At 62.0% G+C, this 85,536-nt stretch carries 89 protein-coding genes and 2 tRNA genes; 53 read left to right on the top strand and 38 right to left on the bottom strand.

The window, feature by feature from the left end; genetic code table 11:
• The 4 genes from Q8R81_RS12795 to Q8R81_RS12780 all read left to right on the top strand — a co-directional run.
• The coding region (locus Q8R81_RS12795) for an ATP-binding protein (RefSeq protein WP_371135366.1) at positions 1–627 on the top strand (627 nt) is incomplete at its 5' end.
• Entirely contained in the window at positions 624–2,312 is a 1,689-nt protein-coding gene (locus tag Q8R81_RS12790; RefSeq protein ID WP_305618399.1) for a magnesium chelatase subunit D, read from the top strand. The genes Q8R81_RS12795 and Q8R81_RS12790, both read left to right, overlap by 4 nt.
• Complete coding sequence (bchO, locus tag Q8R81_RS12785) at positions 2,309–3,205, top strand: alpha/beta fold hydrolase BchO (protein WP_305618397.1); 897 nt, start codon at positions 2,309–2,311, stop codon at positions 3,203–3,205. The genes Q8R81_RS12790 and bchO overlap by 4 nt, the downstream gene beginning before the upstream one ends.
• Positions 3,202–3,354: a hypothetical protein gene (locus Q8R81_RS12780; protein WP_305618395.1), complete on the top strand. Its 153-nt coding sequence runs from the start codon at positions 3,202–3,204 to the stop codon at positions 3,352–3,354. The genes bchO and Q8R81_RS12780 overlap by 4 nt, the downstream gene beginning before the upstream one ends.
• 1 nt (position 3,355) lies before the next feature.
• On the opposite strand, the gene Q8R81_RS12775 is transcribed toward Q8R81_RS12780, so the two are convergent.
• The 4 genes from Q8R81_RS12775 to crtD form a co-directional block, all read right to left on the bottom strand.
• The gene (locus tag Q8R81_RS12775) at positions 3,356–3,652 is read right to left on the bottom strand and encodes a type II toxin-antitoxin system RelE/ParE family toxin (protein WP_305618393.1); all 297 of its coding nucleotides are present in this window, start codon (positions 3,650–3,652) and stop codon (positions 3,356–3,358) included.
• Positions 3,649–3,906 carry a type II toxin-antitoxin system ParD family antitoxin gene (locus tag Q8R81_RS12770; protein ID WP_305618391.1) on the bottom strand — a complete coding sequence of 86 codons (258 nt, stop codon included), beginning with the start codon at positions 3,904–3,906 and terminating at the stop codon, positions 3,649–3,651. The genes Q8R81_RS12775 and Q8R81_RS12770 overlap by 4 nt, the downstream gene beginning before the upstream one ends.
• A gap of 53 nt (positions 3,907–3,959) precedes the next feature.
• Positions 3,960–4,679 (bottom strand): hydroxyneurosporene dehydrogenase, encoded by a 720-nt coding sequence (locus tag Q8R81_RS12765; RefSeq protein ID WP_305618389.1) that lies wholly within the window; start codon positions 4,677–4,679, stop codon positions 3,960–3,962.
• A gap of 119 nt (positions 4,680–4,798) precedes the next feature.
• Positions 4,799–6,358, bottom strand: coding sequence for a 1-hydroxycarotenoid 3,4-desaturase CrtD (gene crtD, locus Q8R81_RS12760; protein ID WP_305618387.1), 1,560 nt, complete (start codon positions 6,356–6,358; stop codon positions 4,799–4,801).
• Positions 6,359–6,508: 150 nt separating this feature from the next.
• Here crtD and Q8R81_RS12755 point away from each other — a divergent pair, with 150 nt between their 5' ends.
• The 10 genes from Q8R81_RS12755 (at position 6,509) to pufC (ending at position 16,212) form a co-directional block, all read left to right on the top strand.
• The gene (locus Q8R81_RS12755) at positions 6,509–7,561 is read left to right on the top strand and encodes a methyltransferase (RefSeq protein ID WP_305618385.1); all 1,053 of its coding nucleotides are present in this window, start codon (positions 6,509–6,511) and stop codon (positions 7,559–7,561) included.
• A gap of 118 nt (positions 7,562–7,679) precedes the next feature.
• Positions 7,680–8,645, top strand: coding sequence for a chlorophyll synthesis pathway protein BchC (gene bchC, locus Q8R81_RS12750; RefSeq protein WP_305618383.1), 966 nt, complete (start codon positions 7,680–7,682; stop codon positions 8,643–8,645).
• Positions 8,642–9,643, top strand: coding sequence for a chlorophyllide a reductase iron protein subunit X (locus Q8R81_RS12745; protein WP_305618381.1), 1,002 nt, complete (start codon positions 8,642–8,644; stop codon positions 9,641–9,643). The genes bchC and Q8R81_RS12745 overlap by 4 nt, the downstream gene beginning before the upstream one ends.
• A gap of 24 nt (positions 9,644–9,667) precedes the next feature.
• Positions 9,668–11,209: a chlorophyllide a reductase subunit Y gene (gene bchY, locus Q8R81_RS12740; protein ID WP_305618379.1), complete on the top strand. Its 1,542-nt coding sequence runs from the start codon at positions 9,668–9,670 to the stop codon at positions 11,207–11,209.
• Positions 11,206–12,651 carry a chlorophyllide a reductase subunit Z gene (gene bchZ, locus Q8R81_RS12735; protein WP_305618378.1) on the top strand — a complete coding sequence of 482 codons (1,446 nt, stop codon included), beginning with the start codon at positions 11,206–11,208 and terminating at the stop codon, positions 12,649–12,651. Before bchY ends, bchZ begins: the two co-directional genes overlap by 4 nt.
• A 166-nt stretch (positions 12,652–12,817) precedes the next feature.
• Positions 12,818–12,973 (top strand): light-harvesting antenna LH1, beta subunit, encoded by a 156-nt coding sequence (pufB, locus tag Q8R81_RS12730; RefSeq protein ID WP_082013438.1) that lies wholly within the window; start codon positions 12,818–12,820, stop codon positions 12,971–12,973.
• A 65-nt stretch (positions 12,974–13,038) separates the two neighbouring features.
• Positions 13,039–13,221 carry a light-harvesting antenna LH1, alpha subunit gene (gene pufA / locus Q8R81_RS12725; RefSeq protein ID WP_305618375.1) on the top strand — a complete coding sequence of 61 codons (183 nt, stop codon included), beginning with the start codon at positions 13,039–13,041 and terminating at the stop codon, positions 13,219–13,221.
• Positions 13,222–13,325: 104 nt separating this feature from the next.
• Entirely contained in the window at positions 13,326–14,150 is an 825-nt protein-coding gene (pufL, locus tag Q8R81_RS12720) for a photosynthetic reaction center subunit L (protein WP_305618373.1), read from the top strand.
• A 14-nt stretch (positions 14,151–14,164) separates the two neighbouring features.
• Positions 14,165–15,139, top strand: coding sequence for a photosynthetic reaction center subunit M (pufM, locus tag Q8R81_RS12715; RefSeq protein ID WP_305618371.1), 975 nt, complete (start codon positions 14,165–14,167; stop codon positions 15,137–15,139).
• On the top strand, positions 15,136–16,212 hold the full coding sequence (pufC, locus tag Q8R81_RS12710; RefSeq protein ID WP_305618369.1) for a photosynthetic reaction center cytochrome PufC: 1,077 nt from the start codon (positions 15,136–15,138) through the stop codon (positions 16,210–16,212). The genes pufM and pufC overlap by 4 nt, the downstream gene beginning before the upstream one ends.
• Before the next feature lie 79 nt (positions 16,213–16,291).
• Here pufC and Q8R81_RS12705 read toward each other — a convergent pair whose 3' ends face one another.
• From Q8R81_RS12705 to Q8R81_RS12675, 7 genes are read right to left on the bottom strand one after another with little or no spacing between them, the layout of a single operon-like run.
• Positions 16,292–16,543, bottom strand: coding sequence for a hypothetical protein (locus tag Q8R81_RS12705; protein WP_305618367.1), 252 nt, complete (start codon positions 16,541–16,543; stop codon positions 16,292–16,294).
• An 11-nt stretch (positions 16,544–16,554) separates the two neighbouring features.
• Positions 16,555–17,037: a TspO/MBR family protein gene (locus Q8R81_RS12700; RefSeq protein WP_305618365.1), complete on the bottom strand. Its 483-nt coding sequence runs from the start codon at positions 17,035–17,037 to the stop codon at positions 16,555–16,557.
• A complete protein-coding gene (locus Q8R81_RS12695; RefSeq protein WP_305618363.1) occupies positions 17,034–18,233 on the bottom strand; it encodes a geranylgeranyl diphosphate reductase in 1,200 nt (399 codons plus the stop codon). The genes Q8R81_RS12700 and Q8R81_RS12695 overlap by 4 nt, the downstream gene beginning before the upstream one ends.
• Positions 18,230–19,543 carry a BCD family MFS transporter gene (locus tag Q8R81_RS12690; RefSeq protein ID WP_305618360.1) on the bottom strand — a complete coding sequence of 438 codons (1,314 nt, stop codon included), beginning with the start codon at positions 19,541–19,543 and terminating at the stop codon, positions 18,230–18,232. Before Q8R81_RS12690 ends, Q8R81_RS12695 begins: the two co-directional genes overlap by 4 nt.
• On the bottom strand, positions 19,543–20,445 hold the full coding sequence (gene chlG / locus Q8R81_RS12685) for a chlorophyll synthase ChlG (protein ID WP_305618358.1): 903 nt from the start codon (positions 20,443–20,445) through the stop codon (positions 19,543–19,545). The genes Q8R81_RS12690 and chlG overlap by 1 nt, the downstream gene beginning before the upstream one ends.
• Positions 20,446–20,494: 49 nt before the next feature.
• Positions 20,495–21,916: a transcriptional regulator PpsR gene (gene ppsR / locus Q8R81_RS12680; protein WP_305618357.1), complete on the bottom strand. Its 1,422-nt coding sequence runs from the start codon at positions 21,914–21,916 to the stop codon at positions 20,495–20,497.
• Positions 21,917–21,928: 12 nt separating this feature from the next.
• A complete protein-coding gene (locus Q8R81_RS12675) occupies positions 21,929–22,621 on the bottom strand; it encodes a B12-binding domain-containing protein (protein WP_305618355.1) in 693 nt (230 codons plus the stop codon).
• A gap of 411 nt (positions 22,622–23,032) precedes the next feature.
• Here Q8R81_RS12675 and bchF point away from each other — a divergent pair, with 411 nt between their 5' ends.
• From bchF to hemA, 14 genes are all read left to right on the top strand, one after another.
• Entirely contained in the window at positions 23,033–23,560 is a 528-nt protein-coding gene (gene bchF / locus Q8R81_RS12670) for a 2-vinyl bacteriochlorophyllide hydratase (RefSeq protein WP_305618406.1), read from the top strand.
• Positions 23,557–24,867 (top strand): ferredoxin:protochlorophyllide reductase (ATP-dependent) subunit N, encoded by a 1,311-nt coding sequence (locus Q8R81_RS12665; RefSeq protein WP_305618353.1) that lies wholly within the window; start codon positions 23,557–23,559, stop codon positions 24,865–24,867. The genes bchF and Q8R81_RS12665 overlap by 4 nt, the downstream gene beginning before the upstream one ends.
• Before the next feature lie 4 nt (positions 24,868–24,871).
• Positions 24,872–26,455: a ferredoxin:protochlorophyllide reductase (ATP-dependent) subunit B gene (gene bchB / locus Q8R81_RS12660; protein WP_305618351.1), complete on the top strand. Its 1,584-nt coding sequence runs from the start codon at positions 24,872–24,874 to the stop codon at positions 26,453–26,455.
• Complete coding sequence (locus Q8R81_RS12655) at positions 26,445–30,065, top strand: magnesium chelatase subunit H (protein WP_305618350.1); 3,621 nt, start codon at positions 26,445–26,447, stop codon at positions 30,063–30,065. Before bchB ends, Q8R81_RS12655 begins: the two co-directional genes overlap by 11 nt.
• A 9-nt stretch (positions 30,066–30,074) precedes the next feature.
• Positions 30,075–30,971 carry a ferredoxin:protochlorophyllide reductase (ATP-dependent) iron-sulfur ATP-binding protein gene (gene bchL, locus Q8R81_RS12650; RefSeq protein ID WP_305618349.1) on the top strand — a complete coding sequence of 299 codons (897 nt, stop codon included), beginning with the start codon at positions 30,075–30,077 and terminating at the stop codon, positions 30,969–30,971.
• Entirely contained in the window at positions 30,971–31,675 is a 705-nt protein-coding gene (gene bchM / locus Q8R81_RS12645) for a magnesium protoporphyrin IX methyltransferase (protein ID WP_305618347.1), read from the top strand. The genes bchL and bchM overlap by 1 nt, the downstream gene beginning before the upstream one ends.
• Positions 31,675–33,114, top strand: a complete 1,440-nt coding sequence (locus Q8R81_RS12640; protein ID WP_305618345.1) for a BCD family MFS transporter — start codon at positions 31,675–31,677, stop codon at positions 33,112–33,114. The genes bchM and Q8R81_RS12640 overlap by 1 nt, the downstream gene beginning before the upstream one ends.
• Before the next feature lie 34 nt (positions 33,115–33,148).
• Complete coding sequence (puhA, locus tag Q8R81_RS12635; protein WP_305618343.1) at positions 33,149–33,913, top strand: photosynthetic reaction center subunit H; 765 nt, start codon at positions 33,149–33,151, stop codon at positions 33,911–33,913.
• Positions 33,910–34,539, top strand: coding sequence for a photosynthetic complex putative assembly protein PuhB (puhB, locus tag Q8R81_RS12630; RefSeq protein ID WP_305618341.1), 630 nt, complete (start codon positions 33,910–33,912; stop codon positions 34,537–34,539). The genes puhA and puhB overlap by 4 nt, the downstream gene beginning before the upstream one ends.
• Entirely contained in the window at positions 34,536–35,030 is a 495-nt protein-coding gene (puhC, locus tag Q8R81_RS12625; protein ID WP_305618339.1) for a photosynthetic complex assembly protein PuhC, read from the top strand. Before puhB ends, puhC begins: the two co-directional genes overlap by 4 nt.
• Positions 35,027–35,317, top strand: a complete 291-nt coding sequence (locus Q8R81_RS12620) for a hypothetical protein (protein WP_305618337.1) — start codon at positions 35,027–35,029, stop codon at positions 35,315–35,317. Before puhC ends, Q8R81_RS12620 begins: the two co-directional genes overlap by 4 nt.
• A gap of 71 nt (positions 35,318–35,388) precedes the next feature.
• Complete coding sequence (gene acsF, locus Q8R81_RS12615; protein ID WP_305618404.1) at positions 35,389–36,408, top strand: magnesium-protoporphyrin IX monomethyl ester (oxidative) cyclase; 1,020 nt, start codon at positions 35,389–35,391, stop codon at positions 36,406–36,408.
• Positions 36,402–37,181, top strand: coding sequence for a putative photosynthetic complex assembly protein PuhE (puhE, locus tag Q8R81_RS12610; protein ID WP_305618335.1), 780 nt, complete (start codon positions 36,402–36,404; stop codon positions 37,179–37,181). The genes acsF and puhE overlap by 7 nt, the downstream gene beginning before the upstream one ends.
• Before the next feature lie 47 nt (positions 37,182–37,228).
• On the top strand, positions 37,229–38,449 hold the full coding sequence (gene hemA, locus Q8R81_RS12605; protein WP_305618333.1) for a 5-aminolevulinate synthase: 1,221 nt from the start codon (positions 37,229–37,231) through the stop codon (positions 38,447–38,449).
• Positions 38,450–38,520: 71 nt separating this feature from the next.
• Here the strand turns inward: hemA and Q8R81_RS12600 are convergent, their stop codons facing one another.
• Positions 38,521–39,048 (bottom strand): cytochrome c family protein, encoded by a 528-nt coding sequence (locus tag Q8R81_RS12600; RefSeq protein ID WP_305618331.1) that lies wholly within the window; start codon positions 39,046–39,048, stop codon positions 38,521–38,523.
• Between the two features lie 160 nt (positions 39,049–39,208).
• Positions 39,209–40,102, bottom strand: coding sequence for a sterol desaturase family protein (locus Q8R81_RS12595; RefSeq protein WP_305618329.1), 894 nt, complete (start codon positions 40,100–40,102; stop codon positions 39,209–39,211).
• 243 nt (positions 40,103–40,345) lie between these two features.
• On the opposite strand from Q8R81_RS12595, the gene Q8R81_RS12590 reads away from it, so the two are divergent.
• Genes Q8R81_RS12590 through Q8R81_RS12550 form a run of 9 tightly spaced genes read left to right on the top strand, consistent with a single transcriptional unit; the run spans position 40,346 to position 51,314 of the window.
• The gene (locus Q8R81_RS12590) at positions 40,346–41,428 is read left to right on the top strand and encodes a putative urea ABC transporter substrate-binding protein (RefSeq protein WP_305618327.1); all 1,083 of its coding nucleotides are present in this window, start codon (positions 40,346–40,348) and stop codon (positions 41,426–41,428) included.
• Between the two features lie 40 nt (positions 41,429–41,468).
• A complete protein-coding gene (locus tag Q8R81_RS12585; protein WP_305618325.1) occupies positions 41,469–42,284 on the top strand; it encodes an ABC transporter permease in 816 nt (271 codons plus the stop codon).
• Positions 42,281–43,042 carry an ABC transporter ATP-binding protein gene (locus tag Q8R81_RS12580; protein WP_305618323.1) on the top strand — a complete coding sequence of 254 codons (762 nt, stop codon included), beginning with the start codon at positions 42,281–42,283 and terminating at the stop codon, positions 43,040–43,042. The genes Q8R81_RS12585 and Q8R81_RS12580 overlap by 4 nt, the downstream gene beginning before the upstream one ends.
• Positions 43,039–43,518 carry a CopG family ribbon-helix-helix protein gene (locus tag Q8R81_RS12575; RefSeq protein ID WP_305618321.1) on the top strand — a complete coding sequence of 160 codons (480 nt, stop codon included), beginning with the start codon at positions 43,039–43,041 and terminating at the stop codon, positions 43,516–43,518. The genes Q8R81_RS12580 and Q8R81_RS12575 overlap by 4 nt, the downstream gene beginning before the upstream one ends.
• A complete protein-coding gene (locus Q8R81_RS12570) occupies positions 43,515–44,339 on the top strand; it encodes an urea amidolyase associated protein UAAP1 (protein WP_305618319.1) in 825 nt (274 codons plus the stop codon). Before Q8R81_RS12575 ends, Q8R81_RS12570 begins: the two co-directional genes overlap by 4 nt.
• 16 nt (positions 44,340–44,355) lie before the next feature.
• Positions 44,356–44,988 carry an urea amidolyase associated protein UAAP2 gene (locus Q8R81_RS12565; protein WP_305618317.1) on the top strand — a complete coding sequence of 211 codons (633 nt, stop codon included), beginning with the start codon at positions 44,356–44,358 and terminating at the stop codon, positions 44,986–44,988.
• Positions 44,985–48,596 carry an urea carboxylase gene (gene uca / locus Q8R81_RS12560; protein WP_305618315.1) on the top strand — a complete coding sequence of 1,204 codons (3,612 nt, stop codon included), beginning with the start codon at positions 44,985–44,987 and terminating at the stop codon, positions 48,594–48,596. The genes Q8R81_RS12565 and uca overlap by 4 nt, the downstream gene beginning before the upstream one ends.
• Positions 48,593–50,362: an allophanate hydrolase gene (gene atzF, locus Q8R81_RS12555; protein ID WP_305618313.1), complete on the top strand. Its 1,770-nt coding sequence runs from the start codon at positions 48,593–48,595 to the stop codon at positions 50,360–50,362. The genes uca and atzF overlap by 4 nt, the downstream gene beginning before the upstream one ends.
• 22 nt (positions 50,363–50,384) lie before the next feature.
• Positions 50,385–51,314, top strand: a complete 930-nt coding sequence (locus Q8R81_RS12550; protein ID WP_305618310.1) for a YncE family protein — start codon at positions 50,385–50,387, stop codon at positions 51,312–51,314.
• A gap of 10 nt (positions 51,315–51,324) precedes the next feature.
• On the opposite strand, the gene Q8R81_RS12545 is transcribed toward Q8R81_RS12550, so the two are convergent.
• From Q8R81_RS12545 to Q8R81_RS12530, 4 genes are all read right to left on the bottom strand, one after another.
• The gene (locus tag Q8R81_RS12545; protein WP_305618308.1) at positions 51,325–52,845 is read right to left on the bottom strand and encodes a methyl-accepting chemotaxis protein; all 1,521 of its coding nucleotides are present in this window, start codon (positions 52,843–52,845) and stop codon (positions 51,325–51,327) included.
• Between the two features lie 26 nt (positions 52,846–52,871).
• Positions 52,872–53,171, bottom strand: a complete 300-nt coding sequence (locus Q8R81_RS12540; RefSeq protein WP_305618307.1) for a hypothetical protein — start codon at positions 53,169–53,171, stop codon at positions 52,872–52,874.
• A 152-nt stretch (positions 53,172–53,323) separates the two neighbouring features.
• The gene (locus Q8R81_RS12535) at positions 53,324–53,734 is read right to left on the bottom strand and encodes a winged helix DNA-binding protein (protein ID WP_305618305.1); all 411 of its coding nucleotides are present in this window, start codon (positions 53,732–53,734) and stop codon (positions 53,324–53,326) included.
• Positions 53,735–53,928: 194 nt separating this feature from the next.
• Positions 53,929–54,315, bottom strand: coding sequence for a hypothetical protein (locus Q8R81_RS12530; RefSeq protein ID WP_305618408.1), 387 nt, complete (start codon positions 54,313–54,315; stop codon positions 53,929–53,931).
• Here Q8R81_RS12530 and Q8R81_RS12525 point away from each other — a divergent pair.
• The 3 genes from Q8R81_RS12525 to Q8R81_RS12515 are packed head-to-tail and all read left to right on the top strand — an operon-like array spanning position 54,296 to position 58,482.
• On the top strand, positions 54,296–54,934 hold the full coding sequence (locus Q8R81_RS12525) for a response regulator transcription factor (RefSeq protein WP_305618402.1): 639 nt from the start codon (positions 54,296–54,298) through the stop codon (positions 54,932–54,934). The two genes, Q8R81_RS12530 and Q8R81_RS12525, sit on opposite strands and share 20 nt — an antisense overlap.
• Positions 54,934–56,304, top strand: a complete 1,371-nt coding sequence (locus Q8R81_RS12520) for a FecR domain-containing protein (protein WP_305618303.1) — start codon at positions 54,934–54,936, stop codon at positions 56,302–56,304. The genes Q8R81_RS12525 and Q8R81_RS12520 overlap by 1 nt, the downstream gene beginning before the upstream one ends.
• A gap of 3 nt (positions 56,305–56,307) precedes the next feature.
• Positions 56,308–58,482, top strand: coding sequence for a CHASE2 domain-containing protein (locus Q8R81_RS12515; RefSeq protein WP_305618301.1), 2,175 nt, complete (start codon positions 56,308–56,310; stop codon positions 58,480–58,482).
• Between the two features lie 7 nt (positions 58,483–58,489).
• Here the strand turns inward: Q8R81_RS12515 and Q8R81_RS12510 are convergent, their stop codons facing one another.
• The 8 genes from Q8R81_RS12510 to aspS form a co-directional block, all read right to left on the bottom strand.
• On the bottom strand, positions 58,490–59,011 hold the full coding sequence (locus Q8R81_RS12510) for a hypothetical protein (protein ID WP_305618299.1): 522 nt from the start codon (positions 59,009–59,011) through the stop codon (positions 58,490–58,492).
• 333 nt (positions 59,012–59,344) lie between these two features.
• Positions 59,345–59,420, bottom strand: a tRNA-Thr gene (locus tag Q8R81_RS12505).
• Between the two features lie 78 nt (positions 59,421–59,498).
• Positions 59,499–60,779: an adenosylmethionine--8-amino-7-oxononanoate transaminase gene (locus Q8R81_RS12500; RefSeq protein ID WP_305618296.1), complete on the bottom strand. Its 1,281-nt coding sequence runs from the start codon at positions 60,777–60,779 to the stop codon at positions 59,499–59,501.
• Between the two features lie 31 nt (positions 60,780–60,810).
• On the bottom strand, positions 60,811–61,344 hold the full coding sequence (locus Q8R81_RS12495; protein ID WP_305618295.1) for a 2'-5' RNA ligase family protein: 534 nt from the start codon (positions 61,342–61,344) through the stop codon (positions 60,811–60,813).
• A gap of 258 nt (positions 61,345–61,602) precedes the next feature.
• Positions 61,603–62,580, bottom strand: a complete 978-nt coding sequence (gene mltG, locus Q8R81_RS12490; RefSeq protein ID WP_305618293.1) for an endolytic transglycosylase MltG — start codon at positions 62,578–62,580, stop codon at positions 61,603–61,605.
• An 11-nt stretch (positions 62,581–62,591) separates the two neighbouring features.
• The gene (gene fabF / locus Q8R81_RS12485; RefSeq protein WP_305618291.1) at positions 62,592–63,854 is read right to left on the bottom strand and encodes a beta-ketoacyl-ACP synthase II; all 1,263 of its coding nucleotides are present in this window, start codon (positions 63,852–63,854) and stop codon (positions 62,592–62,594) included.
• A 167-nt stretch (positions 63,855–64,021) separates the two neighbouring features.
• A complete protein-coding gene (locus Q8R81_RS12480) occupies positions 64,022–64,258 on the bottom strand; it encodes an acyl carrier protein (protein ID WP_292624576.1) in 237 nt (78 codons plus the stop codon).
• A 117-nt stretch (positions 64,259–64,375) separates the two neighbouring features.
• The gene (gene aspS / locus Q8R81_RS12475) at positions 64,376–66,157 is read right to left on the bottom strand and encodes an aspartate--tRNA ligase (RefSeq protein ID WP_305618289.1); all 1,782 of its coding nucleotides are present in this window, start codon (positions 66,155–66,157) and stop codon (positions 64,376–64,378) included.
• A gap of 167 nt (positions 66,158–66,324) precedes the next feature.
• Here aspS and rnd point away from each other — a divergent pair, with 167 nt between their 5' ends.
• From rnd to Q8R81_RS12455, 4 genes are read left to right on the top strand one after another with little or no spacing between them, the layout of a single operon-like run.
• Positions 66,325–67,554 carry a ribonuclease D gene (gene rnd, locus Q8R81_RS12470; RefSeq protein ID WP_305618288.1) on the top strand — a complete coding sequence of 410 codons (1,230 nt, stop codon included), beginning with the start codon at positions 66,325–66,327 and terminating at the stop codon, positions 67,552–67,554.
• A 7-nt stretch (positions 67,555–67,561) separates the two neighbouring features.
• Entirely contained in the window at positions 67,562–68,458 is an 897-nt protein-coding gene (locus tag Q8R81_RS12465; RefSeq protein ID WP_305618286.1) for a hydrogen peroxide-inducible genes activator, read from the top strand.
• Positions 68,459–68,490: 32 nt separating this feature from the next.
• A complete protein-coding gene (locus Q8R81_RS12460) occupies positions 68,491–68,742 on the top strand; it encodes a type II toxin-antitoxin system CcdA family antitoxin (RefSeq protein ID WP_305618284.1) in 252 nt (83 codons plus the stop codon).
• 12 nt (positions 68,743–68,754) lie between these two features.
• Positions 68,755–69,051, top strand: coding sequence for a CcdB family protein (locus Q8R81_RS12455; RefSeq protein WP_305618283.1), 297 nt, complete (start codon positions 68,755–68,757; stop codon positions 69,049–69,051).
• Between the two features lie 6 nt (positions 69,052–69,057).
• Here the strand turns inward: Q8R81_RS12455 and pgsA are convergent, their stop codons facing one another.
• The gene (pgsA, locus tag Q8R81_RS12450; RefSeq protein WP_305618281.1) at positions 69,058–69,651 is read right to left on the bottom strand and encodes a CDP-diacylglycerol--glycerol-3-phosphate 3-phosphatidyltransferase; all 594 of its coding nucleotides are present in this window, start codon (positions 69,649–69,651) and stop codon (positions 69,058–69,060) included.
• Between the two features lie 140 nt (positions 69,652–69,791).
• On the opposite strand from pgsA, the gene Q8R81_RS12445 reads away from it, so the two are divergent.
• Entirely contained in the window at positions 69,792–71,102 is a 1,311-nt protein-coding gene (locus Q8R81_RS12445; RefSeq protein WP_305618279.1) for an MFS transporter, read from the top strand.
• Between the two features lie 179 nt (positions 71,103–71,281).
• Here the strand turns inward: Q8R81_RS12445 and Q8R81_RS12440 are convergent, their stop codons facing one another.
• From Q8R81_RS12440 to Q8R81_RS12430, 3 genes are all read right to left on the bottom strand, one after another.
• Positions 71,282–71,557, bottom strand: a complete 276-nt coding sequence (locus Q8R81_RS12440) for a hypothetical protein (RefSeq protein ID WP_305618277.1) — start codon at positions 71,555–71,557, stop codon at positions 71,282–71,284.
• 182 nt (positions 71,558–71,739) lie between these two features.
• Positions 71,740–71,922: a CsbD family protein gene (locus tag Q8R81_RS12435; RefSeq protein WP_305618275.1), complete on the bottom strand. Its 183-nt coding sequence runs from the start codon at positions 71,920–71,922 to the stop codon at positions 71,740–71,742.
• A gap of 80 nt (positions 71,923–72,002) precedes the next feature.
• Positions 72,003–72,446: an EVE domain-containing protein gene (locus Q8R81_RS12430; RefSeq protein WP_305618273.1), complete on the bottom strand. Its 444-nt coding sequence runs from the start codon at positions 72,444–72,446 to the stop codon at positions 72,003–72,005.
• 63 nt (positions 72,447–72,509) lie between these two features.
• On the opposite strand from Q8R81_RS12430, the gene Q8R81_RS12425 reads away from it, so the two are divergent.
• Positions 72,510–73,451 (top strand): isopenicillin N synthase family oxygenase, encoded by a 942-nt coding sequence (locus Q8R81_RS12425; protein ID WP_305618271.1) that lies wholly within the window; start codon positions 72,510–72,512, stop codon positions 73,449–73,451.
• Between the two features lie 220 nt (positions 73,452–73,671).
• On the opposite strand, the gene Q8R81_RS12420 is transcribed toward Q8R81_RS12425, so the two are convergent.
• Together Q8R81_RS12420 and Q8R81_RS12415 are read right to left on the bottom strand one after the other, a co-directional pair.
• A tRNA-Ala gene (locus Q8R81_RS12420) sits at positions 73,672–73,747 on the bottom strand.
• Positions 73,748–73,904: 157 nt separating this feature from the next.
• The gene (locus Q8R81_RS12415; protein WP_305618269.1) at positions 73,905–74,222 is read right to left on the bottom strand and encodes a TIGR02300 family protein; all 318 of its coding nucleotides are present in this window, start codon (positions 74,220–74,222) and stop codon (positions 73,905–73,907) included.
• Positions 74,223–74,420: 198 nt separating this feature from the next.
• On the opposite strand from Q8R81_RS12415, the gene aroA reads away from it, so the two are divergent.
• Together aroA and Q8R81_RS12405 are read left to right on the top strand one after the other, a co-directional pair.
• The gene (gene aroA, locus Q8R81_RS12410) at positions 74,421–75,758 is read left to right on the top strand and encodes a 3-phosphoshikimate 1-carboxyvinyltransferase (protein WP_305618401.1); all 1,338 of its coding nucleotides are present in this window, start codon (positions 74,421–74,423) and stop codon (positions 75,756–75,758) included.
• Positions 75,755–76,384 carry a d(CMP) kinase gene (locus tag Q8R81_RS12405; protein ID WP_305618267.1) on the top strand — a complete coding sequence of 210 codons (630 nt, stop codon included), beginning with the start codon at positions 75,755–75,757 and terminating at the stop codon, positions 76,382–76,384. Before aroA ends, Q8R81_RS12405 begins: the two co-directional genes overlap by 4 nt.
• A gap of 632 nt (positions 76,385–77,016) precedes the next feature.
• Here the strand turns inward: Q8R81_RS12405 and Q8R81_RS12400 are convergent.
• Together Q8R81_RS12400 and Q8R81_RS12395 are read right to left on the bottom strand one after the other, a co-directional pair.
• Complete coding sequence (locus Q8R81_RS12400) at positions 77,017–77,334, bottom strand: hypothetical protein (RefSeq protein WP_305618264.1); 318 nt, start codon at positions 77,332–77,334, stop codon at positions 77,017–77,019.
• A complete protein-coding gene (locus Q8R81_RS12395; RefSeq protein ID WP_305618261.1) occupies positions 77,331–78,041 on the bottom strand; it encodes a hypothetical protein in 711 nt (236 codons plus the stop codon). The genes Q8R81_RS12400 and Q8R81_RS12395 overlap by 4 nt, the downstream gene beginning before the upstream one ends.
• 282 nt (positions 78,042–78,323) lie before the next feature.
• Between Q8R81_RS12395 and rpsA the strand changes: the two genes are divergently transcribed.
• From rpsA to Q8R81_RS12370, 5 genes are all read left to right on the top strand, one after another.
• Positions 78,324–80,030, top strand: a complete 1,707-nt coding sequence (rpsA, locus tag Q8R81_RS12390; protein ID WP_305618259.1) for a 30S ribosomal protein S1 — start codon at positions 78,324–78,326, stop codon at positions 80,028–80,030.
• Positions 80,031–80,126: 96 nt separating this feature from the next.
• Positions 80,127–80,891: a hydroxyacylglutathione hydrolase gene (gene gloB / locus Q8R81_RS12385; RefSeq protein WP_305618256.1), complete on the top strand. Its 765-nt coding sequence runs from the start codon at positions 80,127–80,129 to the stop codon at positions 80,889–80,891.
• A gap of 45 nt (positions 80,892–80,936) precedes the next feature.
• On the top strand, positions 80,937–81,962 hold the full coding sequence (locus Q8R81_RS12380; protein ID WP_371135365.1) for a LacI family DNA-binding transcriptional regulator: 1,026 nt from the start codon (positions 80,937–80,939) through the stop codon (positions 81,960–81,962).
• Positions 81,963–82,142: 180 nt separating this feature from the next.
• The gene (locus Q8R81_RS12375; protein ID WP_305618253.1) at positions 82,143–82,391 is read left to right on the top strand and encodes a type II toxin-antitoxin system ParD family antitoxin; all 249 of its coding nucleotides are present in this window, start codon (positions 82,143–82,145) and stop codon (positions 82,389–82,391) included.
• Entirely contained in the window at positions 82,388–82,675 is a 288-nt protein-coding gene (locus Q8R81_RS12370; RefSeq protein WP_305618251.1) for a type II toxin-antitoxin system RelE/ParE family toxin, read from the top strand. The genes Q8R81_RS12375 and Q8R81_RS12370 overlap by 4 nt, the downstream gene beginning before the upstream one ends.
• Positions 82,676–82,756: 81 nt before the next feature.
• On the opposite strand, the gene Q8R81_RS12365 is transcribed toward Q8R81_RS12370, so the two are convergent.
• From Q8R81_RS12365 to Q8R81_RS12345, 5 genes are all read right to left on the bottom strand, one after another.
• Positions 82,757–83,308 (bottom strand): hypothetical protein, encoded by a 552-nt coding sequence (locus Q8R81_RS12365; protein ID WP_305618249.1) that lies wholly within the window; start codon positions 83,306–83,308, stop codon positions 82,757–82,759.
• Entirely contained in the window at positions 83,301–83,795 is a 495-nt protein-coding gene (locus Q8R81_RS12360; RefSeq protein ID WP_305618248.1) for an ATPase, read from the bottom strand. Before Q8R81_RS12360 ends, Q8R81_RS12365 begins: the two co-directional genes overlap by 8 nt.
• A gap of 76 nt (positions 83,796–83,871) precedes the next feature.
• The gene (locus Q8R81_RS12355) at positions 83,872–84,099 is read right to left on the bottom strand and encodes a F0F1 ATP synthase subunit C (protein WP_011444975.1); all 228 of its coding nucleotides are present in this window, start codon (positions 84,097–84,099) and stop codon (positions 83,872–83,874) included.
• 45 nt (positions 84,100–84,144) lie between these two features.
• The gene (locus tag Q8R81_RS12350) at positions 84,145–84,927 is read right to left on the bottom strand and encodes a F0F1 ATP synthase subunit A (protein ID WP_305618246.1); all 783 of its coding nucleotides are present in this window, start codon (positions 84,925–84,927) and stop codon (positions 84,145–84,147) included.
• Between the two features lie 39 nt (positions 84,928–84,966).
• Positions 84,967–85,287 carry an AtpZ/AtpI family protein gene (locus Q8R81_RS12345; RefSeq protein WP_305618245.1) on the bottom strand — a complete coding sequence of 107 codons (321 nt, stop codon included), beginning with the start codon at positions 85,285–85,287 and terminating at the stop codon, positions 84,967–84,969.
• Between the last annotated feature and the right edge of the window lie 249 nt (positions 85,288–85,536).

Below are 85,536 nucleotides of genomic sequence, written 5' to 3'. Positions count from 1 at the left end.
GCCCATCGGGGTTTTCTCTACATTGACGAAATCAATCTGCTGGAGGACCATCTGGTCGACCTGCTGCTTGATGTTGCCGCATCTGGCGAGAATGTGGTGGAGCGCGAAGGCCTTTCCGTGCGGCACAAGGCGCGTTTCGTGCTGATCGGCAGCGGCAATCCTGAAGAGGGCGAACTGCGCCCGCAATTGCTCGACCGGTTCGGCCTGTCGGTAGAGGTTCGGACGCCACGCGCCATAGATGATCGCGTTGAAATCATGCGCCGCTGCGCCGCCCACGATGCCGATTCCAACGTGTTTGCTGCCAACTGGGCCGAAGAGGATGACAAGGTTCTTCACCAAATCGCACGCGGCCAGAAGCGGCTCGCCAAAATGGACGTGCCCGACGATGTGCTGGTCGATGCTGCACGCCTGTGCAGCGCCATCGGTGTCGATGGCCTGCGCGGCGAACTCACGCTGATGCGCGCCGCCCGCGCCTATGCCGCGCTGAAAGGGGCAAAGCTGGTGCGCCGCGAACACCTGCTACACATTGCGCCGCTGGCCCTGCGCCACCGTCTGCGCCGCGACGTGCTGGATGAAAGCGGATCGACCGCCCGCATCGAACGCACCATCGCCGAACATTTTGTATGACCGGCCAGTTGGCAGATGCGCTGCTGGCAGCGCGCCTGCTGGCACAAGACCCTTCGCTTGGCGGCATGTGCCTGCGCGGCGGAGGCCCGGCGCGCGACATGGTGATCGAAGCCTTGCGCGCCCTGCTTCCTTCCGAAACGCCATTTCGCCGCCTCCCCGGCCATATCGACGATGATCGCCTGTCTGGCGGCACCGACATCGCCGCCAGCCTCGCCAGTGGCACGTTGGTATTGCAGCGCGGGCTGCTTGCCGAGGTTTCAGGCGGCGTGCTGATCATACCGATGGCAGAACGGCTGCGCATCGACATTGCAGGCCGCGTGTCGCAAGCAATGGACAACGAACGCGCTTTCCTGCTGATCCTGCTTGACGATGGCGCGGAGGGAGACGACCGCCCCCCGCCTGCCCTGATGGAGCGCGTGGCGTTCGACCTCAGCCTGAACGCCGTCCGCCCCGCCGATCTCGCAACGCCCCTGCCTGTGCCCGAAACCGCCACCCCCGCCACGCTCGACAGCGAAGACATGTCCGCCCTCGCTGCCACCGCAACAGCCCTTGGCGTCACCTCGCTGCGCCCATTGCTCCATGCCGCCGCCGCCGCACGCACCCACGCCGCGCTGGCAGGACGCGCCTTGGCCGAAATGGCTGATCTCGAAGCCGCCACCCGCCTCATTCTCGCCCCGCGCGCCACGCAACTGCCTGCCGAGGCGGAAGCCCCGCCTCCTCCGCCGCCCGCACCGGAACAGCCTGAGCGTGAGCAGGAGCAGAACGAAAGCGACGAGGACGATACCCCGCCCGACATCCCCGAAGACCTGCTGATCGAAGCAGCCCGCGCGATGATCCCGCCCGATGTGCTGGACCTGATCGCCAAGGGCCGCGCCCAGCGCTCCGCACGCGGCGGAGGGCAAGGCCGCCGCACCGGCTCTGCCATGCGCGGCAAACCGTTGGGCGCGCGCCCCGGCATGCCCGGCGGCGGCGTGCGCATGGCCTTGGTCGATACCTTGCGCGCCGCCATCCCGTGGCAGCCCTTGCGCCGCCTTGATCCTGCCCCCGAAGGCGCAGGCCCCATCCGCTTCCGCCGCGACGATCTGCGTGTCCGCCGCTTTGAAGAGCGTGCCACCACCGTCACGCTGTTCTGCGTGGATGCTTCAGGCTCCGCTGCAATGTCGCGCCTTGCCGAAGCCAAAGGTGCGGTCGAACTGATCCTGGCGCAAGCCTATGTAAAGCGTGCCGAGGTTGCGCTGCTTGCCTTTCGCGGCACTGGCGCAGAACTGCTGCTGCCCCCCACCCGCTCGCTCACCCGCGCCAAGCGCGCGTTGTCAGAACTGCCAGGCGGCGGCGGCACTCCGCTCGCCAGCGGCATTGCGCTGGCCCGCCAACTGGCTGACGCCATCGCCGCACGCGGGCGCACGCCAATGCTGGTATTCCTGACAGACGGCAGCGCAAACATCGCCGCCGATGGCTCCCCCGGCCGCGCGCAGGCCAATGCTGATGCACTCACCGCTGCGCGCACGATTGCCGCCGGACGGCTCGATGCGGTGGTCATAGACATTTCGCCGCGCCCGCGCCCCGAAGCTGCCCGTGTGGCCGAGGCCATGCGCGCGCGCTACCTCCCCCTGCCCTTCGCCGATGCAAAGGCGCTGAATGCCGCAGTCGCCCTTGCCACGCAGCCAGAAAGGAAGCGCGCATGAGCGGCCCGCGCTGGGACGTGGAAGGCCGGAACTGGCCCAATCGAAGCGCCAGCCGTTTCATCGAAACGCCGGGGTTGAAATGGCACGTGCAGATCGCGGGCGAAGGCCCGGTCGTGCTCCTGCTCCACGGCACCGGCGCTGCCACGCACAGTTGGCGCGATGTCCTGCCGCTGCTGTCAAAGGGCTTTACCGTGATCGCGCCCGATATGCCCGGCCACGGCTTTACCCAAGGCCGCCCGAAACAGGGCCTCACGCTGAACGGGATGGCGAGCGCCCTCACCGATCTGCTGCGCGCGCTGAACAGCCAACCAACGCTGATCGCCGGACATTCGGCCGGCGCGGCCATCGCGCTGCAGATGGTCCATGCGCAAAGCCTTGCGACACCTGTCGTCGGCTTCAACCCCGCGCTGATGCCCTTCCCCGGTCTGGCTGCAAAGCTGTTCCCATCACTGGCAAAAATGCTGTTCGTGAACCCCTTCGTGCCAAGAATGCTCGCCAAAATTGCCCGCATCCCCGGCGAGACCGGGCGCTTTCTCGCCCGCGCCACAGGCTCGCAAATCGACGCCAAGGGCATTGCGGCTTACGAGGCCCTGATGAGCAACCACCGCCACTGCGGCGGCGCGATGGAAATGATGGCCAGCTGGGATCTCGAAGCGCTGAGCCGCCTTCTGCCGCAAGTTGCCAGCCCGGTCCTGCTGGTCCATTCCAGCGGAGACACCGCCGTTCCCCTGAACTCGGTAGAGCGCGCGGCCAAACTCATCCCCGATTGCCGGTTGGAAGTCCTGCCCACCCTCGGCCACCTCGCGCACGAGGAACGCCCCGATCGCGCCGCTAACCTGATCCGCATGTTCGCCGCAGAAAAAGTGAGCCAAATGACGGGAGAGCCAGCATGAGCGCTGTCAGTGAGAACTTCGGCTGGATCGAAATTGTCGTCTTCGCCGCCGTGGCACTGGGCTTCGGCCTCTGGCAACTCCGCTCGATCAACCGCGAGATTGCGAAAGACAAGGCGGCGGCAGAAGAGCGGAAGCGGGGCGAGGACTAATTCACGACGGAAACAGGATCGCACTGTAGTGCTGCGCTCCGTGCAGAATGTGCAGGACAACCACCTTGTCCGTCTCAACCCGGTAGAAGATCAGATAGTCCCCGTGGACGCGGCGTCGAACGCCTGCCACCTCATAACGTGGCACGAGCGGAAAGCGGTCGGGCATCTGGGCAAGACCCAGACATTTCAGACGCAATTCCTGAAGGAAAGTCAGCGCCCGCAGCGGATTGTCGCGCGCAATATGATCGCCAATCGCCTCAAGATCACGTTCGGCCTCGACCGAAAGGTGGACGATCATTCGTCAGCGGCACTCATGGCGCGATATTTGGCTTCAAGCCGGTCGAATGTCGCGTCAACCGGCACTGTGCGCCCGGCATCCGCATCGGCCAAACCGCGCGCGATTGACGCATCCAGCGCAGCCAGACGGGTTTCCCTGTCCTGTATCAACCGCACCCCTTCGCGCAGGACTTCGCTCTTGGAATTGTAGCGGCCAGCCTCGACGAGGCTGGACACGAACGTTTCAAGCGTTTTTCCAAGGTCGGCGCTGATCATGCTCAGATCTCCTATCGCCACGGAGATACCACTTTATCAACAGTTGATAAAGGTCACCCCACCCTCGGTATCCGATAAGGCAGCATGAACTGCACCACCGGCGAGGCAAACCGATCCAGATCCAGGCTTTCCTGCACCGCAACCACCGGTTCGCCAAACAGGCGCGAAGCCAGCGTGGAGCGGGCATAGAATGGCGCGTCTTCCCATGTGCGGATCACGCTGGCATGGCCGCGATCGGCCCGGGTCTTGCGCTCCATTTGCCATAAGGTGTTGGGCAAAGGCGCGACCGGGGGCAGCGCCTCTTCTTCGTGCGGGACGCCATCAGGGCCAAAGCGCAAGGCGCTGGCGAAAGCGTCACCGTTGCGGCGAATGCCTTCATAGCAGACCACTGAATCCCTGCGCCCGTGTGCGCGGGACCAGTGCCACACGCGGAAGCCTTCTTCCAAAGACTCCGAACCAAAGTTGGAATCGAGATAGGCGCTGCCTTTCCATGTCACGCCGGGCTTCTCCATCGCCACCTCGATCCGCGCGCGCGGGGCAAGGCAGTGCCAGCGGTGCTTCCCTTCCGGGTCCAGCGCAAAGGCGCGGTCGTTCATCGCTTCGGGATAGACGCGCACTTTGCCCGCCACGCGGCGCTGCCACGGCACGCCCACGCGCTTGTCCATTTCCTCGATGTCGATTTCCAGCGCATCGCCGGTCCAGCGCACCTCGCTTGGCCCGATCTGCAGATTGTCGGCATCGCGCGCCACATGCCCGCGCCCCCGCTCGGTCATCGTCCAGCGCGCGCCGGGACCATAAAGCGCGACATTCAGCGCACAGTGATTAAGCGGGTCGGGCCTGCCGCTCTTCTTGTAATAGGGCGAAAATACGCTGCCGATGAAGGCAATAATGGTCAGCCCGTGGCGTCCGCAGTCGCTGATCGCATCGACATACCACCAGCCATAGCCACCGGGTGGAATTTGCGCATCGAAGCGAGGTCTTGCAGCACGGCCTGCGTCGCCAGCCGCCCGGACAAGGCGGCCATCGGGACACCGGCCCCCGGATGGGTGCTTCCACCCGCGCAGTAAAGCCCAGGGATCCGTGTCCGGGTTCCCTGCCGGAGGAAGGACGCCGCCCAGCCGTGCGAGGCCCGACCATAGATCGCCCCGCCCGTCGAAGGCAAAAAGCTCTCGAAGGCGTTCGGTGTCAGCAGCGTGTGCGGGAAGTCCGCTTCCAGTTCCAGTCCGCACCTGTGCAAGCTGCGCTTCATGGCCAGAGTGCATTGCGCCTTCTCCTCATCGGTATAAGTGTGAATGTCGCCATTGGCGGGGGCGTTGACGATGATCTGGAGCCGCTCACGCTGCCCTTCAGGCACACCTGCCCCGCCCTCACGGTCCTGCGCACAGACATAGACGCTGGGATCGGCAGGCGGCGTGCCGCCACGGATATCCGTGAACTCTCGGGCATAATCGGGCGAGAACAGCACGTTATGGCGCTGCAAGGGGAATCCGGACGTGCGCGTGTGTGCCAACCACACCATCGCCGAAAGCGAGCGCTTGCGCGGCCCGTGTGACGGAACGGCCATCGCGCCCAGCGGGCCAAAGCGGCCTGCCGCCAGCGCTTCGGGATCGGCGTTGGCCACCACCGCATCGGCGGCAATCCGCTCACCCGTGCTCAGGATCACGCCCGACGCCCGGCCTTGCGCAGCCTCGATCAGCGCCGCACCCGTACCGAAGCGGAACTTCGCACCGTGCATCTGCGCCAGCCGCATCAATGCGCCCGCCAATGCGCTCATCCCGCCGTCGATCAGCCACACGCCCTGCGATTCGACATGCGCAACCAGCATCAGCGTGGCGGGCGTTTCGAACGGGGACGATCCGCAATAGGTGGAATAGCGCGCGAATAGCTGGCGCAAACGCTGGTCGGCAAAATGCTCGCCCAGCACCTTCCACATCGATTCATAGGGCCGGATCGCCAGCAGATCACCCATGCGCCACAGCCCGATCCGCCACATCAGCGGCAGGGGCCACGAAACCTTGCTCCCGCGCATCATCGACTGGTCCAGAATGCCGTGAATGCGTGCGGCCTCGGCGCGGAAGGCGCGGAAACCGGCGGCGGCCGCAGCCCCCGCAAACTGGCCGATGGCGTCCTCGCTTGCCTGCGGATCGGCGTGGAGATCGAGTTGCTTGTCGGCATCCCAAGCGTGCCGGGCAATCACCCCGGCGCGGTGGACGCTGACAAAATCCGAAAGGTCCGCGCCGCATTCGGCGAAGATCGCCTCGAACACGTCGCGCAAAGTGAACACGGTGGGTCCGGCATCTACTGAGGTGCCGTCGACGATCAGTTGTCGTGCCTTGCCGCCGGGATGCGCGGCCTTTTCGATCACGGTCACATCGCACCCGCGCGCCGCCAGCAGCGCCGCCGATGCCAGCCCGCCTATTCCTGCGCCGATGATCGCCACGCGCGATGCCAAGGCTTTCTCTCCCGGAGGAAATGCCCCCAAGGGAATACATTTGACCTTTACATAGTAAATGTCCAACACTTTGGACACATGCTTGACGTCACACCCTCAAAAGCGGCGCTCCCGGCGCAGGATCCCCCTGAATGGCGGAGGCGGTGGATCATGCTCCGCAACCGGATTTTGGGCAGTGTAAAGTTCCAGCATTGGGCAGCTCGACTGCCCATTTTTGCGGGTGTTTCACGCGCACGTGCGGGCCGTGCATTCGATCTTGTCGCAGGGTTCTGTTACTCGCAGGTGCTTCTAGGTGCTGTTCAGACCGGGCTATTGGAACTGCTCGATCGCGGTCCGATTGGCGCTGAAGGCATAGCGGAATCGACCGGGCTGAGCATCAATGCCGCCACGCGACTCGCCCGGGCCGCTGCCGCGCTGGACCTTGCCGAAGAAGTCTCGCCCGGCTGCTGGATGCTCGGCCAGCAAGGCGCAGCATTGCTTTCGAACCCCGGCGCGCTGGCGATGGTGCAGCACCACCCCCTGCTCTACGCCGATCTGGCAGACCCGTTAGCGTTGCTGCAGCAGGATCGCCGCGAACCTACGGCGCTCTCGAAATTCTGGCACTACAATACTGAAACAGATGGAAAAACTGCCACCGCCTATTCCCAACTCATGGCCAGTTCCCAGGCGATGGTCGCGCGCGAGGCACTTGCCGCCTACCCCTTCGCCCGCCACCGCCGCCTGCTCGACATGGGCGGCGGCCACGGCGCATTCGTGAGCGCAGTAGCCGAAGCCTGCCCCGCGCTGGAACTCGGAGTCTTCGACCTCCCCCCCGTCCTTGCCGGAGCAAACCTCAACCCGCGAATCGCCCGCCATCACGGCGATTTCTTCGCCACCCCCCTCCCCGAAGGCTACGACTGCATAACCCTCGTCCGCATCCTCCACGATCACGACGACTCCGCCGCGCTGAAAATCCTCCAGGCGGCACGACTCGCCCTCCCCCCCGGCGGAAAATTGGTGATCGCCGAACCGATGGCCGGCATTCGCGGAGCCAAGGCGATGGGGGACGCATACTTCGGCATGTATCTTTGGGCGATGAACGCCGGCCGCCCGCGAACGCCGGAAGAATACCGGGAGATGGGGTTGGCTGCTGGATTTTCGGGGTTTCAGCGGCGGCGGACGGCAATGCCAGTTATTGCGAGCATGGCCGTCTTGTTTGATTGACAATAAATACCGTCCAATCTGTTTGACACTTTTCTCGACAGGCGTATGGTGAACAGCGTCTGACAGGTCCCACCCGGATACTGAGACAGGGCGCAAGGCCCCAGAGGGGAAGACCGGCATGGAATCGCTGGCGGTCATACTGGAAGCACCGAGGCGGATCGCGCTTCGCAGGCTTGTCCTGACCGGAAGCACCGCGCCGGATGCAGGAGAAGGACTCCTCGGCCCATCGGACGTGCTCGTCGATATTCAGTGGAGCGGCGTGAGCGCTGGCACCGAAAAGCTGCTGTGGAGCGGCGAAATGCCCAATTTCCCCGGCATGGGTTATCCGCTGGTTCCGGGTTACGAATCTGTTGGCCGCGTAGTTGATGCCGGGGCTGACGCCGGAGAACGCATCGGTGACTGGGTCTTCGTGCCGGGAGCCACTTGCTACCGCGATGCACGCGGCTTGTTTGGCGGAACCGCACAACGCGTGATTGTGCCATCGGCGCGCGCGCATACGGTCGACGAATCGCTTGGCCGGGACAGTGTGCTCTATGCGCTGGCCGCAACCGCGCTGCACGCCATGAACGGCGGCGATCCGCCCGACCTTATCGTCGGTCACGGCACACTGGGCCGTCTCCTGGCACGGATGACCATTGCGGCAGGTGCCCCGCCGCCGGTCGTTTGGGAAATGAAGCCCGCCCGCCGCACAGGCGCGCAGGGGTACAGCGTCATTGCCCCCAAGGATGACGACCGCCGGGATTACGCCAACATCTATGACGCGAGCGGCGATGCCGATTGCCTGGACATGCTGGTCCCGCGCCTGTGCCATCGCGGCGAAATCGTGCTGGCGGGCTTCTATGCCAACAGGCCCAGCTTTGCCTTTGCCCCAGCTTTCCGCGCCGAAGCACGCTTCCGCGTGGCTGCCGAGTGGGGGCCTGACGATCTGGCCACAACGCGCGCGCTGACGGAATGCGGCGCGCTCGATCTGTCGGGCCTTGTCACCCATCAGCGCTCTGCCGCCGATGCACCCGAAGCCTATCCCGAAGCCTTTCTCGATGCTGACTGTCTGAAGATGGTCCTCGACTGGAGCGAATGCGCATGACGATGCTGGAACACGAACTTGCGCAACTGGATCAGGCTCTTCGCGATGAAGCGATGATCGAACCCGATGCGCCCCACACAGGGGAAGTGCGCAAGGAAACACAGATCATCGCCATCTATGGCAAGGGTGGTTCGGGCAAGAGCTTCGCGCTGGCCAACCTCAGCTACATGATGGCCCAACAGGGCAAGCGCGTGTTGCTGATCGGCTGCGACCCCAAGTCCGATACCACCAGCCTGCTGTTTTCCGGCAAGGCCACCCCGACAATCATCGAGACATCATCGGCCAAGAAGCTGGCGGGCGAGGAAGTGCGCATCGAGGATGTGTGCTTCCAGCGTGACGGCGTGTTCGCGATGGAATTGGGCGGCCCCGAAGTCGGTCGCGGATGCGGCGGACGCGGGATCATCCACGGTTTCGAGCTGCTTGAGAAGCTGGGCTTCCACGACTGGGGCTTTGACTACGTCCTGCTCGACTTTCTGGGCGATGTGGTTTGCGGCGGCTTCGGCCTGCCGATTGCGCGCGACATGTGCCAGAAGGTCATCGTCGTGGGGTCAAACGACCTGCAATCGCTCTACGTTGCCAACAACGTCTGCAAGGCGGTGGAATACTTCCGCAAGATGGGCGGCAATGTTGGCGTGGCCGGCATGATCATCAACAAGGATGATGGCACCGGAGAGGCGCGCGCCTTTGCAGATGCGGTTGATATTCCTGTGCTTTGCGCGATCCCGGCGGACGAAGATATTCGCCGCAAATCGGCCAATTACCAGATTATCGGAAAGCCCGGCGGGCAGTGGAGCAGCCTTTTCGAAGAGCTGGCTTCCAATGTCGCGTCGGCACCGCCGCGGCAGCCCAAGCCCCTCGACCAGGATGGACTGCTTGGCCTCTTCTCCCCCGAAGACACCGGTGGCGACGTAAAACTCGTCCCGGCGACCCAGGCTGACATGCGCGGCGGAACTTTTGAGACGAAACCATCGCTGGAGGTGGTTTATGATGAAGCCTGAACCCCGGATCGGGAGCAGCGCTGCATGAGCGATCTTGCCCCTGACATTGCGGAATTCGTCCGCCAGCCCGACAGGATAGCGCTCGATCCTCCGGTCGAAGGTGGCGGATGCCATGCCGGGGCAGATGTGCTGCGCGAAGCCACCAACAAGGCGCAAGGCTCTGAACTGCTGGACCGTTATTCCGCCGACTATCCGGTTGGCCCGCATGACCAGCCGCAAAGCATGTGCCCGGCGTTTGGCTCGCTGCGAGTTGGCTTGCGCATGCGGCGCACGGCAACGGTGCTGTCAGGTTCGGCCTGCTGCGTTTATGGGCTGACCTTTACTTCGCACTTCTATGGCGCGCGGCGGACGGTGGGTTACGTGCCATTCAGTTCGGAAACGCTGGTTACAGGCAAGCTGTTCGAAGACATCAAGGAAGCCGTCGAAGGGCTGGCTGACCCTGCGAATTATGACGCGATCGTTGTCACCAACCTGTGCGTGCCCACGGCGAGCGGCGTTCCACTGCGGCTGCTGAAAAAGCAGATCAATGGTGTGCGGATCATCGGCATCGATGTGCCGGGATTTGGCATACCGACCCATGCCGAGGCCAAGGACGTGCTGGCTGGCGCCATGCTGGCCTACGCCCGCGAAGAAGTGGCGCAAGGCCCGGTTGCCGCGCCTGCCACCCGGTCCGACAAGCCGACTGTCACGCTGCTGGGCGAAATGTTCCCAGCTGACCCTGTAGGTATCGGCATGATGCTGGAACCGCTAGGTCTTGCCGCCGGACCGGTCGTCCCGACACGCGAATGGCGCGAGCTTTATGCCGCGCTCGATTGCGCGGTCGTCGCCGCGATTCATCCTTTCTACACCGCAAGTGTGCGCGAATTCGAACATTCGGGCCGCACAGTGGTGGGTTCAGCTCCCGTCGGAGTCGATGGCACAGCGGCGTGGCTCGACGCCATTGGAGCGGCCTGCAATGTCGATCCCGCAAAGATTGATGCGGCCAAGGACAAATTCCTGCCCGCGATCGAGGCGGCCCTGGCCGCAAATCCGATCAAAGGCCGGATCACCGTGTCAGGCTATGAAGGCTCGGAACTGCTGGTGGCCCGCCTGCTGATCGAAAGCGGCGCTGATGTGCCCTATGTCGGCTCTGCCTGCCCGCGCACAAAGTGGTCAGACCCGGACCGCGAATGGTTGGAAGCACGCGGCGTCCGCGTCAATTTCCGCGCCAGTCTTGAGCAGGACATTGCGGCGGTCGAGGAATTCCGCCCCGATTTGGCCATCGGCACGACGCCGGTGGTGCAGCACGCTAAGCAGAAGGCAATCCCTTCGCTCTACTTCACCAACCTGATCTCTGCCCGTCCGCTGATGGGTGTGGCAGGGGCTGGCAGCCTGGCGCAAGTCGTCAACGCGGCGATGGCCAACAAGGCGCGCTTCGACAAGATGACGGCGTTCTTCGAAGACGTGGGCACGGGGCCGAATGCCGGCATCTGGACCGATACGCCGCAGGACCGGCCGCAGTTCAAGAAGAAGTATGCAGCGCTCAACGAGGCAGCCCGCAAGGCCGCCGAGGCGGTGGGATCATGACGCTCGTTCTCGATCACGACAGGGCTGGCGGCTATTGGGGCGCGGTCTATGTGTTCACTGCAATCAAGGGGTTGCAGGTGATCATTGATGGTCCGGTGGGGTGCGAAAACCTGCCGGTGACATCGGTGCTGCACTATACCGACGGATTACCGCCGCACGAACTGCCTATCGTCGTTACCGGTCTGGGCGAAGAAGAGCTGGGCAAGACTGGCACCGAAGCGGCGATGAAGCGGGCATGGAAGACGCTTGATCCAGAACTTCCGGCAGTAGTCGTGACCGGCTCCATCTCCGAAATGATCGGCGGCGGGGTGACGCCGATGGGCACCAACATCAAGCGCTTCCTGCCGCGCACCATCGACGAAGATCAGTGGCAATCGGCAGACCGCGCGATGAGCTGGCTGTGGTCCGAATTCGGGCCGAAGACCGTGCCTGCGGTCAAGCCGGTGAAGGAGGGCGAGAAGCCCAAGGTCAATATCCTTGGCCCCAGCTACGGCATGTTCAACATGGCGAGTGACGTCCATGAGATCCGGCGGCTGATCGAAGGCATCGGTGCCGAAGTGAACATGGTGTTCCCGCTGGGCAGCCATCTGGCTGATGTGCGCAAGCTGGCCGATGCCCAGGCGAACGTGTGCATGTACCGCGAATTCGGCCGCAATCTTTGCGAGTTGATGGAGCGACCCTATTTTCAGGCTCCCATCGGGCTGGACAGCACCACGCGGTTCCTGCGCGTTCTGGCCGCTGAACTCGGGCTGGACCCGGAACCGTTCATCACGCGCGAAAAGCACACCACGATCAAGCCATTGTGGGATCTGTGGCGTTCGGTGACGCAGGATTTCTTTGCCACGGCCAGCTTTGGCATCGTGGCGAACGAAACTTATGCGCGGGGTATCCGCAAGTTCCTTGAAGATGACATGGGCCTGCCCTGCAACTTCGCGTTCTCACGCAGTGCCGGGGTGAAGCCGAAGAACGAGGACGTGCGCGCGGCGATCCACGCCAATCCGCCGCTGGTGCTGTTCGGCAGCTACAATGAGCGGATGTACAGTGCCGAGCGCGGCGGGCGGTCGATCTACATTCCAGCCAGTTTCCCCGGCGCTGCAATCCGGCGGCACATCGGCACGCCCTTCATGGGGTATTCCGGCGCGACCTATCTGGTGCAGGAAGTGTGCAACGCGCTGTTCGATGCGCTGTTCAACATCATACCCTTGTCGACCCAGCTTGACGCGGTGGAGGCAACCCCCGCGCGCGATCACCGCGAATTGGCATGGGACGAAGACGCCAAGGCCCGGCTCGACGAAGTAGTCGAAGCACAACCGGTACTGGTGCGCATCTCTGCCGCCAAGCGTCTGCGCGATGCAGCGGAACGTGCGGCACGCCGCTCCGGCGAAACGCGCGTATCGGCTGACAGGCTGGCCGATGCCCTTCTGGAGGTGCAGGTCGCATGATCCGCCTCCCCCTATTCCTCAGCGCAAGACCCGGATGCGCTCACACTGATCGCACGGGGGCTGCATCTGCGGCACCGCGCCAAGCCATCCTTGCGGGGCGTTCCCGCGTGGATACCGAAAGAGGTCTTCCGCCTCTCGCACACCAACAACGACTGGAGATTGGGCTATGAGTGATCATGACGATCGCTTCGGGCTGAGGACCTACCTCACCCCTGAGGAAGCTAAGGAATTCCACAAACTGTTCATGAGCAGCTTCGTCGGCTTCACCGCCGTTGCGGTGGTCGCTCACGTTCTCGTCTGGATGTGGAAGCCCTGGCTCTGACATTCCGTTCCGCTGGCAGGCTTGCCTGAGGCGGGATTTTTTCAACTTGCACAAGGATATACACCATGTGGAGAGTCTGGCTTATTTTCGATCCGCGCAGGGCGCTTGTCGCGCTGTTCGCGTTCCTTTTCGTGCTTGCGCTGGTGATTCACTTCATCCTGCTCAGCACCGATACCTTCAACTGGCTCGACGGTCCGAACTCGGCGCAGGGCATGAAACAGGCAGCAGCGGCGCCAGCGGCACCCTGAAAAACGCCTGTGCGAGAGGCGGCGGCGTCCCCGTCGCCGCCTCCGGTGGCTTCGAAAAATAAACAAACAGATCCCGTCGCGCCGCGACGGGGAGGGGTAGAATCATGGCACTCCTTAGTTTCGAACGAAAATACCGCGTTCGCGGTGGCACGTTGATCGGCGGCGACCTGTTCGATTTCTGGGTGGGTCCGTTCTACGTCGGTTTCTTTGGTGTGGTGACCGCGATCTTTGCATCGCTAGGCACTGCACTCATCTTCTACGCAGCCTCACAGGGACCGACATGGAACCCGTGGCTGATATCGATTGAACCGCCTGACCTGAAATACGGCCTCGGCTTTGCGCCGCTTGCCCAGGGCGGGTTCTGGCAGGTCATCACAGTCTGCGCGCTCATATCATTCACCAGCTGGGCGATGCGCGAAGTGGAAATATGCCGCAAGCTGGGCATGGGATACCATGTGCCGGCAGCCTTCGGCATGGCGATCTTCGCGTATTTCACACTGGTGGTGATCCGCCCCGTTCTGCTGGGCGGATGGCACTTCGGGTTCCCCTACGGGATATTCAGCCACCTCGACTGGGTTTCCAATACAGGGTATCAGTACCTGCACTTCCACTACAATCCGGCGCACATGCTGGCGGTCTCGTTCTTCTTTACGACCGCGCTGGCGCTGGCATTGCATGGCGCGCTGGTGCTTTCGGCGGTGAACCCGCCCGAAGGCGGCGAAGTGAAGTCACCGGAATACGAGGACACCTTCTTCCGCGACCTGATCGGCTATTCGGTCGGCACGCTCGGTATCCACCGCGTGGGTCTGCTGCTGGCAATGAACGCAGGGTTCTGGAGCGCGGTGTGCATCGTGATCAGCGGGCCGCTGTGGACCAAGGGCTGGCCCGAATGGTGGACCTGGTGGCTTAACCTGCCGATCTGGTCGTGAAGGAGCACTGAGCGATGGCGACCTATCAGAACATTTTCACCCAGGTCCAGCTTCGGGGCGAGCCCGAGGCAGGGATCGCCCTTCCCCCCGGCAGCGAGCCGCGCATTGGGAAGGGTTCCTTCAGCTACCTCATCGGCCTGATCGGCAATGCGCAGCTCGGTCCGATCTATCTGGGCTGGACCGGCGTGTTCGCGCTGATCTTCGGGTTCTTTGCAATCGAGATCATCGGGCTGAACATGCTCGCCTCGGTCAATTGGGACCCGATCCAGTTCGTGCGGATGCTGCCTTGGCTTTCGCTTGAGCCGCCTGCGCCCAAGTATGGCTTCACCCCCTTCGTCCCGCTAGCCGAGGGTGGCTGGTGGATCATGGCCGGGTTCTGCCTAACGACCTCGATCCTGCTGTGGTGGGTGCGCACCTACACCCGCGCCCGCGCGCTGGGGATGGGAACGCACGTGGCTTGGGCCTTTGCCTCGGCGATCTGGCTCTACCTCACACTCGGCTTCATCCGTCCGCTGTTCATGGGTTCGTGGTCAGAGGCGGTGCCCTTCGGCATCTTCCCGCACCTCGATTGGACGGCAGCCTTCTCGATCCGTTACGGGAACCTGTTCTACAACCCGTTCCACGCGTTCTCGATTGCCTTCCTCTATGGCTCAACCCTGCTCTTTGCGATGCACGGGGCGACCATTCTGGCGGTGGGCCGTTACGGTGGTGAGCGCGAGATCGAACAGATCACTGATCGCGGCACGGCGTCTGAACGCGCAGCACTGTTCTGGCGCTGGACGATGGGCTTTAACGCCACGATGGAATCGATCCATCGCTGGGCGTGGTGGTTCGCGGTGCTGACGACGCTTACGGGCGGCATAGGCATCCTGCTGACGGGCACCGTGGTCGACAACTGGTATCTGTGGGCGCAGCAGCATGGTTATGCCGCGCTCTATCCCGATACAGGGGTCATCGATCCCGCCACGCTGGGGAGTTCGGCCCAATGAAAAGGACAATCGCAATCGCCGCATTGGCGACCGCTGCTCTCACCCTGACAGGGTGCGAGCTGGGGCCAAAGCAATCGGTTCAGAACGGGCATCGCGGGACGGGGATGGACACGGTCACCTTGAAAAAGGTGGCCCTGGCCAAGGACGAGGTTCCCGCCCCGCCCTATGACCCGCCATCGACCGAAGGTCCGCGCGCAGGTGCAGCCTATCAGAACGTGCAGGTGCTGGGGGACGTCTCGGAAGAGCAGTTCACCTACACGATGGCCGCGATCACCGCGTGGGTCGCGCCTGAACAGGGCTGCAACTACTGCCACAACCCTGAAAACATGGCCTCGGACGAGGTCTATACCAAGGTTGTGGCGCGCAAGATGTTGCAGATGACGCGCAACATAAACACCAACTGGGACAAGCACGTCGGCACCACCGGCGTCACTTGCTGGACCTGCCACCGTGGCAATGCCATCCCCGCCAATTACTGGGCTTTGCCGGAGCCCGGCAAGAAGGGGATCATCGGCAATCTGCACGGGCAAAACGCGCCGATTGCGGCAACGGCCTATTCGTCCCTGCCCAACGCTTCGCTGGCAATTTACCTGAGCGGCGATGCGAAAAGCGACAAGAGCATCCGCGTGGTTTCCGATGGCATGCATCCCACGGCAGCCAACAAGCTGACGACGATGGAAACCGAGCCGCAATATGCGCTGATGATGCACCTTTCGCAGTCATTGGGCGTCAATTGCACCTACTGCCACAACGCGCAGGCGTTCAAACCGTGGAACATCAGCACGCCACAGCGCGCGACGGCGTGGTACGGGTTGCGCATGGTCCGCGATGTGAACGGCCAGTATATCAGCCCGCTGAAGGATGCCTTCCCCGCGCACCGCAAGGGACCGATGGGCGATCCGTTCAAAGTCAGCTGCGCCACCTGCCATCAGGGTAAGGCAAAGCCGATGGGCGGGTACAAGATGGCCAAGGACTATCCCGCACTGTGGGGCGCGCCAACTTCTATCCCGGCGGCAGTGCCAGCAGCACCAGCAGTTCCGGCCGCTGCGGCAGTAAGCACCGCGACACACTGATCCCCCGCAAATATGTGGGTTCCTCAAGGGGTTCGTCTGGCTTGGCCCGACGGACCCCTTTTTTGTGCAGGTTCAGCGCTCAGCGTTTGCGGGCACGCGCAATGACGTCGGCCAGATGGACGGGGAACGACAGTGCAATCGGCAGCGAGATCCACGGCCATGCCGCGCCAACTAGCGCTGCACGCAAGCCAAGCACGATGAGTGCAGCGGGGAGCAGCATGGTCATCAATGTGCGCAACGGCCACCCGCGCAACGCCAGCCAAATGCCTTCAATCAGCAAAGCTGCAAGGACGATGTCGGCCGCATGCCCGCTGGCAAAAAGCGATTCCATCACCGGTCCGTTCAACCAAACGGCGCGTTTAGGCGGACGACTTCCCAGTTGAGCGCACCAGCAGCGGTAACCCATACAAGGTAAGGCACGAGCAGCAGGGATGCCGTGCGTGAGACGCGACCGCAGTAGATGATCAGCGCCGCGATCGAGAGCCAGAGCAGGATCAGTTCGTAGAACGCCCAGTCGGGCCGCTGCATGCGGAAGAACAGCAGGCTCCACAGCAGATTGAGAAAGCCGTTGAGCGCAAAGAGGCCGATCAACGTGTCCGATGTGCGCGAGTCTTTCGCCGCGCGCCACGCTGAAACGCCAGCAATGGCCGCGAGCGCAAAGATCGTCGTCCATGCGATAGGGAATACTGGGCGCGGCGGAGTAAAATCGGGCTTTGCCAGCGATTCATACCACGGCCCGAGATCGGTAATCGTCCCCCCCAGCATCGCCACCCCGAAAGCTGCCAGCGAGGCAATGCCAATCGGAACAAATGCCGCGCGGGTCATTGCACGACAGGCCGCAGGCCCAGCAGATGCGCGCAATCCTTCAGGAAGATGCGCACGTGCGCCATCGGATTGGCGCGGACCAGCTTCTTGTTCATATAGGCTTGCCAGGTCAGTTGCTGCACATCACGGTCTGCGCACATCTCTACAAAGCGTTCGCGCCGCTTGTCGCTGGAATACCAGAAGTACTGCATCACGCCGAGTATCCAGAAGACGCGGCCATGCGCCTTGAGGAAGTCCTTGCGCGCGCGCTTCAGCACAGCAGGATTGCCTGATGCAAGAAAAGCCTGAGCAGTCTGCGCCGCAACGCGTCCGCAGGCCATCGCATAGTAGATACCTTCACCCGATGCCGGGGCGACCACGCCTGCCGCATCGCCGGCAACCAGCACGTCACGCCCATTATCCCAGCGTTTCAACGGCTTGAGCGGGATTGGCGCGCCTTCACGGCGGATTGTCTCACAGCCTTGCAGCCCCAGATCCTCGCGCAGGGTCTTCACCGATCCGCGCAGTGAAAAGCCCTTGTTCGCGCTCCCCACACCGATGCTGGAAGTATCGCCGTGGGGGAAAACCCACGCATAGAAATCGGGCGAGAGGCGGCCCTGATACAGCACGTCACAACGCGCCCCATCGAACCCCTGAGGCGTTGATTGGGGCGAGCGGACGACTTCGTGATAGGCGAAAACGCAAGGGTTGCGTTCGGCCCCCGGAATGTTCTCACGCGCGATGCCAGAGCGTGCGCCATCCGCGCCGATCACCAGCCGCGCGCGGACTTTGCCGATTTCACCGCCCCGGCTCTGGCTGTAGCAGACGATTGCGCCGTCACCGCCATCACGCTCGATGCTTTCATAAGTGCCGGTGCGGCGCACAGCCCCAGCTGCTTCGGCACGGGCGCGCAGCCATTCGTCAAAGACTTCGCGATCAACCATGCCGACAAAGCCGATTTCCCCCACCGGCATGTCCACCGCGCGGTTCGATGGCGCGACCATGCGGGCAGAGCGCGCACGCGCCACCAGCAACGATTGTGGCACGTCGAATTCCTCAAGCAGGCGCGGCGGGACAGCGCCTCCGCAGGGCTTTATCCGCCCTGCCCGGTCCAGCAGCAGCACGCTATGGCCGCTGCGGGCAAGATCCCACGCCGTGGTCGCCCCGCAAGGGCCGCCACCGACAACAACGACATCGAACTGGCTGATCGCGCTCATATCCCTGCCACTCCCAAAGCGATGGCCGGTGCCCTGCGTGTCGCCACGCGCATCGCCAGCATGGCCGAGAGCAGGAACAGCCCCGCCTCGACTGCGAAAATCAGTTGGAACGCGGTGCCCACCTGCCCGGTCAGCCCGCGCACGGCATCAACGCCAAGAGCGCCTGCAAGTCCACCAAGCCCAAAAGCGATAGCCTGCGCAGTGCCCCAGACGCCCATCCGCACGCCTTCGCGCGTCCGCTTACCTGCGCCTGCCAGCCCCATCATGGAACCGATGGCAGAAACGGCAAATGCACCGTTGAAGAAGCCAAGTGCCGCGACGTTCGCTGCAATCGGCCAGCCAGCGCCGAACGCCGCAGCCATCGCCAATCCGATGAGCGCAGCGGCAGAGCCGAGGCACCCGAGCATGGTCCACACCCGCAATTCCACCGGCATGCGCCCAGCAAAAGCGCTGCCGCCAATCCCGGTCACGATCATGCCGATCAAAACGCCGCCATGCTGCAAGCCAGAGAGACTGGTCGACTGCCCCGGCGTCATGCCGAAAACCAGCCCGGCAAACGGTTCAAGGATCAAATCCTGCATGGAATAGGCAAGCATGGAAACGAAGATGAACAGGGTGAAGCGGCGCGCTTCGGGTTCGTGATAGATTTCGCGCAGCGCATCGGCAAAGCCCGCTGGCGCGTCGCCGCCGGCATCACGCGCGATCACGCCGACCTTGTCTTCCAACCGGAACATGGCAGCGCAAGTTACCAGCACGGCAACCGCCACCACGCCGCTGGCGACATTGAACAGGCGCTCCTCACTGAACGGATCAAGCAGTGCGCCTGCGGTTCCGGCGGAAATGACGATGCCGCACACCATCATGATCCACGTTGTTGCAGCGGCAGCAGCGCGCCGTTCTGGTGCAACACCCGATGCGAGGATCGCCAGCATCGAGGTTCCCGCAGCCCCCACGCCCGCGCCGATCAGCGTGAAAGCCACAATGGAAAGCGCTATGCCGGTGCCGCGCGCTTCATCCAGCATGGTCGTGGAATGAACCGCTGTGAGGGCACCAAGCCCGAGCATCGCCATGCCAACCAGCACCCACGGCGTGCGGCGGCGGCCCATGTCCGAACCATGCCCCCAAACCGGACGCGAGAGTTGCACCGCATAGTGCCACGCCACGAGACCTGCCGGGATTCCGGCAGCGAGGCCGTATTCGAGCACCATCACCCGGTTGAGCAGCGAGGTGGCAAGCATGACCATCGCGCCAATCGAAGCCTGCACTGCGCCGAGCCGGACGATCGACCACCATCCGAAACTGCCTTGCATCACACATATCCTCCAAGTCCGAGCGCAGCCGCCATCATGCCGAGCACATAGAGCGAGACGCCGGTGGCATTGTACCAAGGGGCGTTCTTCGCCGGTGCCGAGACCAACCGGGGCATCAGGGCAAGTTGCACGGCCAGCACAACGCCGACGGCAATCGCCGAAACCGTGTGCCCCCACACCACCATCAGCAAAATCACGACAATCTGAGGCACCGCCATTACGATGCTGGCCAGCAGTGCGGCGGGCCGCTCGCCCAGCACCACGGGAAGCGAGCGCAGGCCAGTGGCGCGATCACCTTCGACTGCCTTGAAATCGTTCAGCGTCATGATGCCATGCGCACCAACGCTGTAGAGCAGCAGAATGATGAGAATATGCAGCGAAGGCAGTGCGCCTGCCATAACCGCTGCGCCGGTGAACCAGCTCAACCCCTCATACGTCAGCGCAACTACCGCAGGGCCGACCCAGCCGCTCGTCTTCAGGCGGAACGGCGGCGCGCTATAGGCCCATGCACAGACAAGGCCGAACAGGGTTGCAAACAACACCCACTTACCCGTCAACGCGGCGATGCCGACCGAGAGGATTGTCCAGCCAATGGCAATGTAGAGGCCCCAACGGCCAGCGATCCTGCCTGAAGGAATAGGGCGGTTCGGCTCGTTGATCGCATCGACATGCCGATCAAACCAGTCATTCACTGCTTGGCTTGTGCCGCAGACCAGCGGCCCAGTCAGCGCAATTCCGGCAAGCAGAAACGTCCATCGGGATAACGGCGCAACACCCGATGATACGACACCGCAGAGCAGCGCCCACATCGGCGGGAACCACGTGATTGGCTTCAGAAGTTCCAGGACATCACGAGGTGCCGGAAGCGGTCTATTACCCGTCGATACTGCTGATCGCGCCATGCCCAGAGACTATGCCGACCAAGCACAAGCGTCAAATCAAATTGACAGTTTATGTGTCAACACTGTCAGCCATATTGCCGAGTCCATAGCGGTGAAGCTTGGAGTAAAGGCTCTGGCGGCTGAGGCCGAGGATTTCCGCAGCTGAGGCGCGATTGTTCGAGGTATATTCGAGAGCAGCCTCGATGCACAGCCGCTCGATCAGGTCAGTCGACTCGCGCACTATATCGCGCAGAGACATGCGGCCGACCAGTTCGGTTAGCTGCTCAACCGATCGTGGTGCATCAGTCGAGACTGGAAGATCGCGCAAGCGGCGGCCGATCGGGCGGATCACGAAACCGTAGAACGGATGTTCTCCCGACGTGCGCACGGCAGAAAGTTCCACCGGCTCCCCTTCGAAACCGTCAGTTGCACCAACAACGGTGGCAACGTTGCGAGCGATATCGTGCTTGGTCAGCTGACCGTCGATCAAATCGAGATCGATGCCGGGGCGCCCGAGAAAATCGCCCAGCGGCCGGTCTCGCAACTGGTCGACACTGGCAGCCGAAACCAGTTCGACAAACGCGGCGTTCGCGGTCTGGATCTGCATGCGTTCGTCGGTCAGGACAAAAGCATCAGGCATGGCTTCGATAACCCGCAGAGTCGCACCTGAAGACTGCTCTGAACCGCCGGTCATGCTGGAAATGCGGATGAGCAGGTATTGCCCGCCACGTTCGCGGAAGCCGCTGGCCGACAGCATTACAGGGCCGCACCCATCACCCGGCTCCGCCGCAACCGGCTGCAGCGAGTTGCTGACAAGCGCCGAACCGAGATAGGCAATGAGGCTTTCGCGGGTCGGTTTGGAAAACAGTCCGGTAAGCTTGCCGCCCTGCAGAGTGCCTACGCGCACGCGGAACAGTACGTGCGCGGCGTGATTGGCCTCGCGGATGCGGAACGTGTCTGCGTCTATGATTAGAACAGGTTCGTCCGTCTGTTCGAACAGCATGCGATAACGCGCTTCAAGCTGACGCAGGCGCAGATAATCGCGTTCGAGCGATTGCTGCGCCTGAAGGACACGCTGCTGAAGCGCCGCCGCATCGCGCATGTCGCGCCCAAAAGCGATACTGCCTGCGCCCGGGCCGATGCTGACCACAACGAAGCGCACCGGCACTTCGCCATCGGCAGTGATCTGATTTACCTGACGCCAATGCTGGGTCACGCCCTTGCGGGCACTCGCCAGCATTTCCATGATTTTGGGCTTGCTTTCGATTGTGACGGTATCAAGCCAGTCACGGCCGATCCACAGGCTTGCCTCAGGAAATTCCTGAGGATTTGCCGTCAAATCGATGATCTTGCCAGCGTCGTCTATGATCAGCGCAATATCACCGGCGACCATTGCCAGCTTGGCCGCAGCGTTAGTGCCCAGAGCTTCAAAATGACGCTCCGGGCTGCCGAAGGGGATCTTCCCCTCGATACTGTTCTTGCGGCCTGACATTACCTGATCCGGCTACAAAAGAGGCAGGTGGAGACGGCCAGACTCCATGACCAGCTTCTCTGCTAGCGCCAAAACGGAACACGCGTCGACAGCAGTGCCATCGGCACCAACCGCTTCAACAATTCCGGGATTGGCATTCACCATGTATCCACCGATCAATACCTGAACCTTGGGCGCGCGAGAAACGCTGCGAATGGCAGAAATTAGGTCAGCCAAAATCGCGTTAGGACAATCACAACTTATGGTCAAGCCTATCAGATTGTAGTGCTTTTCTGCTATAATTTGCAGCAATTCCTTACGCTTAGGACTAATCAGCGCTTCCGTTTGCCAACCTGCACGCGCAAACACTTCTTCGATCATCAGAGTGCCGAGCACATGCTCATCCCCGGGCAGCGGCGAAAACAGCGCGGATCGACCGCCCTCACCACCTTGTAGAAGCGGAGGATGTCGCAGCGCTACTTGGCGCATCACCTCTTGCAGACGCCACAAACCCATTGTCACGTCGAGGAAATCGCACTCATCCTCTTCCCAATGCTGCCCAAGCCGCCTTGCCGATGCGGCGAGCAGGTCAACGAAGACCGACTCCACCGAAACGCCGCGATCAATGAATGCTTCGACTACATCGAGCAGTTCATCGGCTTCCAGCTCCAAAGGCAGCGATGCAAATTTTGCCGCATCAGCGGGGTCAACCGACAGAACGCCCAAAGCGCGACCGCGCGGCAGCGAATGGGAATGTGCCAGCAGAAGGCGTGGGATAATCTGGTCTTGGATCAGGCTGTTTACAGAATTCGGTCCAGCTCGTGGCCCTTCTCGGGCAGAAGCAGCGGGCCGAACAGCGCCACGTTGTGGGCGTGCGCCGCGAACCGGCCTTCGGGACGAACCTGCTCCGTAAACAGTAGCCATCTCAGACCCCTCCGGCCTGTTGGGGCGAAAATACACCCTTCCGCACCGTCGCGTTTTACCTTGCGACTCTGTTCGGGAACATAACCCTACTCCTGTAAATTGTTGCTGACAAACCCCCATCTGTCATTTTTATTTGTCGTCAAGATAGATTGACACTCCTGCAAAGTGAGGCGTAGTCTTCAAGCTTCAACGGCAAAGGTGATCGGCCGAATTATGCGAGGGGACGCAATCCATTTTGAAGCCACCGATCAAGCGATCGGCAGGCATACAGCGTCCGCAGCGCTCTACACGCCGGACGAGCGGTTACGCCGCGACTCGACGCGCTGGACATTGGTCCAGGGCCTGCTCGCCCCCTTTCAGTTCCTCGTCTTTCTTGTCAGCCTCGCGCTTGTGCTGCGCAGCCTGAGCACCGGGGACGGCGGCTTTGCTGCCGATGTCTCGGTCGTAATCAAGACTATCACGCTCTATGCGATCATGGTCACCGGCTCGATCTGGGAGAAGGTCGTTTTCGGTAAGTGGCTCTTCGCCCGGGCGTTCTTCTGGGAAGACGTCTTCTCGATGCTCGTCCTGGCGCTGCACACTGCCTATCTCGTGATGCTGTTCGGCAACTTCGGCAGCTTTGAACAGCGCATGCAGATCGCGCTTGCCGGCTATCTTGCCTACGTTGTCAACGCCACGCAGTTCTTGCTGAAGCTTCGCGCCGCCCGCCTTCAGGCCGAACGCGAAGGAGCGGGCGCATGATCGGCGAGATCACTCTGACCGCTCCCGAAGCCGGATGCGCCCCTTCCCGCCAGCCCGAAGTGCTGCGGGCCGGTGTCATCAGAGAGCGCGGCCAGCGTGAGGTGTTCTGCGGCCTGACCGGCATCATATGGCTGCACCGCAAGATGCAGGACGCCTTCTTCCTCGTAGTCGGTTCGCGCACCTGCGCACATCTGCTGCAGTCAGCGGCAGGCGTGATGATCTTTGCGGAACCGCGCTTTGCCACTGCGATCATCGAAGAGCGTGACCTTGCCGGGATGGCCGATTGCCAGGACGAACTTGACCGCATCGTTGACCGTCTGCTCACGCGCCGCCCAGAAATCCGCACACTCTTCCTCGTCGGCTCCTGCCCGTCAGAAGTGATCAAGCTGGACCTTGGCAAGGCCGCCCAGCGCCTAGACGTGAAGTTCTCGCCCTCCACCCGTATCCTCAACTATTCAGGCAGCGGGATCGAGACGACCTTTACCGAGGGCGAGGACGCCTGCCTTACCGCCATCGTCCCCGAAATGCCCGCTGCCAGTGCCAGCGATGCTGCAAACCTGCTGGTGGTTGGCGCGCTTCCCGATATCGTCGAAGACCAGTTCGGTCGGTTGTTTGCAGAAATCGGCATTTCCAATGTAGGCTATCTGCCAACCCGCCGCATGGCCGATCTGCCGCCCGTCGGCCCGAACACCCGCTTCCTGCTGGCCCAGCCGTTCCTGACCGAGACGACCGGCGCGCTGCAACGGCGAGGGGCCACGCGGCTCGACGCGCTGTTCCCGTTCGGCGCAGAAGGCACGACTGACTGGCTGCGCGCGGCAGCCGATGCGTTCGGCGTGGACCCCATGCACTTCAACCGCGTCGTTGCCCCGGGCCGCGAGCGGGCAAAGCGCGCCATCGCCCATCGCCGCGAACGGCTTGAAGGCAAGCGCATCACCTTCCTGCCGGATTCGCAGCTGGAACTGCCGCTCGCGCGCTTCCTTGCCACCGAACTTGGCATGATCCCGGTCGAAGTGGGCACGCCCTATCTCAACCGCGAACTCAACGCGCGCGAACTGGCGCTTCTGCCACAGGGCACACGGCTTAGCGAAGGGCAGGACGTTGATCTCCAGCTTGATCGCGTCCGGTTTGACCGGCCCGACCTGACTGTATGCGGCCTTGGCCTTGCCAATCCACTGGAGGCCGAAGGGCTTTCCACCAAATGGGCGATCGAACTGGTGTTCTCGCCCATCCACGGTTTCGAACAGGCGGGTGATCTCGCCGAACTTTTTGCTCGCCCGCTCCGTCGGCGCGACGTGTTGAGGGTATAGGACGATGCAGCTGGCGGTCTGGACATACGAAGGTCCGCCCCATGTCGGCGCGATGCGCGTGGCAACGGCGATGAACGGGCTGCACTATGTGCTTCACGCGCCGCAGGGCGATACTTATGCAGACCTGCTGTTCACCATGATTGAACGGCGCGGGAAACGCCCGCCGGTAACCTACACCACGTTTCAGGCACGCGATCTGGGCAAGGATACCGCCAGCATTTTTCAGAATGCCGCGCGCGATGCCTATGAAAGGTTCCAGCCTCAGGCTCTCCTGGTCGGAGCCTCCTGCACCGCCGAATTGATCCAGGACGATCCTGCCGGCCTTGCTGAAGCGCTGAACCTGCCCTGCCCCGTTATCCCGCTCGAACTGCCCAGCTATCAGCGCAAGGAAAACTGGGGTGCAGCCGAAACCTTCTATCGCGTGGTGCGCCAGCTGATCGACAAGGACGTGCGCCCTGCCGCTCGTGAAGGCCGCCGCCCGCTGGTCAACCTGCTTGGCCCTTGCGCCCTAGGGTTTCGTCACCGCGACGATGTGGCCGAAGTGCGCAAACTGCTCGGCACGCTGGGCATCGACGTCAATTGCGTTGCCCCACTTGGTGCTGCCCCGGACGATATCCGCACGCTGGGCCGTGCCGATTTCAACATCGTGCTCTACCCCGAAATAGGCGGTGAAGCTGCGCGCTGGCTTCAGCAGGCACTTGGCCAGCCTGCCATCCGCACCGTGCCAATCGGTGTAAGCGCGACTGCAGAATTCATCGAGGAAGTGTCCGCGCTCGCTGGTGTCGATCCGACAACCGCCCTCGCCGATGAAGCGTCGCGCATGCCGTGGTGGAGCCGTTCGGTCGACTCCACCTACCTGACCGGCAAGCGCGTTTTCATCTTCGGCGATGCCACCCACGCCATTGCCGCTGCGCGCATTGCGCATGAGGAGCTCGGCTTCGAGATCTGCGGCCTGGGTTGCTATAACCGTGAATTCGCGCGCGAAATGCGCGATGCGGCCAAACTCTACAATGTCGAGCCGTTGATCACCGACGATCACCTGCTGGTTGAAGACGCCATCCTTAATGCCGCACCCGAACTGGTGCTGGGCACACAGATGGAACGTCACATTGCCAAGCGTTTCGGCATTCCCTGCGCCGTCATTTCCTCGCCGGTTCATGTGCAGGATTTCCCGGCGCGTCACAGTCCGCAAATGGGCTTTGAAGGCGCGAACGTGATCTTCGACACTTGGATTCATCCACTGGTGATGGGTCTGGAGGAGCATCTGCTGACGATGTTCCGCGATGACTTCGAATTCTCGGACACCGCTGGCCCATCGCATCTCCACGGCAAATCGCACCCCGCCGCGCCGGAAGCTGCACGACAGCCCGCGCTTCATGCAGATCTTCAATCCGATGTGACGTTGGCTGAACTGCCCGTTGCCGAAGCCGGCAGCTGGACTGCCGAGGCGGAGCGGGAGCTGAAGAAAATTCCGTTCTTCGTGCGCGGCAAGGCCCGCCGAAACACTGAAGCTTACGCGACCGCGCAAGGCCGCAACGTGATCGATCTCGTCACCCTCTACGACGCAAAGGCGCATTATGCCCGGTAGTCATCCCCCCAAAGTTCGCGTCGCGATCGTGACGCTGGACAATCACCTCAAGGGCGCGGTGGAGCGAGCGAACGCGCAACTGGCAGAAGCGAACATCGCGCTCACACTGCACGCGGCAACTGACTGGGACCGTGCCGGTGGATCACTCGAACATGCCAAGGCCGCAATTGCCGAAGCGAACATCGTGATCGTCTCGATGCTGTTTCTTGATGACCATATCCGCATGATGCTGCCCACGCTCGAAGCGCGCCGTGAAAGCTGTGACGCAATGGTCTGCCTGATGTCGGCAGGCGAAGTGGTGAAGCTTACGCGCATGGGCGGATATCGCATGGACGCCCCGGCCAAAGGTCCGCTGGCGATGCTGAAAAAGCTGCGTGGATCTGGCAAACCGGGCGCAAGTACCGGTGCAGGGCAGATGCGCATGTTGCGTCGGCTTCCCAAGATCCTGCGCTTCATTCCCGGCACCGCGCAGGACGTGCGCGCCTATTTTCTCACGCTGCAATACTGGCTTTCCGGCTCTGACGACAATGTCGTCGCGATGGTCCGCTCGCTGATCGACCGTTATGCTGCGGGCGACCGCTTGACGCGCCGGGGCATGACCAGCGCAGCATCGCCGCGCGAATATCCGGAAGTCGGGGTGTATCATCCGCGCACCGATCAGAAGCTTTCGGAAAGCCTGAAGCTGCTGCCGACGAAAGTGGGCGCTAACGGCACAGTGGGCCTGCTGCTGCTGCGCTCATACCTCATCAGCAAGGATGCGGGCCACTACGATGGCATGATCGCGGCGCTGGAAGCGGCAGGACTGCGCGTGATCCCCGGCTTTGCCAATGGTCTCGATTCGCGCCCGGTGATCGAAAAATTCTTCCTCAAGGACGGAAAGCCCACGGTTGATGCGGTAATTTCGCTGACCGGTTTCTCGCTCGTCGGCGGCCCGGCGTACAACGATGCCAAGGCCGCGGAGGAAATTCTAACAAAGCTCGACGTGCCCTATATCGCGGCCCATCCGCTGGAATTCCAGACGCTTGAGCAGTGGGGCGCAGGGCGTCAGGGGCTGCTGCCGATCGAATCCACGATCATGGTGTCGATCCCCGAACTCGACGGATCGATCCTGCCCACGGTGTTCGGCGGACGGTCTGACGGGCTGGGCGTGGCCTGCACCGGCTGCGCGCGGGCCTGTGTGTTTGAACGCGAAGGCGCGGTAAACGCCATGCGCGCCTGCCCGGAACGGGCCGAAGCGCTGACGGCAAAGGTGGTCAAGCTGATCGTCATGCGCCGGGCAGAGCGCGCAAGCCGCAAGCTGGCCATCACTATCTTCAACTTCCCGCCCAATGCCGGAGCCACCGGGTCCGCTGCGTTCCTTGCAGTGTTTGAATCACTTCACGCAACGCTCGTGCGCCTTGCTGGCGAAGGGTACAGCGTCGATGTGCCGACGAGCGTCGATGCTCTGCGTGAAACGATCCTCAAAGGCAACGCCGAGCGTTTCGGGGCAGATGCCAATGTCGCCGCGCGCATCGGTTGCGACGAGCACGTCCGCCGCGAGCCGCATCTGGCTGAGATCGAAGCGCAATGGGGTCCAGCGCCCGGCAAGATCCAGAGCGATGGCTCGCACATTCAGGTGCTTGGCGCGACATTCGGCAACGTGTTCATCGGCGTCCAGCCTGCGTTCGGGTATGAAGGCGATCCGATGCGCCTGTTGTTCGACGGCGATTTTGCCCCCACCCATGCCTTTGCTGCTTACTACCGCTGGGTGCGCGAAGATTTTGGCGCACACGCGGTGCTGCATTTCGGCACGCACGGCGCGCTGGAATACATGCCGGGCAAACAGGTTGGCCTCACCGGCAAATGCTGGCCAGAACGTCTGCTGGGCGATCTGCCCAACTTCTACCTGTTCGCATCGAACAACCCTTCCGAAGGCATCCTTGCCAAGCGCCGTTCGGGCGCCACGATGCTCAGCTACCTCACCCCGCCGCTCTCACGCGCCGGGCTGTATCGCGGCTTTGCCGATCTCAAGACCAGCGTGGAACGCTGGCGGTCGTCCACCGACGAAGCTGAGCAGGCGCAGCTTGAAGTGCTGATCCGCGATGAATGCGCCGCGCTCGACATCGAAGTGCGCGACATCGCCAGCCTCGGCGCGGATCTCTACGAGCTTGAACGCACACTTATCCCGCACGGACTGCACGTCCTTGGCGCACGGCTCGAAGGTGCGGAGCGGGCCGACATGATCGAGGCACTGGCAACCGCCGACCCTGCCGCAGGCACCGATGCGCTCGAAGCAGCACTCGATAGCTGCGACGAACTTGGCGCAGTGATCCGCGCGCTGGATGGCTGCTACATCGCGCCAGCGCCGGGTGGTGATGTCATCGCCAATCCGCAAGTCCTGCCCACCGGCCGCAACATCCACGGTTTCGATCCCTTCCGCCTGCCCAGCCGCTTTGCCTGCGAGCAGGGACGCGATCAGGCTGAACGCCTGCTGGCCCGGCATGCCGAAGCCGGACAGCCCTGCCCTGAAAGCCTGGCGATGGTGCTTTGGGGCACCGACAACATGAAAAGCGAAGGCTCGCAAATCGCTCAGGTTCTGACCCTGCTGGGCGCGAGGCCCCGCATGGACAGCTATGGCCGTCTTGCCGGAGCGGAACTGATCCCGCTGGCTGAACTTGGCCGCCCGCGCATCGACGTGGTGGTCACGCTCTCTGGCATCTTCCGCGATCTGCTCCCGCTGCAAACGCGCATGCTGGCCGAAGCCGCGCTGCTGGCCGCCACGGCGGACGAGCCGCTTGAGATGAACTTCGTGCGCAAGCACAGCCTCGCCCATCAGGCAGAACACAATTGCGACATGGAAACAGCCGCGCTGCGCGTGTTCTCCAACGCTGAAGGAGCCTATGGCGCGAACGTCAACCAGCTGATCGACGGCGGTGTCTGGGCCGATCCAGATGAACTCGCCAATGCCTTCGAAACGCGCAAAGGCTATGCTTATGGCGTGCGCGGTGTGCCCGTGGCGCAGCGCGATTTGCTGCGCAGCGCACTGCGCAGCGTGGACCTCGTCTACCAGAACCTCGAAAGCGTCGAGACGGGCATTACCGACCTCGATCAGTACGTCGACAGCCTTGGCGGTGTCAGCCGCGCGATCACCCGCGCAAAGGGCACAGAAGCACCTGTCTACATCGTCGATGCAACGCAGGGCACAGCAAAAGTGCGCACGCTGGCAGAACAGATCAATCTGGAAACGCGCACACGCACGCTCAATCCAAAGTGGTTTGAAGGCATGCTCAAGCACGGCTTCGAAGGCGTGCGCAACATTGAACAGCACGTAACCAACACCGTGGGCTGGTCGGCCACCACCGGGCAGGTGGCGCCGTGGGTCTACCAGCAGATCAGCGAAACCTTTGTGCTCGATCCTGCGATGCGCGAGCGTCTCTCGCAGCTCAACCCCACCAGTTCGGCCCGCGTTGCCGGTCGTCTGCTCGAAGCCTGCGAACGTCGGCTGTGGGAACCGGACGACGAAACGCTCGAAGCCCTGCGTATGGCCAGCGACGAACTGGAAGACCGCCTCGAAGGCGTCTTCTTCGGCGGCAGCGCATCCAACATCACTACCGCCATTGCGGCGGAATAGGAGAATACCATGAACCTGCTCGACCCAAGGGCGCGCTTCAGCAAGCCGGATGACGATGGATCGGTGCAAGTCGAGCTTGACCCCCGCGACGAGATCAAGGGCGCGAAAGTGTTCGCGGTCTACGGCAAGGGCGGCATCGGCAAATCGACCACTTCGTCGAACCTGTCTGCAGCCTTCTCCAAGTTGGGCCACCGCGTGCTGCAGATCGGCTGCGATCCCAAGCACGATTCGACCTTCACCCTCACCAAGAAGCTGATCCCCACCGTGATTGACGTCCTTGAAGGCGTGGAATTCCACGCCGAGGAACTGCGGCCTGAGGATTACATGTTCGAAGGCTACAACGGCGTGATGTGCGTTGAAGCAGGCGGCCCACCAGCAGGCACCGGCTGCGGCGGTTATGTCGTCGGGCAGACGGTCAAACTGCTCAAGCAGAATCACCTGCTGGAAGACACCGATGTAGTGATCTTCGACGTGCTGGGCGATGTGGTGTGCGGCGGCTTTGCTGCGCCCCTGCAACATGCCGAGCGCGCCGTGGTCGTAGCAGCGAATGACTTCGATTCCATCTTCGCAATGAACCGCATCGTCGCCGCCATCGGCGCCAAGGCCAAGAACTACAACGTGCGCCTCGCCGGCGTGATCGCCAATCGCTCAAAGGCCACTGACGAGATCGACCGCTTCAGCGCCGCCATCGGCATGAAGCGCCTCGCCCACTTCCAGGATCTCGATGCGATCCGCCGCAGCCGCCTGAAAAAATGCACGCTGTTCGAAATGGAGCCGACGCCCGAGGTGATCGGCGCGCAGCTTGAATACCTCCGCCTTGCGCAACTCTTGTGGGACGGCGTCGATCCGGTCGAAGCCAAGCCCATGAAGGACCGCGATATCTTCGACTTCCTGGGGTTCGAATGATGGCTACGCTGCCCACTCCCAACCGCTACGACGATCAGCGCGAAAAGCTCGCCCAGTACTTCGACGGCACCGCGCGCAAGGCGTGGATCGACCTTACCTCTACCACGAAGGTCAGCGGCATCCGCGCCACGGTCCGTGCCGGTCGTGATGCGATGCGCGCGCAATTGCTTGGCTGGCTACCCGAAGACCTGCGCCGCCGCGATCTGCTTGATGCGGGTTGCGGCACCGGCAGTCTCAGCGTCGAGGCTGCCTGCCGTGGCGCGGTCGTTACCGCCATCGATGTGGCGCAAGGATTGGTCGACATCGCCCGCGAACGCGCACCGTCCTATCTTGGACATGGCCGCATCGATTGGCGCGTGGGCGATATGCTCGATCCGGCGCTCGGCAGCTTCGATCACGTCGTCGCGATGGATTCGCTGATCCATTACACCCTGCCCGATATGGTCTGGGCGCTCTCGGCGCTGACCGGCCGCTGCACCGGCTCGATCCTGTTCACCTTCGCGCCTTACACACCGCTGCTCGGCGCGATGAACAACGTCGGCAAACTCTTCCCCCGTTCTGACCGTTCGCCCGCCATCGTGCCGATTGCCGAGAGCGAACTGCGCGCCGCGCTTTCCGGGTTCGATGGCTGGGAAGTCCGCCGCAGTGGCCGCATTTCCAGCGGCTTCTACAAATCGCATGGCATGGAACTGGTGAAGCGCTGATGCAGCAACGGCAGGCCTTCTCTGCAAAATGGAGCCGGGTGGCGATCACCTGGTTGCCCTTTGCCGATGCGGCCAGCGCGCAAGTTCCGCTGTCGCGCCTGCTGCGCCTTTCGCTGTTTCAGGTCAGCGTCGGGATGATGATGGTGCTGCTGAACGGCACTCTTAACCGCGTGATGATCGTCGAGCTTGGCATTCCGGCGTGGCTGGTTGCGCTGATGATCGCCATTCCGCTGCTGGCCGCACCGTTCCGCGCGCTGATCGGCCACCGCTCAGATACGCACCGTTCGGTGCTGGGCTGGCGGCGTGTGCCGTTCATCTGGTTCGGCACACTGATGCAGTTCGGTGGCCTTGCCATCATGCCCTTCGCGCTCCTGCTGATGTCAGACCCGGCTCTGTTCGGCATCGGCGTCACCGCCAGCGCTCTGGCTTTCCTGCTCGCAGGTTTCGGCATGCACACCACGCAAACCGCAGGCTTGGCGTTGGCCGGGGATCTGACCGACGAAGAGCATCGCCCGCGCGCGGTTTCACTACTCTATCTGGCGCTGCTGACCGGGATGATGCTGTCCTCGCTGGTGATCGGCGGGCTGCTGGTCAATTTCACACCCACCCGGCTTGTGCAGGTCATTCAAGGCGCAGCGGTGCTCACATTCGTGCTGAACCTTTTCGCGTTGTGGAAGCAGGAAGCACGCAGCGCCGCAACCGCTTCGGCTGATACGTTCCGCCCCGCTTTTTCCGAGGTTTGGCAGTCCTTTGCCGCGCAACCCGTCACTATGCGCCTGCTTGCGGCTGTGGGCCTCGGCGCAACGGCTTTCGCCATGCAGGACGCGCTGCTCGAACCCTATGGCGGCGAGATTCTCGGCCTTTCGGTCGGCGCCACGACTGGCCTTACTGGCGCATGGGCGCTGGGCGCACTGGCGGCGTTCACCTTGTCCGCACGCTGGCTCGGGCGCGGGACAGACAGTCTGCGCATCGCGGGGTACGGCGTGGTTGTTGGCATAGCAGCTTTCATGCTGGTAATCTTCGCCGCCCCGCTTGGCAGCCCGGTGGCGCTCGGCATTGGCGCCATGTTGATCGGCGCAGGCGCGGGCCTTTTCCTCGTCGGCACCCTGACCACCGCAATGGCGCTCTCTAACAGCCAGACCGCAGGCCTTGCACTTGGCGCATGGGGCGCGGTGCAGACGACGTTTGCTGGCTTGGCCATCGCAATTGGCGGTGTGTTGCGCGATGTCGTCTCATCGCTCGCCGTTGCAGACGGGTTGGGCCACACGCTCGCCCATCGCAGCACCGGCTATGCGACCATCTATATCATCGAAATCTGCCTCCTGCTCGCCACGCTCATCGTGCTTGGCCCGTTGGTGGGCCAGACCCCGGCCGCCGCCCGGGACACCGGCAGTAACATTGGCGGCAATCGCTTCGGCCTGACGGAGTTTCCCACATGAAACCGGGCTACAAATTCGCGGGAAGGATACGCACATGAACAGTGGCAATATCGTCGGCACAATTGATGCTGCACAGATCGCAATGATCACCTTCATCGGCTTCTTCATTGCGCTCGTCTTCTGGCTGCGCCGCGAAGACCGCCGCGAGGGCTACCCGCTGGAAGATGCGATGACCGGGCGCCTCAGCCCCGAAGGCGGTCCGCTTTCCGCCGCCGCGCCCAAGACCTTTATCCTGCCTTTCGGCAAGGGCAAAGTCACCGTCCCCAACACCAACCGCGATCCCTTCGAGATCAATGCCAAGCGTCGCGAAAACTTTGGCGGTGCTCCCTTTACACCCGAAGGTGACGTATTCGCTGCAGGCGTTGGCCCAGGCTCTTACGCAGATCGCGCCAAGTGGGCAGATATCGATGCGCACGGCAATCCTCGCATCGTGCCAATGGGCCTCGTGCCGGAAATCACCGTCGCCACGGCCAGCACCGATCCGCGTGGGCTTCCAGTCTATGGTGCCGATAATCTGAAGGCCGGCGTTGTCACCGATTTGTGGGTCGATCGGGCCGAGCACATGGTCCGCTATCTCGCGGTCGATACCGGCGGCAAAACCGTACTCGCCCCGATGGCAATGGCCGTGGTGCGCAAGAACGCGGTGATCATCAGCGCGATCAACGCCGCCGATTTCGCAGGTGCGCCGTTCCCGGCCAATCCCGGTGAGATCACTCGCTATGAAGAAGAGCGGACCGTCGCCTACTTCGGCACTGGCTATCTCTATGCCAACGCTGATCGTCTGGAGCCACTGGTGTGACCGAATACGACCACGAACCAATCCGCGGCCTTCCGGGCGATCTTCCTGCAGGGGAACACATCCTGTGGCAGGGTTCGCCCGAATGGCAGACCTTCGCCCGCAGCGCGCTGCACAACCGTTGGGTCATCGCCTACTTTGCCGCACTGGCGCTGCTCGGCTTGGCGAGCGACATGATGTTTGCCGCAGGCGCAGCCGTTGTTGGCGGGGCAATCACGCTGGGGCTGCTGACGCTCTTCGCAGTGCTGGTGGCGCGGACCACGGTTTATACCATCACCAACCGCCGCGTCGTGCTGCGCATCGGCATTGCCCTTAACAAGTGCATCAACCTTCCGCTTGCGCTGATCGGGTCGGCAGAATTGCGCCAGCTTCAGGCGGGCCACGGTGAAATCGCGCTGGTCCTGAGCGGGTCTCACCGCCTCGGTGTCGCCACGATCTGGCCGCATGCCCGGCCTTGGCACCTGTCAAAGCCGCAGCCGATGATGCGCGCCCTGCCCGATGCCGCAGTCGTTGCCGCCATTCTTGCCAGCGCCTGCGCGGCGGTCGTCCCGAACGAGGCTGTCGTGCCGCAGCGCGCGGCAAAGCCTGTCCCCGTGCGCAGCCACGGCCTGCAGGGAGCCGCAGCATGAGTATTGCCCACGATCACGAGAACACCGTTCCGCGCCCCGCACTGGTGCTGGCAGGCGCGCTCGTTGCCACCACGCTTGCGCTCACCGCGCTGGTTCAGGTTGGCGTGCTAAACCGCGAGGCGGTCCCGTCGATCGAACGTGCAAAGGCAGGCGTCGAAGCTGTTGAGGTTCGTCACCTGTCGTTTGAAGATCGCGCCGACGGCGCTGTCGTCGTCAAGGACGCAGACAGCGCCGAAACACTTGCCGTGCTGCTGGGCGAAAACGATGGCGGTGGTTTCGTGCGTGGTGTCATGCGCGGGCTGGCCCGTGAGCGCAGAATGAACGGCATCGGGCACGAAGCTCCGTTCGAACTCGCGCTGTGGCGCAACGGTTCGCTCTCGCTGGTTGATACGGCAACGGGTCGTTCGGTGGAAATCGGCTCGTTCGGCCCGGACAACCGCGCCGCCTTTGCCAAGTTCCTGAAGTTCAAACCTGCGGGAAATGCCGAATGATGGCCGCGCGCGCCTTCGATATCCCCTGCCGCATTGCGGTGGAGCAGAGCGAGGCGCATTTCCACGCGCATGTCGAACTGGCAGGCGAAGTGGTGATCCACCCTGGTGATCGGGTGCGCGTCCACGGCGATCCCATCCGCGTTGCGTTTGGTGAAAGCGCCGTGATCGAGCGTATGGCTACCATAGTCCGCGCAGGCCCGCTGCTGCGAGGCTGGACGCGGCTGGTGGCCTATCTCGGTCTGACCGAACTCTATGAAGTCAGCTTCAATCCTGGGAGCCTGAAATGAACGCGCATGTCGTTATCGCCCCGCCGTCCGATTATGCCGCCCCTGCTCCGGTGAAGCCTGATGTTCACGCGATGGTCAGCCACGAAACCGTGCTCAGCCCGCGCTTCTACACCACCGATTTCGCTGCGCTGGATTCGATCGACGTCTCGCTCGTCCGCAAGGAATGGGACGCCTTGATCGCTGAAATGGTCAGCGATCCCAACAAACTGCATTTCAAGCGCGAAGGCAGCTTTGCCGGGATCATTGAAGGCCTTGAACCCGAACTGCGTGCTGAATTCACCGATTTCCTCGTCAGTTCGCTGACGTCCGAATTTTCGGGCTGCATCCTCTATGCAGAAATGGCGAAGCGGACGAAGAACCCGGACATGAAGCAGCTGTTCAAGCTGCTCGCCCGCGATGAAAGCCGCCATGCCGGCTTCATCAACGAAGCGCTGAAGGACGCCGGCATCGGCATCGATCTCGGCTTCCTGACCAAGGCCAAGAAGTACCACTACTTCAAACCGAAGTTCATTTTCTACTCGGTCTATCTTTCGGAAAAGATCGGATACGCGCGCTACATCGCGATCTATCGCCAGCTTGCCGCCCATCCCGAACTGCGCTTCCACCCGATCTTCAACTGGTTTGAATCGTGGTGCAACGATGAGTTCCGCCACGGCGAGGCCTTCGCCCTGCTGCTGCGCGCCGATCCCAAGCTGCTTTCCGGCATCAACAAGCTGTGGGTCCGCTTCTTCCTGCTCGCGGTCTATTCCACCATGTATGTGCGCGATCATGCGCGCCCGGTATTTCACAAGGCACTGGGGCTTGATCCCAAGACCTATGATTACAACGTCTTCTCGATCTGCACCGCGATCAGCCGTCAGGTCTTCCCGGTGGAACTGGATACCGATGATCCACGCTTCCGCCGCGCGATGGACCGCCTGCTGGTGGCCAGCCAGAAGATTGAGGCTGGCAAGCAGCAGGGTGGCCTTTCCGGCGCTCTACGGCGCGCTTCGGGCACGGTGGGAGCGGCTTTCAACTTCGCGCGGATGTATCTGCTGCGTCCACGTGCCAACGAACTGCCTGCCACGGTGCGGATGCAGCCCGCATGGTAAGCTGGACCGGCCATGTCCTGCCGGTCGTCGCCACGATCGCGGTCTGGTTCCTGGCAACCGGCCTGATCGCTTGGGCGGACAACCGCGAACGGCGCACTTTCCCGCTCAGCCTGATGCTGGCCGGATTGGCAGGCGTTGGTGGACTGGTCATGGTCGCACTTACAATGAAATCGGCCACCCTGTGGAGCGTCTATGCCTCTTTCGCCGGGGCCATCCTGATCTGGTCTTGGCATGAGATCACGTTCCTCACCGGCGCAATCACCGGCCCCCGCCGCGAACCCTGCCCGCCTAACGCACGTGGCCTTGAACGCTTCTTCCACGCTGTAAGCGCCATTGCCTGGCACGAGATCGCTCTGGCACTCAGCGCACTGGGCCTGATATCGCTAAGCTGGGATGCACCAAACCAGCTCGGCGCGATGACGTTTACGCTGCTGCTGGTCATGCGGCTCTCCACCAAAATTGTGATCTTCTTCGGCGTGCCCAACATGAACACCGAGATTTTCCCGCCGCATCTTGCCTACCTGAAGACCTATTTCGGCCCACGCCGCATGGGCATCGAACTTTTTCTTGCGATTGCAGCCACTTCAGGCCTCGCATTGTGGCTCGGTTTGATCGCGCTCAATGCGCCAGAGGGCAGCGCCAGTGCAGCAGGTGCCAGCCTGCTCTTCGCGCTCGCCGCACTGGGGGCACTCGAACACCTGTTTCTTGCCCTGCCGATTCGCGACGGGGCACTGTGGGGCTGGGCCTTGCCTTCGCGACGTCCAGCAAATTGAATTCGCATAACGTACTCCAACGAGAACATACGAAGAGGACCGACGACATGGATTACGAAGCATACTTCCAGGGGGAACTGGACGCGGTCCGGGACGAAGGACGCTATCGGATCTTTACCGAGATCGAGCGGCGCTGCGGCAAGTTCCCGCACGCCACGCGCTATGTCGATGACCGGACCGAGCAGGTCACCGTGTGGTGCTCGAACGATTACCTCGGCATGGGCCAGCATCCGACCGTGCTTGATGCTATGCACAAGACGCTCGACGAATGCGGCGCTGGCGCAGGCGGCACGCGCAACATTTCTGGCACCAACCACCACCACGTCCTGCTCGAACAGGAACTGGCCGACCTTCACGGCAAGGAATCCGCGCTGCTGTTCACCAGCGGTTACGTGTCAAACTGGGCGGGCCTTGGGACTTTGTGCGCCAAGATCCCTGACTGCGTGGTGTTTTCAGACGCGCTGAACCATGCGTCGATGATCGAAGGCATCCGCCACTCGCGCGCCACTTGTCGCGTGTGGCGTCATAACGATGTCGAGCACCTCGACCAACTCCTTTCGGAATACGGTCCCGATGTTCCCAAGCTGGTGGCGTTCGAAAGCGTCTATTCGATGGACGGCGATATCGGCCCCATCGCCGAAATCCTCGACGTTTGTGAAAAGCACGGCGCGATGAGCTACATCGACGAAGTCCACGCGGTCGGCCTCTATGGTCCGCGCGGCGGCGGTGTGGCCGAGCGTGAAGGCCTGATGGACCGGATCACCGTGATCGAAGGTACGCTCGGCAAGGCCTTTGGCGTGATGGGCGGATACATCGCTGCTTCGGCGGCACTGTGTGATTTCATCCGCACGTTTGCCAGCGGGTTCATCTTCACCACCGCGCTTCCGCCAGCGCTGGCTGCTGGTGCAACTGCCAGCATCAAGCACTTGAAGGCGAGCGAAATGGAACGCGCCCGCCACAAGGAGCGCGTGGCCACCGTGCGCCGCCGTCTTGACGCAATGGGCATTCCCCACCTCCACAACCCCAGCCACATCATCCCGGTGATGGTGGGCGATCCGCACAAGTGCAAACGCATCAGCGACTGGTTGATGGACAACCACGGCATCTATGTGCAGCCGATCAATTATCCCACCGTACCGCGTGGGACGGAACGCCTGCGCATCACGCCTTCGCCGGTCCACAGCGATGCTGATGTGGACAAGCTGATCGAGGCGTTGAGCGACATCTGGTCGCAGTGCGAACTGGCGCGGCGCTCCGCTGCCGCCTGATTACCAAGGCATAACAGAAAAGGCGCGAACCGCTCGGTTCGCGCCTTTTTTCGTGTGCAGGTTCGTTGGCGTCAGTTCGGTGCCTTGAGATAGGCAATCACGTCAGCGCGATCCTGCGCCTTTGAAAGACCGGCAAACGCCATCTTGGTGCCGGGAACCACGCGGGCAGGCTTTTCCAGGTACTGGAACATCTTTTCAGGCGTCCAGGTAATGCCGCTGTTCTTGTTGGCATTCGAATAGCTGAACCCTGCCACCGAACCTGCCGCACGGCCAACAATGCCTGCCAGCGACGGGCCGACCATGTTCTTGCCAGCCTCAACCGCGTGGCAAGCCTTGCACTGGGCAAAAATGGTCTTGCCATGCGCAACATCCGGAGTCAGCGATGCCAGCGTTGTGCCATCCAGCGTGTCGGTTGAATCAGCCGTTGGTGCAGCCGCGCTCGTCGCTGCTGCAGGAGCCGGGGCGGCGGCTGCCGTCGTGGTTTCTTCGGTCGTTGCCGTCGAACCTTCAGCGGCCTTGTCTGCACTGCCTCCACCGCCGCACGAAGCGAGCAGCAAGGTAGCTGTTATCAGCGCAATATGTTGAAATGATTTGCTCATTTTCATCCACCCTCAATCCGAGATTGTGCGCATCCTGCAAGGACGGCCAGAGAGTTAAACATGCTGAAACCGCATGCGCAACACGGTATTTTGGGCGTCGGGATTAATGGAACCTATCACACTTTGAAGTGTTTTTGAGGGCTGTTCCGAGAGGTCACCTTCAACTGGCAGCCGTGGGCCGGTCACCTTTGCGCGCCCTGAACTTTTCAACCAGCGGCATGAAGGGAAACAGCCACTGTTCCCTGATGGAAAGCCGCCGCCGGTCATCCTGTCCGACCAGCGAAGCTTCACCTTCCTTGTAGGTGCCAAAGATGCGGTCCAGCACGATCAGCGAATTGCCATAGTTGCAGCGTGTGTCCTCATAGGGGACCGAATGGTGCAGGCTGTGATGGCGGATCGTGGTGAAAAAGAACGAATAGAACAGCGGCGGGTTTGACCGCACATTGGCATGGGCAAAAGTAGAGACCACGCCCATCACGCTATACCCTGCAAGGGCTGCTGACTGGTTGAGATCAAACAGCGCCACCACGCTCAGGCTGATCAGCCAAAGTTCGATCGGATTGCCGACCGCCCCCTTCATCGCGTTCAACTGCGTGATGTGATGGTGCGGCGCGTGCGTCAGCCAGAACGGCGTGGAATTGTGCATCAGCCTGTGCATCCAGTACTGCCCGAATTCCACAAGGAACACGACCAGCGCCACCTGCAGCAACCACGGCATCTGTTCGGCCCACGGCGTTGCAATGCCCAGCGATTGCTTCAGCGAATCCAGCGGGCGTTCGGCAAGGAAATTGGTCGCCTTGGAAATAACTGTCGCGCTCAATACTACATAGAAAAGGTCGGTGAAGAATTCACGCCGGTTAAGCCGCCATCCTGCATGCCTTTCCAACGGCACTTCCAGCAGGAGGACGATCAGCGTAATTGCAGAACTCACGCCGATCACAACCCAGGTGCTCTTCACCCAGTCAGCCGGAGCGAAAGCCCAGAAGGCAACGACCAGCGCCACCATCAACGGTGGCAGCAAATCAACCGCGAGCTTCTTCAAGTCGGCTTTCATCTGGAACTTGCCCTCTGATAGTTCGGACGAGCCTAATCGGTGCGCCATTACTCATAGCATACGTCGTATGACGTAAGCCAACCCGAAAACCCCGCGTTGACGGGGCGCACGGCGCGGGCCACACTCCTTGGCAGGGCGGTATCATGGCACAACGTCATTATTACCATACGCAAAAAGCGTAATACGCAGCCCCCGTAAATTCCCCCATCAAGGCCATGTTGCAGTGCAAAAGGGGAATCACCAGTGCTCAGGCTGATCGGCAGGACCGGAAAGACACTCTTGATCGCGGCAACGCTGCTGGCGGCGTCCTGCTCGCCTTCAGCCGAAGGCCCCGCGCCCAAGCGCACGGAGTTCAGCATTGGCTGGTCGATCTATGCCGGATGGATGCCCTGGCCCTATGCGCAGCAGGCCGGGATCGTGAAGAAGTGGGCCGACAAGTACGGCATCAAGATCAACGTCGTGCAGGTGAACGACTACGTTGAGTCCGTGAACCAGTACACCGCCGGCAAATTTGACGGCGTGACCGTGGCCAACATGGACGCGCTGACGATCCCTGCCGCCGGTGGCAAAGACACCAGCGCGATCATCGTGGGCGATTTTTCCAACGGCAACGATGGCGTGCTGATGAAAGGCGGCGACACCGTTGCCGCGCTCAAAGGTCAGTCGGTCTACCTCGTCGAGCTTTCGGTCTCGCACTATCTGCTGGCGCGCGCGCTTAATTCGTCAGGCATGTCGCTGACCGATGTGAAGACGATCAACACGGCTGATGCCGACATCGTTGCCGCTTTTGCCAGCCCCGATGCCAAGGCCGCCGTTGCTTGGAACCCGCAGCTTTCGGTCATGAGCGGTCAGGCCGGTGCAACGCAGGTCTTCAGTTCTGCCAACATTCCCGGCGAAATCCTCGATCTGCTGGTGGTCGATACCGCCACGCTCAAGGCCAACCCCGATCTGGGCAAGGCGCTGGCGGGCATCTGGTATGAGACCGTCAGCCTGATGATCCGCCAAGACGCACAGGGCAAGGAAGCGCGTGCGGCAATGGCCAAGCTGGCCGGAACGACGCCCGACGTATTCGACGCGCAGCTCAAGACCACGCGCCTCTATGTTGATGCCAAGGAAGCCGTCGCTGCCACCGCCTCGCCCAACCTGATCACAACCATGACGAAGGTCCGCGATTTCAGCTTCTCGAAGGGGCTGTTCCAGGGCGCAACATCGGCCGATGCGGTGGGTATGTCGTTCCCCGGTGGCGTCACGCTGGGCGATCCGGCGCGCGTCACCCTGCGCTTTGACGAAAGCTTCATGAAGCTGGCCGCCGACGGCAAGCTGTGATCCGCGCCAGTTCCATCACGTCCCGCAAGGAGGCGCGCCAATGCGCTGGGTAAACCGACAGATCGGCCGCAGACAGGCCTTCGGGCTGGCCGCCATCCCGATTGCACTGCTGGCCATCGCCTATCTGGTGGCATCGGCACAGCGCCACGCGATCAACCCGTCCGACAAGATCCTGCCGCTGCCCACCGCTATGGCTTCGGCGATGTGGCGCATGATGCGTGAACCTGATGTGCTCAGCGGCAATCTGGTATTCTGGGCCGATACGCTGGCCAGCCTCCAGCGCCTTGGCCTCGGCCTTGGCATTGCCACAACGATGGCGCTGCTGGTGGGTCTGGTGCTGGGCGTGTTGCCGCCGGTGCGCGCGATGTTTGGCCCGCTGGTGACCGGCATCGCGGTGATCCCGCCGATTGCGCTGCTTCCGATCCTGTTCATCGCGCTGGGCCTTGGTGAAACCGCAAAGGTCGCGCTTATCGTCATAGGCATTGCCCCGGTGATGGTGCGCGATGTGGCGGGCCACGTGGGTGCGCTTCCGAGAGAGCAAATCGTCAAGGCGCAGACTTTGGGCGCTGGAAGCTGGCAAATCCTGCTGCGTGTGGCCCTTCCCCAAGCCTTGCCCCGCCTGATCGTCGCGCTCAAACTGGCGCTTGGCCCGGCATGGGTGTTCCTGATCTCGGCAGAGGCCATCGCGTCTGACGTTGGCCTTGGCTACCGCATCTTCCTCGTCCGCCGCTATCTCTCGATGGACGTGATCATTCCTTACGTTGCGTGGATCGCGCTGCTGGCCATCGTGATGGACGTTGCGCTTTCCAAGCTCAGCACCAAGGCCTTCCCCTGGGCGCACGGAGCAGCACATTGAGCGCGCTGCTTTCCCTGCGCGACGTGTGGGTCGAATATGGCGACCGCATCGTCCTCGAAAAGGTCGATCTCGATGTTGCGGCAGGCTCCTTCGTCTCGGTCGTCGGACCATCGGGCGCGGGCAAGAGCACGTTCCTGCGCGTAATCCTTGGGCAAGAACAGGCGACGCGCGGGACGATCACGCTGGATGGCGCGCCGCTGCCGCCCGAATGCGGACCGGACCGGGGCGTGGTGTTCCAGAAGTATTCGGTGTTCCCGCACCTGACCGTGCTGGCCAACGTGGTGTTCGGGCTGGAATGCACTGCAGCACCGTTCCTGGCCCGGCTGTTCGGCGCAAAGCGCAAGGCGGCTGTGGCCGAGGCGGCAGAAATGCTGGCGGCGGTGGGATTGGCAGACAGCATGCACCTTTACCCCGCGCAAATGTCCGGCGGGATGCAGCAGCGCCTTGCCATTGCGCAGGCCCTGATCAAGCGCCCGCGCATCCTGCTGCTGGATGAACCCTTCGGCGCGCTCGATCCCGGCATCCGCGCTGATATGCATGCGCTGATCACCAAGCTGTGGCGGCAGTATGACCTCACCGTCATCATGGTTACGCACGACATCCGCGAGGCCTTCACGCTTGGCACGCGCGTTCTGGCGCTCGACAAGCGCCGCCACGATCCCCACGCGCCGCACCGCTTTGGCGCGACGGCGGTCTATGATCTGCCGCTGGTCAAGCCTGCACCTGCGGAAGAAGAAGCTACCGAGGCAGTGGCATGACTCCTGCGCCCGAACCCCTCGCCCGCCTGAGCATGAGCCTGCCAGCCAGCCTGTTCCGCAAACTGGACATGATGGTCGATGAACGCCGCCTGCCTTCGCGTTCGCAACTGATCGCCGAACTGATCCGCCATGCGCTGGCCGCACACGAGGCCTATACCCGGCCGGAAGAGACACTCGCAGGCACTATAACCGTGATCTATCGCGGTGACCGGGGCCGGGTGCGGCACCAGTTGGCGCAGACGCAGGCGCAATACCTCAAGGAAGTGATCTCCTCGCAGCACGTGTTCCTGCAGGATGACCAGTCGCTCGAAGTGCTGCTGGTTCAAGGCGCTGCCGTGCGGCTGAAAGACCTTTCCGATGCGCTGCGCCGCGTGCGCGGGGTGCATCAGCTTGAACTCGTTACAACAACCGCCCTTCTCCCGCCGCTTTATGAGCAGGACGGAAGCGAAGGCGAACCCGATGGAGCGGTGAAATGACCGAAACTCTCGCAAATCCTATGGCCGCGCGCGATCATGCGCGCAGCATGGGCGGCACCGTGGTGGAAGCCATGCCAGTGCTGCCTCCCGTGGCTGCGGACTTGCCCGATAGCGTTTCTGCCGATGACGTGGTGTGGGAAGAGACGATTGCGGCGGGCGGCTATGCCACGCGGCGTCTGGCGCGCGGGAGCCGCTTGCGGCTGATCGACTTAAAGGGAGATGCCTGCGCTGGCCTCCAAGTGTTCAACGCCGAAATGCCGACCGAGCGGCTGAACGTGGCCGATACGGTCAAGGTTCAGTGGAACGCCTATCTGGCCGCCGGGAAGCTGCTGCTGTCCGACATGGGCCGCGTGCTGATGAGCATTGAGGCTGACGATGCCGAGACGCACGATTGCTTCAGCGGCACGTCAAACGCAGCCACCAACCTTGCGAAGTATGGCGAGGGCCGCAACAGCGGTGCCTATCCCAACGGGCGGGACCGCTTTCTGCTGGGCGCGGCGAAGCATGGTCTCGGGCGGCGCGACGTGCATCCTTGCGTGAACCTGTTCAAGGGCACGAAGATTGAACTGGACGGCGCAATCACGCCGCAGGTCGGCCCTTTTGCACCGGGGCGCAGTGTCGTCCTGCGGGCGGAGATGGACGTGATCGTGGTGATCGCCAACTGCCCGCATGTGCTTGACCCTAGGCCCGAATATTCCGTGACACTGCTCCGGGCGACCGCTTGGCGCGGCGCAGTGACGACAGAGGCCGACCCCATCCGTAACGCGACGCCAGAGGGCCTGCGCGCCTTCCTGAACGTCGAAGATTACTACCGCCGCTGACGCGAGGAACTATCAGATGAGCGATCCCCACCTCTCCGGCCTTTCCGCCACCATCGTCCACGACGAAATCGTGCCAGCGCGCGCCCCGTGGCTCTATCACGTTGCCAAGGGGCAGACCCTGCGCATCGTCGACCTTGAAGGCAATCAGGCGGTCGACTTCCTGCTCTACAGCGCAGCCGACGATGCCGAACGCTACAGCGCGCAGGATACCGTTGCGGCACAGGGCAACCTGTTCCTGCGCACGGGGACCAAATTGATGTCCAATGAAGGCCGCCCGATGATGACAATCGCGGCCTCGGCAGTGGAATATCATGACACTATCGGTGGCGCTTGTTCGTGTGAATCCAATACCTTGCGCTATGGTCATCATACAAAGTCGCAACATGCCTGCGTCGAAAACTTCCTCGAGGCCAACCTGCTCGAAGGGCGCGGCAAGCGCGATATTGTGCCGAACATCAATTTCTTCATGAACGTTCCAGTCGAGGCCGACGGCGCGCTGGGCATCGTTGACGGCATTTCCGCGCCGGGGCTGACGGTAGACCTCTACGCCGACATGGACGTGATCGTCGTCGTCTCCAACTGTCCGCAGATCAACAACCCTTGCAACGCGTTCAATCCCACTCCCGTTCGCATGATCGTGGCCGCATGACCCCCGCCCCAAAGCCTTTCGACACTGTTCTGATCGCCAACCGGGGCGCGATTGCCACCCGGATCATCCGCACCTTACGCCGCATGGGGCTGCGCTCGGTGGCGGTCTATTCCGAGGCGGATGAAGGCTCGCTCCACGTTGCCGAAGCAGACGAGGCGGTTTGCATCGGCAGCGCGCGGCCAAGTGAGAGCTATCTTGATATTGCCAAGATCATCGGTGCGGCAAAGCAGACGGGCGCAGGCGCGATCCATCCGGGCTACGGCTTCCTTTCGGAAAACACCGAATTTGCAGCGGCCTGTGCCGAAGCGGGGATCGTGTTCATCGGCCCGACGGCAGACAACATCCGCACTTTCGGCCTGAAGCACAGCGCGCGGGAGCTGGCGGCAGCGCACGGTCTCCCCCTCGCCCCCGGCAGCGACCTATTGACCGATGAGGCAGAAGCCATTGCGGCAGTGCAGGCCATCGGCTTCCCGATCATGCTGAAAGCCACCGCAGGCGGCGGCGGCATCGGCATGCGCGTGTGCGAAACCGAAGGCGATGTACGCGATGGCTTTGCCGCCGTGGCGCGGCTTGGCCAAAGCAACTTCGGCGATGCAGGCGTTTTCCTCGAACGTTTCGTGCGGCGCGCGCGGCACGTGGAAGTGCAGATATTCGGCGATGGCGCAGGCCGCGTGGTGGCACTGGGCGAGCGTGACTGCTCGCTTCAGCGGCGTAACCAGAAGGTGGTGGAAGAGGCCCCTGCCCCGTTGCTTCCCGAAGCCGTGCGCCAGAACCTCTATTCCGCCGCAATCCGGCTTGGCGAGGCGGCACAGTATCGCAGCGCAGGCACTGTGGAGTTCCTCTACGATGCCGACCGGGAGGAGTTCTTCTTCCTCGAAATGAACACTCGGTTGCAGGTGGAACACGGCGTGACCGAAATGGTCTTTGGCGTGGATCTGGTGGAATGGATGATCCGGGGCGCGGCCGGCGATTACAGCTTCCTCGATACCGCACCGACCACACCGAAAGGCCACTCGGTGCAAGTGCGGCTCTATGCCGAAGACCCGGCACTCGATTACCGTCCCACGTCGGGCACGCTGACCTGCGTGCAGTTCCCGGAGAGCGTGCGGGCCGAAACGTGGATCATGGCGGGTAGTGAAGTCAGCGCCTTCTACGATCCGATGCTGGCCAAGCTGATCGTCCATGCAGATACCCGCGAAGCCGCCGTGGCCGCCATGCAGGCAGCGCTGGCGGACAGCCGGATCGACGGGATCGAGACCAACTTGCGCTGGCTGCGCGACGTTGTGGCATCAGCCGCGTTCACCACCGGCGAAGTGTCCACCCGCGCACTGGAAGGCGTGACTTACGCGCCGCAAAGCATCCGCGTGATCAGCGGCGGCACCGCCACCACCGTGCAGGATTGGCCGGGGCGCCAAAAGCTCTGGGCCGTCGGCGTGCCGCCCTCAGGTCCGATGGATGACCAGTCCTTCCGCATCGGCAACCGTCTGCTCGGCAATCCAGAAGGCATGGCCGGGCTGGAAATGACCGTAACTGGTCCCACCCTCGCCTTCTCCGCCCCGGCGCGGGTGTGCCTGACGGGCGCGGACTTCGGCGCGACGCTGGACGGGGTGGCAGTGCCGCTGGGCCAGCCGTTTGAAATCGCGAAAGGCCAGACGCTGAGCATGGGCCGCGCAGGCGGTGGCGGCATGCGCGGCTATCTGCTGATCGCAGGCGGGCTCGATCTCGCGCCCTACCTCGGCAGTTGCAGCACCTTTGAACTCGGCCAGTTCGGTGGCCATGCCGCACGGCGATTGGTGGCGGGCGATGTCCTGCACCTTTCGGGCGCAGCGACGAGCAACGAAACGCCCGCAATCCCTCTGCCCGCTCTGCCCACTGATTGGTCCTTGCGCGTGCTCTACGGCCCGCACGGATCACCCGATTTCTTCACCGATGACGATATCGACATGATCGTCGCCGCCGACTGGCAAGTGCACTACAATTCCAATCGTACCGGCGTTCGCCTTGTCGGTCCAAAGCCCGAATGGGCGCGGCGCGATGGGGGTGAGGCGGGGCTGCACCCGTCCAACATCCACGACAATCCCTATGCCATCGGCGCGGTGGATTTTACCGGCGACATGCCGATCATCCTCGGCCCGGATGGTCCTTCGCTCGGTGGGTTCGTGTGCCCCTTCGTGGTGATCGCTGCGGATTTGTGGAAGGTCGGCCAGCTTTCTGCAGGTGACAAACTGCGCTTTGTGCCTGTGACAATGGCCGAAGCGACAGCAGCGACAGCCGCGCAAAAGGCGCTGCTTCTGAACGGCACCAAGACGCCACCTAGCCGCACCTGTGCGGTAGCAACGCAGACTCCGGTGCTTGCAGACCTGCCCGAAGGGCCGACACGTCCGCGCACGGTTTATCGCCAGCAGGGCGATCGCAACATCCTCGTCGAATACGGCCCAATCGTGCTCGATATCGAAATGCGGATCCGCGTCCACGCACTGATGACCGAGTTGGAACGCATGGCGCTGCCCGGCGTGATCGACATTGTGCCGGGCATCCGTTCGCTGCAACTGCACTTCGATGGCGAGGCTTTGGACCAAGCTGCCGCGCTGGCTGCGCTAATTGCAGCGGAGGAACGTCTGGGCGATCTGGAGGACTTTGCGATCCCATCACGCATCGTCCACCTACCGCTCAGCTGGCGCGATCCGGCGACGTTGGAGACTATCGAGAAGTACATGGGCGCGGTGCGCGATGATGCGCCGTGGTGCCCGGACAACATCGAGTTCATCCGCCGCATCAACGGCTTGCCCGATGTGGCTGCCGTGGAGAACCTGATCTTCGAAGCCAGCTACCTCGTGATGGGGCTGGGCGATGTCTACCTTGGCGCACCGGTGGCCACGCCCGTCGATCCCCGGCACCGTCTGGTGACGACGAAATACAACCCGGCGCGCACATGGACGCCGCCCAATGTGGTCGGCATCGGCGGGGCCTATATGTGCATTTACGGCATGGAAGGCCCCGGCGGGTATCAGTTGTTCGGCCGGACCATTCAGGTGTGGAACACCTATCGCCAGACGCAGGCCTTTACGGAGGGCAAGCCGTGGCTGCTGCGCTTCTTCGACCAGATCCGGTTCTATCCGGTGAGCGCTGAGGAACTGGCCGAATGGCGGCGCGATTTCCCCAGTGGGCGGCGCTCCATTGAAATCGAGCCGTCCGAATTCCGTCTGTCCGACTATCGCAAATACCTTGCCGATAATGCCGAGGCCATCAGCGCCTTCGAAGCCAGCCGCAAGGCCGCTTTCGATGCCGAGCGTGCCGACTGGCAGGCACGCGGAGAGTTTGACCGCGTGTCTGCCCTCGCCGATGCCGATGTGCCGCAGGAAGCCGCGATCACCGTGCCTGATGGTGCGGACGTGGTCGAAGCGCCGTTCGGGGGCAGCGTGTGGAAGCTGCTCGTGGCAACCGGGGATCAGGTGCAGGCGGGCGATACCATTGCCGTGCTGGAATCGATGAAGATGGAATGCCCTGTCCTCAGCCCCAATTCGGGCAAGGTTGTCGCGCTCTACGTAACCGAAAAGCAGTCCCTGCAACCCGGAGCGCCGATGTGCGCGCTGGAGAAAGCAGCATGAGCGCATCGTTCCGACAGAGCGCTGCCTCAATTGCCGAGGCCGTGAGTGCCGGCGCGACCAGCGCGGTTGCAGTGATGGAAGCGACCTTGGCGCGCATCGCCGCCTATGATGCGGTCCAGCCGCAAGTGTGGATCAGCCGGGCTTCTGCCGATGATCTGCTTTCACAAGCCCGCACAGTCGATGCACGTGTGGCGGCGGGTGAGCATCTGCCGCTGGCAGGCGTGCCCTTTGCTGCCAAGGACAACATCGACGTTGCAGGCTTCGAAACGACAGCGGCCTGCCCTGCCTTCGCTTACGCGCCCGAAGCCAATGCCACGGTGATCGAACGGCTGACGGCCGCCGGTGCGATTTGCGTTGGCAAGACCAACCTCGATCAGTTCGCCACCGGCCTCGTCGGCACGCGCAGCCCCTATGGCATTCCGCGCAATGCTTCGAACCTTGCCTATGTCAGCGGCGGATCGAGTTCCGGTTCTGCCGTGGCAGTAGCCGCCGGACTGGTGCCGATTGCGCTGGGCACCGATACCGCAGGATCGGGCCGCGTGCCCGCCGCATTCAACCACCTGATCGGGTTCAAACCCACCAAGGGCCGCTGGTCCGCCGCAGGCCTCGTCCCCGCTTGCCGCAGCATCGATTGCATCACCGTGTTTGCCGATGACACAACCGATGCGCGTCTTGTCGATCAGGTGCTGGCCGGGTTCGATCCCGCCGATCCGTGGTCAAAGCCGCTGGCCGACCGTAACCTTGCCGCCAAGGTCATCGGCGTGCCCCGGCGCGAGCAGCGGCTGTGGTTCGGCGATCTGGAATCCGAATATCTCTATGACAAGGCGCTGGAAAAGCTGGCCGAACTGGCGACCGTGGTCGAAATCGACATGGCTCCGCTGCAGGAAGCCGCACTGCTGCTGTATAACGGGCCGTGGGTGGCTGAACGCACCGCTGCGATGGCGACGCTGCTAAGGGACAACCCCGACGCGGTCGATCCAACGGTACGCACCGTGGTGGAAGCCGGGTGGGACAAGAGCGCGGTTGAGCTGTGGAACGGCATCTACCGCATGGCCGAGCTGAAGCGCCATGCCGATGGGCTGCTGGAACAGGTCGACATGCTGGTCTTTCCCACCACTGGCACGACGTATCGCGTGAACGAATTGCTCGCCGCGCCGGTGGCACTCAACAGCAATCTTGGTGCTTACACCAACTTCGTGAACCTACTGGACATGGCAGCCGTTGCCGCCCCAGCGGGGCAACGCGCCAATGGCACAGGCTTTGGCCTCACCTTCATCGGCCCAGCAGATTCAGACCGCGCACTGCTGACCGCTGCCGATGCCTGGGCGGCCACCGCCGATTTACCATCCCCACCCCCGCTCGATCTGGAGGGCAAAATGCAGACCGTGAAAATCGCCGTTGTCGGCGCGCATCTTGAAGGAATGCCGCTGCACTGGCAGCTGACATCGCGCAATGCGACGTTCGTCGGCGCATTTGAAACCGCTCCCAGCTATCGCCTTTACGCCATTGCCGACAGCGTGCCGCCAAAGCCTGCGCTGGTGTTCAGCGAAGATGGCGCAAGCATCAAGCTGGAGGTCTATGAACTGGGCGTCGCCGAATTCGGCAGCTTTGTGGTAGATGTGCCGCCGCCGCTTGCCATCGGCACCGTAACGCTGGCCGATGGCAGCAGCGTCAAGGGCTTCGTGTCAGAGCCGCGCGCGCTGACTGGCGCGGAAGACATCACCCATCTGGGCGGTTGGCGCGCCTATATTGCTGCCAAGTCCTGATTCCCAAGCGAAAGGCCTTCCCATGCTCCGCAAGACGTTTGCTCTCGCTGCTGCGCTAACCGCCTCTGCTGCCAACGCGCAGGTAGAGCAGGCGCAAACCGTGCCAGGTTTCGCCGATTTCCTTGCCGTGGATGGCGATTCCGTTTGGGCCACCAATCGCGGCAAGGTGGAGAAGTGGTCACGCACGGGCAAAGTCGCCGAAGTGGCGGTGGCGAAGCCTTGCGGAGCAATGGCCATCGAGTTCGGATCGTTGTGGATGGCCGATTGCGCCGAACGCACGCTGGTGCGGATCGATCTGGAAGACGCGAAGATCATCGCCACGATCCCCACCGGCATCGCCAACCAGAAGCAGGGCGAGTTGATCGTGGCGACGGGCGCAGGCTCGGTCTGGATCGCGAGCAAGCCCGAAGGGATGGTGGCACGCGTTGATCCCAAGACCAACAGCGTCGTGGCCAACATCCCGGTTGATGAGGACACCTGGTACGTCACCTACGGCTATGACGCGGTGTGGGCGGTGAGCGCGACGAAGCAGACACTGCAGAAGATCGATCCCAAGACCAACACCGTTGTCGCCCGCGCGCCGCTCGGCACGATGCCGGGATTCCTTGCAGCAGGCGAAGGCGGCGTTTGGGTGCAGGAACAGGGCGATGGCACGCTGGTCCGCGCCGACCCCGCCACCGGGCAGGTATTGGGCCGCGTGAAAGTGGGCGCGAACCTGAAATGGGGGGATATCGATACCGGCGGCGGCAAAGTGTGGTTGCGCACCACCGACGATCAGACTTTTGCCGAAATCGATCCGCTTTCGATGACTGTCACGGGCCGCTATGGCAAGGCGGCGGGCAGCGGCGCGCTGCGCTATACGCCAAAGGGTGTGTGGACCAGCGCGCATGACGTTCACACATTGTCATTCTGGCCGATGAAGAGCCTGCTGGCCGCTTCTGCAAAGCCCTGAATTCCGGCGATCAGGCCACCGCGCGTAGCGGTGGCCTGTCGTCCCTTAGCGAGAACTGGCTCAGCGTGCCCATCAGCGCCGTGGCTTCCTGTGCCAGTGAGCGCAGCGCGGCGTTGCTTTCCTCAACCATCGCCGCGTTCTGTTGCGTCGATTTGTCGATGGCAACGAACGTGCCCTGCACGCCCGACAGGACTTGCGCAGTAGACCGCGTCGCCTCGGCAATTTCCGAGACCAGTGCCCCGATCTCGCTCACTTCGGCCATGACATCCTGCAGCACGGTGCCAGCCTGCGTCACGTATTCCACACCCTCGGTGACTTGCACGTTCGAGGTATCGATAAGCGACTTGATGCTGCGTGCGGCGTCTGTTGTGCGCTGCGCCAGCGCGCGCACTTCGGTTGCCACAACGGCAAAGCCCTTGCCCGCCTCCCCGGCACGAGCGGCCTCCACCCCGGCGTTCAGAGCCAGCAGGTTGGTCTGAAAGGCGATGCCATCGATCAGCGTGACGATATGGCCGATCTCGTTGGCGGATTGTTCGATCTTCTGCACGCTGGTCATTGCACGGTTCACGATTTCACGGCCCCGCACCGCGCGTTGCTGGGATTCATCCAGCGCGCTTTGCACTTCGGACGCGCGAGTAGCGGCGCTGGTCGCCGATGCGGTCATCCGGGTAATGGTGTGGGCAGCTTGCTCGATCGTGGCGGCGTCAATCTCGGTGCGGCGGGCCAGATCATCGGCCGCGTAATGGATCTCGCCCACGCTGGATTCGATCTGGTGTGAAGACTGCGCCACACTGGACACAAGCCCGCGCAAGGTTGCCACGGTCGTGTTGAAATCGGTCCGCAGGGGTTCAAACACGGGCGGGAACGGGTGGTGTATCGGGCAATCGAGGTCACCAGACGCCAAGGCCTTCAGCCCGGCTTCCACTTTGTCGACCACGCCCTTCTGCTCACGCTCACGCGCGGTGCGTTCAGCCAGTGCCGTGGCTTCAAGGTCGATTCTCGCTCTTTCCGCTTGGGCTTGCGCCACGATGAGAACCTCCAGCCGGATCGTCAGCGTCACCAGCACTGCGGTTTCGGCCACTACGATCACGGCGTGAAGGATGACCCTGCCCAGATCAGGCTCACCTGTGAAGACAAGCGCGGGGGCAGCGTAATTCAGGACGAGGTGGTGAACCGCCGTCACGGCAGACCCGGCAAGAACAGGTCTCCAGTCAGCAAGGATTGCGAGAATGGCGATCATGGCAAAGAACGTCATGTGAAGATCGATCTGCCAGGCGTGGCCAGACCACTGCAGCAGGAATATCGCGCAGTACAATGGCATGGTGGCACCAATGACAATACGCGATGCATCATCCGATGCCTTGCGCATGAAAGCCAGCGTCGGATAGACGGTGATTGCCAGCGCCAGCACCAGCGGCGTCAAACTCCCGTGGGACAGGATCGTGCCAAGAGCGATCACAGCAGTGCATGCCCATGCCACTGCCAGGACGAGCGACAGACCTTGCTGCCTGAACTTGATGAGGTCTTCCATTGAAATTGTTCCGTCCAGAACGAGTGTCAGCCGCGCGCGCCGGTGTCTCCACACAACCCTGGCGGTGCGGCAAGGGGCAGGAAGCCGTTCTGCAGGACTGCGAGGATGGGGAAAGGCTTCGCGTGGTAGACGATGAGGCTGCGCGGCGAACGGCCCGTGCCAACAACGGCAAGACCTTCGTCAGCAAGCACACCGAGAGAAGATAGGCCTGCGCCGCCGAGCGGCACCAGCAAGACCGGCTCCCCGGTGCGAGGCCAGAAGATCGCTGACAGCAGAACGCTGCAAAGCAGGGCCGTCTGCACACAAACGCCCGTTACGCGCGTCATGTATCATTTATCGGCATGCTGACGATATACTCCGGTCAACAGGTGGGGGGACCGTTGACGGGAATAACGCTTCTTCCTCAAGATGAAGAATGCCGCCGATCCGTGACTTTACCTAGAGCCAGATGCGGGCGGACACCTGCCTGGCGGATTTTCTATCGCAGGTTAGCCCGCGTATCGTCGATGGCCTTTGCGAAGCCGGTCAGAACCAGTTCGACAGCCCTCACTCCGGCATCGGTCAGCCGAATCCATGAGCGGCGACGATCATTCTCATCAGGCATGCGCACCACCATGCCAACGCCGGTCAGCATGTCGAGATAGCGCAGGCCCGTGGTTGAAGGGACGCCCGCCGAGACACACACGCCAGAGACCGACATCTCGCGGCTTTCGAGCGAGGCGATGTAGAGTTCGGCCAGCATGATCCAGCCTGCGCCCGCTGGTTGCAATCCGGGGACGATATCCTCGCACTCCTGCAAGTGACGGCGGTAACCCTTTGCGATCTTGTAGAGGTTCATCGCGGAATCGCGCTCCTCACAGCGTGGCTGCAGAACATGAACACTTGGCATCTGAACGAACCCTGCAAGTTGATGGAGCAACGAAAAGCCGGACCGCATGTGCCCAGCACATGCGGTCCGAACACGGTGCGACCCGAGGGCTTTTCGAAAACCGCTGCTCTACCCCGGATGGCAGCGGCTTGTCGGATATCCAAAGTGCTGGCGGCCATGCGCGACACCTCGTATCCTTAATCGGTATTCAAGCGTCAGGTCAGGACCAGCACGGTCGCGCTGATCAGAACCCAGAGCAAAAGCGACAAGCCGGGAGCCGCCAGCAGCCTCAGCACGATGACGCGCCTGCAAGCTGCAAAGATGAACCCTGCAAACATGAACGGGCCAAACACGCCGACCATGCGAAATGACTGCCAGCTATCTGTCTCAATCGCCTGCTCCACCGGCCCCGTTGCCGGATACGTAACCGACAAACCGGCAGTTTGTTTGTAAAGAGATGTAAACTGCGTGACTTTGCCGTTACCAGCGGGGTCGCTGCGGGTATGGCGGCATCTGGAATTCTGATCAGGGCAGAGCATGAAAATCGGAATCGTTGATGATGACGACACTATGCTCCAGTTCGTGTCGCGATTGTTCGACACGGAAGGCTTCCGCAGCGTATCGTTCAGGCGCGGCCGGGATCTGATCACCGCCCTTGCGCGTGAAACGTTCGACCTGCTCATTCTGGACTGGAACATGCCTGATATGTCCGGCATGGAAATTCTCAACTGGGTGCAGGCAAGGATCGAACCTTGCCCTCAGGTCATCATGCTGACCAGCCGGTCGGACAAGGACGACGTTGCAGCCGCACTCCATGCCGGCGCGGACGACTATATCGTGAAGCCGGAGTCCGCCATCGTCATCACCGCGCGGGTCCACGCCGTACTGCGGCGCGTGCAACCACGGGTGATGGCGGAGCGGTTTGAGCGGTTCGGCGCATACGAGTTTGATCGCGTGGGCGAAACAGTCACTCTGGATGGCACGCCGGTCGTACTTACCGGCAAGGAGTTTGCATTGGCTTATCTGTTCTTCGCAAACCAGCACAAACCGCTTTCACGCGGATACCTGATGGAGGCAGTGTGGAAATCGGTGGCAGACCTGACCACGCGCACGCTGGACATGCATGTCTCGCGAATCCGCACAAAGCTGCAACTGCGTTCGGACAACGGCTTCCGGCTGCAAACAGTGTTCAACTATGGCTATCGTCTGGAGTCCTGTTGATGAACCGTTCTGCAATTGCACGGTCGGCGATCAGCCAAATCCTTCCGCTGGGCCTCTTGCTGTGCAGCCTGGATCAGGCGCTTGCCAAATCCGCGCGGGTCAAGACCATCGTCAACCCCCTCCCCCTGAACGTGATCGAATATGGCCTGCGCAAGGGCGAAAGCCTGTTTACCCTCGCACAGCGTTCGCTGGCCCGGCCCGAGAGCTACCGGGTGGTGCAGCGAATGAACCGCATCTCCGATCCGCGACGGATTCCGGTCGGCACGGTCCTGCGCATCCCGGTTGATCTGTTGCGCGCCGAACCGCTTGCTGCGCGGATCGTGGCGGTGCGCGGCGATGTGGCGGTGCAGCAGGGCGGGCAGCGGAGTGTCCCGCGCGTTGGCAGCGAACTGGCACCGGGAGCATCAATAGAGACCGGCGCGGACGGCTTCGTCACGATGGAACTGCCCAACGGATCGCGCACCTCAATGCCCACGCGCACGCGGCTGCGGATCGCAAGGCTACACCGCATTACGCTGACCGGTAGCATCGACTATGATCTGGCGGTCGATGGCGGCAAAGTGGAAACGTCCGCAAGCCCACTTGGCACCGATCGCAACAACCGCTTCCGCATACGCACCCCGCGCGCGTTGGCTGCGGTGCGCGGCACCCGCTTCCGTGTCGGCTATGACGACGACACCTCGCTGGCCGAAGTGCTTGAAGGCACCGTAGCGGCAAGCAGCGCTGCAGTCGGTGCGGAAACCAGCCTTACCGAAGGGATTGGCGCAGTGGTCTCTCCCACCGGCGATCTGGCGACAGAGCACTTGCTCTCCGCTCCCGATCTGGTCCAGCCGGGCCGCGTGCAGACCGATCCGACGGTGCAACTGGCCATCGCGCCACTCTCTGGCGCGCGCGGCTATCGGCTGCAAATCGCCGAAGATGCAGGGTTCATCAAAGTGCTGGCAGAGCAGCAGAACGACAACCCGACCTTCGCTTTTGCCGGCATCCCCAACGGCAGCCATTTCGTTCGCGTAAGCGCGCTCGCCCCGTCCGGCCTTGAAGGCATGCCGCAGACCTTCGCAATGCGCCGGGTGCTCGCAGGGGTCACGGCAACGGCGCAAAGCGATGCCGATTCCATGCGCTTCTCGTGGGGTGGTGAAGGCGAAGGCCGGCGCACGTACAGCTTCCAACTGGGCACAGTGCCAGATTCCACAGGCAATTCCGCACCGTGGCTTGTCAACGAAGCGGGCCTGCAAACCGGTGGCATCCGTCTGCGCGCTCTTCCGCCGGGCATCTACCGTTGGCGTGTAGGCGTACGTCAGGAGAATGGCGACGAGGTTGTAGAAAACTGGCTGCCGTTCGAAAAGCTCACCGTAGCAGCACCGGACTGACAGGTGTTGCTACGGCGGCTCTATGGCGAGTGGCTGCTCGTCGCGCTTCTTGCTGGCGCGCTGGCTTGGCTGGCCACCGCCAACCAGCGGCTGTCGATGGTGGACAACCCGATCTACGATCAGGCATTGCGACTGGTCGCACCGCCGGTTGATGATCGCATTCTGATTGTCGAAATTGACGAGCCGAGCCTGCAAGCGTTGGGACGTTGGCCTTGGCCGCGCAGCGAACACGCCCGGATGCTGGATGCGGTCTCGCAATACCGGCCAGAAGCGATTGCTTACAGCGTCCTGTTTTTAGACGAATCCCCGCAGGATTCGGAATTGTCCGAGGCGATGACCCGGGCCGCGCCAGTCTACCTGCCCGCCCTGATCGAACAGGATGGGATGGGCCGGACGATTGCACAGCAGCTACCGCCACCAGTGCTGGAAGCGACCGCTGCAGGGTTTGGGTCGGTCGAACTGCTACCGGATGATGACGGCGTCATCCGCAAAGTCCCACCTCTCCCTGCCAGCGGCAATGATGCTCTGCCACCGCTCTATTCCCTGCTCGCACCTTCGCCCCAGCCCCACCAAAGCGCGGATACGCTGATCAACTACGCCCCGCGCGGTGCCTTCCGCCGCATTTCCTTCGCCAGCCTCGCTGCCGGAGAAGTGCCGCCTGCACTGGTGCGCGGCAAGCTGCTGCTGGTCGGTGCAACCGCACCCGGCCTTGCCAACCAGCAACCCGTTCCGCGCATGGCAGGAGGCCTGCTTTCGGGCGTGGAAATCGAAGCCAACCTGCTGAATACCCAACTGCAGGGGGCCGCCATCCGCGCGCTGCCGCGACAACAGCGCGCGGCATTGGCGCTGCTCCCGCTGATTGTGTTGATGGCCGCGTTTCTGCGGCTCTCCCCCTCATCCAGCTTCTGGCTGGCCGTGGGGCTGGCCGTCGGCGTAGTGGCAATCAGCTTGGGCCTGCTGCTGTTTTCCGCCATCTGGTTGCCGCCAGCCGGTGCCGTCGCAGGACTGATGGCTGCGCACATCCTGTGGGGGTGGCGACGCCTCAACGTCATCGCGCGGTTTGTTGTTGTCCGCACCGCAGCGCTGGAGAAGGAGCCAGGACTGGCCTTGGCAACGCCTGCGTCCCGGCGTGGTGGCGACATCGTTTCGCGCGATGCCAACCGGCTTGCCGACTTGATCGAACAGTTGCGTCGCTTGCGCAGCTTTGTCAGCGAAGCGGTTGAATGGCTGCCTGCGGCAATCTGCGTGGTCGACCGCGAAGGTCGGATCGTCCTTGGCAACCGGGCTGCCGTAACGCTTTTTGGCGATGGCCTGACGGGGCGGCCGATCGCCGATGTAGCCGCGGGCCTTTTACCAGTGCGAGAGAATGACCACAGCCTCCTGCGCGATGTGCAAGGTCGCTTCTTCCTGCCGGAAACCGCCGATTTTTCGGGCGATTACAAAATTTTCAGCTATGCTGATGTGACAGATCTGCAGCGCATTGCCGAAGAGCGGGACGATATTCTGCAATTCCTTTCGCACGATATTCGCTCACCCAATGCCGCAATCGTAACTTTGCTTGAGACGGAGCAGCTTGGTGGAAAGACCGGCGCGCCGCCCGCCGCCACACTTGAGGCGATCCGCCGTCACGCGCGCCATGCCTTGAAGCTGGCGGACGATTTCGTGCAATTGTCCCGCGCGAGGCGGCGACCGATGGAACCCGAACCTGTCGACTTGTGCGACGTGGCGCGCGAAGCGGCTGACATGGTCTGGCCGCGGGCCCGCCCGAGGCAGGTCGTTGTGCGCGACGAGTGTCTGGACGGCGAAATCTGGGTCATGGGTGATCGCAGCATGATCTTGCGCGCCGCGCTGAACCTGCTTGAAAATGCGGTAAAGTTTGCCCCGGATGCAGCGACTGTGTGCTTTGGGGTAGAGGCTGCAGGCAGTCGCGCGATCCTGACGGTGGCGGGACCAGGTCCGGAAATGCCGCCGGGCCGCATCGCCAACCCCTTCGCCCTATATGCGCAAGGCCGCGCCGCCGATGAAACCGGCAGCCTCGGCCTCGGCCTCGCCTTCGTCCAGACCATCGCCCTGCGTCACGGTGGCCGCGTCACCTACAGACACCACGAAGGCTACGGCGCGCAATTCTGCGTGGAATTGCCGCTTGCGCTGCTGGAAGACGAGCCTGAACCGAATTGAAATGCGATCAATCGCGGCCTGAACGCAAGGTCAACCCCATGCGCCGATCGGCAAGCGCGGCCACGGCACGCTCGGCCAGAGGCATCACGCTTGCGGAAAGTTCGCCCTTGCAATGGTCCTCTTCTGCCCACGCACGCACCGGCGGCGCTCCGACAGTCTCCAGCACCAGCAGCATCCTGTGAGTCCGGTCTTCACAGCTCTGCAGCAGACGCTGACGTTTTGAACCGGACAGCACCTTTCCGTCCTCGGTCAGAATCCCCAGAGCAGCGGGCCGCTCCGCAATGGCAACCGTAAGCCGCGCCGCAGAAGCGTCTGCCACGGTCATGCCGCGCCGTTCCAGCGCCTTGATCACCGCAGAGATTGCGTCATCGGCAGCGCTGCCTGCCCCCGACGCGGGCACCACCGCAAGCGTCGATTGGCCGGAAAGCCCAAGGCCGTCCATGCCCGCGTGCGTCTCGATCGGACCGGCGCATCCGGCGATTGCAGACGTCGTGAGCACCAGCAGTGCAAGCACTCTTGCCCGGATCATCGGCGCGTTTCCCGTTGCGATTTGCATATGGATGGCTCTCTAGCCCGCCTCTTCGTCCCAAGCAAACGCCCCGTCGATCCAGCTGATCAAGACCACCCCGACACCCGGCCAAAAAAAAGGGCCAGCTTGCGCCGACCCTTTGAAAAGTTTGGGAGAGGATGCCTGAAAGGCGCGTTCTCTATCCACCTCAATCAAAAGTGCTGCAAGTGCGAACGGCGCGGATGCCATTGCACTTCATGCAACCGACGCTGACAACGCCAGCGCAAATGGCTCGGAAGATTGCCAAACACCCCGGGTCGCCCGCGTGCGATCTTTGTAAACATAAGGGGAAAATGGTGCCGCTTAGGTGATTCGAACACCTGACCCCATCATTACGAATGATGTGCTCTACCGACTGAGCTAAAGCGGCATGCCCTGTGGGCAGGGGCGGCGTTTAGCCATCGGTTGCGGGCTAGGCAAGGGTTTTCCGCGTTGAATTGCACAGTCATCATGCAACGCTCTCGCTCCAGTTGCGGATCGCTGAAATCATGGCCGCGCCGACTTGTGCCAAATCATCCTCGCCAATGGTCAGGGGCGGGGTGGTGTAGAGGATGTCGCGAAACGGGCGCAGCCATACGCCGCGCTCTATGCAGGCAGCAGAGAGCTGGTCTGCAGGGGCTGGCCGGTCAAGCTGCACCACGCCAATCGCGCCGCGCACGCGCACGTCCTTCACGCCTGCCAGCCCACGCAACGGTGCCAGCATATGCTCCAGTTGCGCCCCGATGCCGCGCGCCTGCTCCAGCCTTGGCTCCTGCTCGAACAGGTCAAGCGAGGCATTGGCGGCTGCGCAGCCCAAGGCGTTGCCCATGTAGGTCGGCCCGTGCATCAGCGCGTGCATGGGGTCATCCGACAAAAACCCATCGTGTATACGCGTGCTCGCAATGGTGGCCGCCAGCGGCAATGTGCCCCCGGTCAATGCCTTGGACAGCGTGACGATATCCGGCTGCACGCCGGCAATCTGACAGGCGAACATGGCGTCGCCCAGCCGCCCAAGCCCTACGAATATCTCGTCGAAGATCAGCAGCAGATCGTGCTCATCAGCCAGTCGCCGCAGCGCCTGCAATGTGAAGCTGTCATGGAACACCATGCCACCTGCGCCCTGCACCAGCGGTTCAACCACGATGCCCGCCAGTTCACCGCGATGCCGCGCGATCACCTCGCCCAGTGCCGCTTCGCCGGCTGCATCGCGCGGCAGATCGACCACGACCTGTTCCAGCAACGCGCCCTTGAACAGGCTGTGCATGCCCTCATCCGGGTCGCACACGCTCATCGTGGCGAAGGTGTCGCCGTGGTAGCCGCCGCGAAAGCACAGGAACTTCACGCGGCGCTGCCCTTGGTTCAGCCAGAACTGCGCCGCCATCTTCATTGCCACTTCAACCGCGACGGAGCCCGAATCGCTGAAGAACACGTGGTTCAGATCGCCCGGCAGCAACGCCGCCAGCCGCTTCGCCAGAACATAGGCCTGTTCGTGCGCCAGACCACCCAGCATGACATGCGGCAACGTCTGCAACTGCCGCTGCACGGCGGCCTCGATATGGGGATGGCGATAACCGTGGACGCAGGCCCACCAGCTGGAAATCCCGTCGACCAGTTCACGCCCGTCAGCCAGCGTAAGGCGCGTTCCTTGCGCCGCGACCACCGGCAGCGGCGGCCGCACCGTCTTCATCTGGGTATAGGGCAGCCAGACGTGGTTGCGCCCGGACGTGTACCAATCGGGAAGCTTGTTCATCCCCCTGCCCTGTCCTGCCTTGCGCCCGCGATCAAGCCTTTCGCTTGCCCCGGAACGCCCAGCGGCCTGCATCCTCCCACGGCCCGCCACGATAATGATACAGCGCAAAGCCTGCAAAAGCGAAATCGCGGGGCGTGAATTCTGCCGCCAGCTGTTGTTGCAGCGCAATGGACGCAGCCCTCAGCACCTTGTTCTGCACGGTTACATGGAGCCGTGGCTTGCCTTGGTCCTGCGCGGTCAGCATGCCGTGGAAGTGCTCTGCAATCTCTGCACGGAGGTCAAGCATGGCAGGGCAATGGATACGGAAGGCCGTGCCACGCCCCAAGTCCATCACCGCATCAATCCGCGCCGGGACGGGAGCGGTCTCGCCCGCAAGCCTGGCAAGCAGCGCCTTTGCCTCCGCCAGAACGCTTGATGGCAGCGCGTGGAACAGCGTGACATGCGCGGAAAGGTAATTGCGTTCGGGCGGGAAGTGCGACTCGCGCAGATGGTTTGCCCACGTCTGCACGTCACCGGGCAGCGTCGCCGTCACGATCAGGGGTGCGCGATCTTCAGCGGAAAACATGCCGTTGCTTGGCATAATTTTGCAGGACTGTCAGACGCAAATGGGCAGTTCCAAAGGGGTTGCCCGAAAGGGAGGAGGTGGGAACATTCGGCAAAACCGAAAATGCCTATTTGCATAGGCGGATCGGTACAGCCGCAATGTTCCCCGGATTCTGGGAAGAGCAAGCTCTATCCTAGTGCCTCCGTAAAAAACCTTAGGCAAGAACCATTAAGAATGGAAGAACTTCCTAACCATTCCGGACATGATTTCCGCACTTGCTCACAACTCGCCACGCGCCTTGCGCAGGGCGAACCACTTAGCAACATTGGCATTATGCTGTTCCAAGGTGTCGGCAAAAACATGCCCTCCCGTGCCGTCCGCCACCATGAAAAGTGCTTCCGTTTCGGCAGGATCAAGCACGGCTGCGATTGAAGCGCGGCCCGGGTTGGTAATCGGCCCGTTGGGCAGGCCTACCATTGTATAGGTGTTGTATCCGTTCACCGCCTGAATTTCAGACTGACGGATGCGCCGCCCCAGTGGTTTGCCCTTGGTGATCGGATAAATGATCGTCGGATCGGCTTGCAACAGCATGCCCTGACGCACCCGGTTGGAGTACAGGCCAGCCACCATGCGGCGCTCCTCGGGCTTGCCGGTTTCCTTTTCCACGATGGACGCAAGAATCAGCGCTTCTTGCGGGGTCTTGGCCACCGTGCGGGGGGAGCGCTTGGCCCACAATTCCGCCAGCGTCTTGTCCATCGCCGCCTGCATCCTCTTTAGCACGGCAGCGCGCGGCTCGCCCTTCTGCCAATCATAGCTGTCGGGCAGAACGGTGCCTTCGCCGGGCGTAGACACCGGCCCGGTAAGATCCTTGTTGGCCATCAACCGTTCGGCCACCATGATCGATGGCATGCCTTCGGGAATGGTGATCAGGCGGCGGATCACCTTGTCGCCCTTGAGGATTTCAAGGATCGTCGCTTCGCTTGCGCCCTTGGGGATCAGGAAAGAACCCTTGCGGACTTCGGTCCCCCCACCCAGCAACGACGCGCGCAATTTGAACAGCGTGGCTGACCGGATCGCGCCTTGCGTCTCAAGATCGTCGGAAAGCACACTCAGACCAGCGCCTGCGCCAACGTCAAATTCGATCTGGCTCTCAAGCGGCCCGGTAGAAACCCAGCCGCCCGCCAGCCAGCCCAATGCGCCCACCACCAATAGAACCACCGCAACCAGCGGCAGCTTCGAACGACGACGGCGAGCCATTGATTTCGTCCTTAGTCTTCCAGCGCTTTTACAATGACGCTGGCATTGGTTCCACCAAACCCGAAAGAGTTGTTCAGCGCCGCGCGCACCTTACGGCGCTTGGCGACGTGCGGCACGAGGTCCACTCCCTCGGTGCCTTCATCGGGATTATGCAGGTTCAGCGTTGGCGGCACGATCTGGTCACGAATGGCCAAGATGCAGAAGATTGCTTCCACTGCGCCTGCGCCACCCAGCAAGTGACCGATGGCTGATTTGGTGCTGCTCATCGATGCGCCCGAAAGATCATCGCCCAGCACACGCTTCACCGCTGCCAGTTCAATCGTATCGGCCATCGTGGAAGTGCCGTGGGCGTTGACATAGTCGATGTCGCCTGCGGTCATCCCGGCCTTCTTCAGCGCCATGCGCATGGCCAGTTCCGCGCCCTTGCCTTCGGGGTGCGGCGCGGTCACGTGATAGGCGTCGCCCGACAGGCCATAGCCGACCACCTCGGCATAGATTTTCGCGCCGCGTGCCTTGGCATGCTCGTATTCCTCAAGCACCACCACGCCCGCGCCTTCGCCCATCACAAAGCCGTCACGATCCTTATCGTAAGGCCGGCTCGCTTCGGTCGGACGGTCGTTATAGCTGCAGTTCAGGGCGCGGGCCTGTGCAAAGCCTGCAACGCCCAGCGGGTTGATCGTGCTTTCCGCGCCGCCCGCCAGCATCACGTCGGCATCGCCGTCCTTGATCATACGCGCGGCATCGCCGATCGAGTGCGCGCCGGTGGAGCATGCGGTGACGACTGCGTGGTTCGGCCCCATCAGCCCGTATTTGATCGATACCTGCCCGGAGATCAGGTTGATCAGGCGGCCATGGACGAAGTGCGGGGAAACGCGGCTTGGCCCCTTTTCCTTCAGAACAATCGATTCGCTTTCGATCCCCGGCAACCCGCCGATACCTGAGCCAATCGAGCAGCCGGTACGCGTCTTCAGATCGTCGTCCATATCGACAAGCCCGGCGTCTTCGATGGCCTGACCTGCAGCATCAATCCCGAACACGATGAACGGATCGACCTGGCGCTGAATCTTGTGATCCACCCGCTTGCCCGGGTCGAAGCCGAATTCATGATCGGCCGGCTTCACCTCGCAGGCGATCTTGCACTTGTGGTCGCTGGTATCGAACCTGGTGATTGGTCCCGCGCCGCTTTTTCCAGCGAGCAGGTTCTTCCAAACGGTTTCCACGTCCGCGCCCAGTGGGGTGACGAGGCCAAGTCCGGTTACGACGACACGACGCATTGAATTCTCCGGGAAATAAGCAAACAGGCCCAGCCCCTCGAAGAGGGCTGAGCCTGCCTAAGTCCACCCTGCCGTCCTGAGCGGATGGCAGCCCCAACCGGATGGCTGGCAAGCCAGCCGCCCCGGTCAGACTCTGCAAGCTCAGGGCAAGGGGGGAATTTGGGCGATCAGCCCTTGTTTTCGTCGATGTACTTGATCGCGTCCTGCACGGTCGAGATCTTCTCGGCCGCATCGTCAGGGATCTCGACGCCGAATTCTTCTTCAAACGCCATCACCAGTTCGACGATGTCGAGTGAGTCAGCACCCAGATCATCGATGAAGCTCGCCTCTTCGGTGACCTTGTCGGCCTCGACGCCGAGGTGCTCGACAACAATCTTCTTAACGCGCTCGGCGGTATCGCTCATGGAATGCCCCTTCGAAGGAAAGCGTTGGAATTCTGGTTTCGGATTTCGCCCTAATGAACGCAAGGGGCGCTGGCAAGGGGTGGACTGTGGATCACCCCAACACGCGCCCGTTCCAGCTCAACTCTTGGTCTGTTCAACCACCCGGACGTTCAGTTCACGCAACTGCTTCAAAGCCGCCGGTGAAGGTGCGCCCATCAGCAGATCTTCGGCGCGCTGGTTCATCGGGAACAGCGTGATCTCGCGCAGGTTCTGTGCGCCGCAGATCAACATGACCACGCGGTCAACGCCTGCTGCCATGCCGCCATGCGGCGGCGCGCCATACTGGAATGCGCGGTAAAGGCCGCCGAAGCGCTCTTCCACGTCTTCCTTTGAAAGACCCACAATCTCGAACGCCTTGACCATCGTCTCGGGCGACTGGTTGCGGATCGATCCGCTCGCAATTTCAAAGCCGTTGCACACCAGATCGTACTGGAAGGCATTGATCGTCAGCGGGTCCTGATTGCACAGCGCGTCCATCCCGCCCTGCGGCATCGAGAACGGGTTGTGGCTGAATTCGACCTTCTTGTTTTCCTCGTCCCACTCGTAGAACGGGAAATCGACGATCCAGCACAGTTCGAAGCTGTCTTTGTCGATCAAGCCAAGCTGATCGGCCACGCGGGTGCGGGCTGCCCCTGCCAGCTTCGCAGCCTGCTCCGCCTTGCCCGCCGCAAAGAAGCAGCCATCGTCCGGCCCAAGGCCCAGCTTGTCGAACAACACGGCCATCTTGTCGGCCCCGTGGTTCTTGGCAATCGGCCCGCCAAACTCGCCGCCCTTGCGCGTCACATAGCCAAGCCCTGCATGGCCCTCGGCGCGCGCCCAGTCGTTCATCTCGTCGAAGAACTTGCGGCTCTTTTCCGCCGTGCCCGGTGCCGGGATCAGGCGAACGACGCCGCCGGTGCCGACGATCTTTTCGAACAGGCCAAAGCCCGATTGCGTGAACTCCTCCGAAACATCGGAAATGATGATCGGGTTGCGCAGATCGGGCTTGTCCGACCCGTACTTCAGCATCGATTCCGCATAGGGAATGCGCGGGAAGCTGCCCGTCGGTGTAACCTTGCGACCATTGGCAAAGGCTTCGAACACCCCGCCGATCACCGGCTCCATCGTCTCCCACACTTCTTCCTGCGTGACGAAGCTCATTTCCAGATCGAGCTGGTAGAACTCGCCCGGCAGACGGTCGGCGCGCGGGTCTTCGTCGCGGAAGCACGGCGCAATCTGGAAATAGCGGTCGAAGCCCGCCACCATCAGCAGCTGCTTGTACTGCTGCGGTGCCTGCGGCAGCGCATAGAACTTGCCCGGATGAATGCGGCTCGGCACCAGAAAGTCGCGCGCGCCTTCGGGCGAAGATGCCGTGAGGATCGGCGTCGAATACTCCGTAAAGCCAGCCCCTTCCATGCGGCGGCGCATGTCGGAAATGACCTTGGTGCGCGTCACGATGTTCGCGTGCAGCGTCTCGCGCCGCAGATCGAGGAAGCGATAGCGCAGGCGGATATCCTCAGGATATTCCTGCTCACCCGCCACCGGCATCGGCAGCTCTTCCGCCGCCGAAAGCACCGTTGCGCCCCGCGCATAGACTTCAATAGCGCCCGTGGGCAGGTTGGCGTTGACCGTCCCTTCGGACCGCGCCTTTACGGTGCCATCGATGGTAACCACCGATTCCACGCGCAAGGCTTCAAGGATCGCCAGCGCCGGGCTGTCAACATCAGCCACGATCTGCGTCATGCCATAGTGATCGCGCAGATCGACGAACAGCACACCGCCGTGATCGCGCTTGCGATGTACCCAGCCCGAAAGGCGGACGGTCTGCCCGACATCGTCGCGCGTCAGAGCGCCACAGGTATGGGAACGATAAAGGTGCATCGAAACTCTTTCCAATCGGTCTGCAATCGGGCAGGGGAAAACTAGCGCGGCTAACAGGCGATGGCCGCGGATTTGTCAAGCCACGGCCCTTATATGGGCCAAGGCGACGCCCCCGGCAGGGGGCACCACCGGGCCGCCTTGATACGCGCGCCATATAGAAAAGACCGATGAAGATACATCCCCTCATCACCACGACAGAAGCTCTCACCGAACTGTGCGAGCGTCTGGCCAAAGCCGATTTCATCACCGTCGATACCGAATTCATGCGCGAGAACACGTTCTGGCCGGAACTATGCCTCGTCCAGATCGCCGATGACAAGGAAGCCGCCGCGATCGATCCGCTGGCTCCGGGCATCGACCTGAAGCCGCTGCTCGATCTGATGTGCGATAATGAAGACGTGCTGAAAGTCTTCCACGCGGGCGGGCAGGACGTGGAAATCATCTACAACCTCACCGGCAAGACCCCGCACCCGATCTTCGACACACAGATTGCGATGATGGCAGTCAGCCAGTCCGAACAAATCGGCTATTCCAACCTCGTCGAATCATGGCTCGGCCTGACGATCGACAAGGGCGCACGCTTTACCGACTGGTCGCGCCGCCCCCTGACCGAACGCCAGATCGAATATGCCATCGGCGACGTCACCCACCTCTCCAAGATATTCCCCAAGCTGCTCAAGCGCCTGATCAAAACCGGGCGCGGCGCATGGCTGGACATCGAAATGGAGAAGCTGGCCGATCCGGAACACTATCGCGTCGATCTGGAAACCGCATGGCAGCGCATCCGCGCCCCCAGCCGCAACACCGCCGTCCTCGGCCGCCTCAAGGCGCTGGCCGCATGGCGCGAGCGTGAGGCGATGGACAAGAACATCCCGCGCGGTCGCATCATGCGCGATGAAACGCTGGCCGACATCGCCAGCCACCCCCCGCGCGATCAGGCAGACCTTGCCAAAGTGCGCGGCCTCTCTGCCGGATGGAAGGAAAACGACATCGGCCGCCGCCTGATGCAGACGCTCGACGATGCCAAGCCCATGACCGACGCGGAAATGCCGCCGAAGACGCCGCGCGGCGCCCCGCTGGGCAAGGAAGGCGCGCTGGTCGCCGATCTGCTCAAGCTGTTGCTCAAGATCCGCAGCCGCGAGATCGACATTGCCGCCCGCCTGCTCGCCCGGACCGACGATCTGGAACTCCTCGCCGCCGGACAGCGCAAGAATCTCGCCATCCTTGAAGGCTGGCGGTTCGAACAGTTTGGCCGCGACGCGCTCGAACTGGTCGAGGGCAAGCTTGCCTTCGCCGTGGTCAACGGCAAGCTGAAAATGGCGCATATCGACAACATCGCCGACAAGGACGTTGCGGGGGACGAAGTCGTCGAAGTCGTAGTCCACGTGGACGAATGACGGCGCAATGAGCACCTACCTGCCCACGCTCAAGCAGTTGCAATATCTCGTCGCGCTGCACGAACACGGGCATTTCGGCCGCGCCGCCGAATCCTGCTTCGTTTCGCAGTCCACCCTCTCAGCAGGCCTGCGCGAACTTGAATCGCTGCTCGGCGTGGTGCTGGTGGAACGTACCCGCCGCGTCGTCCGCTTCACCCCGCTCGGCAATCAGGTCGTGGCCAAGGCGCACCGTTTGCTGCGCGAGGCCGAGGAGCTTTCGGAACTCGTGCAAAGCCACGGCGCACCGCTGGCGGGCGAATTGCGTATGAGCGTGATCCCCACCATCGCCCCATTCCTCCTCCCGCGCATCCTGCCGCGCCTGCGCAAGGAGCGCCCGCAACTGAAGCTGTTCCTGCGCGAGGAACCGAGCGCTGCCGCCATCGAATCGCTGCACCACGGTCGCGCCGATTGCGTGCTGCTCGCCCTTCCCTATGCCACGGGCGAGGTCGAGGCCGAGATCCTGTTCAAGGACGAACTGCTCGTCGCTTTCCCGAAAGACGATCCGCGCGATCCGCCATCCACGATCACCGCCAGCATGATCGATGAAACACGCCTGCTCCTGCTCGAAGATGGTCACTGCCTCAAAGAGCACGCGCTGGCCGCCTGCAACCGCCCCGAAATGCGCGCCAGCGCCACGATGATCGGCACGTCCTTGCACACGCTGGTGCAGATGGTAGACAATGGCCTCGGCCTCACGATGCTCCCGCAAATGGCCATTGATGCGGGCATCCTGCACGATACCAACATCGTCGTCCGCCCCCTGACCGCCGACCACGCCTGGCGCGACATCGCGCTGGTCTGGCGCCGCAACAGCCCGCGCGCCGAGGAATTCAGGATGCTGGCGGGCGAGCTGCGGGCGGGTTGACAATACCACCGCATGCGCAGAAATATGCGCATATGACCCGCCACAACCACGATTTCGCAGAAGCGCAGCGCAAAGCGACCAACGTCTCGCTTCAGGCCGGCATGGTAGAAGAAGCAAAGCGGCTTGGTATCAATGTATCACGTGCCTGCGAAACCGGCCTTTCGGCGGAAATCGCGAAGGCGCACGCGCGCCAGTGGCAGATTGAAAACGCCGAAGCTATCGCCAGTTCCAACGAATGGGTTGAACGCAACGGCCTGCCTCTCGCACGCTACCGCCAGTTCTGATTCAGTCAGAAGATGGCAAAGTTTGACGTTTTCAGAACGCATGAAGGAACACTGCTGCTGGATTGTCAGGCTGATTTGCTTGAACACCTGCAAACCCGCTTCGTAGTGCCGCTATGCCCAGAGAGGGATGCGCCAAAGCCTGCTGCCCGGCTCAATCCGATCTTTGGCATCGAAGGTGACCGCTACGTGATGGTTACGCAGTTCGCGGGCACAGTGCCAGTGCGCGAAATTGGCGATAGGGTTTGCTCGCTCCTTGCCGAACAAGACCGCGTCTCACTGGCACTCGACATGCTGATTGCAGGGTTCTGACCCCCCTCAATCCATGTGCTTCAAACCTACCCGCAGGTAATCCCACCCCGTAATCACCGTCAGCACCGCCGCCGCCCACAGCGTCGTCAGGCCCACGGTATGCGGCACATTCACGGTAATCCCGCCCACCGGCATCTGCCATCCGGGCAACGCCTGCCCCAGAATCAGCGCGCCCAGCGAGATCATCTGGAAGGTCGTCTTCCACTTTGCCAACCGGCTGACCGGCACTGAAACGCGCAAACTGCCCAGAAATTCCCGCAAGCCCGAAACCGCAATTTCGCGCAGCAGGATCACCAGCCCGGCAATCACGTGCATATCACCGACGTATGGCCCACGCAGAATGCCTTGCGCAGTCAGCACCAGAATCACCGCCACAACCATGATTTTGTCGGCAATCGGATCGAGGAAAATGCCCAGCTTACTCACCGCGCCCTGCGCCCGGGCAAGGTAGCCGTCAAAATAATCGGTTATGCCCATCAGGCAGTAAACGCCGAAAGCAAGGCCATAGCCCAGCCGCCATTCCGGCCACCACAGCAGCAATGCGAGCAAGGGGACAGTCACGATCCGCGACAGGGTGAGCAGGTTGGGCAGCGTCAGCATCGGAATCGGGCATAGCGCGCAATTGCGTCAAACGGAATCGCAACATTCACGCCCTACCGCGTTCGAGTTCAAAACTGCTTGCCCGAGGCTCGCTCGCGGCTAAGGGTGCGCGGGACGAGAAGATGCTGGCAACGGATTAAATGACAACATCGACGCATCTGGTGCGCACGCGCCGCTTCCTTCCGCTGTTCGTCACCCAGCTTCTGGGGGCCTTCAACGACAATCTCTACAAGAACGCGATGGTCCTGTACGTGGTGTACAGCGTCTACAGTTCCGAAGCGGAAGAGGCGCGCTTTTCGGCCATCGCCTCGGGCCTGTTCATCCTGCCGTTCTTCCTGCTCTCCGCGCTCGCCGGGCAACTGGCCGACATGCGCGACAAAGCCAAGATCATCCGCGTGGTAAAGGCCTGCGAAATCGCGATCATGGTGGTCGGCGGCGCAGGATTGGTCATGGCGTGGCTGGGCATGGAAGTCGAAGCCATCGCCATCCCGCTGATGCTCGCCGCGCTGCTGGCAATGGGCGTCCACTCCACATTTTTCGGTCCGATCAAATACGCCATCCTGCCGCAGCATCTGCACGATAATGAAGTTCTTGCCGGCACCGGTCTGGTAGAGGCGGGCACCTATATCGCCATCCTTGCAGGCACGATTCTGGCAGGCTGGATTCCGGTCGAAGTCGCCGCCGGTGGCGTCGTACTGACCGCGCTGGTCGGCTATTTCTCCGGGCGGCAGGTGCCCCCTGCCCCACCAATCCACGAAGCGCAGAAGATCGATTTCAACGTCTTCACCTCGTCATGGCGGCTGATCCGCAACACCACACGACACCGTCAGGTGTTCATGGCCATCATCGCCATCAGCTTTTTCTGGACGGTCGGCACGGTGCTGTTCATCCAGTTTCCGCCGCTGGCCAAGAACGTGCTCTATGCCAGCAAGGAAGTCGCCAGCCTGTTTCTCGTGATGTTTTCCGTCGGCATCGCCATCGGCTCCATGTCGATCAACGCGCTGCTGAAAGGCACCGTCTCGGCGCGCTATTCGCCCGCATCAGTAATGGTGATGGGCGTGTTCGTCGTGGCCTTTCACGTGGTGTGCAAGATGTGGCCCGAAATGCCCGGACAGCAGTTGATGGATGTGGCTACGTTCATCGTCCAGCCGCTCGCCGTTCCGCTGCTGCTGTGCCTGCTGGGCATCGCGGTGGCTGGCGGCATGTTCGTCGTGCCGCTCTATGCCTTCCTCACCACCGTGGTCCACAAGTCTGAAACCGCACGGACGATTGCGGCGAACAACATCGTCAATTCAGGCGCGATGGTGGTCGGCGCGCTGGTCGCAGGCGGCCTTAGCGGGTTGGGCGTGGCACTGGTTGACCAGCTTCTGCTCGGCGCGGCAATGTGCGTGGTGTCGGCGTGGCTGGGCTGGCTCCTCTACAAGGCTGAGAAACCCGCAAAGGCAGCGTAATTGGCCTTGGAGCACAGCCCACGGCTCACCAATATTCGTCACCCTGAACTTGTTTCAGGGTCCATCTTTCCCCACAAGCTGACGCCTGATTGGCCCAATGGACCCTGAAACAAGTTCAGGATGACGCTCAAATTCGGGATACGTGACACGCTGCCCGAAAAATACCTGAAGCTAAGCCATCAGGCGATAAACACCATCACCGCCATGAAGCACGCACAATAGGCAATCATGAAATCACGGACGTCCTGCATGGTGATGCGCTTGAGGTCGACCGGCTCGGACCGCACATCCATCTCGCGCAGGCGCTCCTCGGCCCGACGCATGGCGGCAACCACTTCCGGCTCCAGCTTGGGCAGTTCCCGCAGCACATGGCGCGGTAGCGAGGCGCGGAAGGAATGGCGGGCTGTGCCATAGGCAGCACCCGAAGCGGCGGCAGTTGCGAGCGACCTGTTCATGACGCCTGCTTAACGAATTATTCACCTTTCGGTATCCCGGTTTTCCGCCATTATCGGGATCGTTCCAAGGCGGGACACAAGTCGAAAGCTCCGCAAACGAGAAGGGCCGCCTCAAGCGGGACGGCCCTCTCTTCAACTGGCGAGGAAGACTGAGCGCCAGTCAAAAACGTCTCAGTTCGTGCTCAGACCTTGTCGCCCAGCGCGCCCTTGACCTTGCCTTCAACCTGCTGGGCTTCGCCCTTGCGCTCTTGCGCAATGCCTTCAGCCTGCAGCTTTTCGTTGCTGGTTGCCTTGCCTACGGCCTGCTTGATGTTGCCAGCAGCTTCGTTGGCGAGGCCCTTGGCCTTGTCGGTCATTTCACCCACAGGGAATCTCCTTGATTTGTCGGGCGAAACCGTTCGCCCTCTCGGAGACAAATACGCGCAACAGGCCAATCCGGTTCCCGTCAAACAGCGCCAGCCATCTTCAGAACGAGCGCCCATTCATCGGGCCGCACCGATCCGACCGACAGGCGCGACAAGCGGATCAGGTCCATCTCCTGCAACTCCGGCGTCGCCTTCACCTGTTTAAGCGTCACTGACTGCGGCAGCTTTTCCACCGGCTTCACCTTTACCGCCGCCCATTTGCCTTCGGGGTCGGTCGGGTCGGTCAATCCCCCTTCACTGATCACCGCCACCCCCACAATTTCGATGCCGATGTTCGAATGATAGAAGAACGCCAGATCGCCCGGCTGCATCGTGCGAAGGTTGCGCGCAGCAAGATGATTGCGCACCCCATCCCACGTTCCCTCGCCCTCAGCCACCAGATCGTCCCAGCCATAGACGTCGGGTTCGGACTTCATCAGCCAGAGGTTGCGGCCAGTCGTGTCTGCGATGTTGATTTTGGTCATGAAACCCCGCGAGAATCCCGTTAAGGCGGTTTCCATAGCGACAAATTTGCGAACTGGAACACCATGCCTCTCGAAACCTTGCCGGTGATCTCGCTGACGACCGAGCCTGATGCCCTTTCCCGCGAACTGGGCGAAAGCTTTCAGACATTTGGCTTCGCTATGGTGAAAGACCACGGCATCGACGCAGACCTGATCGCCCGCGCGTGGAAACTCACCGCCGAATTCTTTGCGCTGCCCGAAGCGGAGAAGCGGAGCTATTACATCGACGGCCTTGGCGGCGCGCGCGGCTATACGCCGTTCGGCACGGAAATCGCGAAGGGGGCAAAACGCCATGATCTCAAGGAGTTCTGGCACGTTGGCCGCGATCTTCCAGCCGATCACCCGCTTGCCAGCATGTCAATGTTCCCCAACATCTGGCCCACACAGCCCGAAGGTTTCCGCGAAACGTTCGAGGAACTCTACGCCGAATTCGACCGCGTAGGCGCGCGGATTCTGGCGCGGATTGCGCAGTGGCTGGGGCTGGACGAGCATTGGTTCGATCCGGCAATCGAGGACGGCAATTCGGTGATGCGCCTGCTCCATTATCCTCCCCTGCCCGCCGATGCAGAGCCGGGCGCGATTCGGGCAGGGGCGCATGAGGACATCAATCTGATCACGCTGCTGCTGGGCGCCGAAGAGGCTGGTCTGGAATTGCTTTCGAAATCAGGCGATTGGATCAGCGTTTCACCGCCGCAAGGCGCGCTGGCGGTGAACATCGGGGACATGCTGCAGCGGCTGACGAATCACGTCCTGCCCTCCACCACGCACCGCGTGCGCAACCCGGACGGAGAGCGGGCCAAGCACAGCCGCTATTCGATGCCGTTCTTCCTGCACCTGCGCAGCGATTTCCGGTTTGAGACGCTGACGCAGTGCATCACCGACGAAAATCCGGACCGCTATCCCGTGTCGATCACTGCGGACGATTACCTGCAGGAACGCCTGCGCGAAATTGGCCTGAAAAAATGACCCGAGAAAACTGACCAACGCGCCCCCGCGCAGGCGGGGGCCGCTGGCCGTTTACGAAACCTCAAACTAGCGCCACGCAGCCTGAGGCCCCCGCCTTCGCGGGGGCGCTTTGGTGTTGGCTAGGTGCAGTTAGGTGCATCTAGGTGCACTTCGGAAACACCGCGCAAACGCCTGTGCCCAAACGCAAAAAAGCCGCCCGAAGGCGGCCTTTCAGAAGAAATGGTGGAGCCTAGCGGGATCGAACCGCTGACCTCCTGCATGCCATGCAGGCGCTCTCCCAGCTGAGCTAAGGCCCCATATTTCCAACAAGCGCCTGTGGGAAGCAGCCTGTTCCGGCGGGTCTATCTCGCCGGGAGCCGCGCCTCTAAGGGAGAGTGCCCGGACTGGCAAGACGAAAAAACCGCCTGCAGAAATTTTTCGGAGCCGACCCGAAAGGTCGGCCCCAAGTCAGCATCAAACTTCGTCGTCGTCCCCGCTCGTGCCGGGCACGCCAAGGTCGTCGTCGCCGCCGAGATCAACGTCATTGTCGGGCGAATCGCCGTCTTCGTCGATGTCGATGTCTTCGTCGGCCAGATCGACGTCAGGGGCGACATCGACCTTCTCCTTCTGAACTTCTTCATAAGGGATCGGCTGCTTCGACTTGAGCACCGGCTCGGCGGTCCAGGTGTACTTGCACTCGACGCAGGTGATCGGGTCGGTTTTGCCCAGATCGTAGAAGCGGGTGCCACACTTCGGACAACCGTGCTTGGCGCCCCATTCCGGCTTGACCATGAAACTTCCTCAAGACTGGCCCGGCGCGAAAGGATTTTGCCCGGGCGGAGAAACTGCACACTTGATGGGTCCGCGCATCCGCGGAATCAAGAGAGCGCGCGCCTTGCCATAGCGGCGCGCTGCTGTCAAAAGCCGCGCGCTTTATCCGCCTCCCCGACCTGAAAGAGTTGTCCTGTGTCTTCACACGACCCTGCGCAGATGCGCCCCCGCCGCTTCACCGCTTCCGGCCCGCTGACCGGGCGGATTCGCGTGCCGGGCGACAAGTCCATCAGCCACCGCTCGATCATGCTGGGCGCGCTGGCGGTGGGTGAGACGCGGGTGACGGGGCTGCTGGAAGGCGAGGACGTGCTCTCCACCGCCGCCGCCATGCGCGCGATGGGCGCAACCATCGAGCGTGATGCGGACGGCATGTGGCATGTTCACGGCGTGGGTGTGGGCGGGTTGCTGCAACCGCAAGCGGCGCTCGACATGGGCAATTCCGGCACGTCGACGCGGCTGCTGATGGGGCTGGTCGCCACGCATCCGATCACCGCGACGTTCGTGGGCGATGGTTCGCTGTCCAAGCGGCCGATGGGGCGCGTGATCGATCCGCTTTCCACGATGGGCGCTGAGTTTAGCGCCAGCCCCGGCGGGCGGCTCCCCCTGACGCTGCGCGGCATTTCGCCTGCCGTGCCGATCGAATACCGGCTGCCGGTGGCTTCGGCGCAAGTGAAGAGCGCGATCCTGCTGGCGGGGCTGAACACGCCGGGTATCACCACGGTGATCGAACCGATCCCTACGCGGGATCATTCGGAACGGATGCTGCGCGGGTTTGGCGCGGAACTGACCGTCGATCTGGCCGATGACGGTGCGCGGATCATCCGCGTGCGTGGCGAGGCGGAATTGAAGCCACAGGATATCGTGGTGCCGGGCGATCCGTCGTCTGCCGCGTTCTTTGTGGTGGCGGCGCTGCTGGTCGAAGGGTCTGACCTTGTGGTGGAGAACGTGGGGCTGAACCCCACGCGCGCCGCGCTGTTCGATGTGCTGCGGCTGATGGGCGGGAGCATCGAGGAACTGGACCGGCGCGATGTGGGCGGTGAGCCGGTGGCAGACCTGCGCGTGCGCCATTCGCTGCTGACCGGCATCGACGTGGACCCCGCCGTGGTGCCGAGCATGGTGGACGAATTCCCGGTGCTGTTCGTGGCCGCCGCGCTCGCCAAGGGCCGCACCGTGACCACCGGGCTGGAAGAACTGCGCGTGAAGGAAAGCGACCGGATCAGCGCGATGCGCGCCGCGCTGGAGCTGGCAGGTGCGACCGTGACTGAGACCGAGGACGGGTTGATCATCGACGGCACCGGCGGCGATCCGCTGCCCGGCACGGCGGACGGCGCAAGCGTGGTGACGCATCTGGACCACCGCATTGCGATGGCGATGGCGATTGCCGGAATCGCCAGCAAGCGCGGCGTGGAAGTGGACGACACGCGGCCCATCGCCACCAGCTTTCCGGTGTTCGAAAGCCTGCTGGCCAGTGTCCGACCTGAAGGTGCGGCCGCATGATCATCGCCGTGGATGGCCCGACCGCTTCGGGCAAAGGCACCATCGCCAAGGCGCTCGCCGCGCATTTCGGCCTGCCGCATCTAGACACCGGACTGCTCTATCGTGCGGTGGGGCGACAGGTGTTCCTGAGCGGCGGCAATCCCGATGATGCGCCCGCAGCGCTGGCGGCGTGCGGCTTTCCCGAAAGCCTGCTGGACGATCCCGAACTGCGCAGTGAGGAAAGCGGCGGCTATGCCAGCCGCGTTTCGGTGCATCCCGCCGTGCGCGCGGCGCTGCTGGCGCGGCAACAGGCCTTTGCGAACCAAGCAGGCGGCGCCGTGCTGGACGGCCGCGACATCGCCACCGTGATCGCCCCCCATGCCGACGCCAAGCTGTTCGTCACCGCCAGCGTCAGCGCGCGCGCGATGCGGCGTTGGGCGGAGATGCGCGGGCTGGGCAAGGATGTGGCGCGCGAGGAGATCGAGGCTGACCTGGCGGAGCGCGATGAGCGCGACCGGAACCGGGCGGAGGCTCCGTTGCGGCAGGCCGAGGGCGCGGCGTTGCTGGATACGTCGAATTTGACGCGGGAGATGGCGGTGGCGACGGCGATTGCGCTGGTGGAGAAGCAGGTTGGTATTACAGATTGATTTTTTGACCTTTTACCGTCAAACACGATCCAGTCGTCGCTAACTATAAGCCTTTGCAAGTTCCAAAAGAAATTTGTCAAATTTGAATTTATCCGAGGAAAGCTGCCATTATGCCCAACAATGTGTCACCAGAAATTGGCCAAGTTTGGCGTGGAATCCATCCCAGATACGGGTTTGGTCACTTTAGGAATGCAGAAATCATTGAGATCACTGAACGGCACATCATTCTGAAGTGGCTAGATGGTAGCGGTACACATCACTCGACTCCGGAAATTTTTGGACAAAAGAGCGGCTGGGAATTGGTTGAAATTGAACGTTAAACCGAAAGCATATGTTCGGACTTTACCAAAGCGCCTTTCGGTGGCGAAACATAATTTCTTTCAGTTCACGCCACTCGAGTGAAGTAAGAACCATAGCAGAAAGTGGTATGCCAAATTCCCGGTAGAATGGCGCACTTAACGAAGTCCGTAGCATACGTATTTTCAGCCAATCTAAACTCCCTGCTTTATCTAGTGTCACAAGAACGAGGTCAATGTCATTGGGGCTGTCCACGTTGAGAATATATGAACCAAAAAGGTACGCTCCATCGAGTCTATCTCGAAAGGGCACTAGATAGTTTGTCAACCATTCCTCTATTCTATAAATAAGACACCCCTCCTTTTTAGTAGGGCAAATAACCCTGCATAAGGCATGACATCAACTCCGATCGATTTCCCATATTGCTTCGCCTCATAAGTCGCCTTGCACCACGTAGATGCGTACGCAATTATTTCAGCCCCTAGATCAGCAGCCTTTTTAACTACATCCGAATCAACAGCATATTCGCTAGGATTTGGACAATAAACACTAAGGGAACCGCCAGAATAATTTATCGTTATAACTGGATCTTTACGATCTGTTTTTGCATTCGTTTCATCTTCAATCTTCCTCCTCAACCAATAGGTACTCATATAGTTTCTCCTGTCGCAATATAGAGCTTTTCCAAAACCTGTGTTCGCGTATTAAAAATATGCTCTCGCACATGGTGAGGAAAGAGAAATTTTTTGTAAATTTCGGTCTCAACCGACTGAAACGTTTCATACATCGACACATGCAAAAGTAGAGAGTGATAATGTGTCAAACTATCTGACTCATCAAGATAATGCGATTTTGTTCGAAGGATATTTTCGATTTCAATGTTGTTTTGTAAAATTTTCTTTTTTGTTTCATGCCACACAAGTGCTGCAGCACTACGGCTAGGCTCCTCAAGCGGAAATGTCTTAGGGCCGGTTTCCGAAAATATCTCACCATTAATATCTATGAGTGCCAGCAATGGGCTGTAGAACTCTTGTAAAGATTCAGATAAAAATTCAATTTTTCGTTGACGAACAATCATATTAAAAGATTTTGAGGATTGGACATAGACAATAGTGACGGAAACTGCGTTTGTGACTATGAGCGCAGAAATTCCCCCAATTATTGGCCACCATCCTTGGTTATACCACTCTCTTTGCCCTATTTCTTCGCGTACACTGCCTGCTGCTTTAGCACTTTCTCCGACGCCAGTTTTAGCAAGCTGAGCAGCGCTTGCTCGTACAAAAATGGGCGGTGGCACAAATAACAAAAGGCCCGCCAAAACAAGGCACGAATTGAATGTAGGTCGGAGCGATGTTCTCATTCGCCCAGTATAATTTTAAAGTGCCTTCGAAATCGAGTCTCAAAACAGGAGCGCGCCTAAAAGATGCTAATCGACCCCATTTTCCTTGCTTTTCCCACCCTTTGCGCCTAAGCGCCGCCCATCCGCGCAGGCTCACGCTCGCCCGGATGCCCCCGTCAGCATTCGGCTTCGGGGGCGGTTCGGCCCTTTTTGGCCCACGGTTCGCATGGTGCGGGGCGTGGAGGAAAGACCGGCGGAAACAACCGCCTGGCCGGTATATTTGTTACAGGAAGCTTGGATATAATGGCTACCAACCCGTCGCGCGACGATTTCGCCGCGCTGCTTGACGAATCGCTTGGCGGAGCCGCCAACGGTGGCTTTGAAGGCCGCGTCGTCAAGGGCACCATCACTGCCATCGAAAACGACAAGGCCGTCATCGACGTAGGCCTGAAGAGCGAGGGCCGCGTTGCCCTGCGCGAATTCGCCTCGCCCGGCCAGCCGCACGGCCTTTCGGTCGGCGATGAAGTGGAAGTTTATGTCGATCGCGTTGAAAACGCTGACGGCGAAGCGATGCTCTCGCGCGACCGCGCTCGCCGCGAAGCCGCATGGGACAAGCTTGAAAACGAATTCGGCGAAGGCAAGCGCGTTGAAGGCGTGATCTTCGGCCGCGTTAAGGGCGGCTTCACGGTCGACCTCGACGGCGCCGTGGCGTTCCTTCCCGGCTCGCAGGTCGACATCCGCCCCGTGCGCGATGTGACCCCGCTGATGGACATGCCGCAGCCGTTCCAGATTCTGAAGATGGATCGCCGCCGTGGCAACATCGTGGTTTCGCGCCGTGCAGTCCTCGAAGAAACCCGCGCAGAACAGCGTTCGGGCCTGATCATGAACCTCAAGGAAGGCCAGATCATCGACGGCGTGGTCAAGAACATCACCGATTACGGTGCGTTCGTTGATCTTGGCGGCATCGATGGCCTGCTCCACGTGACGGACATGAGCTACAAGCGCGTGAACCATCCTTCGGAAGTGATCGCCATTGGCGACACGGTGAAGGTGCAGATCATCCGCATCAACCAGGACACGCAGCGCATCAGCCTTGGCATGAAGCAGCTGGAAAGCGATCCGTGGGATGGCGTGGCCGCGAAGTATCCGGTGGGCGCAAAGCTTTCGGGCGTTGTCACCAACATCACCGAATATGGCGCGTTCGTGGAACTGGAAGCTGGCATCGAAGGCCTGGTCCACGTTTCGGAAATGTCGTGGACCAAGAAGAACGTCCACCCCGGCAAGATCGTTTCGACCTCGCAGGAAGTCGACGTGCTGGTTCTGGAAGTCGACAGCGACAAGCGCCGCATCTCGCTCGGCCTCAAGCAGGCCCAGCAGAACCCGTGGGAAGCGTTTGCAGACAAGCACCCGGTCGGTTCGACCGTGGAAGGCGAAGTCAAGAACGCCACCGAGTTCGGCCTGTTCATCGGTCTGGACGGCGACGTGGACGGCATGGTCCACATGTCGGACATCGCATGGGGCATCTCGGGCGAAGACGCGCTGGCACTGCACCGCAAGGGCGAGGAAGTCTCGGCCGTGGTTCTCGACGTTGACGTCGAGAAGGAACGCATCAGCCTTGGCATGAAGCAGCTTGAAAAGGGTGCTCCGGCCGCTGGTGGCGTTGCTGCAAGCGCAACCGGATCGCTGCGCCGCGGCGAAGTGATCACCGTGACTGTGCTTGAAGTCCGCGATGGCGGCCTTGAAGTGCAGGCTGGCGACGATGGCGCAACCGGCTTCATCAAGCGTTCGGACCTGGGCCGCGACCGTGACGAACAGCGTCCCGACCGCTTCCAGGTTGGCCAGAAGCTTGATGCGATGGTCACCGGCTTCGATCGTTCGAAGAAGCCCAACTTCTCGGTCAAGGCGCGTCAGCTCCATGAAGAGAAGGAAGCAGTGGAACAGTACGGTTCCTCGGATGCTGGCGCTTCGCTGGGCGACATCCTTGGTGCGGCGCTGAAGGCTCGCAACTAAGAAACGCTCCCGCAAGGGACAAGCACATGCAAGGCCCGTCCGGAGCGATCCGGGCGGGCTTTTGCTTTGTGGCGCGGAGGCCGCTAAGCTGCGGGCATGACTTTACAGATCCACCAGTTTCCGTGCCTGTCCGACAACTACGGCTTCCTTGTGCATGACCCTGCGAGCGGGGAGACGGCGTGTATCGATACGCCCGATGCCGAGGCCTATTTGCGCGAGGCCGAGGCAAAGGGGTGGCGGATCACGCAGATCTGGAACACGCACTGGCATCCTGACCATGCGGGCGGGAACGAGGCGATCAAGGCGGCTACGGGCTGTCTGATCGTGGCTTCTGCGGGGGATGCGGCGAAGATTGCGGGCGTTGACCGGGCGGTGGCGCAAGGTGATGTGGTAGCGCTGGGGGCGTTCTCCGCACAGGTGATCGATGTGGGCGGGCATACGCTGGGGCACATCGCCTATCATGTGCCAGAAGCGGCGGTGGCCTTTGTGGGGGATGCGCTGTTTCCGCTGGGCTGCGGGCGCATGTTTGAAGGCACGCCGGAGCAGTTCTGGGCGAGCCTTGCGCGGTTGAAAGCATTGCCTGCGAAGACGACGCTCTACAGTGCGCATGAGTACACACAGGCGAACGCCCGGTTTGCGGTGTTTGCTGACCCGGACAATGAGGCGCTCCACGCCTATGCCAATGGCGTGGACGAAAAGCGCGCGCGGGGCGAGTGGACCGTGCCGACGACGCTTGGCGCAGAGCTGGCCGCCAACCCGTTCCTGCGGGCCGATGACACCGATATGGCGGCGCGGTGGGGCGGGACTTCTCCGGTCGAAACATTTGCCGCGCTGCGCACCGCCAAGGACACTTTCCGCTGACGCCGATCCTGCTAAAGGAAGGCTGACCCGGGGGGACGCATTTTGGTGAACGACAGGAAGATTATCCGCGTAACGTCGTTCGACGTGGCCGAGGCGGCGGGCGTCAGCCAGTCCACCGTAAGCCGCGCGCTGGCCGGTGATACATCGATCAGCGAGCCGACACGGCAGCGCGTGATCGAGGCGGCGCGGCGGCTGAACTATCAGGTGGACGAGAACGCGGCGCGGCTGCGGCGCGGGCGCACCGGCACGATTGCCGTGGTGATGATCTGCCGCGAGGCGCAGGACCGCAAGGACATCAACCCCTTCTACTTCTCGCTGCTGGGCAGCACCTGCGCGGCAGCATCGGCGCGCGGGTATGAAACGCTGGTGGCGTTTCAGGATGCACCGGAGAACTTCTGGGGGCACTTTCAGGAGCGGCGCAAGGCCGATGGTATGATCGTGATTGGCACGACCACCAACACGGCGGCGTGGGACTATTTCGGCGATATGCCGCAGGGCACGCACTGGACCTGCTGGGGATCGCCCGACAACGAAATGCCGTGGGTGCGCAGCGACAACCTCTCGGGTGCGACATTGGCCACGCGGCACCTGCTGGTGCGCGGGTACAAGCAGATCGTGTGCATAGGCTCTGCCACATCACCGCAGCGGCAGTTTCAGGAACGCTACGAGGGCTATGCCGAGGCGATGCGCTCAGCCGGACTGGAGCCGCGCTTGCAGCAGGTGGACAGCGGACTGGCGCGCGAGGAGCAGGGGCGGCTTGCGGCGATTGCGCTGGCGGAAAGCGGCGTGGCGTTCGACGCGATCTTTGCCGTGTGCGACGAGATGGCGCTGGGCGCGCTTAAGGAACTGACGGCGCGGGGATATGCCATTCCCGATCAGGTGGGCATCATCGGCTTTGACGGCATCCGCGCAGGCGCATGGTCCACCCCTCCCCTCACCTCGATCGAACCGGACTTCCAGATGGCCGGCGCGCTGCTGGTGGAGCAGTTGCTGGCGAAGATCAACGGGACCGAAGGGTCCGGGCGGCGCGTGCCGGTGAGGCTGGTGATCCGGGGGTCTACGCGGGCTTGAAGTGGAATCGGCAGGATACCAAGGACGCACTCACGCTGGCTGGTATCGTAACGTTGTTGCTCGCTCCACCGCTACTCGGCGCTTTGCTCTTCGCGTTTGATCAAAGCCACTGATCTTGAGTTGAGGCCTTCGCGGGATTGTATTATATTTTGGTACATCTAGGCAGATGAGGATACCAAGATGCCCCGAAACACCTCTGTCACCATCGGCGAACACTTCAGCGACTTCATTGCCAGTCAGGTCAGCACAGGCCGCTATGGGTCTGCCAGCGATGTTGTGCGAGCAGGGCTGCGGTTGCTTGAAGATCACGAAACCAAGTTCAAGGCCTTGCAGGATGCGTTGATCGAAGGCGAGAAATCCGGAATGGCCGAACCATTCGATTTCGAAGAATTCTTGAGCGAGTTGAATGGCGAGTACGAGGCGCGGTGAAGGCCATTCGGTATTCCCGGGCAGCCAAGGCAGATCTCGCAAAAATCTGGCACTATTCTGTAGAAACTTGGGGGGCCGTACAGGCCAATAGTTACGCCCGCAAACTGCAAACCGTCAGCAGCGAAGTATCAACCGGGCAACGGATAGGGCGCAAATCCAGCGCGCAAGACGGGATGTTCAAAATCCGCTGTGGCTCACACGTGATCTACTACCGCATGACGGAAGATGAGGTTGAAATCGTCCGCATCCTGCACGGCAAACAAGACGTCGAACGTCACCTCTAAGCGCTGTCCAAACAAAAACCCCTCCCGGCGCAAACCGGAAGGGGTTTTGTGTTCATATAGCCCTGATGCGTGGTTAGCGGATCAGTTTACCAGACCGGCGATGGCTCCATCGACCAGTGCCTTGTCGGCTCCGGCGGAGTGGTTCTTGGCGATCAACTGGCGGGCTGCAGCCGTTGCGGCTTCGGCGGCCTTGGCGCGCAGGTCATCGATGGCGGCGCGTTCGGCAGCGGCGATCTTGTCGGACGCCATCTTTTCGCGGCGGGTGATGGTGGTGGCAGCATCGGCTTCGGCCTTGGCGACAATCGCGGCAGCTTCGGTCTTTGCGTGTTCGACCATCGACGCCGCGTCCTTTTCGGCGTTGGCGATCTTGGCCGCGTATTCGGCACGCAGCTTTTCGGCTTCGGCACGGAGCACCTTGGCTTCATCGAGCTGCTTGCGGATCGCGTTGATCTGCTTGTCGAGACCGCCGACGATCAGGCCCGGGACCTTCTTGTAAACAAGAATGCCCAGAAACACGATCATCGCCAGTGCTGCCCAAGCGCTTGGCCCGAGGCCCAGCGCAGAAGGTTCGACGTGGTGTTCGGCGGCGGCGCCGTGTTCCACCACAGCAGTGGTTTCAACGGGGTTAGCCATGCGCAAGAACTCCCTTCACGGCGGCGCGCGCTTCGTCGGCAGGGATCGACAGACCGGCGATGCGGCTTGCGATATCCTGCGCAGCTTCAGCGGCTACGCCTTCCACTTCACCCAGCGCGGCAGCGCGGGCGGCGGCAATGCGGGCTTCGGCGGCGGTCACGGTCTCGTCGATACGAGCCGCAGCGACGGCGAGGCTGGCTTCGGTAGCCTTGGCAGCGTCCGCCTTGGCAGCAGCGATCACGGCCTGAGCCGCAGCGCGCTGCTGGTTGGCCTGGACGCGCCATGCCTCTTCCTGCGCATCGGCGGCGGCGCGTGCGGCTTCGGCAGCGGCAAGGTCGTCGGCGATCTGCTTGTCGCGGCCATCCATCGTGGAAACGACCTTGGGCAACATGCCCCGGCCGACTACGAAAAAGATGATGCCGAAAAACACCAGCAACCAGAAGACCTGGCTGGCATAGGTGGTGGCAAGCTGTTCAATCTGAGGCATCGCGGGTGTCCGGGCGTCAGGCGGCCGGGGCGAACCCCGGCCAGCATTTCAACAATCTATGAAGTTCGAAGCCTGATCAGGCAACGAAGATCAGGATCATCGCGACGACGAACGAAAGCAGGCCGAGAAGTTCAGCAGCTGCAAAGCCGATGAACAGACGACCCTGCTGGCCGTCAGCGGCGCCGGGGTTGCGCAGTGCGCCTTCGAGGAACTTGGCAAACACGTTGCCAACGCCGAGCGAGGCGAGACCGGCGCCAACAGCGGCGAGACCAGCACCGAGCAGCTTTGCGCTTTCTGCGTCCATGTCAAAAACTCCTTTTCAATTCCGTATGGGAAGATGTTGCGGTTATCAGTGAAGGTTCTCAGCGTCGTTCAGATAGACGCAGGTGAGCAGGGCAAAGACATATGCCTGAATGCCTGCCACCAGAAGTTCCAGCGCGCAGATGCCGATCATCAGCAGAAAGCTGGGAAGAGCTGCGAGGAAGAAGATGCCCACCCCGGCGTTGGTGCCGGAGATGACGAAGCCCGAGAGCACTTCGAGCAGCACGTGCCCGGCCATCATCGCCACAAAGAGACGCAGACCAAGGCTGAACGGACGCACCATGAACGAGATCAGCTCGATCGGGAAAATGATCGGGATCATCAGGACAGGCGTACCGTGCGGCACGAACAGGGAGAAGAAGTGCAGACCATGCTTGGCAAAGCCTACAACCAGCACGATGGCAAAGCTCATGATCGCGAGCACGCCGGTGACCGTGAAGTGGCTGGTCGAGGTGAACGGGTGAACCCCGAACAGCGCCAGTGGCATCAGGCCGAGCATGTTGGCGAACAGGATGAACGCGAACAGCGAGAACACATAAGGCAGGTACTTGCGACCAGCCTTGCCGATGTTGGCCATCAAAAGGTTGTCGACAAAGCCGGTCAACCCCTCAACCGCCATTTGCCAGCGGCCGGGTACCAGTTGGCGCTTGGCACCACCGGCCACGAAGACCACGAGCACAGCAGTGGTGATCGCCATCCACAGCGCCGAATTGGTGAACGCGATGTTGTAACCACCGATTGCCCAGTTCTCGGTCCCAAACAGGGATTCGATGGTGAACTGGTGAACCGGATCGACCTTGCCTTCGGCCACGCGCAAAACCCCGTATCACTCGAATACAACAACAGCGCCCTATTCGGGGCGCCGGCTCGAAATTCGGATGATGTTGCGGAAGGCCACGATGACCCCCATGAACAACATCACCAGCAACCCCCAGGGGCTTGTCCCGGCAAACTGGTCAATGACCCAGCCGATGAACGCGCCGCCTGCAAGACCCCCGATCAGTTCCGCCAGCACACGGTTGCCCAAGCGATAGTTCGCATCGGTTTCCCCGCCTGCCTTTGGCTGGTTGCGCTCTTCTTCCCGCTCTCGAAGGGCTTTCAGCCGCTTGTCGAGCGCGTCGATCCGCGCATCCTCACCGATAGGTTCGATCCCGGACGGTTCATCATTCATGCCATTCTCCTGTCAGTTGCCCGACCGAAAGTGCAGCATAAACGACGGATGACCGCCGAGGGCGCCGCCCCCTTAGGCGGGGGGTAGTTTTGAGTCAACCGTCACAAACCGTGTCTGATCCAAGGTATGAGTGCAAAAGCGAACGCCCTCCCTCGCAGTTGCGAGGAAGGGCGCCAAAGCCAGAGTTTCCCGTTGGCGATTCGTATGCGCTTTTTGTCGCCAAGGGCGACAGTTGCGGCACCAGCCCGC

Origin of the sequence: Novosphingobium sp. (assembly GCF_030696665.1) — a bacterium.
GTDB lineage: Bacteria > Pseudomonadota > Alphaproteobacteria > Sphingomonadales > Sphingomonadaceae > Novosphingobium.
This window is presented reverse-complemented; position numbering and strand designations above follow the sequence as displayed.

Bases quoted from the DNA above. Each gene is read 5' to 3' on its own strand.
- Q8R81_RS12375 (WP_305618253.1), top strand. From the start codon at position 82,143: ATGCCCCGAAACACCTCTGTCACCATCGGCGAACACTTCAGCGACTTC.
- Q8R81_RS12665 (WP_305618353.1), top strand. From the start codon at position 23,557: ATGATCGGCGAGATCACTCTGACCGCTCCCGAAGCCGGATGCGCCCCT.
- Q8R81_RS12360 (WP_305618248.1), bottom strand. From the start codon at position 83,795: ATGCCTCAGATTGAACAGCTTGCCACCACCTATGCCAGCCAGGTCTTC.
- bchC (WP_305618383.1), top strand. From the start codon at position 7,680: ATGGAATCGCTGGCGGTCATACTGGAAGCACCGAGGCGGATCGCGCTT.
- hemA (WP_305618333.1), top strand. From the start codon at position 37,229: ATGGATTACGAAGCATACTTCCAGGGGGAACTGGACGCGGTCCGGGAC.
- Q8R81_RS12745 (WP_305618381.1), top strand. From the start codon at position 8,642: ATGACGATGCTGGAACACGAACTTGCGCAACTGGATCAGGCTCTTCGC.
- Q8R81_RS12500 (WP_305618296.1), bottom strand. From the start codon at position 60,779: ATGAACAAGCTTCCCGATTGGTACACGTCCGGGCGCAACCACGTCTGG.
- puhC (WP_305618339.1), top strand. From the start codon at position 34,536: ATGAGTATTGCCCACGATCACGAGAACACCGTTCCGCGCCCCGCACTG.
- bchB (WP_305618351.1), top strand. From the start codon at position 24,872: ATGCAGCTGGCGGTCTGGACATACGAAGGTCCGCCCCATGTCGGCGCG.
- Q8R81_RS12655 (WP_305618350.1), top strand. From the start codon at position 26,445: ATGCCCGGTAGTCATCCCCCCAAAGTTCGCGTCGCGATCGTGACGCTG.
- pufC (WP_305618369.1), top strand. From the start codon at position 15,136: ATGAAAAGGACAATCGCAATCGCCGCATTGGCGACCGCTGCTCTCACC.
- bchY (WP_305618379.1), top strand. From the start codon at position 9,668: ATGAGCGATCTTGCCCCTGACATTGCGGAATTCGTCCGCCAGCCCGAC.
- Q8R81_RS12565 (WP_305618317.1), top strand. From the start codon at position 44,356: ATGAGCGATCCCCACCTCTCCGGCCTTTCCGCCACCATCGTCCACGAC.
- Q8R81_RS12700 (WP_305618365.1), bottom strand. From the start codon at position 17,037: ATGACCCGCGCGGCATTTGTTCCGATTGGCATTGCCTCGCTGGCAGCT.
- pufM (WP_305618371.1), top strand. From the start codon at position 14,165: ATGGCGACCTATCAGAACATTTTCACCCAGGTCCAGCTTCGGGGCGAG.
- aspS (WP_305618289.1), bottom strand. From the start codon at position 66,157: ATGCACCTTTATCGTTCCCATACCTGTGGCGCTCTGACGCGCGACGAT.
- chlG (WP_305618358.1), bottom strand. From the start codon at position 20,445: ATGGCGCGATCAGCAGTATCGACGGGTAATAGACCGCTTCCGGCACCT.
- mltG (WP_305618293.1), bottom strand. From the start codon at position 62,580: ATGGCTCGCCGTCGTCGTTCGAAGCTGCCGCTGGTTGCGGTGGTTCTA.
- Q8R81_RS12395 (WP_305618261.1), bottom strand. From the start codon at position 78,041: ATGAGAACATCGCTCCGACCTACATTCAATTCGTGCCTTGTTTTGGCG.
- pufB (WP_082013438.1), top strand. From the start codon at position 12,818: ATGAGTGATCATGACGATCGCTTCGGGCTGAGGACCTACCTCACCCCT.
- gloB (WP_305618256.1), top strand. From the start codon at position 80,127: ATGACTTTACAGATCCACCAGTTTCCGTGCCTGTCCGACAACTACGGC.
- Q8R81_RS12755 (WP_305618385.1), top strand. From the start codon at position 6,509: ATGCTCCGCAACCGGATTTTGGGCAGTGTAAAGTTCCAGCATTGGGCA.
- bchF (WP_305618406.1), top strand. From the start codon at position 23,033: ATGCGAGGGGACGCAATCCATTTTGAAGCCACCGATCAAGCGATCGGC.
- bchO (WP_305618397.1), top strand. From the start codon at position 2,309: ATGAGCGGCCCGCGCTGGGACGTGGAAGGCCGGAACTGGCCCAATCGA.
- bchZ (WP_305618378.1), top strand. From the start codon at position 11,206: ATGACGCTCGTTCTCGATCACGACAGGGCTGGCGGCTATTGGGGCGCG.
- Q8R81_RS12600 (WP_305618331.1), bottom strand. From the start codon at position 39,048: ATGAGCAAATCATTTCAACATATTGCGCTGATAACAGCTACCTTGCTG.
- pufA (WP_305618375.1), top strand. From the start codon at position 13,039: ATGTGGAGAGTCTGGCTTATTTTCGATCCGCGCAGGGCGCTTGTCGCG.
- Q8R81_RS12430 (WP_305618273.1), bottom strand. From the start codon at position 72,446: ATGACCAAAATCAACATCGCAGACACGACTGGCCGCAACCTCTGGCTG.
- Q8R81_RS12535 (WP_305618305.1), bottom strand. From the start codon at position 53,734: ATGCCAAGTGTTCATGTTCTGCAGCCACGCTGTGAGGAGCGCGATTCC.
- Q8R81_RS12405 (WP_305618267.1), top strand. From the start codon at position 75,755: ATGATCATCGCCGTGGATGGCCCGACCGCTTCGGGCAAAGGCACCATC.
- atzF (WP_305618313.1), top strand. From the start codon at position 48,593: ATGAGCGCATCGTTCCGACAGAGCGCTGCCTCAATTGCCGAGGCCGTG.
- Q8R81_RS12455 (WP_305618283.1), top strand. From the start codon at position 68,755: ATGGCAAAGTTTGACGTTTTCAGAACGCATGAAGGAACACTGCTGCTG.
- Q8R81_RS12480 (WP_292624576.1), bottom strand. From the start codon at position 64,258: ATGAGCGATACCGCCGAGCGCGTTAAGAAGATTGTTGTCGAGCACCTC.
- Q8R81_RS12445 (WP_305618279.1), top strand. From the start codon at position 69,792: ATGACAACATCGACGCATCTGGTGCGCACGCGCCGCTTCCTTCCGCTG.
- Q8R81_RS12790 (WP_305618399.1), top strand. From the start codon at position 624: ATGACCGGCCAGTTGGCAGATGCGCTGCTGGCAGCGCGCCTGCTGGCA.
- puhE (WP_305618335.1), top strand. From the start codon at position 36,402: ATGGTAAGCTGGACCGGCCATGTCCTGCCGGTCGTCGCCACGATCGCG.
- Q8R81_RS12570 (WP_305618319.1), top strand. From the start codon at position 43,515: ATGACCGAAACTCTCGCAAATCCTATGGCCGCGCGCGATCATGCGCGC.
- Q8R81_RS12695 (WP_305618363.1), bottom strand. From the start codon at position 18,233: ATGAGCGCGATCAGCCAGTTCGATGTCGTTGTTGTCGGTGGCGGCCCT.
- bchM (WP_305618347.1), top strand. From the start codon at position 30,971: ATGGCTACGCTGCCCACTCCCAACCGCTACGACGATCAGCGCGAAAAG.
- Q8R81_RS12690 (WP_305618360.1), bottom strand. From the start codon at position 19,543: ATGCAAGGCAGTTTCGGATGGTGGTCGATCGTCCGGCTCGGCGCAGTG.
- Q8R81_RS12550 (WP_305618310.1), top strand. From the start codon at position 50,385: ATGCTCCGCAAGACGTTTGCTCTCGCTGCTGCGCTAACCGCCTCTGCT.
- aroA (WP_305618401.1), top strand. From the start codon at position 74,421: ATGCGCCCCCGCCGCTTCACCGCTTCCGGCCCGCTGACCGGGCGGATT.
- Q8R81_RS12540 (WP_305618307.1), bottom strand. From the start codon at position 53,171: ATGACGCGCGTAACGGGCGTTTGTGTGCAGACGGCCCTGCTTTGCAGC.
- bchL (WP_305618349.1), top strand. From the start codon at position 30,075: ATGAACCTGCTCGACCCAAGGGCGCGCTTCAGCAAGCCGGATGACGAT.
- Q8R81_RS12345 (WP_305618245.1), bottom strand. From the start codon at position 85,287: ATGAATGATGAACCGTCCGGGATCGAACCTATCGGTGAGGATGCGCGG.
- Q8R81_RS12520 (WP_305618303.1), top strand. From the start codon at position 54,934: ATGAACCGTTCTGCAATTGCACGGTCGGCGATCAGCCAAATCCTTCCG.
- rnd (WP_305618288.1), top strand. From the start codon at position 66,325: ATGAAGATACATCCCCTCATCACCACGACAGAAGCTCTCACCGAACTG.
- Q8R81_RS12465 (WP_305618286.1), top strand. From the start codon at position 67,562: ATGAGCACCTACCTGCCCACGCTCAAGCAGTTGCAATATCTCGTCGCG.
- Q8R81_RS12400 (WP_305618264.1), bottom strand. From the start codon at position 77,334: ATGAGTACCTATTGGTTGAGGAGGAAGATTGAAGATGAAACGAATGCA.
- Q8R81_RS12705 (WP_305618367.1), bottom strand. From the start codon at position 16,543: ATGGAATCGCTTTTTGCCAGCGGGCATGCGGCCGACATCGTCCTTGCA.
- Q8R81_RS12495 (WP_305618295.1), bottom strand. From the start codon at position 61,344: ATGTTTTCCGCTGAAGATCGCGCACCCCTGATCGTGACGGCGACGCTG.
- Q8R81_RS12620 (WP_305618337.1), top strand. From the start codon at position 35,027: ATGATGGCCGCGCGCGCCTTCGATATCCCCTGCCGCATTGCGGTGGAG.
- Q8R81_RS12595 (WP_305618329.1), bottom strand. From the start codon at position 40,102: ATGAAAGCCGACTTGAAGAAGCTCGCGGTTGATTTGCTGCCACCGTTG.
- Q8R81_RS12780 (WP_305618395.1), top strand. From the start codon at position 3,202: ATGAGCGCTGTCAGTGAGAACTTCGGCTGGATCGAAATTGTCGTCTTC.
- pufL (WP_305618373.1), top strand. From the start codon at position 13,326: ATGGCACTCCTTAGTTTCGAACGAAAATACCGCGTTCGCGGTGGCACG.
- Q8R81_RS12425 (WP_305618271.1), top strand. From the start codon at position 72,510: ATGCCTCTCGAAACCTTGCCGGTGATCTCGCTGACGACCGAGCCTGAT.
- Q8R81_RS12770 (WP_305618391.1), bottom strand. From the start codon at position 3,906: ATGATCAGCGCCGACCTTGGAAAAACGCTTGAAACGTTCGTGTCCAGC.
- Q8R81_RS12640 (WP_305618345.1), top strand. From the start codon at position 31,675: ATGCAGCAACGGCAGGCCTTCTCTGCAAAATGGAGCCGGGTGGCGATC.
- Q8R81_RS12365 (WP_305618249.1), bottom strand. From the start codon at position 83,308: ATGGCTAACCCCGTTGAAACCACTGCTGTGGTGGAACACGGCGCCGCC.
- fabF (WP_305618291.1), bottom strand. From the start codon at position 63,854: ATGCGTCGTGTCGTCGTAACCGGACTTGGCCTCGTCACCCCACTGGGC.
- Q8R81_RS12510 (WP_305618299.1), bottom strand. From the start codon at position 59,011: ATGATCCGGGCAAGAGTGCTTGCACTGCTGGTGCTCACGACGTCTGCA.
- Q8R81_RS12460 (WP_305618284.1), top strand. From the start codon at position 68,491: ATGACCCGCCACAACCACGATTTCGCAGAAGCGCAGCGCAAAGCGACC.
- Q8R81_RS12765 (WP_305618389.1), bottom strand. From the start codon at position 4,679: ATGACCGAGCGGGGGCGCGGGCATGTGGCGCGCGATGCCGACAATCTG.
- Q8R81_RS12415 (WP_305618269.1), bottom strand. From the start codon at position 74,222: ATGGTCAAGCCGGAATGGGGCGCCAAGCACGGTTGTCCGAAGTGTGGC.
- Q8R81_RS12775 (WP_305618393.1), bottom strand. From the start codon at position 3,652: ATGATCGTCCACCTTTCGGTCGAGGCCGAACGTGATCTTGAGGCGATT.
- puhA (WP_305618343.1), top strand. From the start codon at position 33,149: ATGAACAGTGGCAATATCGTCGGCACAATTGATGCTGCACAGATCGCA.
- Q8R81_RS12355 (WP_011444975.1), bottom strand. From the start codon at position 84,099: ATGGACGCAGAAAGCGCAAAGCTGCTCGGTGCTGGTCTCGCCGCTGTT.
- acsF (WP_305618404.1), top strand. From the start codon at position 35,389: ATGGTCAGCCACGAAACCGTGCTCAGCCCGCGCTTCTACACCACCGAT.
- pgsA (WP_305618281.1), bottom strand. From the start codon at position 69,651: ATGCTGACGCTGCCCAACCTGCTCACCCTGTCGCGGATCGTGACTGTC.
- ppsR (WP_305618357.1), bottom strand. From the start codon at position 21,916: ATGTCAGGCCGCAAGAACAGTATCGAGGGGAAGATCCCCTTCGGCAGC.
- uca (WP_305618315.1), top strand. From the start codon at position 44,985: ATGACCCCCGCCCCAAAGCCTTTCGACACTGTTCTGATCGCCAACCGG.
- rpsA (WP_305618259.1), top strand. From the start codon at position 78,324: ATGGCTACCAACCCGTCGCGCGACGATTTCGCCGCGCTGCTTGACGAA.
- Q8R81_RS12575 (WP_305618321.1), top strand. From the start codon at position 43,039: ATGACTCCTGCGCCCGAACCCCTCGCCCGCCTGAGCATGAGCCTGCCA.
- Q8R81_RS12440 (WP_305618277.1), bottom strand. From the start codon at position 71,557: ATGAACAGGTCGCTCGCAACTGCCGCCGCTTCGGGTGCTGCCTATGGC.
- Q8R81_RS12585 (WP_305618325.1), top strand. From the start codon at position 41,469: ATGCGCTGGGTAAACCGACAGATCGGCCGCAGACAGGCCTTCGGGCTG.
- Q8R81_RS12545 (WP_305618308.1), bottom strand. From the start codon at position 52,845: ATGGAAGACCTCATCAAGTTCAGGCAGCAAGGTCTGTCGCTCGTCCTG.